General features: G+C 62.4%; 113 protein-coding genes, 1 tRNA gene and 1 pseudogene (2 of these 115 only partly in view). 74 read left to right on the top strand and 41 right to left on the bottom strand.

What is annotated here, in order from left to right; all coding sequences use genetic code 11:
* The 8 genes from AC1DYJ_RS20500 to AC1DYJ_RS20465 all read left to right on the top strand — a co-directional run.
* Positions 1-709, top strand: the 3' portion of a protein-coding gene (locus AC1DYJ_RS20500; protein ID WP_477284358.1) for an ABC transporter ATP-binding protein. It extends 368 nt beyond the left edge of the window; the window shows 709 of its 1,077 coding nt (coding positions 369-1,077); the start codon falls outside the window, past its left edge; it ends in the stop codon at positions 707-709.
* Complete coding sequence (locus AC1DYJ_RS20495) at positions 710-1,576, top strand: carbohydrate ABC transporter permease (RefSeq protein ID WP_477284356.1); 867 nt, start codon at positions 710-712, stop codon at positions 1,574-1,576.
* Between the two features lies 1 nt (position 1,577).
* Positions 1,578-2,492, top strand: coding sequence for a carbohydrate ABC transporter permease (locus AC1DYJ_RS20490; protein ID WP_454574967.1), 915 nt, complete (start codon positions 1,578-1,580; stop codon positions 2,490-2,492).
* A 67-nt stretch (positions 2,493-2,559) separates the two neighbouring features.
* Positions 2,560-2,847, top strand: coding sequence for a DUF2160 domain-containing protein (locus tag AC1DYJ_RS20485; RefSeq protein ID WP_477284354.1), 288 nt, complete (start codon positions 2,560-2,562; stop codon positions 2,845-2,847).
* A gap of 77 nt (positions 2,848-2,924) precedes the next feature.
* The gene (locus tag AC1DYJ_RS20480) at positions 2,925-4,652 is read left to right on the top strand and encodes an ABC transporter substrate-binding protein (RefSeq protein ID WP_477284352.1); all 1,728 of its coding nucleotides are present in this window, start codon (positions 2,925-2,927) and stop codon (positions 4,650-4,652) included.
* Between the two features lie 59 nt (positions 4,653-4,711).
* Complete coding sequence (locus AC1DYJ_RS20475; RefSeq protein WP_477284351.1) at positions 4,712-5,236, top strand: hypothetical protein; 525 nt, start codon at positions 4,712-4,714, stop codon at positions 5,234-5,236.
* Between the two features lie 11 nt (positions 5,237-5,247).
* Positions 5,248-6,741, top strand: coding sequence for a glycerol kinase GlpK (glpK, locus tag AC1DYJ_RS20470; protein ID WP_477426222.1), 1,494 nt, complete (start codon positions 5,248-5,250; stop codon positions 6,739-6,741).
* Positions 6,742-6,785: 44 nt separating this feature from the next.
* Positions 6,786-7,265: a DUF6882 domain-containing protein gene (locus AC1DYJ_RS20465; protein ID WP_477284347.1), complete on the top strand. Its 480-nt coding sequence runs from the start codon at positions 6,786-6,788 to the stop codon at positions 7,263-7,265.
* A gap of 100 nt (positions 7,266-7,365) precedes the next feature.
* On the opposite strand, the gene AC1DYJ_RS20460 is transcribed toward AC1DYJ_RS20465, so the two are convergent.
* Positions 7,366-7,839 (bottom strand): BA14K family protein, encoded by a 474-nt coding sequence (locus AC1DYJ_RS20460; RefSeq protein WP_477284345.1) that lies wholly within the window; start codon positions 7,837-7,839, stop codon positions 7,366-7,368.
* A 339-nt stretch (positions 7,840-8,178) separates the two neighbouring features.
* Between AC1DYJ_RS20460 and AC1DYJ_RS20455 the strand changes: the two genes are divergently transcribed.
* Positions 8,179-8,254: transfer RNA gene (locus AC1DYJ_RS20455), tRNA-Lys, on the top strand.
* 342 nt (positions 8,255-8,596) lie between these two features.
* On the opposite strand, the gene AC1DYJ_RS20450 is transcribed toward AC1DYJ_RS20455, so the two are convergent.
* Complete coding sequence (locus AC1DYJ_RS20450; RefSeq protein WP_477284343.1) at positions 8,597-8,788, bottom strand: hypothetical protein; 192 nt, start codon at positions 8,786-8,788, stop codon at positions 8,597-8,599.
* 683 nt (positions 8,789-9,471) lie between these two features.
* Here AC1DYJ_RS20450 and AC1DYJ_RS20445 point away from each other — a divergent pair.
* Together AC1DYJ_RS20445 and AC1DYJ_RS20440 are read left to right on the top strand one after the other, a co-directional pair.
* A complete protein-coding gene (locus AC1DYJ_RS20445) occupies positions 9,472-10,614 on the top strand; it encodes a hypothetical protein (protein ID WP_477284342.1) in 1,143 nt (380 codons plus the stop codon).
* A gap of 87 nt (positions 10,615-10,701) precedes the next feature.
* Positions 10,702-11,367 carry an FkbM family methyltransferase gene (locus tag AC1DYJ_RS20440; RefSeq protein WP_477284340.1) on the top strand — a complete coding sequence of 222 codons (666 nt, stop codon included), beginning with the start codon at positions 10,702-10,704 and terminating at the stop codon, positions 11,365-11,367.
* Between the two features lie 145 nt (positions 11,368-11,512).
* Here AC1DYJ_RS20440 and AC1DYJ_RS20435 read toward each other — a convergent pair whose 3' ends face one another.
* The gene (locus AC1DYJ_RS20435; protein ID WP_477284840.1) at positions 11,513-12,532 is read right to left on the bottom strand and encodes a class I SAM-dependent methyltransferase; all 1,020 of its coding nucleotides are present in this window, start codon (positions 12,530-12,532) and stop codon (positions 11,513-11,515) included.
* A gap of 382 nt (positions 12,533-12,914) precedes the next feature.
* Here AC1DYJ_RS20435 and AC1DYJ_RS20430 point away from each other — a divergent pair, with 382 nt between their 5' ends.
* The 3 genes from AC1DYJ_RS20430 to AC1DYJ_RS20420 all read left to right on the top strand — a co-directional run bounded on the left by AC1DYJ_RS20430 (position 12,915) and on the right by AC1DYJ_RS20420 (position 14,710).
* Complete coding sequence (locus AC1DYJ_RS20430; protein WP_477284338.1) at positions 12,915-13,145, top strand: hypothetical protein; 231 nt, start codon at positions 12,915-12,917, stop codon at positions 13,143-13,145.
* 108 nt (positions 13,146-13,253) lie between these two features.
* Positions 13,254-14,036: a glycosyltransferase family 2 protein gene (locus tag AC1DYJ_RS20425; protein ID WP_477284336.1), complete on the top strand. Its 783-nt coding sequence runs from the start codon at positions 13,254-13,256 to the stop codon at positions 14,034-14,036.
* Positions 14,037-14,053: 17 nt separating this feature from the next.
* On the top strand, positions 14,054-14,710 hold the full coding sequence (locus tag AC1DYJ_RS20420) for a TVP38/TMEM64 family protein (protein WP_477284334.1): 657 nt from the start codon (positions 14,054-14,056) through the stop codon (positions 14,708-14,710).
* A gap of 10 nt (positions 14,711-14,720) precedes the next feature.
* Here the strand turns inward: AC1DYJ_RS20420 and AC1DYJ_RS20415 are convergent, their stop codons facing one another.
* The 3 genes from AC1DYJ_RS20415 to AC1DYJ_RS20405 all read right to left on the bottom strand — a co-directional run bounded on the left by AC1DYJ_RS20415 (position 14,721) and on the right by AC1DYJ_RS20405 (position 18,252).
* Positions 14,721-16,046, bottom strand: a complete 1,326-nt coding sequence (locus tag AC1DYJ_RS20415; RefSeq protein WP_477426220.1) for a hypothetical protein — start codon at positions 16,044-16,046, stop codon at positions 14,721-14,723.
* Positions 16,047-16,177: 131 nt separating this feature from the next.
* Positions 16,178-16,900, bottom strand: coding sequence for a Stf0 family sulfotransferase (locus AC1DYJ_RS20410; RefSeq protein WP_477426218.1), 723 nt, complete (start codon positions 16,898-16,900; stop codon positions 16,178-16,180).
* Positions 16,897-18,252, bottom strand: coding sequence for a glycosyltransferase family 4 protein (locus tag AC1DYJ_RS20405; protein WP_477284328.1), 1,356 nt, complete (start codon positions 18,250-18,252; stop codon positions 16,897-16,899). Before AC1DYJ_RS20405 ends, AC1DYJ_RS20410 begins: the two co-directional genes overlap by 4 nt.
* 74 nt (positions 18,253-18,326) lie before the next feature.
* On the opposite strand from AC1DYJ_RS20405, the gene AC1DYJ_RS20400 reads away from it, so the two are divergent.
* Positions 18,327-19,262: a hypothetical protein gene (locus tag AC1DYJ_RS20400; protein WP_477426216.1), complete on the top strand. Its 936-nt coding sequence runs from the start codon at positions 18,327-18,329 to the stop codon at positions 19,260-19,262.
* Positions 19,263-19,272: 10 nt separating this feature from the next.
* Here AC1DYJ_RS20400 and dprA read toward each other — a convergent pair whose 3' ends face one another.
* From dprA to AC1DYJ_RS20380, 4 genes are read right to left on the bottom strand one after another with little or no spacing between them, the layout of a single operon-like run.
* Entirely contained in the window at positions 19,273-20,400 is a 1,128-nt protein-coding gene (gene dprA / locus AC1DYJ_RS20395) for a DNA-processing protein DprA (protein ID WP_477284324.1), read from the bottom strand.
* On the bottom strand, positions 20,397-21,002 hold the full coding sequence (gene plsY, locus AC1DYJ_RS20390) for a glycerol-3-phosphate 1-O-acyltransferase PlsY (RefSeq protein WP_477284322.1): 606 nt from the start codon (positions 21,000-21,002) through the stop codon (positions 20,397-20,399). The genes dprA and plsY overlap by 4 nt, the downstream gene beginning before the upstream one ends.
* Before the next feature lie 56 nt (positions 21,003-21,058).
* Positions 21,059-22,345: a dihydroorotase gene (locus tag AC1DYJ_RS20385; RefSeq protein WP_477284320.1), complete on the bottom strand. Its 1,287-nt coding sequence runs from the start codon at positions 22,343-22,345 to the stop codon at positions 21,059-21,061.
* The gene (locus tag AC1DYJ_RS20380) at positions 22,342-23,307 is read right to left on the bottom strand and encodes an aspartate carbamoyltransferase catalytic subunit (protein ID WP_477284319.1); all 966 of its coding nucleotides are present in this window, start codon (positions 23,305-23,307) and stop codon (positions 22,342-22,344) included. Before AC1DYJ_RS20380 ends, AC1DYJ_RS20385 begins: the two co-directional genes overlap by 4 nt.
* Positions 23,308-23,449: 142 nt before the next feature.
* On the opposite strand from AC1DYJ_RS20380, the gene AC1DYJ_RS20375 reads away from it, so the two are divergent.
* The 3 genes from AC1DYJ_RS20375 to AC1DYJ_RS20365 all read left to right on the top strand — a co-directional run bounded on the left by AC1DYJ_RS20375 (position 23,450) and on the right by AC1DYJ_RS20365 (position 26,172).
* Positions 23,450-25,114 carry a DNA alkylation response protein gene (locus tag AC1DYJ_RS20375; RefSeq protein ID WP_477284317.1) on the top strand — a complete coding sequence of 555 codons (1,665 nt, stop codon included), beginning with the start codon at positions 23,450-23,452 and terminating at the stop codon, positions 25,112-25,114.
* 129 nt (positions 25,115-25,243) lie between these two features.
* Positions 25,244-25,831: a hypothetical protein gene (locus tag AC1DYJ_RS20370; protein ID WP_477284838.1), complete on the top strand. Its 588-nt coding sequence runs from the start codon at positions 25,244-25,246 to the stop codon at positions 25,829-25,831.
* The gene (locus AC1DYJ_RS20365; protein WP_477284315.1) at positions 25,831-26,172 is read left to right on the top strand and encodes a DUF6105 family protein; all 342 of its coding nucleotides are present in this window, start codon (positions 25,831-25,833) and stop codon (positions 26,170-26,172) included. Before AC1DYJ_RS20370 ends, AC1DYJ_RS20365 begins: the two co-directional genes overlap by 1 nt.
* Here the strand turns inward: AC1DYJ_RS20365 and ruvX are convergent.
* A complete protein-coding gene (gene ruvX, locus AC1DYJ_RS20360) occupies positions 26,090-26,596 on the bottom strand; it encodes a Holliday junction resolvase RuvX (RefSeq protein WP_477284313.1) in 507 nt (168 codons plus the stop codon). The two genes, AC1DYJ_RS20365 and ruvX, sit on opposite strands and share 83 nt — an antisense overlap.
* 154 nt (positions 26,597-26,750) lie before the next feature.
* On the opposite strand from ruvX, the gene AC1DYJ_RS20355 reads away from it, so the two are divergent.
* From AC1DYJ_RS20355 to AC1DYJ_RS20320, 8 genes are all read left to right on the top strand, one after another.
* Positions 26,751-27,458: a metal-dependent hydrolase gene (locus tag AC1DYJ_RS20355; RefSeq protein ID WP_477284311.1), complete on the top strand. Its 708-nt coding sequence runs from the start codon at positions 26,751-26,753 to the stop codon at positions 27,456-27,458.
* A 44-nt stretch (positions 27,459-27,502) separates the two neighbouring features.
* Complete coding sequence (locus AC1DYJ_RS20350; RefSeq protein ID WP_477284309.1) at positions 27,503-27,919, top strand: hypothetical protein; 417 nt, start codon at positions 27,503-27,505, stop codon at positions 27,917-27,919.
* A gap of 191 nt (positions 27,920-28,110) precedes the next feature.
* Complete coding sequence (locus AC1DYJ_RS20345; RefSeq protein ID WP_477284307.1) at positions 28,111-28,926, top strand: radical SAM protein; 816 nt, start codon at positions 28,111-28,113, stop codon at positions 28,924-28,926.
* Between the two features lie 70 nt (positions 28,927-28,996).
* Positions 28,997-29,284: an Asp-tRNA(Asn)/Glu-tRNA(Gln) amidotransferase subunit GatC gene (gene gatC / locus AC1DYJ_RS20340; protein WP_095793007.1), complete on the top strand. Its 288-nt coding sequence runs from the start codon at positions 28,997-28,999 to the stop codon at positions 29,282-29,284.
* Positions 29,285-29,291: 7 nt separating this feature from the next.
* The gene (locus tag AC1DYJ_RS20335) at positions 29,292-29,747 is read left to right on the top strand and encodes a GNAT family N-acetyltransferase (RefSeq protein ID WP_477284306.1); all 456 of its coding nucleotides are present in this window, start codon (positions 29,292-29,294) and stop codon (positions 29,745-29,747) included.
* Positions 29,747-31,312: an amidase gene (locus tag AC1DYJ_RS20330; RefSeq protein ID WP_477284304.1), complete on the top strand. Its 1,566-nt coding sequence runs from the start codon at positions 29,747-29,749 to the stop codon at positions 31,310-31,312. Before AC1DYJ_RS20335 ends, AC1DYJ_RS20330 begins: the two co-directional genes overlap by 1 nt.
* Position 31,313: 1 nt before the next feature.
* Positions 31,314-31,853, top strand: a complete 540-nt coding sequence (locus AC1DYJ_RS20325; protein WP_477284302.1) for a hypothetical protein — start codon at positions 31,314-31,316, stop codon at positions 31,851-31,853.
* Positions 31,853-32,650 carry a YdcF family protein gene (locus tag AC1DYJ_RS20320; protein ID WP_477284300.1) on the top strand — a complete coding sequence of 266 codons (798 nt, stop codon included), beginning with the start codon at positions 31,853-31,855 and terminating at the stop codon, positions 32,648-32,650. The genes AC1DYJ_RS20325 and AC1DYJ_RS20320 overlap by 1 nt, the downstream gene beginning before the upstream one ends.
* Here AC1DYJ_RS20320 and AC1DYJ_RS20315 read toward each other — a convergent pair.
* Both AC1DYJ_RS20315 and AC1DYJ_RS20310 read right to left on the bottom strand, forming a co-directional pair.
* On the bottom strand, positions 32,599-33,342 hold the full coding sequence (locus AC1DYJ_RS20315; protein ID WP_477284299.1) for a DUF599 domain-containing protein: 744 nt from the start codon (positions 33,340-33,342) through the stop codon (positions 32,599-32,601). The genes AC1DYJ_RS20320 and AC1DYJ_RS20315 overlap by 52 nt on opposite strands.
* 44 nt (positions 33,343-33,386) lie before the next feature.
* Complete coding sequence (locus AC1DYJ_RS20310; RefSeq protein WP_477284297.1) at positions 33,387-34,082, bottom strand: cysteine hydrolase family protein; 696 nt, start codon at positions 34,080-34,082, stop codon at positions 33,387-33,389.
* A 206-nt stretch (positions 34,083-34,288) separates the two neighbouring features.
* On the opposite strand from AC1DYJ_RS20310, the gene AC1DYJ_RS20305 reads away from it, so the two are divergent.
* The 4 genes from AC1DYJ_RS20305 (at position 34,289) to AC1DYJ_RS20290 (ending at position 37,740) form a co-directional block, all read left to right on the top strand.
* Positions 34,289-35,692: an L-serine ammonia-lyase gene (locus AC1DYJ_RS20305; protein WP_477284295.1), complete on the top strand. Its 1,404-nt coding sequence runs from the start codon at positions 34,289-34,291 to the stop codon at positions 35,690-35,692.
* Positions 35,693-35,769: 77 nt separating this feature from the next.
* On the top strand, positions 35,770-36,207 hold the full coding sequence (locus tag AC1DYJ_RS20300) for a DUF1489 family protein (RefSeq protein ID WP_477284293.1): 438 nt from the start codon (positions 35,770-35,772) through the stop codon (positions 36,205-36,207).
* A 103-nt stretch (positions 36,208-36,310) separates the two neighbouring features.
* Complete coding sequence (locus AC1DYJ_RS20295) at positions 36,311-37,042, top strand: vWA domain-containing protein (RefSeq protein WP_477284291.1); 732 nt, start codon at positions 36,311-36,313, stop codon at positions 37,040-37,042.
* Entirely contained in the window at positions 37,042-37,740 is a 699-nt protein-coding gene (locus AC1DYJ_RS20290) for a DnaJ domain-containing protein (protein ID WP_477284289.1), read from the top strand. The genes AC1DYJ_RS20295 and AC1DYJ_RS20290 overlap by 1 nt, the downstream gene beginning before the upstream one ends.
* Positions 37,741-37,787: 47 nt before the next feature.
* Here the strand turns inward: AC1DYJ_RS20290 and AC1DYJ_RS20285 are convergent, their stop codons facing one another.
* The gene (locus AC1DYJ_RS20285) at positions 37,788-39,167 is read right to left on the bottom strand and encodes an SPOR domain-containing protein (RefSeq protein WP_477284287.1); all 1,380 of its coding nucleotides are present in this window, start codon (positions 39,165-39,167) and stop codon (positions 37,788-37,790) included.
* 340 nt (positions 39,168-39,507) lie between these two features.
* Here AC1DYJ_RS20285 and AC1DYJ_RS20280 point away from each other — a divergent pair, with 340 nt between their 5' ends.
* From AC1DYJ_RS20280 to AC1DYJ_RS20265, 4 genes are all read left to right on the top strand, one after another.
* Positions 39,508-39,837 carry a phasin family protein gene (locus AC1DYJ_RS20280; RefSeq protein WP_112561625.1) on the top strand — a complete coding sequence of 110 codons (330 nt, stop codon included), beginning with the start codon at positions 39,508-39,510 and terminating at the stop codon, positions 39,835-39,837.
* 276 nt (positions 39,838-40,113) lie between these two features.
* Positions 40,114-40,440 (top strand): ATP-dependent Clp protease adapter ClpS, encoded by a 327-nt coding sequence (clpS, locus tag AC1DYJ_RS20275; RefSeq protein WP_023671012.1) that lies wholly within the window; start codon positions 40,114-40,116, stop codon positions 40,438-40,440.
* Positions 40,441-40,446: 6 nt separating this feature from the next.
* Entirely contained in the window at positions 40,447-42,930 is a 2,484-nt protein-coding gene (gene clpA, locus AC1DYJ_RS20270; protein ID WP_112561626.1) for an ATP-dependent Clp protease ATP-binding subunit ClpA, read from the top strand.
* Between the two features lie 63 nt (positions 42,931-42,993).
* A complete protein-coding gene (locus AC1DYJ_RS20265; protein ID WP_477284285.1) occupies positions 42,994-43,620 on the top strand; it encodes a chloramphenicol phosphotransferase CPT family protein in 627 nt (208 codons plus the stop codon).
* 35 nt (positions 43,621-43,655) lie between these two features.
* On the opposite strand, the gene AC1DYJ_RS20260 is transcribed toward AC1DYJ_RS20265, so the two are convergent.
* From AC1DYJ_RS20260 to AC1DYJ_RS20240, 5 genes are all read right to left on the bottom strand, one after another.
* Positions 43,656-44,684 (bottom strand): phosphatase PAP2 family protein, encoded by a 1,029-nt coding sequence (locus tag AC1DYJ_RS20260; RefSeq protein WP_477284283.1) that lies wholly within the window; start codon positions 44,682-44,684, stop codon positions 43,656-43,658.
* 185 nt (positions 44,685-44,869) lie between these two features.
* Entirely contained in the window at positions 44,870-45,298 is a 429-nt protein-coding gene (locus AC1DYJ_RS20255; RefSeq protein WP_477284281.1) for an HIT family protein, read from the bottom strand.
* A gap of 129 nt (positions 45,299-45,427) precedes the next feature.
* On the bottom strand, positions 45,428-46,642 hold the full coding sequence (locus AC1DYJ_RS20250; protein WP_477284280.1) for a GNAT family N-acetyltransferase: 1,215 nt from the start codon (positions 46,640-46,642) through the stop codon (positions 45,428-45,430).
* A gap of 55 nt (positions 46,643-46,697) precedes the next feature.
* Complete coding sequence (locus AC1DYJ_RS20245; protein WP_477284278.1) at positions 46,698-47,426, bottom strand: glycerophosphodiester phosphodiesterase; 729 nt, start codon at positions 47,424-47,426, stop codon at positions 46,698-46,700.
* A 14-nt stretch (positions 47,427-47,440) separates the two neighbouring features.
* Positions 47,441-47,905, bottom strand: coding sequence for a RidA family protein (locus AC1DYJ_RS20240; RefSeq protein WP_477284276.1), 465 nt, complete (start codon positions 47,903-47,905; stop codon positions 47,441-47,443).
* A 139-nt stretch (positions 47,906-48,044) separates the two neighbouring features.
* On the opposite strand from AC1DYJ_RS20240, the gene AC1DYJ_RS20235 reads away from it, so the two are divergent.
* From AC1DYJ_RS20235 to tsf, 5 genes are all read left to right on the top strand, one after another.
* A complete protein-coding gene (locus AC1DYJ_RS20235; RefSeq protein WP_477284274.1) occupies positions 48,045-48,875 on the top strand; it encodes a cell envelope integrity EipB family protein in 831 nt (276 codons plus the stop codon).
* Between the two features lie 31 nt (positions 48,876-48,906).
* On the top strand, positions 48,907-49,185 hold the full coding sequence (locus AC1DYJ_RS20230) for a DUF4031 domain-containing protein (RefSeq protein ID WP_454575006.1): 279 nt from the start codon (positions 48,907-48,909) through the stop codon (positions 49,183-49,185).
* Positions 49,182-49,793: a LysE family translocator gene (locus AC1DYJ_RS20225; RefSeq protein WP_477284272.1), complete on the top strand. Its 612-nt coding sequence runs from the start codon at positions 49,182-49,184 to the stop codon at positions 49,791-49,793. The genes AC1DYJ_RS20230 and AC1DYJ_RS20225 overlap by 4 nt, the downstream gene beginning before the upstream one ends.
* Before the next feature lie 176 nt (positions 49,794-49,969).
* The gene (gene rpsB, locus AC1DYJ_RS20220) at positions 49,970-50,752 is read left to right on the top strand and encodes a 30S ribosomal protein S2 (RefSeq protein WP_142865747.1); all 783 of its coding nucleotides are present in this window, start codon (positions 49,970-49,972) and stop codon (positions 50,750-50,752) included.
* Between the two features lie 109 nt (positions 50,753-50,861).
* Complete coding sequence (gene tsf, locus AC1DYJ_RS20215; protein WP_477284270.1) at positions 50,862-51,782, top strand: translation elongation factor Ts; 921 nt, start codon at positions 50,862-50,864, stop codon at positions 51,780-51,782.
* A gap of 37 nt (positions 51,783-51,819) precedes the next feature.
* Here tsf and AC1DYJ_RS20210 read toward each other — a convergent pair whose 3' ends face one another.
* Positions 51,820-52,746 (bottom strand): LysR family transcriptional regulator, encoded by a 927-nt coding sequence (locus AC1DYJ_RS20210; RefSeq protein ID WP_477284268.1) that lies wholly within the window; start codon positions 52,744-52,746, stop codon positions 51,820-51,822.
* Between the two features lie 115 nt (positions 52,747-52,861).
* On the opposite strand from AC1DYJ_RS20210, the gene AC1DYJ_RS20205 reads away from it, so the two are divergent.
* The 13 genes from AC1DYJ_RS20205 to lpxB all read left to right on the top strand — a co-directional run bounded on the left by AC1DYJ_RS20205 (position 52,862) and on the right by lpxB (position 65,977).
* Positions 52,862-53,389 carry a nuclear transport factor 2 family protein gene (locus AC1DYJ_RS20205; RefSeq protein ID WP_477284266.1) on the top strand — a complete coding sequence of 176 codons (528 nt, stop codon included), beginning with the start codon at positions 52,862-52,864 and terminating at the stop codon, positions 53,387-53,389.
* Between the two features lie 36 nt (positions 53,390-53,425).
* Positions 53,426-54,535, top strand: coding sequence for an aldo/keto reductase (locus tag AC1DYJ_RS20200; protein WP_477284264.1), 1,110 nt, complete (start codon positions 53,426-53,428; stop codon positions 54,533-54,535).
* Between the two features lie 153 nt (positions 54,536-54,688).
* Entirely contained in the window at positions 54,689-55,411 is a 723-nt protein-coding gene (gene pyrH, locus AC1DYJ_RS20195) for a UMP kinase (RefSeq protein ID WP_023671026.1), read from the top strand.
* Between the two features lie 98 nt (positions 55,412-55,509).
* Positions 55,510-56,064: a ribosome recycling factor gene (frr, locus tag AC1DYJ_RS20190; RefSeq protein ID WP_023671027.1), complete on the top strand. Its 555-nt coding sequence runs from the start codon at positions 55,510-55,512 to the stop codon at positions 56,062-56,064.
* A gap of 31 nt (positions 56,065-56,095) precedes the next feature.
* Positions 56,096-56,818 carry an isoprenyl transferase gene (locus AC1DYJ_RS20185; protein WP_477284262.1) on the top strand — a complete coding sequence of 241 codons (723 nt, stop codon included), beginning with the start codon at positions 56,096-56,098 and terminating at the stop codon, positions 56,816-56,818.
* 11 nt (positions 56,819-56,829) lie between these two features.
* Positions 56,830-57,645, top strand: coding sequence for a phosphatidate cytidylyltransferase (locus AC1DYJ_RS20180; RefSeq protein WP_477426214.1), 816 nt, complete (start codon positions 56,830-56,832; stop codon positions 57,643-57,645).
* 103 nt (positions 57,646-57,748) lie between these two features.
* Positions 57,749-58,891, top strand: coding sequence for an RIP metalloprotease RseP (gene rseP / locus AC1DYJ_RS20175; protein WP_477284258.1), 1,143 nt, complete (start codon positions 57,749-57,751; stop codon positions 58,889-58,891).
* A 217-nt stretch (positions 58,892-59,108) separates the two neighbouring features.
* Positions 59,109-61,481 (top strand): outer membrane protein assembly factor BamA, encoded by a 2,373-nt coding sequence (bamA, locus tag AC1DYJ_RS20170; protein ID WP_477426212.1) that lies wholly within the window; start codon positions 59,109-59,111, stop codon positions 61,479-61,481.
* Between the two features lie 77 nt (positions 61,482-61,558).
* A complete protein-coding gene (gene lpxD / locus AC1DYJ_RS20165) occupies positions 61,559-62,617 on the top strand; it encodes a UDP-3-O-(3-hydroxymyristoyl)glucosamine N-acyltransferase (protein WP_477284254.1) in 1,059 nt (352 codons plus the stop codon).
* Position 62,618: 1 nt separating this feature from the next.
* Positions 62,619-63,071 (top strand): 3-hydroxyacyl-ACP dehydratase FabZ, encoded by a 453-nt coding sequence (fabZ, locus tag AC1DYJ_RS20160; protein WP_477284252.1) that lies wholly within the window; start codon positions 62,619-62,621, stop codon positions 63,069-63,071.
* A gap of 15 nt (positions 63,072-63,086) precedes the next feature.
* Positions 63,087-63,920 (top strand): acyl-ACP--UDP-N-acetylglucosamine O-acyltransferase, encoded by an 834-nt coding sequence (gene lpxA, locus AC1DYJ_RS20155; RefSeq protein ID WP_477284250.1) that lies wholly within the window; start codon positions 63,087-63,089, stop codon positions 63,918-63,920.
* The gene (locus AC1DYJ_RS20150; RefSeq protein WP_477284249.1) at positions 63,907-64,809 is read left to right on the top strand and encodes an LpxI family protein; all 903 of its coding nucleotides are present in this window, start codon (positions 63,907-63,909) and stop codon (positions 64,807-64,809) included. Before lpxA ends, AC1DYJ_RS20150 begins: the two co-directional genes overlap by 14 nt.
* Positions 64,799-65,977, top strand: coding sequence for a lipid-A-disaccharide synthase (gene lpxB, locus AC1DYJ_RS20145; protein ID WP_477284247.1), 1,179 nt, complete (start codon positions 64,799-64,801; stop codon positions 65,975-65,977). Before AC1DYJ_RS20150 ends, lpxB begins: the two co-directional genes overlap by 11 nt.
* Before the next feature lie 55 nt (positions 65,978-66,032).
* Here lpxB and gltA read toward each other — a convergent pair whose 3' ends face one another.
* Entirely contained in the window at positions 66,033-67,364 is a 1,332-nt protein-coding gene (gltA, locus tag AC1DYJ_RS20140) for a citrate synthase (protein WP_477333835.1), read from the bottom strand.
* Between the two features lie 181 nt (positions 67,365-67,545).
* A complete protein-coding gene (gltX, locus tag AC1DYJ_RS20135; protein WP_477284243.1) occupies positions 67,546-68,985 on the bottom strand; it encodes a glutamate--tRNA ligase in 1,440 nt (479 codons plus the stop codon).
* A 97-nt stretch (positions 68,986-69,082) separates the two neighbouring features.
* Between gltX and AC1DYJ_RS20130 the strand changes: the two genes are divergently transcribed.
* On the top strand, positions 69,083-71,536 hold the full coding sequence (locus AC1DYJ_RS20130; protein WP_477284241.1) for a ComEC/Rec2 family competence protein: 2,454 nt from the start codon (positions 69,083-69,085) through the stop codon (positions 71,534-71,536).
* Here AC1DYJ_RS20130 and lexA read toward each other — a convergent pair.
* Together lexA and AC1DYJ_RS20120 are read right to left on the bottom strand one after the other, a co-directional pair.
* Entirely contained in the window at positions 71,530-72,291 is a 762-nt protein-coding gene (lexA, locus tag AC1DYJ_RS20125; protein WP_477284239.1) for a transcriptional repressor LexA, read from the bottom strand. The genes AC1DYJ_RS20130 and lexA overlap by 7 nt on opposite strands.
* A gap of 206 nt (positions 72,292-72,497) precedes the next feature.
* On the bottom strand, positions 72,498-73,277 hold the full coding sequence (locus tag AC1DYJ_RS20120; RefSeq protein ID WP_477284237.1) for a GntR family transcriptional regulator: 780 nt from the start codon (positions 73,275-73,277) through the stop codon (positions 72,498-72,500).
* A 167-nt stretch (positions 73,278-73,444) separates the two neighbouring features.
* Here AC1DYJ_RS20120 and kynU point away from each other — a divergent pair, with 167 nt between their 5' ends.
* The gene (gene kynU, locus AC1DYJ_RS20115) at positions 73,445-74,692 is read left to right on the top strand and encodes a kynureninase (RefSeq protein ID WP_477284236.1); all 1,248 of its coding nucleotides are present in this window, start codon (positions 73,445-73,447) and stop codon (positions 74,690-74,692) included.
* Positions 74,693-74,758: 66 nt separating this feature from the next.
* On the opposite strand, the gene kynA is transcribed toward kynU, so the two are convergent.
* Complete coding sequence (kynA, locus tag AC1DYJ_RS20110; RefSeq protein ID WP_477284235.1) at positions 74,759-75,595, bottom strand: tryptophan 2,3-dioxygenase; 837 nt, start codon at positions 75,593-75,595, stop codon at positions 74,759-74,761.
* Entirely contained in the window at positions 75,592-77,217 is a 1,626-nt protein-coding gene (locus AC1DYJ_RS20105) for an AMP-binding protein (RefSeq protein WP_477284234.1), read from the bottom strand. Before AC1DYJ_RS20105 ends, kynA begins: the two co-directional genes overlap by 4 nt.
* Positions 77,218-77,383: 166 nt before the next feature.
* On the opposite strand from AC1DYJ_RS20105, the gene AC1DYJ_RS20100 reads away from it, so the two are divergent.
* Entirely contained in the window at positions 77,384-78,214 is an 831-nt protein-coding gene (locus tag AC1DYJ_RS20100) for an alpha/beta hydrolase (RefSeq protein WP_477284232.1), read from the top strand.
* Positions 78,215-78,256: 42 nt separating this feature from the next.
* On the opposite strand, the gene AC1DYJ_RS20095 is transcribed toward AC1DYJ_RS20100, so the two are convergent.
* Genes AC1DYJ_RS20095 through AC1DYJ_RS20075 form a run of 5 tightly spaced genes read right to left on the bottom strand, consistent with a single transcriptional unit; the run spans position 78,257 to position 83,684 of the window.
* On the bottom strand, positions 78,257-79,462 hold the full coding sequence (locus AC1DYJ_RS20095) for a molybdopterin molybdotransferase MoeA (RefSeq protein WP_477284230.1): 1,206 nt from the start codon (positions 79,460-79,462) through the stop codon (positions 78,257-78,259).
* The gene (moaC, locus tag AC1DYJ_RS20090) at positions 79,463-79,945 is read right to left on the bottom strand and encodes a cyclic pyranopterin monophosphate synthase MoaC (protein WP_477284228.1); all 483 of its coding nucleotides are present in this window, start codon (positions 79,943-79,945) and stop codon (positions 79,463-79,465) included.
* A gap of 2 nt (positions 79,946-79,947) precedes the next feature.
* Positions 79,948-80,760, bottom strand: a complete 813-nt coding sequence (gene trpC, locus AC1DYJ_RS20085) for an indole-3-glycerol phosphate synthase TrpC (protein WP_477284226.1) — start codon at positions 80,758-80,760, stop codon at positions 79,948-79,950.
* A gap of 4 nt (positions 80,761-80,764) precedes the next feature.
* Positions 80,765-81,775 carry an anthranilate phosphoribosyltransferase gene (gene trpD, locus AC1DYJ_RS20080; RefSeq protein WP_477284224.1) on the bottom strand — a complete coding sequence of 337 codons (1,011 nt, stop codon included), beginning with the start codon at positions 81,773-81,775 and terminating at the stop codon, positions 80,765-80,767.
* A gap of 13 nt (positions 81,776-81,788) precedes the next feature.
* A complete protein-coding gene (locus AC1DYJ_RS20075; protein ID WP_477284222.1) occupies positions 81,789-83,684 on the bottom strand; it encodes a peptidyl-prolyl cis-trans isomerase in 1,896 nt (631 codons plus the stop codon).
* 146 nt (positions 83,685-83,830) lie between these two features.
* Between AC1DYJ_RS20075 and tpiA the strand changes: the two genes are divergently transcribed.
* From tpiA to AC1DYJ_RS20050, 5 genes are all read left to right on the top strand, one after another.
* Positions 83,831-84,601 (top strand): triose-phosphate isomerase, encoded by a 771-nt coding sequence (gene tpiA / locus AC1DYJ_RS20070; RefSeq protein ID WP_477284220.1) that lies wholly within the window; start codon positions 83,831-83,833, stop codon positions 84,599-84,601.
* A gap of 197 nt (positions 84,602-84,798) precedes the next feature.
* Entirely contained in the window at positions 84,799-85,302 is a 504-nt protein-coding gene (secG, locus tag AC1DYJ_RS20065; RefSeq protein WP_477284218.1) for a preprotein translocase subunit SecG, read from the top strand.
* Positions 85,303-85,504: 202 nt separating this feature from the next.
* On the top strand, positions 85,505-86,614 hold the full coding sequence (locus tag AC1DYJ_RS20060) for a L,D-transpeptidase (protein WP_477284216.1): 1,110 nt from the start codon (positions 85,505-85,507) through the stop codon (positions 86,612-86,614).
* 156 nt (positions 86,615-86,770) lie between these two features.
* Entirely contained in the window at positions 86,771-88,408 is a 1,638-nt protein-coding gene (locus AC1DYJ_RS20055; RefSeq protein WP_477284214.1) for a CTP synthase, read from the top strand.
* Positions 88,409-88,533: 125 nt separating this feature from the next.
* Complete coding sequence (locus tag AC1DYJ_RS20050) at positions 88,534-89,121, top strand: DUF1697 domain-containing protein (RefSeq protein ID WP_477284212.1); 588 nt, start codon at positions 88,534-88,536, stop codon at positions 89,119-89,121.
* A 110-nt stretch (positions 89,122-89,231) separates the two neighbouring features.
* Here AC1DYJ_RS20050 and AC1DYJ_RS20045 read toward each other — a convergent pair whose 3' ends face one another.
* Positions 89,232-90,689, bottom strand: coding sequence for an NCS1 family nucleobase:cation symporter-1 (locus tag AC1DYJ_RS20045; RefSeq protein ID WP_477284210.1), 1,458 nt, complete (start codon positions 90,687-90,689; stop codon positions 89,232-89,234).
* Positions 90,690-91,046: 357 nt separating this feature from the next.
* On the opposite strand from AC1DYJ_RS20045, the gene AC1DYJ_RS20040 reads away from it, so the two are divergent.
* The gene (locus tag AC1DYJ_RS20040; protein WP_477284209.1) at positions 91,047-91,349 is read left to right on the top strand and encodes a DUF982 domain-containing protein; all 303 of its coding nucleotides are present in this window, start codon (positions 91,047-91,049) and stop codon (positions 91,347-91,349) included.
* A gap of 181 nt (positions 91,350-91,530) precedes the next feature.
* Positions 91,531-91,689, top strand: coding sequence for a hypothetical protein (locus AC1DYJ_RS20035; protein WP_477284207.1), 159 nt, complete (start codon positions 91,531-91,533; stop codon positions 91,687-91,689).
* 94 nt (positions 91,690-91,783) lie between these two features.
* Here the strand turns inward: AC1DYJ_RS20035 and AC1DYJ_RS20030 are convergent, their stop codons facing one another.
* A complete protein-coding gene (locus tag AC1DYJ_RS20030; RefSeq protein WP_477284205.1) occupies positions 91,784-92,206 on the bottom strand; it encodes a hypothetical protein in 423 nt (140 codons plus the stop codon).
* Between the two features lie 98 nt (positions 92,207-92,304).
* Here AC1DYJ_RS20030 and AC1DYJ_RS20025 point away from each other — a divergent pair.
* Positions 92,305-92,487: pseudogene (locus tag AC1DYJ_RS20025) on the top strand (efflux RND transporter permease subunit); the annotation flags it as partial.
* Between the two features lie 60 nt (positions 92,488-92,547).
* Here AC1DYJ_RS20025 and AC1DYJ_RS20020 read toward each other — a convergent pair.
* The 4 genes from AC1DYJ_RS20020 to AC1DYJ_RS20005 all read right to left on the bottom strand — a co-directional run bounded on the left by AC1DYJ_RS20020 (position 92,548) and on the right by AC1DYJ_RS20005 (position 97,602).
* On the bottom strand, positions 92,548-93,594 hold the full coding sequence (locus AC1DYJ_RS20020) for a LacI family DNA-binding transcriptional regulator (RefSeq protein ID WP_477284204.1): 1,047 nt from the start codon (positions 93,592-93,594) through the stop codon (positions 92,548-92,550).
* 102 nt (positions 93,595-93,696) lie between these two features.
* Positions 93,697-94,887, bottom strand: coding sequence for a hypothetical protein (locus tag AC1DYJ_RS20015; RefSeq protein WP_477284202.1), 1,191 nt, complete (start codon positions 94,885-94,887; stop codon positions 93,697-93,699).
* A 115-nt stretch (positions 94,888-95,002) separates the two neighbouring features.
* Positions 95,003-96,193 carry an arabinose transporter gene (locus tag AC1DYJ_RS20010; RefSeq protein ID WP_477284200.1) on the bottom strand — a complete coding sequence of 397 codons (1,191 nt, stop codon included), beginning with the start codon at positions 96,191-96,193 and terminating at the stop codon, positions 95,003-95,005.
* Between the two features lie 74 nt (positions 96,194-96,267).
* A complete protein-coding gene (locus AC1DYJ_RS20005; RefSeq protein ID WP_477284198.1) occupies positions 96,268-97,602 on the bottom strand; it encodes an amidohydrolase family protein in 1,335 nt (444 codons plus the stop codon).
* A 136-nt stretch (positions 97,603-97,738) separates the two neighbouring features.
* Here AC1DYJ_RS20005 and AC1DYJ_RS20000 point away from each other — a divergent pair, with 136 nt between their 5' ends.
* The 6 genes from AC1DYJ_RS20000 to dusA all read left to right on the top strand — a co-directional run bounded on the left by AC1DYJ_RS20000 (position 97,739) and on the right by dusA (position 104,343).
* The gene (locus AC1DYJ_RS20000) at positions 97,739-98,644 is read left to right on the top strand and encodes a LysR family transcriptional regulator (RefSeq protein ID WP_477284196.1); all 906 of its coding nucleotides are present in this window, start codon (positions 97,739-97,741) and stop codon (positions 98,642-98,644) included.
* A gap of 135 nt (positions 98,645-98,779) precedes the next feature.
* Positions 98,780-99,439, top strand: a complete 660-nt coding sequence (locus AC1DYJ_RS19995) for a response regulator (protein WP_477284195.1) — start codon at positions 98,780-98,782, stop codon at positions 99,437-99,439.
* Positions 99,411-100,802, top strand: a complete 1,392-nt coding sequence (locus AC1DYJ_RS19990) for a sensor histidine kinase (RefSeq protein ID WP_477284193.1) — start codon at positions 99,411-99,413, stop codon at positions 100,800-100,802. Before AC1DYJ_RS19995 ends, AC1DYJ_RS19990 begins: the two co-directional genes overlap by 29 nt.
* A 368-nt stretch (positions 100,803-101,170) precedes the next feature.
* Positions 101,171-102,469, top strand: coding sequence for an SEL1-like repeat protein (locus AC1DYJ_RS19985; protein ID WP_477284191.1), 1,299 nt, complete (start codon positions 101,171-101,173; stop codon positions 102,467-102,469).
* Between the two features lie 147 nt (positions 102,470-102,616).
* A complete protein-coding gene (locus tag AC1DYJ_RS19980) occupies positions 102,617-102,994 on the top strand; it encodes an Ig-like domain-containing protein (RefSeq protein ID WP_477284189.1) in 378 nt (125 codons plus the stop codon).
* A gap of 347 nt (positions 102,995-103,341) precedes the next feature.
* Positions 103,342-104,343: a tRNA dihydrouridine(20/20a) synthase DusA gene (gene dusA / locus AC1DYJ_RS19975; protein WP_477284187.1), complete on the top strand. Its 1,002-nt coding sequence runs from the start codon at positions 103,342-103,344 to the stop codon at positions 104,341-104,343.
* Positions 104,344-104,348: 5 nt separating this feature from the next.
* Here dusA and AC1DYJ_RS19970 read toward each other — a convergent pair whose 3' ends face one another.
* Together AC1DYJ_RS19970 and AC1DYJ_RS19965 are read right to left on the bottom strand one after the other, a co-directional pair.
* Complete coding sequence (locus tag AC1DYJ_RS19970; RefSeq protein WP_477284185.1) at positions 104,349-105,053, bottom strand: TIGR02281 family clan AA aspartic protease; 705 nt, start codon at positions 105,051-105,053, stop codon at positions 104,349-104,351.
* Positions 105,054-105,066: 13 nt separating this feature from the next.
* Entirely contained in the window at positions 105,067-105,300 is a 234-nt protein-coding gene (locus AC1DYJ_RS19965) for a DUF1289 domain-containing protein (protein WP_477284183.1), read from the bottom strand.
* Between the two features lie 198 nt (positions 105,301-105,498).
* Here AC1DYJ_RS19965 and AC1DYJ_RS19960 point away from each other — a divergent pair, with 198 nt between their 5' ends.
* Positions 105,499-106,497: a nicotinate-nucleotide--dimethylbenzimidazole phosphoribosyltransferase gene (locus AC1DYJ_RS19960; protein WP_477284181.1), complete on the top strand. Its 999-nt coding sequence runs from the start codon at positions 105,499-105,501 to the stop codon at positions 106,495-106,497.
* 9 nt (positions 106,498-106,506) lie between these two features.
* Here the strand turns inward: AC1DYJ_RS19960 and AC1DYJ_RS19955 are convergent, their stop codons facing one another.
* A complete protein-coding gene (locus AC1DYJ_RS19955; RefSeq protein ID WP_477284179.1) occupies positions 106,507-108,027 on the bottom strand; it encodes a sensor histidine kinase in 1,521 nt (506 codons plus the stop codon).
* 75 nt (positions 108,028-108,102) lie between these two features.
* Here AC1DYJ_RS19955 and AC1DYJ_RS19950 point away from each other — a divergent pair, with 75 nt between their 5' ends.
* The 4 genes from AC1DYJ_RS19950 (at position 108,103) to AC1DYJ_RS19935 (ending at position 110,650) form a co-directional block, all read left to right on the top strand.
* Complete coding sequence (locus AC1DYJ_RS19950; RefSeq protein ID WP_477284177.1) at positions 108,103-108,726, top strand: thermonuclease family protein; 624 nt, start codon at positions 108,103-108,105, stop codon at positions 108,724-108,726.
* A 57-nt stretch (positions 108,727-108,783) separates the two neighbouring features.
* A complete protein-coding gene (locus AC1DYJ_RS19945) occupies positions 108,784-109,395 on the top strand; it encodes a glutathione S-transferase (RefSeq protein ID WP_477284175.1) in 612 nt (203 codons plus the stop codon).
* A 1-nt stretch (position 109,396) separates the two neighbouring features.
* Positions 109,397-110,014, top strand: a complete 618-nt coding sequence (locus tag AC1DYJ_RS19940) for a uracil-DNA glycosylase family protein (protein ID WP_477284173.1) — start codon at positions 109,397-109,399, stop codon at positions 110,012-110,014.
* Positions 110,015-110,158: 144 nt separating this feature from the next.
* Positions 110,159-110,650: an Lrp/AsnC family transcriptional regulator gene (locus AC1DYJ_RS19935; protein ID WP_006333679.1), complete on the top strand. Its 492-nt coding sequence runs from the start codon at positions 110,159-110,161 to the stop codon at positions 110,648-110,650.
* A 398-nt stretch (positions 110,651-111,048) separates the two neighbouring features.
* Here AC1DYJ_RS19935 and AC1DYJ_RS19930 read toward each other — a convergent pair whose 3' ends face one another.
* Positions 111,049-111,369, bottom strand: the 3' portion of a protein-coding gene (locus AC1DYJ_RS19930; RefSeq protein ID WP_477284171.1) for a DUF3299 domain-containing protein. The gene runs 249 nt beyond the window's last position; only the last 321 of its 570 coding nucleotides appear in the window; its start codon lies beyond the right edge, outside the window; its stop codon occupies positions 111,049-111,051.

The following is a 111,369-nucleotide window of genomic DNA, read 5'->3' as shown; positions in this document are numbered from 1 at the left end:
GCTGGAGATGATCGACCTGGCGTCATGGGCGAAGAAGAAGGCGAGGGGCCTGACCGCCGACCAGAAGCAGAAGATTTCGCTCGGCCGCGGCCTGGTGCGCTCCGACGTCAACGCCATCCTGTTCGACGAGCCACTGACCGTCATCGATCCGCATATGAAATGGGTGCTGCGCTCGCAATTGAAGCAGCTGCACCGCCGCTTCGGCTACACCATGGTCTATGTCACCCACGACCAGACCGAGGCGCTGACCTTCGCCGACCAGGTCGTCGTGATGTATGATGGCGGCATCGTCCAGATCGGCACGCCGGCCGAACTGTTCGAGCGGCCGCGTCACACTTTCGTTGGTTACTTCATCGGCTCGCCCGGCATGAACGTCATGCCGGTGGCGATCGACGGCAAGACCGCGACCATCGGCAGCCAGCGCATCGAATTGCCCGGTGCGCCCAAGACCGCCGCTGGAAACACCGGCGCCATCGAACTCGGCATCCGCCCCGAATATGTCCGGCTCGGCCGCGACGGCATGGCGGTGAAGATCAGCAAGGTCGAGGATCTTGGCCGCCACAAGGTGGTCCGTGCCAGCCTCGAGGGCCGCGAGATCGCAGCCGTCATCGGCGAGGACGAGAGCGTTCCAGCCGAGCCGAAGGTGCGCTTCGACCCGGCCGGCATCAACATCTATGCCGATTCCTGGCGTGTCGAGATGGGGGCATAGATGGAAAAGACCTGGAACAACAAAGCCTGGTTCCTTGTGCTGCCGGTGCTGGTACTGGTGGCGTTCTCGGCCGTCATCCCGCTGATGACAGTGGTCAACTATTCGGTGCAGGACACATTCGGCAACAACGTCTTCTTTTGGGCCGGCACCGAATGGTTCGAGGAATTGCTGTCGTCCAGCCGCTTCTGGGAAGCGATGGTCCGCAACCTGATCTTCTCCTTCATCATCCTTGCCATCGAAGTGCCGCTCGGCATCTTCATCGCACTCAACATGCCGAAGAAGGGCTGGGGCGTGCCGGTCTGCCTGGTGCTTATGTCGTTGCCATTGCTCATTCCTTGGAACGTCGTTGGCACCATCTGGCAGGTCTTCGGCCGTAACGACATCGGCCTGCTCGGCTACTACGTCAACGCGCTCGGCATCGACTACAATTACGTGCAGGACCCGTACGACGCGTGGGTCACCATCATCATCATGGACGTCTGGCACTGGACCAGCCTTGTCGTGCTGCTTTGCTATGCCGGACTGGTGTCGATCCCCGATGCCTTCTACCAGGCGGCCAAGATCGACGGCGCTTCGCGCTGGGCGGTGTTCCGCTACATCCAGCTGCCGAAGATGCAGCGTGTGCTGCTGATCGCCGTGCTGCTGCGCTTCATGGATAGCTTCATGATCTACACCGAGCCCTTCGTCGTCACCGGCGGCGGCCCCGGCAATTCGACGACCTTCCTGTCGATCGACCTCGTCAAGACCGCGCTCGGCCAGTTCGACCTCGGTCCGGCGGCGGCGATGTCGCTGGTCTACTTCCTGATCATCCTGTTGTTGTCGTGGGTGTTCTACACCGTGATGACCAACTACGACGCGGAGCGCTGAGATGAGCGGCGCCAACGAGAGAGCTGACCGAGTGAGCGAGACGACAGCCGAGGGCAAACTGGCGAGCACGCTCTCGCAGGAGCAGGTCGCCCGGCTGATGCGCAAGCGCGGTGAGGAATCGCGCTGGTGGTGGATCGTGCCGACGGTCTACATCATCGTGCTTTTGCTGCCGATCTACTGGCTCATCAACATGAGCTTCAAGACCAATGCCGAGATCGTGTCGTCGCTGACGCTCTATCCGCATCAGCCTACGATCGCCAACTACGTCACCATCTTCACCGACGCCTCCTGGTATTCGGGCTACATCAACTCGATCACCTATGTGGTGATGAATATGGTGATCTCGGTAGCGGCAGCACTGCCGGCAGCCTACGCCTTCTCGCGCTACCGCTTCCTCGGCGACAAGCACCTGTTCTTCTGGCTGTTGACCAACCGCATGGCGCCGCCGGCGGTGTTCGCGCTGCCGTTCTTCCAGCTCTATTCCGCCTTCGGCCTGATCGACACCCATATTGCTGTCGCTCTGGCGCACTGCCTGTTCAACGTGCCGCTGGCCGTGTGGATCCTCGAAGGCTTCATGTCGGGCGTGCCGAAGGAGATCGACGAGACCGCCTACATCGACGGCTATTCGTTCCCGCGCTTCTTCGTAAAAATCTTCATGCCGCTGATCGCCAGCGGCATCGGCGTCGCCTGCTTCTTCTGCTTCATGTTCTCATGGGTGGAACTGCTGATCGCGCGCACGCTGACCACCACCGATGCCAAGCCGATCGCAGCCACCATGACCCGCACGGTGTCTGCCGCCGGCATGGACTGGGGCCTGCTCGCCGCCGCCGGCGTGCTAACGCTGATCCCCGGCGCGCTCGTCATCTGGTTTGTCCGCAACTACATCGCGAAGGGCTTCGCCCTGGGGAGGGTGTGATGAAACAAACGCATGAGTTTATCCTCACCACCATCGCCAAGGGCTTCGCCCTGGGGAGGGTGTGACCATGAACCTCGACCTCACCTGGATGGCGTGGACGTGGCCGACGGCCGCCTTCTTCGGCACCATTCTTCTGCTGCTGTGCGGCATGGCGTTTTGGGAATTTGTCTCGCCGGGCGGCAATCCGCGCGTCGGCATCCTGCGCTTCGAGACGACGCGCGGCGACCGCCTTTTCCTGTCGCTGCTTGGCAGCGCCTTTATCCATCTCGCTTGGCTGGGTCTTGTCGGATCCAACCTGTGGTGGGCTCTCGCTCTCTCCGTGGTCTACGCCGTCGGCGTGTTCCGCTACGTATAGAGGGGGAAACTGTTGGAGCGACCGCGTGCCGGCGGCCGCTCCAGATCGCACTTGAAACCTAAATGTGGAGGAAACCTATGCGACGGCAATTTTTAACATCTACGACCGCGCTTGTCCTGTTGCTCGGGGCAGGCAACGCCTATGCCGGAATGGACGAGGCAAAAGCGTTCCTGGACAAGGAAATCGGCCCGCTGTCGACGCTTGATCGCGCCGCTCAGGAAGCCGAAATGCAGTGGTTCATCGATGCCGCGAAGCCTTTCGCCGGCATGGACATCAAGGTCGTCTCCGAAACCATCGCCACCCATTCCTATGAATCGCAGGTGCTGGCGCCGGCCTTCTCGGCGATCACCGGGATCAAGGTGACGCATGACACCATCCAGGAAGGCGACGTCGTCGAGAAGATTCAGACCCAGATGCAGACGGGTCAGAACCTCTATGACGGCTGGGTCAACGATTCCGACCTGATCGGCACGCACTGGCGCTACCAGCAGGTCCGCAATTTGACCGACTGGATGGCGGGCGACGGCAAGGACGTCACCAATCCGAACCTCGACCTGAAGGACTTTATCGGCACCTCCTTCACCACGGCGCCGGACAAGAAGCTCTATCAGCTGCCCGACCAGCAGTTCGCCAACCTCTACTGGTTCCGTTACGACTGGTTCAACGACGAGAAAAACAAGGCAGACTTCAAGGCCAAGTACGGCTACGACCTAGGCGTTCCCGTCAACTGGTCGGCCTATGAAGACATCGCCGAGTTCTTCACCGGCCGCGAGATCGACGGCAAGAAGGTCTATGGCCACATGGACTACGGCAAGAAGGACCCGTCGCTCGGCTGGCGGTTCACCGACGCCTGGCTGTCCATGGCCGGTAACGGCGACAAGGGCATCCCGAACGGTCTGCCGGTCGACGAATGGGGCATCAAGGTCGACGAGAATTCGCGTCCTGTCGGCTCCTGCACGGCGCGCGGCGGCGACACCAACGGCCCGGCCGCCGTCTACTCGATCCAGAAGTACCTCGACTGGCTGAAGGCCTACGCTCCGGCCGAGGCCCAGGGCATGACCTTCTCCGAATCCGGCCCGGTTCCGGCGCAGGGAGCGGTTGCCCAGCAGATCTTCTGGTATACCGCGTTCACCGCTTCGATGGTCGACGCCGGTGCCAAGGCTGTGATGAATGACGACGGCACGCCGAAGTGGCGCATGGCCCCGTCGCCGCACGGTGTCTACTGGAAGGACGGTATGAAGCTCGGCTATCAGGACGTGGGTTCCTGGACGCTGATGAAGTCGACGCCGACCGACCGCGCCAAGGCCGCCTGGCTTTACGCGCAGTTCGTGACGTCGAAGACCGTCGACGTGAAGAAGAGCCATGTTGGTCTCACCTTCATCCGTGAGAGCACGATCCACGACAAGAGCTTCACCGAACGCGCTCCGAAGCTCGGCGGTCTGATCGAGTTCTACCGCTCGCCGGCCCGCGTCCAGTGGTCGCCGACCGGCACCAACGTGCCTGACTATCCGAAGCTGGCACAGCTCTGGTGGCAGGCGATCGGCGATGCCTCGTCCGGCGCCAAGTCGGCGCAGGAAGCCATGGACTCGCTCTGCGCCGAGCAGGAAAAGGTCATGACCCGCATCGAGAAGTCGGGCGTCCAGGGCGATATCGGCCCGAAGATGGCCGAAGAGCATGACCTCGCCTACTGGAACGCCGACGCGGTCAAGAAGGGCAATCTCGCGCCTCAGCTGAAGATCGAGAACGAGAAGGAAAAGCCGATCACCATCAACTACGACGAACTGGTGAAGAGCTGGCAGAAGTAAAATTCTGCAACTACAGTTTGCCGGGGCACCGTGCCCCGGCAAACGTTTCGGAGCGGCCGGTGATTTCCTCGCTTTTTCGGCGTGCTGAACGTTGGACTCCAGGCACGACGAGTGAGAACGGCGAGCCGCTTTTCACGGCGGATTTCGCGCTCGAATTGGCCAGGCTTCACCTTTCAAACCTTGGGAATGAAAGTGAAGCCGCGGCAAAACCTGCCTCGGATCGATTGAAGCAAATTCTGGAGAATCCGGAGTTGCGGCTGGCTTATGAACTCGTTCCAGAGATCATCGCGGAATACGCGTTGCGAAAGCTATCCGCTCCCAAGACCTTTGAATACGTGTTGAGCGATCGAAATGGGCAGGCCTATACCTTCAAGGTCGCCAGCCATCCAATTGTTCGACCGGTTCATGACAGCATCGCGCGCGAGCTTCTGCCTGCGTCCGCTGTGGAAATGATTGCAAAAGCCTCCAGCTATGCAGACGCGGTTTCCAATGCGTTGAATGCGGGTGAGGCGCTGGCAGATTTGACCGTTTGCACTGCCCCGATCGGGCTTAGCCTCCATCGAGGCAGACTAGAAATCAAATAGGGTTGCCGAACTTGACCAAACATATCCTTGCAATCGACCAGGGCACGACATCGACCAGGGCGATCCTGTTCGACGGTGAGATGAAGGTTGCCGGCAGCAAGCAGCAGGAATTCACCCAGCACTACCCAGCCTCCGGCTGGGTCGAGCATGACCCGGAGGAGATCTGGGCAAGCGTCGTCGCCACCGTCAAAGGCGCGCTGAAGGCCGCCGGCCGCGRGGCATCCGATGTCGCGGCGATCGGCATCACCAACCAGCGCGAAACCGTCGTCATCTGGGACAAGGCGACCGGCAAGCCGATCCACAATGCCATCGTCTGGCAGGACAGGCGCACCGCGCCGCTCTGCCAAAAACTGAAGAAGCAGGGGCTGGAGAAAAAATTCAGCAAAAAGACCGGCCTGCTGCTCGATCCCTATTTCTCCGGGACCAAGATCGCCTGGATGCTGGACAAGGTGAAAGGCGCGAGAAAACGCGCCGAAAAGGGCGAATTGCTCGCCGGCACCATCGACAGTTTTCTGATCTGGCGGCTGACCGGCGGCAAGGTGCACGCCACCGACGCCACCAACGCCTCGCGCACGCTGGTCTACAACATCGAGAAGAATGTCTGGGACGACGAACTGCTGTCGATCCTGAGAATCCCGGCGGCAATGCTGCCTGAGGTCAAGGATTGCGCCGACGATTACGGCGTGACGGAAAAAAGCCTGTTTGGCGCCGGGATAAAGATCCTTGGCGTGGCCGGCGACCAGCATGCGGCAACCATCGGCCAGGCCTGTTTCGAGCCGGGCATGATGAAATCCACTTACGGCACAGGCTGCTTTGCGCTGCTCAACACCGGCGCCGATCTGGTGCGCTCGAAGAACCGGCTGTTGACCACCATCGCCTACCGGCTGAACGGCAAGACCACCTATGCGCTGGAAGGCTCGATCTTCATCGCGGGCGCGGCCGTGCAATGGCTGCGCGACGGCATCAAGGTGATCGGCAAGGCCGAGCACAGCGGCGTGCTGGCTGCCGAGGCAGATACTACACAGAACGTCTATCTGGTGCCGGCTTTCGTCGGCCTCGGCGCGCCGCATTGGGACGCCGAGGCGCGTGGCGCGATCTTCGGCCTGACCCGCAATTCAGGCCCGGCGGAGTTTGCCCGTGCCGCGCTCGAAGCCGTCGCCTACCAGACGCGCGACCTGCTCGACGCCATGCGCAAGGACTGGAAGGGGGCGTCAGTGAAAACCGTGCTTCGCGTCGATGGCGGCATGGTTGCCTCCGACTGGACCATGCAGCGTCTCGCCGACATTCTCGATGCGCCGGTCGACCGTCCGACCATTCTGGAGACGACGGCGCTGGGCGCCGCATGGCTCGCCGGCTCGAAGGCGGGTGTGTGGCCCAAGGCGAAGGATTTTGGCAGGAGCTGGGCGCTCGAGCGCCGCTTCAAACCGGACATGGATGCCACTGTGCGCTCGGCAAAACTGGCAGGCTGGCGCGATGCGGTGCGCCGGACGTTGAGCGCGCAATAGATCGGCGAACCATGAAATGATTGGGTTTTGCTGAGCGAGGGGGCATGAAAAGTCCAGATTGGTATCCTGCTTGGCGCGACGAGGCTATCGACCAGCTGAACGCGAAGAACAAGCGACTCGAGGGCGATTTCCGCCTGGGTAGCTGGTCCCGCTACGACTACGATCTGACATCCGGAAAGCTTCTCTTTTCAGACCAGAAGGTCGTCAAAGTTGTCGCCGAGATCCAGATTGCAGGTAGCACCAGCGCGAAGGCCAGCAACTGGCTTTGGGCCTGGTCGAACTCAAACCTGCCTGGCGAACTGCTTGTCGACGCAAAGCTGGTTCGATCGTTCGGAGAGAAGAACGGCATTGACGAACTGGCGCAGGCCTATGTGACGGATGCTCAAGACGATCTGGAAGTACTCGGTTGGGAATTGTCCGCGACCATGGTTCGAATTTGCGACGCTATTGGAGCTTACCGGTCTCCACGCGGAGAAGGCGGTGGTCTCTATTTGGTCTTGAAGAGCATTGGTTGGGCGAGTTGAACTGAACCGCCGCCCTGCGACAAGCCATACAGAAAAAACCCGCGCCATTTCGGCGCGGGTTTTTACTTATACTCGTCAGCTACTGGTACTCAGCCTTGGATCAATAGGGCGAATTGCACTGCTGCCGAGGACCGTAGTTCGGCTGGAAGGTGTTGTCCGACGCACGATACGAGCGGTAGCGGTCATAGCACCACTGCACATGCGAATCGCCGCCCCGGTAGACGCGGTTCTGGTTGTTGTTGACGATCGCGCCGGTAATCAGCGCGCCGGCAATGAATGCACCAGCGGGGAACCAGAAATCGCCGTGACGGCGATAGCCGTGACGGTAGTGGCGCGAGCCGCGATGTCCGTTCCAGTAGGCGCCGTCATTGTTGCTGCGCGAGAAATTGCGGTTGCGGTCGCCGTTGAAGTTGCGGTTTTTCATCCACGGCTTGTAGTCGACTGCCTGAACATCGGACGAAGCCGACGGGCCCTGCGGCGCAATCATTTGCGTGGCGCCGGCCGGCACGGCCGCGGATATTGCGAAAGAGGCTGACAATGTGGCCGCCAGCATACCCGATACGATCTTGTTCATGATCTTCTCCTTTGAAGGGGGTGGTTGACGTCCCTTGTACGGAGACAACGGCTCGTTGATGCGATGGTTCCGCCAAAACAATAAGTTGCTGATTTGTAATGTTTCTCCAGTCAACCCGACCATGGAACCGGAGAAGAAAAGACCCGTCTCGCGCGTCTACGGATTGTGAAGCGTGACCTCATTGCGGGAGTGACCCACCGGCCTTCTGCCAAGGCAATTTGCGGGGCGTCAGGCAGTGGCAGAAACCACGGTGAAAGCGCCATCTTTTTCCGGTTGACCGGTCGCGGCACTCTCCCTATGTTCCGCGCAATTTCGAGGGCCGCCGTTTAGAGCCCGCGGGAGCGCGTAGCTCAGCCGGTAGAGCAACTGACTTTTAATCAGTAGGTCATGGGTTCGAATCCCATCGCGCTCACCAACAAAACCAACATCTTTGGGTTATGTGCGTCGAGCGCTGTCGGCGTTTCGGCCAATTGACGGCCGAACTGCCTTCGATCACCAGCACTTTGACATCGGGCGGATGGGAAGCCAGAAGGGCTCGCAACGCTGAGCTGCAGCACCTTCCATTGCCTCGGTGCGATACCGCCTCAGCCATAGGGGCCCTACAGAGAGCAGGGATGGCCGGTGCGGGGGGTTGCTTGGGCAAGCAGGCGCACCGGCCAATTGCGGGTTTGGAATTTCGGGGGTCCCCCGCACTGCCTAAGCTATAGGCATATTAGAATTTACTCAATTACGACTGAAGTCCCTGGGACTTGGCCCGCTAAAAGCGTTTGCGGACCGCGTTTTCCTCAAAAATGGCGGAGAGGTCTATCTCATCATGAAACGGAGCGTGGGGGTCGAAAGCCAACCAAGACGCATGAGATCGAAGCTCTCTGAGGCGAGCATTCTTTGCGAGCAGCGTTTGGTCTTGTTCCTCCTCAAACGGAGAAACAGCGTTGTCACGAGGGTTCATGCGCGCTCCCGATTGGCGCCATACCCTAATGAACGATTGAGTTTTGATTTAGTTTCCTGTGGCCCGCCACGCGCGCTGCCGTTGGCTGCTGCTACCACGGTATGAGGCTCGTGCGTCTCCTGGCACCGCCTGCTGCTGCGCCTCACGAGCCAGCCTGCCAGCCTCGGGCAATGGCGTCCCTTCCAGCTCACGTATTTTAGCGCAAGCTTGTATTTCTCTTGAGGCGGGGGCATGCTTATAGACGCGCGCGGAGGAGGCCACCAGGTTAAGGGTGGAAAGGGTACGTCATGGAAACTGTTTGCTCCGTTCCCGGCGGGATCTGTCTCCTGTCGGTCTTGGTCAGTGTCGCAATGGCGTTTATCGCCATGGCGCCATTCGCAGCCACGCGCCTGCTCGTATTGCGGATGCGCGAGCATTCGGTCGGAAACCTTCTACCCGCCTAAACTTGTCGGCCGCGTCCTTCTCGTCCGCCGCTTGCGAGTCATAGCTTCGCCGCTCGCCGCGTCGAAGTCGTGGTGCTTGCATTCGTTTTAGCGTTGAGGTCCTGATCCCGTCGCGCTCACCAGCAGCACTCGCAAAATGACAAGACGAACGTGGTGCCCGATCGGCTCAGAGCGCAGCTTCCAACCTTGTCGCCACACCCGCCGCTGGCTAAACTCGCCCTCCCAGGGGAGGGTTCTCACATGACACTTCAGCTTTCGGCGGACGCTGTAGCCCCTAAGGCGGCGACACCTCAAAAATATCTCTTCGGCCCGGTCGCCGACTTCTTGATGCTGGGTGGCAGCGCGTTTCTCATCCTGCCGGTGCTGTTTCTGGTGCCGCTCGAATATGAGGGTCCGGTGGCCGCAACTATGGTCTTCGTGGCCTATCTCGTGAACTATCCCCACTTCGCCCACTCCTACCAGCTTTTCTACCGCAATTTCGGACGCAAGGTGTCCGGCGACGGCTACGACCGCAGCCTGCAGCTCCGCTACATCTTCGCGGGCATTGTCGTGCCGCTGGTCATGGCCGGGTTCTTTGCCTATGGCGCCGCGGCGGCGAACACGCGCCTGCTTGGCTATGCAACCAACGCAATGTTCTTTTTTGTCGGCTGGCACTACGTCAAGCAGGGCTACGGCATGCTGATGGTGGACGCCGTGCTGAAGCGCAAATTCTTCGACGATCGCGACAAGAAGGTGCTTCTGGTCAACTCCTACGCCGTGTGGATCCTGGCGTGGCTGCAGACCAACACGGCGGTCACCCAGGGCAAATATTACGGCCTGGACTATTACACATTTGCTGCCCCGTCCTGGATCACCGACATTGCCCTGCTGGCGGCCGTTGCATCGACGACGGCCACGCTTTTGATGCTGGTCAATCGCTGGCGGAAAAACGGCGGCGGTCTGCCCTATAACGGTCTGGTGGCCTATGTCGCGTCGCTCTATCTGTGGATCCTGATTGCCAGGATAAACCCGCTCTGGCTGCTCATCGTGCCCGCGCTTCACTCGCTGCAGTACCTCGCCGTGGTCTGGCGCTATCAGACCAATGTCGAGCGTGACAGCTCCGATGCCGAAGGCGATCCGCAGCCGAAGATCCTGTCCTTTCTCGGCCCTCTCTACAGGTTTCGGCTCCTCGGCTTCATCGTCGGCGGCACCGCCCTTGGCTATCTCGGCTTCTGGTTGATCCCATCCGCGCTGACGGCTTTGATCCCCTATGACAAGCAAGTCTTGGGATCATCGCTGTTCTTCTTCATCGTGCTGATCTTCATCAACGTGCACCATTATTTTCTGGACAACGTGATGTGGCGCCGCGGCAATCCGGAGGTATCGAAGTATCTGTTCCGATAGCTGATACGCAGGCTGTCGAGCGCGGTTTTCATCAGCTGTCGAGTATGCCATTGCGAGCTGATCGTCAGTGCAACGGAGAGTCCTGGAATGGCGGAGTTCTTTTCCGAGAGCCGCCTGGAAAATACCGTGCGCTGGCATCTGTACCGGCGTTGGCGACGCCGGCGTGACCCTCGTCGCATCGCGGAACGGATGCTCTACGATGTCGCGTCGCGGGTACCCAGAGGCGGTACCTTCCTCGATCTTGGCGCCAATGTCGGCCAGATCACCGGCGCCGCCCTCAAGCTTGGCTTCAAAGTGGTGGCGTTCGAGCCGGATCCGCATGCGCTGGCTGCGCTCACTGCTCGGTTCGGAAGTCACCCTGATGTCGAAATCGTTCCGAAAGCCGTCGGCGCCGAGGCAAGGTCAGCAACATTCCACCGTCATCCCCGTGCCGACAAAGGGAACACTCAGGCGTCCTCGATGTTCGCAACGTCATATCATCTCGGCGGAACGCAAATCAGCGTCGAGGTGGTTGATCTCGTGGAATTCCTGAAAAGCCAACCGACCATGCCATCCATAGTGAAAATGGATATCGAAGGCAGTGAAGCCGAATGCCTGGAAGCCATCCTCGACGCCGGGCTGCAGAACTCCATCGGCGCATTCCTGGTCGAGACGCATGACCGGGTGTCGCCAGACATAGCGCATCGGCTGGATCGCATTCGTCAACGCATCGCCGAGGGAAACATCCGCAACATCAATCTGGAATGGATCTGAAAAGCGCGCCGTTGATCGGCTAGAGCAGTTCACCGTTTCACGGAAACGGCAAACCGCTCTATCTCCTTGTTTTCACGCAATTCCCCAGGGAAAGCGCTACGCGCTTTGCCCGGGAAAACCGTTTCACACTTTTCCTGGAATTGCTCTAGGCCAATCCGACCAGGGAAAACGCCTTGCGCCGGACCCGCTTTGCCAGCAGGCGCGCCAGTTCTGCCGTCGACTGGATTGGCGGCTCGACATACACCGGAACCTCGACGGGGACCTCGACCATCACGGTCTGCGGTTCCGGCGTCTTCGGAGCGGGTGGACTGAGCATCTCGTCGGCGATCTCTGCTATCTGCTTCACCGACAGGGCCAGCCGCTTTGCGTCGAATTCGGCGAGCGAAATCTTCGCCTGATCGATCGCTCGCAGTTGCACGATGAATTCCGAGCCGTGGCTCGGTACCATGCTGTTGATCGCGAGCTTTGTGAGGCCCATATAGTTCAACTCGAGGAAAAGCAGCTCGAACGAGGCGGGCGTGAAAAACCATGCATGCGCATCGACATAGGGGCCATTCCAGCGGCCGAGGTCGTGCTGGTACGACTGCCAGGCGTGATCGAAATTTCCGGTAAAGGTGAGCGGAGCCTTGGAGCCCGCCAGCCATGAGCCGACGCCGTTCCTGTTGACCGAAAACGCGCGCGCTTCAAGCAGCGTTTCCGGCGTGTGGCGCACGCGCTTTTCCCGGTGGGCTGCGAGCACCTCGCGCAAGCTGCTTGGCGGCTTCAGCACGTCAAAGCATTTGCGCATGTCCGGCACAGCCAGCGAGACGATGCCACCCGGTCGCAGAAGGCGGTCGACCTGTTGGAAAAAGCCCAGAAGATCGGGGGCGTGCTCGATGACGTGGCTGGCAATGAAATAGTCGTAACCATCCGGTTTTCTGCTCAGCGCCAGTTCATCGAGCGGCTCCCCCCGCCAGACGATGTCGACATCCTCGATCTGCTTGGCGCGCATGCGGATGGCCTCCACGCTGTGGCTGCGAGCATCCGCGCGCAAGGCTTCGCCGTCCTGAAAGTCGATGACCGTTGTTTTCCAGCCATAGGCCTTCGGTGCGACAGGACTGTAGAACGGTCCGATTTCCAAGCCGCTCATAGTTTTCTTGTCGAGATTTCTTAGCAGCTCGTCCATACGATTCACGGCGCTACTCCTCACAGATACTCAAATCTCACCCACGATTGTGCCTAATATTAACTCGGGCCGGATTCGTCCAGCCTCGATCGGCGGACTTACCTCTCCAGTCGACAATTGGGCAATGCGCGTGTCATCATAGCAACGCCGAGAAATCCCGGACGGACCAATATTAGATTCAGCTAATGTATTCCTGGAAAAGAAAAGAATTTACTGGGACAATAGTCATTCAAGCTACAAACGATTGTGCTAGATTCCGGTTGCGACGGAACTGATTCCGGTTTTGCGGCCCCGGCATCAGGGTTAGGCGGGTAAAGGCCTGATCGTCGGCATATGTGATTGCACCAAGTCAGCGCGTCATAGTCCGAACCATGAGGGCACCATGGCGAAGGTAGTTTACTATGTTTCAGCCGACGCGACGGGTTGGCGGATAACCTACAACGGAACCGACTATCCCTGCGGCTCCAAACAAGCAGCACTGGAGGCGGCCGTGGAAGCCGCGCACGGATCCGGCAAGCTCGGCTACGATGCGATGGTTGTCGTTCATGAGCCGGATGGCGGGTGGAAAACCCGGTGGGTGTACGGCCACTGTCCTTATCCGTTGTCTGCCTAGTTTTTGTAGCGCGGAATCCTGCGTGACACGCTGAGGCAGGCGTGGCGCTTTTGCCGCACGTATTTCTGAAAATTTACGCCAGCTTGCGCTCTGGGATGTTTTCCGGCAATGGAAACGCAACATCGGGGCGGTGGCGTAGAAATGATTGATGGGTTGCGTGTGGCGGTGATCATGCCCGCCTACAATGCGTCGGCTACACTGGAGAAGACCTACTTCGCCTTGCCGATGCAACTGATCGATGACGTTATTCTCACGGATGATCTTTCCAAGGACGATACTGTCAGCATTTCGCGACAGCTCGGCATTTACACGATCCAGCATTCCGCCAACAAAGGCTATGGCGGCAATCAGAAGACTTGTTACGATGCGGCGCTGCAGCGCGACGCCGATATCGTGGTAATGCTTCACCCCGACTATCAGTATTCGCCCAGGCTGGTGCCGGCCATTGCCTCGATGGTCGCCTCCGGCGAGTATGATTTCGTCTTTGGGTCACGCATCTTGGGGAAGGGCGCCCTGCGTGGCGGCATGCCAGTCTATAAATATGTCGCCAATCGCTTTCTGACCCTGGTTCAAAACATTCTGATCGGCCAGAAAATGTCGGAGTTTCACACCGGCTTCCGGTGCTGGAGCCGGAGGGCTCTGACCGAGATCCCTTATCACCGATGCTCGGACGACTTTGTTTTTGACAATGAGATGGTCTGCCAGGCCGTATATCTCGGCCTCCGTGGGGGCGAGATTTCCTGTCCGACGAAATATTTCCCGGAGGCATCGTCGATCAACTTTCGGCGCAGCGTCGTTTATGGCCTGGGCGTCTTGAAAACCGCGATGAAGTTTCGCCTCAGCAAACTTGGCATTCGACGAGATCCCTTGTTCGCAGGGAGCAACATCTGATGAGGCGCCGGACAAGAATGGCCCTCGGTGTGGCGGGCCTCGCCATGGTTCTGGTTCCCGCCGCGCTGTCGGGTTATCTCGACGATATCTTGCGGATCGCCAAAGCGAGCGTTCAGCAGACAGGTGTGTTTGGTTTCGTTGCGCTGGTCGTGATGCAGTTTCTGGTGGCCGCCACCGGCATATTGCCGGCGTCCCTGCTCGGGATCGCGGGCGGAGCGGTTTACGGATTTGCCGGCGGATCGGCAATGGCGCTCGTCGGGACCTTGGCCGGCGGCATTGTCGGTTACTACATTGGCCGAAAAGGCCTTCGGAACATTCCTCTCACCAACACGAAGGTCGTCGGCGGTCTCGACAAGGTCAAGCAGTTCCTCGCCGCTGACGGCTGGCGATCGGTCTTCCTGATCCGCCTGTCGCCGGTCGTCCCCTTTGCCGCCACAAGCATCGCGCTGGGAGCGAGTGGAATTCGCCTCGCCGACTACTTGATAGGAACTGCGGCGTCGCTTCCCGCCCTTTTTGGTTACGTCTATGTCGGTTCATTGCTCGGCAACGCGGCCTCCCTCAAATCGCCCGAGTTCCACCAGGTTTTCTTGCTGATGCTGGCGGGAGGTGTGATTGCAGGCGGGACGTTGGTGGGCAGGTTCGCCATGCACCATTACAAGTCCGAAACAACCTGACGCTGCTAGTCTAGCAATGGTATTCGCCACAGTCAGGTAGTAGCACTTTGCCCCCCGTGGGATATTTTAGAAGCGGTTGCGACGGGGAGGTGAGATGGGTCGCTGCCTGCGAGGACCAGCTCGGCTGAGACGGCGTGAAGAACAGGCCATCTACCATGGCGTTGTAGTCTCGATTTGCGATGACCGCGCATAGGCAAATAGCAACCGCCGCAACCCTTGCAGCCAATCTCCACGTGGACGCACAAATCGCCAGAACGATCAGAAGTGTTGCGACTGGCGCGAAATAATACCTGAAGCCGGATCCCGTTATGAGCAGTGACTCGGCGCCTCCGACGGCGAAAATCGCCGTAGCCGAAAATTGCAGTGCAACGAGCGGAACGAGCAGCAGAATGGGCTGGCGGCGGGCGAGGAAGACTGCGGCCCCAATCACGCCAAGGAACACGATGGCAGCTGCAATCAGTTCAAACGTACCCGGCGTCAAGCTGGTGAAAAACCAGGCCGGCCAAAGGATTGCACCCGCCACCTTGAGCAGGAACAGGTCTGGCAAGCTTGCGAAACCGAGAAGCGTAAACGGCCGTACGGCCATGCCTGTATCTGTTGCCGGCAGAAGCGCGCAGCCGATCTGCGTCGCCAATCCGGGAATAGACCAGACCAGAGGTCGAACAAGATGAGGCTGTCGGAGCACAAACCCGGCAGCCGCCCATATGATAAGCGCGAAGGCCCCCGGGGTGCCTGTAAACGGCAGCACCAGAAGAAGACCGATATGAACGCGATTGAGCGGCTGTTTGATTGCCAACGATGCAAAGACAAGCGCGGCATAGACCAGCCCCCAGCCTTTGTTGTGAAGTGCCGTTGCGAACGTCTCCGAAGCGGTGACGCAATAGAGCGCGGTCGCAACCGCCAACAAGATTCCGGTTCGCCACGATATCGATTGCGTCGTGCCGGCGACAACAAATGGAAGCAACAACGCCACCAGAAGACCGGAGCCGGTGTCAACGACCGGCCACCACTGAAGTCCGGCCGACACCGCAACCGCCGACGAGAGGTTTGCCGACAGATCGTAATAATTGCTCGCCGGGTTGAACAGGGCGGCAAACGGGCCGTGAGCATAGGCATAGCCGAAATAGAGCTGCCCGATTTCAGCCCAGACCCTATAGAAAGTCAGCAATGCCGGGGCTCTCACTGCGACCAGGATCGCAAACAGGATCCCGGCAACGACGGTATACTCGGTCTTGACTCTGGCGGATAACGAATCGTCTGCCCGGACATAAAGGAAGCTCAAGCCAGCAAAGGCGAGAAGCTCAACCAAAGTAAATGCATTGAACGGTGTCGACATCTGCCCCCCGGCTGGATGGCGTGGCTACCCACGCAGTCTGGGGCGGTGATACAGAGGGGATGGCGAAGAGTAAATGCGCTGCCCGCGATCGGTGCCATTCTTGGCAAGCCCGAAGATGAATTTCTGCCGGGCTATATAGCGTCCAGAATGTTCGGGTTGCCGCGTTCGGCCCGGAAGCGGTGTGCCCAGTCAAGGTTCAAGGCGTCCCGCTGCAGCTCAACGCTAAGAACCTTGCCAGTCCCCAAATTGGGGAGCGGGTCCAGGCCCATCAGTTCGGCGACCTGATGGACGGCGTGGCGAGGGTCATCGATCACGGTCTCGTATTCAAGCCGCAGCGGTTCGATACCGGTGYGCGCAAAGAACATGTCCCAGCGGGCTCGTTCGCGAGCAAGGGCGTCAAGCTGGCTCTGGATCAGTTCGGCGTCGAACACCGGCATTTGGGCCATAGGTTGGCTCGATCGGTATTGTCCTGTCTGGAGCGCACGTGCCCAGGAGATCGCCTGGCCGAGCAAGTCTCGCCGGGTGAGCAGCACGAAGCGAAGATTGGGAAGCGCATCGACCCAATTCACCTCGCCCGAAAACCAGTCGTGCTGATGGGCAAATAGCTTCAGGCCGTAGATGCCGTTGGGCGTGGCGCCCATCGTCAGGATTTTGCCGACCTGGCCGGCAATATCCTTGGGGTAGTCCGGGTCATCGAAATAGCGGCGCCCGCCCCAATTGAAATATTCCAGCGGGTGTCCGAGCAGGCCTGTTCCGCTCAGATGCTGGCACAGGAAATTGCTGCCGGATCGTGGCGAGGTGCAGACGCTGTAACCGCTCAATTTGTTGCGGTCCAGGCCATCGAGTCCGATCACTGTCGGCCTCCTCTACGGGCTCGAAGGAAGATTTTCCTTATGAACAGAGGGACCATGCCGTTGTACAGTCGCTTTATCTCGTTCACAAAATTCGAAAGGTTCGAAAGCTGCTCTTCGACACGGTTCAAAACAACCTGGTTGCCCTCCAGCGTGGCAGCGCGCGAGGCTGACTCGTCCACAACAAGCTGCTGGGTTCTGGCAATTTCAGGCTTGATCGCGCCGATCTGTTCGCCAAGATTGGCCAAAGCGGCCGCGTTGTTCTCCAAAATTCCAGAGTTCGCCTGCAGCTGCGCGAGGAGCCTTGCTGGCTCGGGCGAATCCGGCCAGCCGTGCAATTCCTTCACGATGTGGAACCATCTTCGGCGCGGGTGCGAGACGCCGATCTCCTCGATCCAGGCTGCGGTCGCCAGGGCGCGCTCATCGGGATCCAGCCCTCTGTCCGATCGCATCGCCTGATCATAGATGCGCAGGTGTTCCTCGACGAAATACGCGTCACCCGCCACCTTGCGAAAATAGGTGGACACGGCCGCGGCGTCGTTCGCATCGAAACCGGATATCGCGTCGAGAAGATTTTCGACCGTGGTCGGCCTGGTCAAAAGCCCAACGCCCAGGTTGAAGCGACGCCAGGCCTCCATGTTCGTGGTGCTGAGCAATCCCGCGAAGCCACGCGCGTCGCACACGACAACGGCGCAGCCGACTGCAGCCGCCTCGATCGCCATTCGGGCGGTTGCGAACACGATGTCGTAGCCGAGCAGGTCCTGTTCCAGCTGCTGCGAAAACCGCCCGGTGGCTGGGCCCAGCTCATCCAGCTGGATGCCGCCTCTGGCACAGGCGTCACGAACCGCTGCCTGGTGCTCGAAATTCTTGGTCAGCAGCAGCGCCCGCACCGGCTTGGCGGGGAGCGGCGGACGCGGCTTGAAGCGATTGAGATCGACCGCGTTGTAGACAAGGCTCATCTGATCGGCCGGTATGCCGCGCGACAGGCATTTGGCCCGGCACGCTTCGTCGACCGCAATCCAATGGCGTATCTGCGGATGCAGCATCGGCGCTTCGACCTCAAAGAACGCGCTGTGGCAGGAAAATACCGCCGGCACGTCGGGAAACCTGGCGAGCGCAGTCAGGCAAGGCGTCAGATGCTGGGCGTGAATGACATCGGGCTTTGCGACGATCTCGGCAATGCGGTCGACGACATGATGCCCGCGACGGCGCATTCTATCGGCCATGTCGCCCAGCGTGGGAGCCAGCAGCATGGTCTGATGGCCGGCGCCGCGAAGTCCGTCCGCCAACAGCTCGACGACCGCTTCCGATCCGCTGTTTCGAGACAGGGAGAGATTGGTGATAAGAATTCGCAACTGGCGATTCCTTGCTTGCGCACTACGTCTGATATGAGAGAGAAAGGCGCACGAGTTTCTGGCAGCGTCTTAATTTGAAGCCGCTGGCCAAACAAGCTTCGTCAGCATTGTCGCGGCCAAGGTTGCGCCTGAATTGTTCCCAGGTCATCCGGCTCGATCGAAGAGAAACTGGACTGGAGCCGTTGTTGCCTGAAAAGCCAGAAGAAAAACTGGAAAACGTGCTGATTCTCGCCCATCCCGGGCACGAACTCAGAATCCACCATTGGCTCGAGATCGCCAAACCAAGGGTCTATCTTCTGACCGACGGATCAGGCGGCAAGGAAACGTCGCGAACCGGCTATTCACGCGATGTGGTCGATTCGACGGGCGCGACATGCGGCGCGGTGTTTGGAGATATTCCCGATGGCGCCTGGTACGAGGCGCTGCTGGCGGGGAACCACGATTTTCTTGTCGGCGTGCTCTCGAGAATGCGCGCCGATCTGGCGACCGCAAGGAATGTCCAGATCGTGTCGGACGCGGTCGACGGCTATAATCCAATACATGACTTGGCCTATGCCTTTGGGCAGGCTCTCAGCCAAGGGCTGGGCAAGACGGCAAAGGTCGGCAGACAACTTTGTTCCGCTGCGGTTCCAAACGTTGCGGGACGTGTCGAATTGGAAATTCAGCTCCCCCAGGCCGCGCGGGCGAGGAAGATGGCGGCTGTTGAAAGCTACAGTCCGCTCGCCGATGAAGCGCGTCGGATCCTCGAGCGGGATCCGCAGTGCTTCGATAGGGAAAATCTGATTTCGCAGAATTTTGACTGGAATGCCTCCTGGACACCGGAGTGGGAGCGCATTGGCAAACAGCGCGTTGCCGATGGCCGCTACCGCAAATGCATTACCTACAGGGATAATGTGCAGCCCGCTGCGCGGCGCCTCGCCGTTTCACGCACACGCCCAACCGCTCTATCTCTTTGTTTTTTCGCAATTCCGGACGGAAAACCGCTCACACTTTTCCTGGAATTGCTCTAAGTCCAAGGCTTCAGGAAACCAGTGAGACATTGCCGCCGGCGTGGCGTTCGATACGGCCCGCGAGGTCGAGTTCCAGCAGCACCATGGACACTTGCGCGGCGTTGAGGCCGGTGTGGCGGATGATCTCGTCCACCGCCACCGGCGTCGGCCCCAGCACTTCGAGCACGCCGCTGCGTTCGTCCTCGCCGGGCGGCGGCGTTGCCGAAAAGTCGGGCGTCTTTTGCGCCGGCGCGGCCCTTGGCGCTCGCGGGCCGGCCAAAGGCGCGATCGCTCCGGAAACATCCGATGCCTCGGTCACCAGGGTGGCGCCGTCCTTGAGCAGGCCGTTGGAGCCGGCGCAACGCGGATCGAGCGGTGACCCCGGCACGGCAAAGACCAGCCGGCCCATCTCGCCGGCCAGGCGCGCGCTGATCAGCGAGCCGGAGCGTTGCGCCGCTTCGATCACCACCAGTCCGAGGGCGGCACCCGCGACAAGCCGGTTGCGGCGCGGAAAATCCTGCGCCCGCGGCTGCCAGCCGAACGGCATTTCCGAAATGACGGCGCCGCCGCGTTCGGCAATGTCGTTACACAGGCCGGCATTTTCGGGCGGGTAGGGGACGTCGAGCCCTCCGGCGAGCACGCCAACCGTACCGGTCGCAAGGCTGCCCTGGTGCGCCGCCGTGTCGATGCCGCGCGCCAGTCCGGAGACGATGGCGTAGCCGTCGCGGCCGAGATCCGCCGCCAGCATGCGCGCCATCTTGATGCCGGCAAGCGACGCGTTGCGGGCGCCGACAATGGCGACCGCCGGCAGACGAAACACCGTAGCTTCACCCTTCATGGCAATCAGCGGCGGCGGATTGTCCATGTTTTTCAGCATCGGCGGGTAGTCGGCCTCGCCGATGCCGACGAAGCGGGCGCCGTTCTCACTGGCCGCTTCCAGTTCCGCTTCAGCCTCCTCGACGGAAGGAATGCGAACGATCCTTTTCGCGCCACCCGAAATCATCAGCTCTGGCAGCATCTCAAGCGCTGCCTCAGCCGAGCCGAAGCGGTTGATCAATTCGCGAAACGAGGCCGGGCCGACATTTTGCGTGCGGATCAGGCGCAGCCAGCTCAGCCGCTGCCGGTCGCTGAGGCGCGGCCCGGCGGCAGGCTTGCTCAACCCTTGGCTCCGATCTTGCCTTCGGTGCCGGCAAGAAGGCGCGAAATGTTGGCGCGGTGTTTGAAGATGACGATCAGGCTCATCACCAGGAACAGCCCGGCAGTCTCAGGTGTGCTCCAGAAATAGAGCGCTATCGGCACGATGACCGCTGCCGTCAGCGCTGCCAGCGAGGAGTAGCGAAACAGAAATGCCATCGCCAGCCAGACGACCATGAAGATCAGCGCCACATGCCAGCCGAGTGCGATCAGCACGCCGAGATAGGTCGCCACGCCCTTGCCGCCCTTGAAACCAAGCCAGACCGGAAACAGATGCCCAAGGAAGGCGCCAAGGCCTGCCCAGAGTCCGAGGCCGGCCCACAATTCGTAGTCGTGTCCAAAATGGCGCGCGATCATCACCGCCGCGGTACCCTTCAGCGCGTCGAGCACCAGCGTCGCGGCAGCGAGGCCCTTGTTGCCGGTGCGCAGCACATTGGTGGCGCCGATATTGCCGGAACCGATCTTGCGCACATCGCCCAGACCAGCGGCGCGGGTGATCAGCAGGCCGAAGGGAATCGAACCCAGGAGATAGCCGAACAGCAATGCCAGGATGACGTTGTAACTCATTGTTTCCCCCCGCATTTCCCCTGACGCAGATCAGCGTTCGATGTGCCGCGATCAGTCTATGCCGAAAACACTGTGCGGCCCGCCACCAGCGTTTGCAAGACCATGCCTTGCAGCCGCGCGCCTTCGAAACAGGTGTTTTTCGAGCGCGAACGGATGCCGCTTTCGCTGACGATCCAAGGCTCTTCGAGGTCGATCACAGCAAGATCGGCTTGAGCGCCGGGCTTCAGCGTGCCGCCCGGCAGGCCGAACAGTTTCGCCGGCGCGCTCGACAGCGTCTCGATCAGCCTGAGCAGCGGCACGTCGCCATTGTGGTAGAGCCGCAGTGCTGCGCCGAGCAGCGTCTCCAGCCCGATGGCGCCGGCGGCCGCATCGGCGAAGGGCAGGCGCTTGGTGTCGACATCCTGCGGGTCGTGCGAGGAGACGATGATGTCGATGGTGCCGTCCTTGACCGCTTCGATCATCGCCAGCCGGTCCTCCTCGGCGCGCAGCGGCGGCGTCAGCCGGAAGAAGGTGCGGTATTCCCCGACATCGTTCTCGTTGAGCGACAAATTGTGGATCGCCACGCCCGCCGTGACATTGGCCTGGTCGGCTTTCGCCCGCGTTACCGCTTGCGCAGCCATCTCTGTCGATATCTTGGCCGCGTGGTAGGCGCCGCGCGTCAGCCGCGCCAGGGCCAGGTCGCGCTCCAGCGGGATGGACTCGGCCTCGCGCGGAATGCCGGCTAGGCCGAGCCAGCTGGCATAGAGGCCTTCATTCATGACGCCGGCCGAGGCGAGGTCGCCATCCTGCGTCTCATGCACGATGACGCCGCCGAAATCGCGCGCATAGGTCAGCGCCCGGCGCATCACCAGCGCGCTGGCTATTGTGTGGCGGCCATCGGTAAAGGCAACCGCGCCGGCCTCGCGCAGCAGGCCGAACTCGGTCATCTCCCGGCCGGCAAGCCCCTTGGTGATCGCCGCAGCCGGAAAGATGTTGACGATTGCGGTGTCCCTGGCGGTGCGCAGCACGAATTCGACCAGCGCGACATTGTCGATCACTGGGTCGGTATCGGGCATCATGACGATGGAGGTGACGCCGCCGGCCGCCGCTGCAACGCTTGCCGAAGCAATGGTCTCGCGGTGTTCGCCGCCGGGCTCGCCGATGAAGACGCGCGCGTCGATCAGGCCGGGAATGATCGCCTTGCCGGCGCAGTCGATGACGGTGGCGCCCGCCGGTGCGCCCTGGTTCAAGGCGGCCTTGCCGGCGGCAACGATCTTCTTGCCCTCGACGATAACCGTGCCGACTTCATCGATGCCGCGTGACGGGTCGACAATGCGGGCGCGTTCAAAGACCGTCGTGCTCATGCGCCACGGCCCTCTGCGTTGCGGCGCGGATCGAGCAGCGCTTCCATCACCGCCATGCGCACGGCAACACCCATCTCGACCTGTTCCTGGATGACGCTTTGCGGGCCATCGGCGATTTCCGACGCGATCTCGACGCCGCGGTTCATCGGTCCGGGATGCATCACCAGCGCGCCGTCCTTCGCCGCCTTCAGCTTTTCGGCATCGAGGCCGAAATAGCGGAAATATTCGCGGATAGACGGCACGAAGGAGCCTTCCATGCGCTCGCGCTGCAGCCGCAGCATCATCACCACATCGGCGCCCTTCAGCCCTTCGGCCATCGAGCGCGAGACGATGACGCCCATTTTCTCGATGCCGGACGGCAACAGTGTCGACGGCGCCACGACCCGCACCTGCGCGCCGAGCGCGTTCAAGAGCATGATGTTGGAGCGCGCCACGCGCGAATGCAGAATGTCGCCGCAGATCGCCACGATCAGCTTCGATAGCGGCCCCTTGGCGCGGCGGATGGTTAGCGCGTCGAGCAGCGCCTGTGTCGGGTGCTCATGCGCACCGTCGCCGGCATTGACCACCGAGCAACCGACCTTTTGCGCCAAAAGCGCGGCAGCACCCGCCGACTGGTGGCGGATAATGAGGATGTCGGGGCGCATGGCGTTGAGCGTCATGGCCGTATCGATCAGCGTTTCGCCCTTCTTCACCGACGAGCTTGCGACCGACATGTTCATGACATCGGCGCCAAGCCGCTTTCCGGCCAGTTCGAACGACGATTGCGTGCGGGTCGAGGCTTCGTAGAAGAGGTTGATCTGGGTGCGGCCGCGCAGCGTCGAGGTCTTTTTCTCGGACTGCCGCGAAATGGCGACGGCGCGGTCGGCGCGATCAAGCAACAGCTCGATATCGGCGGGGGAAAGATCGCGGATGCCCAGAAGATGGCGGTGAGGATAAAGCGGCAGGGACGAAGCGTCGGTCATCTCAAGGCGCTGCTATAGGGGGGAGAATTCCTTGCCGCAAGCGCCAGCTTGGGATTGCGGCCTTTCTCCCCGGTATTTTCGTCGCGCGCTCCGGTAAGCTTGGGCTATATCTAGCCGATGGCCTCGGATTCGAAGCCTCGTAATGACAAAGGCCATTCTACCTTCAGAAGGATCGGGCGTGACCGACGACGTGACCAACCAGCCGCCGCCGCTGACGGGCGGCAACGCCTGGCGTGGCGATCCGTTGCTGATCCAACTCGCCGAGCGTTTTTCCGATCCGGTGCGCAAGGATCTCGACGGACTTGGCCGCTTCGTCCTGACGCAGGAGGCCCAGGAGCTGGCGCGCCTTGCCAATGTCGAGACGCCGAAGCTGCGCACGCATGACCGCCAGGGAAGGCGGATCGACCAGGTCGAGTTCCATCCGGCCTATCATGCGCTGATGCGCCGCTCAGTCGCCGGCGGGCTGCATTCCTCGATCTGGGAGAACGGCGACAGCGAGATCGGCCGCCGCCATCAGGTGCGCGCGGCACGTTTCTATCTGACCGCCGAGCTCGAAACCGGGCATCTCTGCCCCATCACCATGACCAGCGCGTCGCTGGCCGCGCTGATGGCCAGCCCAAAGCTGTTTCGTGAATGGGCGCCGCGCGTGACGACGCGCAAATACGACCAGAGCCAGAAGCCGCCGGTCGAGAAGACCGGGCTGACGCTTGGCATGGGCATGACCGAAAAGCAGGGCGGCACCGATGTGCGCGCCAACACCACAAGGGCCGAGCGCGCCGGMAGCGGCTTTTATCGCCTGACCGGCCACAAATGGTTCATGTCGGCGCCGATGTCGGACGCTTTTCTTGTGCTTGGGCAGGCGCCGGAAGGGCTTTCCTGCTTTCTTGTTCCCCGTATCCTCGGTGACGGCTCCGGCAACGGTTTCCGCTTTCAGCGGCTGAAGGACAAGCTCGGCAATCGCTCTAACGCCTCTTCGGAGGTGGAGTTCGTCAATGCCATCGGCGAAATGGTCGGCGAGCCCGGCGCCGGCGTGAAGACGATCATGGACATGGTCACCTTGACCCGGCTCGACTGCGCCGTCGCTTCGTCGGCGATCATGCGCGCAGGCTTGGCCGAGGCCGTTCATCACACCCGCCACCGCCAGGTGTTCGGTTCGACGCTGATCGAACAGCCGCTGATGCAGCGCGTGCTGGCCGACATGGCGCTCGATGTCGCCGCCGCCACAGCGCTCTCGTTCCGGCTTGCACGCTCCTTCGACGAGGCGGCAAGCGACCGCGGCGAAGCAGCCTTTGCCCGCGCCATGACGCCGGTGGTCAAATACTGGGTCTGCAAGATTGCGCCGCCACTGCTCTATGAGGCAATGGAATGCCTCGGCGGCAATGGCTATGTCGAGGAAGCGCCACTCGCCCGCTACTGTCGCGAAGCTCCGGTCAACGCGATCTGGGAAGGGTCGGGCAATGTCATGGCGCTCGACGTGCTGCGCGTGCTTGGCCGCGCGCCCGGCCTGTTCGAGGAGGTGCTGGCCGGCATCGACCGCGATCTCGGCGCCGGTGGTCGCGGCACCATCGGCGTGCTCAAGGCTGCCATGCAGGTCGCGGGCACCGATGAGGGATCGGCGCGGCTGCTCACCGAGCAATTGGCGCTGTCGGCGGCCGCAGCGGAATTGCGCCGGCTGGGGGCAGGGCGGATTGCCGATGCCTTCGTCGAGACGCGGCTCGCCGGCCAGTGGCGCAACACCTATGGCATGCTCGATTCGCGCCACGATGCGCGCATGATCATCGACACGCTTTATCCGCCGGTGAACTGAGGCCAGCTGCACAGTTTTGCACTCAAGAGTTTACTGCCGCCTGTGGATGGACGTTAACCTTAACAAATGGTTTCCATTGCAGCGGCGGGCCGCAAAGCCCACTGTCTTTGTCACCAAAGCAGGAATGCCATGCGGCCCATTTTGACCTCCTTTCTGGCCTTGCACTGGGCAGCGGTTTTCGCCCTGCTGGCGTTCATCTGCGTCGATGGAAACCGCGGCGTTGCGGGCGCTCTCGGCGTGCTCGGGGTTGCTATGGAAAACACCCATCTGGTCGAACTCGACAACGCTGCCGTCGTGGCGCCGCTCGCTGTTGCCTTGCTGGTCGTCGCGGTGCTGTTTTGCTGGGTCTTCGTCGAGAGTTTGGTTAATGCCGCAGCGAACCCTGACGGGGCCGACAGTGTGGCGCGGACCGCCTTTGTTTCCGCATCCGCCGTGTTGTCCCTGATCCTGGTCGGCGGTGCGGCGCAAGGCGTCAACGGCCTATTTTTGGTTGTCGCCGTGCAGCTGGCGGCACTTCTGGCCTCTTACGTCGCCATGCACGCCGAGCGGAGGTCGGTTTTGGCCGTCGCGATTTCCAGGGAGGCTGAGAGCCGCGCCACTGCGCATGCCATGGCCAAAGGCGCGGCGCACGGGTCCTTGCTGTCGCGCATTTCAGGCCGGCCGGACATAGGTCACAGCGGCCACAGAGACGGCTCCAGTCTCAGGGACGGTCACTGATGCGCACGCTGTTCGTATTGTGGGCCGCGCCACTCGCTCTGTTCTGGGGCTGGTTCTTCCTGTCGCTCAACGACATCAATTTCGGCTACGTCATGCTCAGCCGGCAGCTGCACGATGTTGTGTTCGAGCTCTACGGCCAGATGCTGGGCATCGATCCGGCGATCATTCCCGGCATGGTGGCAAGGGCCTGCGTCTTTGACGGCTTCCTGCTGATGGCGCTGTGGGCGTTCCGGCGCCGACGCATCATCGCCGCCTGGATCAGCCGGAAGGTGGGGAATCCGGTTCCGGCCGATCGGATGAGCCAAGCGACTGGAGTCGATCTAAAGCTCCCTGCAGAATAAAGGCTGCCGCCGCCGAATCGATCTTGCCGGCGCGTTTTCGCCGCGAGAAATCCATTTCGATCAACGTCCGCTCTGCGGCGACCGTCGACAGCCGCTCGTCCCACAGCACGAAGGGCAGGTCGGTCATTCCAGCCATGTTGCGCACGAAGGCGCGCGATTTCTGGGCCCGCGGCCCTTCCGACCCGTCCATGTTGATGGGCAGGCCGAGCACGAATGCGCCGATATTGTCCTTCTGCAACTGGGCAAGCAGCGCCGCCGCATCCAGCGAAAACTTCTTGCGCAAGATCACCGGGCGCGGATGGGCGAAGGACAGGCCGCGGTCGGAGACGGCGACACCGATCGTCTTGTCGCCGAGATCGAGCCCGGCCAGCGTCCTGCCGCCTTCCAGGCGTGCCGGCAATTCCTCGATTGCTATGATGCCCAACGGCTTTCCCCAAAAACCAGTTTTACCCGTGACCCAGTCTTACCCGCGACAAAGCGCGTGACACGTTCTTTTGAACCGCCAGCATACTATGTCACTTTAATTTTGCTGCCGGCGTTCTATCTTCCGGCGCAACCAAAATCGAGGAACACGATCGATGAAATTGACCTGGTACGGACATTCGGCCTTTCGCATCGAGACATCGGGCGCGACCATCCTGATCGACCCCTATCTCATCGGCAATCCGTCCTGGACGGGCGGCTGGGAAGGGCCGGCTGAAGGCGTAACCCACGTACTTTTGACCCACGGGCACAACGACCATGTCAGCGGCGCGGTGGAGGTGCTGAAGAAGAGCGGCGCCCAGCTGGTCGCCAACTACGAGATCTGCATGTACCTGGTCGGCCAGGGCGTCGACGGCAATAAGATCAACCCCGGCAATCTCGGTGGCACCGTCGATTGCGGCGCCTTCACCACCACCTTCGTCCAGGCGCTGCATTCCTCGTCGTTTGGCCTCGATGGCGGCCAGAACGTCTATCTCGGCAATCCCGGCGGGCTGGTCCTGCATTTTCCGGAAGACAAGACGCTTTACCACATGGGCGACACCGACATCTTCTCCGACATGGCGCTGATCAACGAATTGCATGAGCCGAAGATCGGCATCGTGCCGGTCGGCGACCGCTTCACCATGGGCGGTGCGGTGGCGGCCCTTGCCTGCCGGCGCTTCTTCCACTTCGACACGGTCGTGCCCTGTCACTTCGGCACCTTCCCGATCATCGACCCGACAGCGGAAAAGTTCGTCGCAGGGCTGGAAGGGTCCGATATCAAGGTGGCCTTGCCAGCAATCGGCCAAACGATCACACTATAGAGCGATCGTTTGGACGATCCCTTGTCGCAAAAGGGAATGAAACCATGGGCTTGAGAAGGACTCTTTGCGCTTCGATGCTGGTTGCGGCGTCACCCGTATCGGCCGCCGAGGACTTCATCAAGGGCGTCTATCTCCAAACCCAGGAGCTTTGTGCGCAAGCCAAAAAGGACACGCTGCAAACCCTGATCGACGCCGGCAATGTCATCTTGTCGGCGGACGGCCTGCAAAGCGTCGAGTATAATTGCGAGTTCGTCCAGGTCACCAAGGCGACGCGCTCGCCGAGCTGGGCGGTCACCGCCATCTGCCAGGAACCGGGCTTTCTCTTTCCCGACGTCCTGTCGATCACGCAGATGAACGCGACGCAAATCGACATCGTCTCGGTGCGGCCGACCGCTGACGAAGGCGAGCAGGCCGGCAATGGCGGCAGCTACTATCTGTGCGACGGCGTGTCCCTGCCTTAGAGCAATTCCAGGAAAAGTGTGGAGCGGTTTTCCCGGGAAAAGCGCACAGCGCTTTCCCTTGGGAATTGCGTAAAACAAAGAAGGCTGAAATTTGCCGCCGGCGAGATGATGCACCGCACATATCCACATGCTAGCGTGGCCCCATGGGGATGCTGAAAAGGGTTGGATCGCTATTGCGGGGAGAGCGGCCGGTGTTCCGGAAGCTCGAACTGCATGTTGCGCATGGCTGCAACCTGGCCTGCGAAAGCTGCTCGCACTATTCCAACCATGCCCATTCCGGCACGGTATCGCTTGAGGATGCCGACCGCTGGATGAGCCTGTGGAGCGGGCGCGTGTCGGTGACGCGCTTTTCACTGCTTGGTGGCGAACCCACCATCCATCCGCAATTGCCGCAATTTGTCGGTCTGGTGCGGCGGCATTGGCCGCATACCCAGATCGAGATCGTCTCGAACGGCTTCTTCCTGCACCGCCACCCGTCCTTGCCCACCATCCTCGCGGCGGACCCGGATGCCCGCCTCGTCATCTCCGTGCATCACGATTCCGAGGAATATCGCGACCGGCTGAAACCGGTCTTCGCCGTGCTGGAACAATGGCGGCATGAGCATGGTTTTGTCGCCAAAGTGCGTCCCGCGCACAAGAACTGGACCCGGCGCTACGAAGGTTTTGGCGACGCGATGCTGCCCTACGAGGATGGCGATCCGCGCGCCAGCTGGGAGGTCTGTCCGGCCCGCCACTGCAAGCAGCTTCTCGATGGGCGCATCTGGAAATGCGCACCCTTGGCCTATCTGCCCATGCAGAAGGCAAAATACCGCCTTGGCGACAAATGGGATCGCTATCTCGCCTATCAGCCGCTCGACCCGGATTGCTCGCGCACCGAACTCGACGCTTTCGCCGCCCTCGAGGACGAAGCCGCGTGCGGCATGTGTCCAGCCAAGGAGCGCCTGTTCGAATTGCCGCTTCCGCTGCGCCTGCCGAAGGCCCGGGCCGGCACTGCCGCGCAGCCCTGAGCACGATCGATGTTGCGCGGCACGCGCCGCGCCGCTATAGCGCCATCTGGTTTTCCCAAAGGCTAAAGACATGTCGGTTGATCTGCAGACAGTGAAGCGCGTTGCGCGTCTCGCCCGCATTGCGGTGAGCGAGGAGGATGCCGAGCGCATGACCGGCGAATTGAACGCCATTTTAGGCTTCGTCGAGCAGCTGAACGAGGTCGATGTCTCCGGCGTCGAGCCGATGACCTCGGTGACGCCGATGGAGATGAAGAAGCGCCAGGACGTCGTTACCGACGGCAGCAAGGCTGCCGACATCGTCGCCAACGCGCCGGCCACCGAAGAGAATTTCTTCCTCGTGCCGAAGGTCGTGGAGTAGGCGGCCGATGGCAATCGAGATCGCCATCGAAACGCCGCTGCAGGACGATGTCCGCGCTTTGGTCGAGGAGCTCAACGCGACGCTGCTCGAACTGACGCCCCCGGAGCATTGCTACCACCTCACGGTCGAGCAGATGGCTGGCGACGACACCACGGTCTTGATTGCCCGCGACGACGGCCAGGCCATCGGCTGCGGCGCGCTGAAGCGCCATGACGATACTGTTGGCGAGGTCAAGCGCATGTACACGCGGCCCTCGCATCGCGGTCGCAAGATCGGCGCCAAGATCGTCGAGCGGGTCGAGACCCTGGCGCGTCAAGAAGGATTGAAGCGCCTGGTGCTGGAAACCGGCGACCGCCATCCCGCGGCATGGGCCGTCTACGAACGCGCCGGCTTCTCGCGCTGCGGGCCGGTGCTGGATTATCCCGATTCCGAGTGGTCGGTGTTTTACGAAAAGAGCCTTTGATGAGCGAACTGACCCATCTGACGATTTCGCAGGCCCGCGCCAAGCTGCGCGGCAAGGAGATCACCGCCGCCGAGATCACCGAGGCCTATCTCTCGGCCATCGAGCGCGCCAATCCGGTGTTGAATGCCTACATCGTTGTCACCGTCGACAAGGCGCGCGACATGGCCAAGGCCTCCGACGCGAAGCTCGCCAAGGGTGAGGGCGGTGCGCTGGAAGGCATCCCGCTTGGCATTAAGGATCTGTTCGGCACCGAAGGTGTCCACACCCAGGCTTGCAGCCACGTGCTGGACGGCTTCAAGCCGCGCTATGAATCGACCGTCACCGCCAATCTGTGGGCCGATGGCGCCGTCATGCTGGGCAAGCTCAACATGGACGAGTTCGCCATGGGCTCGTCCAACGAGACTTCCTATTACGGCCCGGTCGTCAATCCGTGGCGGCGTTCGCGCCTCGACACGGTGGTGATGCCGACCACGCATCAGGGCGATGGCGGCTTTGTCTCGGCCGGCGGCACCAAGACCGCACGCACGCTGGACAATGCGCAGCTCGTTCCGGGCGGCTCATCGGGCGGCTCGGCCTCCGCCGTCTCGGCTTTCCTGTGCGCCGGCGCCACCGCCACCGACACCGGCGGCTCGATCCGCCAGCCCGCCGCCTTCACCGGCACGGTCGGCATCAAGCCGACCTATGGCCGCTGCTCGCGCTGGGGCATCGTCGCCTTCGCCTCGTCGCTCGACCAGGCCGGCCCGATTGCGCGTGACGTGCGCGACGCCGCGATCATGCTGAAGTCGATGGCCTCGGTCGATGCCAGGGACACCACTTCGGTCGACCGGCCCGTACCGGACTATGAGGCGGCGATCGGCAAGCCGATCAAGGGCATGAAGGTCGGCATTCCCAGGGAATACCGCGTCGACGGCATGCCTGAAGAGATCGAGGCGCTGTGGCAGAAGGGCATTGCCTGGCTGAAGGACGCCGGCGCCGAGATCGTCGACATCTCGCTGCCGCACACCAAATATGCTTTGCCGGCCTATTATATCGTCGCGCCCGCCGAAGCCTCGTCCAATCTCGCCCGCTATGACGGTGTCCGCTACGGCCTGCGCGTGCCAGGCAAGGACATTGTCGACATGTACGAAAAGACCCGCGCCGCCGGTTTCGGCCGTGAGGTCAAGCGCCGCATCATGATCGGCACCTATGTGCTGTCGGCCGGCTACTACGATGCCTACTATCTGCAGGCGCAGAAGGTGCGCAATCTGATCAAGCGCGACTTCGAGACCGTGTTTGCCGCCGGCGTCGACGTCATCCTCACGCCGGCGACGCCGTCCGCCGCCTTCGGCATCGCCGATGAGGACATGGCAGCCGACCCGGTAAAAATGTATCTCAACGACATTTTCACGGTGACGGTGAACATGGCCGGCTTGCCGGGCATCGCGGTGCCAGCCGGCATCGATGCCAAGGGCCTGCCGCTCGGCCTGCAGCTGATCGGCCGTCCCTTCGACGAGGAAACCCTGTTCCAGACCGCTGCCGTTATCGAGCAGGCGGCGGGAACCTTCCAGCCGGAGAAGTGGTGGTAGCATGCCGCCCCCGTCTCGCATTTCCATCGTCGAGACGGGAAACGAACTGCGGATCACAAACCCGCCTCGCTCCTCGGATTTCAGGACAGGCTTTGTCCTGATTGGGGCCGCGATCGTTGCCTATACCGGCTACATGGGACTGAGAGACACGTCGCTGGCGACGGTCAGCAGCGGCACCCTTGGCCTGCTGTCGTTCGTGGCGATCATTGCCCTGTTCACCTACTTCCTCGGCAAGGATTTCATCTGGCTGGTGTTCGGCAACGAAACCTTGCGGCTCACCAACGCCGTGGTCGTGCGCGACATCAGGGGTTCTTTGCAAAATCGTTCGTCATTGCCTTTGAAAGGGCACCTTAACGTCGAAATCCTCGATCATACCTATCCGACGGACGAAGTCGGGCTGTTGGAAGTCATCCGTTTGACCAACACGAACGGCACCCTTGTTTTCGGCAGGGAGTTGAGCGGTGAGGAGGCGGAGGTTGTGGCGAATGCGATCCAGGATTTCATCGGCCGTCAAAAATTCATGCTGGCGATAGGCAGGTAATGTTCTTCTATCTTTCCAAGATCTTCTGGTTCTTCGTCCAGCCGCTCAACCTGGCGATTTTCCTGCTGCTGGCTGGTTTGCTCGCGGCGCTGATCGGCCGGCGGCGACTGGCGGCGACAGGCAGCGTGTTCGCCTTCCTGATTCTCGCGCTGTCGGCCTGGACGTCGCTCGGCGCCATGATGCTCAATCCGCTCGAAGAGCGATTTCCCAGGCCACCGCTGCCGCAGAAGGTAGACGGCATCGTCGTGCTCGGCGGCGGTTTCGAGGGCGCCATCAATCTGGTGCGCGGCGGTTACGAGTTGAATTCCGGCGGCGACCGCATGGTTGAGACGGCGATCCTCGCCCGCCGCTTTCCCGAGGCAAAGGTGGTTGTGTCAGGCGGTACCGGCGAACTGTTGCTGGAGGGTGAGGGCGATGCGGCCACCGCGCCGCGCCTGCTTGGCGCGCTTGGCGTCAGTGCGGACCGGCTGGTGCTCGAGAGCAAATCCCGCAACACCTATGAGAATGCCGTCTTCAGCAAGGAGATGGTGACGCCGAAACCGGGCGAGACCTGGCTGCTGGTGACCTCCGCCTTCCACATGGCGCGCTCCAAGGCGCTGTTCGACAAGGCCGGCTTTCCGACGACGCCTTGGCCTGTCGACTATCGCACCTCGGGAAAGGAAGGCTTTGGTCTGTTTCGAGACAATGCACCCGATTCGCTGCAGACCACGACCACGGCGATCCGCGAATGGATCGGGCTCGCCGCCTATTGGCTGTCGGGCCGGATCGACCAGCTTTTCCCTGGCCCGGGCGGCTGACCGATCACAGCTTGCCTGGCGGCGGAGAAGAATTGGCGCCGCACCAGCACTGCCAGAAGCAGCAGCGTCGACAGAACGAACACGATCGGGTCGACGAACCAGCCGAGATAGCCGATCGAGAAGAACACGGCGCGCAGGCCTGAATTGAAATGCTTGCCGGCCAGCATGTTCATGCGCGCCGCGCGCCACACCGCCGTCTCGCTGACCGGGTTGCGCGAGGCCTCGCCATGCGGGATCGGCACCGCGCCGATCAGGATCGTGCAATAGTTGAAGAGACGATAGGCCCAGCCGAACTTGAAGAAGGCAAAGGCCAGGATCAGCACCAGGCCGAAAACCTTCATCTGGAAGGCCGAGCGCGACGAGGTCGCGTTCAACGGCAGGTCGTTCAGCACGTCAAGTACCCGGTCGGAGGCGCCTAGCAGCGCGAAGCAGCCACCGAGCGCAATCAGCGACGAGGAAGCGAAAAAAGCGGTGCCTTGCTGCAGGCCGCTCATGATGGCGGTGTCGACGATCCGGATCTCGCGCTCGGCCATGGTGCGCATCCAGGCCTCGCGCTGCACATTCATGGCCATCGTCAGCGACACCCGGCTGACCAGCTTGCCGTCGGACGCCAGCGTGTGCAGCCACCATGCGAGGAGGAAGAAAGCCAGCGCGGCAAGATCAGCCGTCGACAGATGAAAGGAATCGCCCATGCAGCCCTTTTACCACAGGCCGGGCGCCGGTTTCGACGGCTGGCTCAGGCCGGCAAAGGCGCCGCGGCTTCCATGCGCAACGCCTCGACGACGCTGTCAGTTCTGGTGATCCATCCGAAGGCGTGTTCGAAATTCCACAACGTCGACTGGCGATTGAAATCGGGGCCTGAATGGTTCATCGCGTCCTCGACCAGGATCGGCCAGAATTCCAGCATGTAGGCGGCGCGTGCGGTCGCATCGACGCAGACGTTGGTGGCGACCCCGGTAAACAGCAGATTTCGGATCTTGTGGGCGCGCAGGTGCGCTTCCAGGCCGGTGTTGCAAAAGCCGCTGTAGCGCGATTTGCGGATGATCTGGTCGCCCGGCTCGGGCTTCAGCGCGTCGAAGATCTGCCAGTCCCAGCTGTTGTCGATCAACAGTCTGCCGGCAAGGTCGGGACGTTCGCGCATCATCACCATCCCCAGTTCCTTGTGATGGTTCGGGGACGAGGCGTCTCCCGCATCGCTGAGATCGGGCTTGTACGACATCTGCAGATAAATGATGCTGACGCCGGCCCCGCGTGCCGCCTTGAGCAGGCGCTTGTTGGCCTCGATTGCAGGTGCGGCGCCGGATATGTCGAAGCCGGCGAGGTCGAACATGCCGCCTTTCGAGGCAAAGGCGTTCTGCATGTCCACAACGACAACAGCGGTCTGGGCAGGCGCGATGCGCACCGGCTGCGGCCTGGCATTCAACGTCAGCACGGCTTCCTCCCTTGCAAATGAGAAGCGAGGCCAAATGCGGCGGGCCTGCGATAGGGAGAATAGCCGCGCCGTCATGGTCGGGCAATCAATGTCGCTGCCGGAGCAAACAAGGTCGGCGGGTGCAGCGCCGCTTTTGTCAAAACAGCACAAACATCATGGAAAGTCCTATATGTAGGTCTTGATCTCATTCCCGGAGACGGCGCAGCGTGTTCCTTTCGGTTTTCGACCTGTTCAAGATCGGCATCGGGCCGTCGAGTTCGCACACGATGGGACCGATGACGGCGGCGCGGCGATTTCTCGACGAGATCGCCGGCGATGATTGGCCACGCCCGGTCGGCGTCAAGGTCGATCGGATCGGCGCCAGCCTGCACGGCTCGCTCGCCTATACCGGTATCGGCCATGGCTCGGACCGCGCCGTTATTCTCGGCCTTGCCGGCCTGACGCCGCAGACGGTCGATCCCGATCAGGCTGAGGGCGTCGCCACGCGAATCGCCGCCGAGAAGCGGATATCGCCGCCCGGCCATCCCTCCTATCGCTTCGATCCGGCGACGGATCTGGTGCTGGACAGGAAGACGCCGCTCACCGGCCACGCCAACGGCATGGCGTTCTACGCCTACGATGCCGGCGACCGGCTGCTGCTCAAGCGCATCTATTATTCGATCGGCGGCGGCTTCGTTGTGTCCGAGGAAGAGCTGCAGCGGATGAAGGTGAAGGGTTCGGTGACCACCGAAGGCAAAAAAGTGCCTTACCCCTTCAAGAACGCCGTCGAGATGCTGAAGATGGCAGGCAAGAGCGGGCTGTCGATCGCCGATATGAAGCGCGTCAACGAAGAGGCCCATATGTCGCGCGAGGAGCTCGACAGCGGCCTCGATGCCATCTGGGGCGCCATGAAGGGCTGTATCGACCGCGGCCTGTCGCAGGACGGCATCATGCCCGGCGGGCTGAAGGTGCGCCGCCGTGCTCGCATGCTGCACGACAAGCTGCAGGAGCAATGGCAGCAGAACAAGCCCAACCCGTTGCTCGCCAATGACTGGCTGTCGATCTACGCCATGGCGGTGAACGAAGAAAACGCCGCCGGCGGCCGCGTCGTCACCGCACCGACCAATGGCGCGGCCGGCACGCTGCCGGCGGTGCTGCGCTACTGGCTGCATTTCCATCCGGAAGCCGACCAGCCGAGCATCCGCGACTTCCTGCTGACGGCAGCCGCTGTCGGCGGCATCATCAAGACCAACGCCTCGATCTCTGGTGCCGAGGTCGGCTGCCAAGGCGAGGTCGGTTCGGCATCGGCGATGGCCGCTGCAGGCCTCTGTGCCGTCATGGGCGGCACGCCCGAGCAGGTCGAAAACGCCGCGGAGATCGCGCTCGAACATCATCTCGGCATGACCTGCGATCCGGTCGGCGGGCTGGTGCAGGTGCCTTGCATCGAGCGCAATGCGCTTGGCGCCGTCAAGGCGGTGACCGCCGCCTCGCTCGCCATCAAGGGCGACGGCGTCCATTTCGTGCCGCTCGACGCCGCGATCGAAACCATGCGCCAGACCGGCCTCGATATGAACGAGAAGTACAAGGAAACCAGCCTTGGCGGGCTGGCTGTCAATGTCGTGGAGTGCTGAAGGCACACGCTACTGGCACTGTGGAGAAGTCGGGCAGGGCCGTTGACGCAATCGCGCGCCGGACTAAACCTTAAGCGATGGCACTCAATCTCCTAAAACTCTGCGTCGGTTGCGACAGCGTCGAGGATCTCGAAGAGTGGATCGCCTTTAGGGTCGACGAGCGCCGCCGCGCCGGCGAGCCGGCCGAACACTGGCACACCACCCGCATGGTGCCGACGCGCGGCGCCGAGGTTACCGATGGCGGTTCGCTCTATTGGGTGATCAAGGGCAGCGTCCAGTGCCGCCAGCTGATCACTGATATCCGGCCCTTCACCGATGACGAAGGCATTGGGCGCTGCCGTCTGATGCTCGACCTCGAAGTGGTGCGCACCGACTGGCAGCCGCGCCGTGCCTTCCAGAGCTGGCGCTACCTGAAACCATCGGATGCCCCGGCCGATATCGGCAAGGGCAAGGCCGGAATGGTCGAGATGCCGCCGAAACTGAAGCGTGAGCTCGCCGATCTCGGTCTGCTCTGACGTCAGGAATACATCACCGCCGCTCCGGGCAGCGATCGCTGGCCCTTCATGTTGTTCAAGGCTGGACTTGCAAGCCGCGCGGCAACGCCACATCTTGCCTCTCATGAGCGACAAGAAGCAGCCAGTGCCCGCAAGGGTCGATCCTGCGCCGGTCAAGCCTCTATCCAATGCCGGCGAGATCGACGCCTTTATCCGCCAGGCGCGGTCGCTTGCCGCGCCCGCGACCGGCTCTGGTCGGCTGATCCTCGCGCTCGACGCGACGATGAGCCGCCAGCCGACCTGGGATCTCGCCACCAAACTGCAAGGCGAAATGTTCGACGCCGTCGGCAAGACCGGAACCCTCAGCGTCCAGCTGGTCTATTTTCGCGGGTTGGGCGAATGCCGGTCATCGGCCTTCGTTGCCGACACCAACGCCCTGAAGCAATTGATGACCCGGATCGACTGCCGCGCCGGCCATACCCAGATCGGCAAGGTGCTGGCGCATGCGCTGAAGGAAACGGCGACGGCCAGGGTCAATGCGCTGGTCTATATCGGCGACGCCATGGAAGAGGATATCGACGACCTGGCGCAGAAAGCCGGCAGCCTCGGCCTGCACGGCGTTCCCGTCTTCGTCTTCCAGGAGGGTCATGATTCCGGCGCAGAAAAGGCGTTCAAGGAGATCGCGCGGCTGTCCAAAGGGGCTTGGTTCCGGTTCGACCGGCGGGCTGCCGCGACCCTGGCCGGACTGCTTTCAGCCGTCGCCGTCTATGCGACCGGTGGATTGAAGGCGCTTGAGGCAAGGGACCGGCCGGGAGACCGGCTGCTGATCGAGCATCTCAGGGGCGGCAGGACTTGATGGGCGCTATCATTGCAATTGTTGCACTGTTTCTGGTGCTGCTTGGCGCGGCGACGATCTTCGTCCGCGCCGACCCGCAAAAACTGGCAAGCGGCATGCGCACGCTCGGCCCGGTACTTCTGGCGCTGTTTGGCCTCGCGGTGCTGGTGGTCGGGCGCGAGGGCATTGCCGGCCTGATCCTGGCCGCGGCCCTTGCCTGGTATGGTTCGGTGCGGATGAAGCGGCCCCCGGTCGGGCTGGCGCCCGGCAAGCGCTCGACGGTGCGCACCGCCGCACTGGAGATGGAACTGGATCATGATACAGGCGGACTTGAAGGCCTGGTTCTGGCCGGCCGCCATGAAGGCAAGATGTTGGGCGCGATGGGCCTGGCCGAACTGCAGCAGCTTTACCGCGAGCTCCCCGGCGATCCGGAGAGCCGTCAACTCCTAGAGACGTATCTTGACGGCCGTTTTCCCGTCTGGCGCAAAGACGCTGAGGCGAACGGTGGCGAAGGGCTGGGTGTTACGCCAGGTGCGGGCGCCATGACTAAGGAGGAGGCCTACAAGGTCCTTGGTCTTGAAGCGGGGGCCGCCGCGGCGGATGTCCGCAAGGCGCACCGCCGCCTGATGCAGCGCCTGCACCCCGACATCGGCGGCACGTCTTTCCTGGCGGCGCGGATCAACGAAGCCAAGGACGTCTTGCTCTCCAATCACAACTAGTCTCCTTCGACGCAGTAAATTTCCGGGAGATGGTCCTCGACGCCGTCCTACTGTTGGACGGCGTAGCAGGTAATTTTCTTCTTCTTCAAAGCGTTACAGGCATTCCAGGCGGCATCCTTGGAACCGAAACCGCCGAACCGGGCGCGGTAGTAGGTCTCGCCATCCTTGTCGAAAGCGACCGTGAAACCGGACGCGGATGCAAGGATCTTCGGCGCCTGCTTGGCGGTCTTGTCGAGGAAAGCCTGCGCTTCGGACTGCTTGGGCGACGACGCCACCTGCACTGCCCAACCTGATGGCACCGAGGCCGTGTTGACCGGGTCGACCGCCGGAGGCGATGCCGGCGTGGGCTCCGCGTAGGCCGCAACCATTTGGGCCGTTTCGACCTTGGGCGCCGTCACGATCACGGTCTTGACCTTCCTGGTCTTGACGACGGGTGCGGGCTCTTCAGCCGCGGCTACTGTCTGTTCATCGGCAGGCTGCGCGCCAGCAGATGTCGGATCGTCATTGGACGCCACGGCATCGTCTTCGACCATCGGCTTGTCGTCCGGCGTCGGCGCGTCATGCTTGGGCAGGAAAACCTTGGCCAGCGCCTTGATCGGATTGTCGCCGCCGGCCTTGGCGACCAGGGCGCCGCCGCCGCGGGTCGATGCACGCGGCATGTAGGCGTTGATCAGCCCGGCCATCTGGTTGTCGCGGCTGCGGCCCGAAGTGCCGCCCATGACCACGGCGACGAGGCGGCGGTTGCCGTCGGAAACCGACGAGACGAGGTTGAAGCCGGAGGCGCGGGTGTAGCCGGTCTTGATGCCGTCGACGCCCTTGATGCGGCCGAGCAGCCGGTTGTGGCCGTTGATGCGCTGGCGTCCATAGAGAAAGGAGCGCTGCGAGAAATAGCCGTAATACTGGGGATAATGTTCCCTGAGCGCGATGCCGAGCATCGCCATGTCGTGGGCGGTGGTGAACTGGCCGGGATCGGGCAGGCCGTTGGCATTGCGAAACACGGTTCCGTCCATGCCGAGCTGCCGCGCCTTGGCCGTCATCATGCGGGCGAAATTGCTCTCGCTGCCGCCGAGCAGTTCGCCGAGCGCGGTCGCCGAATCATTGGCCGACTTGGTAACCATCGACAGGATGGCGGTCTCGACCGAAACCGCTCCGCCGGCCTTGACGCCGAGCTTGGTCGGGGGCTCGGCCGCTGCTTTTGCCGAAAACGGCACAGGCGTGTTCTTGCTGATCCTGCCCTTCGCCAGGGCCTCGAAGGTCAGATAGAGCGTCATCATCTTGGTCAGAGACGCGGGGTAGCGCCGGCCGTTGGCATCGGACGAATAAAGCACCTTGCCGGTCTTGGCATCGACGACGATCGCCGACGACCTGGCGGCCATCGACGATGCAACATCCGCAACGACGAATGTCATCGCTAAAGCGAGGATCATGATCGTTTTGAGGGAAGATGCGGATTTTAAACCGAAGACCGACAACGCCTGACGCACTGATAGTTCCTTTGAAACTCATTGCCCTGGAGGCGGCAAAGGGATCCGACCTCACTTCCAGTCAAACTATCGCAGCCTGCGTTACCAATCCGTTTATGGTAACCGGCGCGTTCACCATTTTCCTCGGGCTTGAAGCTCTCTTTATTTGAATTTTAGCCATTGCCGGCGCAGCCGCGGTCCTACAACCGGTCAAATGTTGACTTTTTGTGCAGCGCACAATATGTTAACGTGCATTGCACAAAAGCGCTCAGGCAAGGGCGCCTCAACTCAAGGGAAGCGTGAAATGACCCAGACTTATGAGGACTTCTCGAAATACGGCAAAGAGTTTGCCGACACCGGATTGAAGAGCTTCGCTTCGCTCTCCAAGGGCGCTCAGGCGATCGCCACCGAAGCTGGCGAATACACCAAGAAGAGCTTCGAAGCCGGCAGCGCCGCGGTCGAAAAGCTGATCTCCGCCAAGTCGCTGGAAAAGGCGATCGAGATCCAGTCCGACTTCGCCAAGCAGAGCTATGAGAGCTTCGTTGCCGAGGCGACCAAGTTCGGCGATCTCTATGCCGAGCTAGCCAAGGAGGCTTACAAGCCCTTCGAATCGATTGTCGCCAAGGCGAAGTAATTTCGCCTGAAAATACCAGGCACGGCCTTTCGGGCTTGCAAAACAGACCCGGTCGCGGATGCGCGGCCGGGTTTTTTCATGCCGTTTTCAATTCCGGGGCTTTAGTGGTTCACGATTTTGAAAATCACCCCGGTTTGCCCACCTAGCCATATTGTCAGCTAACAAGAAGGGCTTAAAATCGTCCATCGAACACCTACATGTCGAACTCGCATGGGGATTCGAAAGAGGCAGGATTACGTGACTTCAGGTTTGACTGCCACGACAAGCGTGGTGCGGATGCAAAGTGACGGCGACGGCAATGAGGCCGGTCGCGGCACGGCCGTCATTACGCGCACGAAAACCAAGACCAAGAAGCCTAGCCTTTATCGGGTCCTTATCCTCAACGACGACTATACGCCCATGGAGTTCGTGGTTCACGTCCTGGAGCGTTTTTTTCAAAAGGACCGCGAAGCCGCCACACGCATCATGCTTCATGTTCACAATCATGGAGTGGGCGAGTGCGGGGTCTATACATTCGAGGTGGCCGAGACCAAAGTGTCCCAGGTCATGGATTTCGCCCGACAGAATCAGCATCCGCTGCAATGCGTGATGGAGAAGAAGTGAGGTAACATGCCGGCTTTCTCCCAAGGCCTGGAAAAGGCGCTTCACCAGGCGCTGACGCTCGCCAATGAGCGGCACCATGAATATGCAACCCTTGAACATCTGCTGCTCGCGCTCATCGACGACACCGAGGCGGCCGCCGTCATGCGCGCCTGCAACGTCGATCTCGACGAACTGAAGCACACCGTTCTCACCTATATCGACACCGAGCTCGACAACCTCGTCACCGGTTACGATGAGGATTCCAAGCCGACCGCCGGCTTCCAGCGCGTCATCCAGCGCGCCGTGATCCATGTGCAGTCATCCGGCCGCGAGGAAGTGTCCGGCGCCAACGTGCTCGTCGCCATCTTTGCCGAGCGCGAGAGCCATGCCGCCTATTTCCTGCAGGAACAGCAGATGACCCGCTACGACGCGGTCAACTACATCTCGCACGGCATCGCCAAGCGCCCGGGCGCATCGGAGACGCGCTCGCCGCGCGGCGCCGATGACGAACAGGGCGGCCAGAACGGCGCCGAGCCGCAGGAGGAAGGCGGCAAGAAGAAGCAGCAGCAGGATGCGCTGACGGCTTATTGCGTCAACCTCAACAACAAGGCCAAGGCCGGCAAGATCGATCCGCTGATCGGTCGCGAGAGCGAGATCAACCGCACCATCCAGGTGCTGTGCCGCCGCTCCAAGAACAACCCGCTCTATGTCGGCGATCCCGGCGTCGGCAAGACGGCGATTGCCGAAGGCTTGGCCAAGCGCATTGTCGAAGGCGACGTGCCGGAAGTGCTGCAGGACGCCACCATCTTCGCGCTCGACATGGGCACGCTTTTGGCCGGCACCCGTTATCGCGGCGATTTCGAAGAGCGGCTGAAGCAGGTCGTCAAGGAACTCGAGGACTATCCGGGCGCCGTGCTGTTCATCGACGAGATCCACACCGTCATCGGTGCCGGCGCCACCTCGGGCGGCGCCATGGATGCGTCGAACCTGTTGAAGCCGGCTTTGTCTTCGGGCGCCATCCGCTGCATCGGCTCGACCACCTACAAGGAGTTCCGCCAGTTCTTCGAGAAGGACCGCGCTCTGGTGCGGCGCTTCCAGAAGATCGACGTCAACGAGCCGACCATCGAGGACGCCATCGAGATCATGAAGGGCCTCAAGCCCTATTATGAGGAATTCCACAAGGTGAAGTTCACCAACGAGGCGATCAAGGCCTCGGTGGAGCTGTCGGCGCGCTACATCAACGACCGCAAGCTGCCGGACAAGGCGATCGACGTGATCGACGAGACCGGCGCCTCGCAGATGCTGGTGCCGGAAGCCAAGCGCAAGAAGACGATCGGCATCAAGGAGATCGAAGCCACGATCGCCACCATGGCCCGCATCCCGCCGAAGACGGTTTCGGCCGACGACGAGAAGGTGCTGCAGGGCCTCGATATCGAACTGAAGCGCGTCGTCTACGGCCAGGACACCGCGATCACGGCGCTAACCTCGGCGATCAAGCTGGCGCGTGCCGGCCTGCGCGAACCCGAAAAGCCGATCGGCTCCTACCTGTTCTCGGGTCCGACCGGCGTCGGCAAGACCGAAGTCGCCAAGCAGTTGGCGGCGTCGCTCGGCGTCGAACTGATCCGCTTCGACATGTCGGAATATATGGAACGCCACACCGTTTCGCGGCTGATCGGCGCGCCTCCCGGCTATGTCGGCTTCGACCAGGGCGGCCTGTTGACCGACGGCGTCGACCAGCATCCGCACTGCGTGCTTTTGCTGGACGAGGTGGAGAAGGCGCATCCGGACCTGTTCAACATCCTGTTGCAGGTCATGGATCACGGCAAGCTGACCGACCATAACGGCAAGCAGATCGACTTCCGCAATGTCATCCTGATCATGACCACCAATGCGGGCGCATCCGATGCGCAGCGCGCGGCGATCGGTTTCGGGTCGACCAAGCGCGAAGGCGACGATGTCGAGGCGATCAACCGGCTGTTCACGCCGGAGTTCCGCAACCGTCTCGATGCGATCATCCCGTTCGGCTCGCTGCCGGTGCCGGTCATCCATCAGGTGGTGCAGAAGTTCGTCATGCAGCTCGAGGCCCAGCTTTCCGAGCGTGGCGTCACCTTCGACCTGTCGCCGGACGCGATCGCCTGGCTGGCCGACAAGGGCTATGACGAGCGCATGGGTGCGCGGCCGCTCGGCCGGGTCATCCAGGAGCACATCAAGAAGCCGTTGGCCGATGAGGTGCTGTTCGGCAAGCTCAAGAAGGGCGGCACGGTGCGCGTCACCGTCGAGAAGAAGGAAACCGGCGAGACCGGCCTGAAGCTCGAATCGCTGGCCGACGAAGCTCCGGTGCAGCCGAAGCAGGAGCCGGAAGAGGCGCCGAAAGCCCGCAAGGCGGTGGCCAAGAAGCCCGTCGCCAAGAAGGCGGTGGCGCAAAAGCCCAAGGGCAAGGACGAGCCTGAGCCCAAGGGCAAGGATGGTGGCAAGCGCAGCCTGGTGCCGCAATTACCACGCAAGGGCTGACAGGCTCGGAAAACAAAGAAAAGCCCCGGCAACGGGGCTTTTCTCGTTGGAGGAGAATGCCGCGTGGAAATCGGGCAAATCATCGTTCTCAACGGTGCACCGCGCTCGGGAAAGTCGAGCATTGTCCAAGTGATCCAGCAGACGTTTGACGGCGTCTGGATGAACCTCGGCGTCGATACATTTATGCAGATCACACCGGCCGGATTGCGTCCGGGCATAGGCTTGCGTCCCGGTGGGGAGCGTCCCGACCTCGAAATCCACGTGCCCCGGTTCTATGCCGGGCTCTATGAATCCATTGCCGCCCACAGTCGGTCAGGACTGAATGTCGTCGCCGATGTCGGCCACCACGACGCCTATTCCAAGCCGCTCGGCATTCTGGCTGATTGCGCAAGGAGGCTTGCCGGCCTGCCGACACTTTTCGTCGGGGTTCGCTGCCCGATTGAGGTGATCCTCGACCGCCGCGCACAGAGCCCGCTTGACCAGGGTTATTTGATCGGTTCGAACGAAGATCCGGTCCCGCGCGCCGTGCGTCTGTGGCAGGACGAGGTGCACCGACCTGGCATCTATGATCTGGAGGTGGATACGTCGCTGCTGACCTCGCAACATTGCGCACAGGCGATCAGGAATCGGCTCGACCGCGGCCCAGTGCCAGCCGCATTTCAAAACCTGGCGCAATCGCAAGTCATGTGACGACGTGCCAGAGGCGGAGTGCAGCTGCCTTCAGGTCAGGCGGCGACGCCTTCGGGTGCGAAGCGGGCCAGGAAATGACCGCACGCCTTCCAGATGGCGATCGAGATCAGCGCGCTCGCATAGCCATCCACGGCGTAGTGCCAGCCAAGGACAACCGAACCGACCATGATGATTGCGGCGAATGCCCACATCAGCAGGCCGGCCGGCCGCGAGCGGCGCGCTGCATAAAGCGCGAAAAGCACCGCCATCGCCACATGCATGGACGGGAAGGCGGATATGCCGATACTGCCTGGGGTCGCGCCGATATAGCCGCTCCAAAGCATGTCCTGCGTGCTCAGCGCCCAGATCGGATAGATGCGATCGGCGTCAGCGAGCGCCTGCATCAGAGGATGGTAGTCGCTGCCCAGCCCCAGTCGTTCGTAAAAGCACGGTCCTGCCGAAGACAGGCCCATCGCAAGGAAGAAACCCGCCAGTATCCATACCAGCATGAAGCTCATCAGGAACTGGTGGCGCAGCTGCGTGTCCTTGCGCGTGATGCAAGCGATGAAGACCGAGGCGATAAGGACGACGAACCAGGAATTGTAAGCCAGGTTGAACGCTCTTACGGCGAGCGGCGACTGGACGATAAACCATAGCCATTCATGGGGAGCTCGACCGAAATGCAGCGCCCGGTCGGCATGAGCCAATGCGTGGTCCCATGCGAATGGCGAAAGGATCGCGATCGCGCCCTTCAACACACCGAAAGCGGATATGAGCGCAATGCTGGCAGCCAGGCCATTCAGGCTGTTGGCATTGCGTTCGGCGTCGCCGAAGAAGCCACCCATCGATCTCAGAAAAGTGCCGAGCGGTTCGCGATCCCGCTTGATGAGCGCAAGGTGAAAAAAACTGCCAAGTGCGAAGGCACAGCCGCCGATCCAGAAAGCGAACAGAAGGTAGAGGGCGTAGTCTTCCAGCACGCTGAAATCCGGCATGTTTCCGGTACGCAGGCCGACCGCGGCCGCCAGGAGCAAGGCAACGACGGCCATCACGTGCAGCAGCCGGTGTCGCCGGTATGCGTCCGCCATGCTGCTCAGAAAGACCCGCCCGGCAACTGCTTTTGCCAACGGTTCTGATGTCGCCACCGAATTTGCCACGATTTTTGAAAACCCAAACGCGCCACGGTACAGCACGTTACCATGGCGTGGTTTGATACTTTCCTAACCGACGTGGTGGAATTTGCCTCAGCGCAACGCCTTGAGGCACTTCAGCTTCAAGCGTTCAGTACTGCCCGGATCTTGGCCGCGTTTTCAGCCAGAACTTCGGGCTTCTCCATTTGTCCCGTATGTGGCTTCAAGGCGACGCCCTCGAAGCGCGGGATGACATGGACATGCAGGTGATAGACAGTCTGGCCGGAGGCCGGTTCGTTGAACTGCAGGATGGTGACGCCATCGGCGCCGAAAGCTTTTTTGACCGCCAGCGCGACCTTCTGGACCGTGGTGAACAGCGGACCGAGCGTTGCCGGATCGGCATCGAGCAGGTTGCGCGACGGCGCCTTCGGCACCACCAGCGTGTGCCCCGGCCCTTGCGGCATCACATCCATGAAGGCAACCACCGCGTCATCCTCATAGACGCCGTGCGAGGGGATTTCGCCGCGCAGGATCTTTGCGAAGATATTGCTGGGGTCGTAAGCCTCGGTCATGGCGCACTCCGGGAATATGCTCCCGGTTTAGCGAAGGCGCCCCAGGCCGGCAAGACGGTCAGGCGAGATCGACCATTCCCCCGTCAACCAGAGCCCGGTGGAAACGCCTTTTGCTCAGCGACTCGCACGCTATTCCTCGAGGTCCTTGCGGAACGGCGTGTGCTCTTCCAGAATTTCGCCCATCCGCTCGACCTCGCGGCGCTCACGCCGGAGATAATCGGCCACCGCGTTGCGCAGGCCGGGATGCGAAATGTAATGCGCCGAATGCATGGTCACCGGACGGTAGCCGCGCGCCAGCTTGTGCTCGCCTTGCGCGCCGGCCTCGACCACCTTCAGCTTGCGCTCGATGGCGAAGTCGATGGCCTGGTGGTAGCAGACCTCGAAATGCAAGAAGGGGTGGTCCTCGATGCAGCCCCAGTTGCGCCCGTAGAGCGCATCGGAGCCGATGAAGTTGATGGCGCCGGCGATGTATCGGCCGTTGCGTTTGGCCATCACCAAAAGGATGTCGTCGGCCATGCGCTCGCCGATCAGCGAGAAGAACTTGCGGTTGAGGTAGGGCCGGCCCCATTTGCGGCTGCCGGTGTCCATGTAGAAGGCAAAGAAATCGTCCCAGGCTTTTTCGGTCAGGTCCTTGCCGGTCAGCCGGTCGATCGAGATATCGTTGGCGAGCGCCTCGCGGCGCTCCTTCTTCATCGCCTTGCGCTTGCGTGATGCCAGCGTGGCGAGGAAATCGTCATAGGTCGAAAAGCCTTCGTTGAAGAAGTGGAACTGCTGGTCGGTGCGGTGCAGGAAGCCGGCTGCTTCGAGCGTTGCAACGTCGCTTTGCTGCGTGAAGGTGACATGCGCTGAGGACACACCGAGCTTCTCCGTCACTGCCTTCAGTCCCTCCGCGAGACCAGCTTTGACAGTGGCGCTGTCCTCGCCCTTGCTGACCAGCAGGCGAGGGCCGGTGACCGGGGAGAACGGCACGGCGCACTGCAATTTTGGATAGTAGTGGCCACCGGCGCGCTCGAACGCATCCGACCAGCCATGGTCGAAGACATACTCGCCCTGGCTGTGCGATTTGAGATAGCAAGGCACCGCGCCCAGCAACCTGCCTTGCGCATTTTCCAGCCGCAGGTGATGGCCCTGCCAGCCGGTGCGCCGCACGGCGCAGCCGGAATCCTCTAGTGCGCTCAGAAAAGCGTATGAAACGAGAGGGTTATATCCATTTTCTATACTGCCGCGCGTGGTGCCGGCGAAGCCGTTCCACTCATCGCAGGTGAAGGCATTGATACCGGCGGCGATGCGGATGGAAAACTCCGCATTCGCCGTTTGTCCATCGCCTTCGTCACCCTGATCCATGAGACTTATTTAAGCTCTGTCCGGGCCGCTACAAGTCACGTTTGAGGCACTTGGCTCAAGCTACTTTGACCAGATCGGGTTCGAACCCTTCGAAGGTCATCTGGTCGGCGTATTTGAAGGTGAGATCGACTGCCGGCTGGTCATGCACCGTCCAGGTGATGACAGGCATTTTCAGCTTTTCGCGCACGAAGCTGACGAACGGGTTCGGCAGATCGCCGGCGGCATAGGAGGTGAAGGCGAGGTCGTGCGCCAGCATGGCGAAATGCGCCTCGATCAGCTGGTTATCCCTTCCATAGGCCGTGAGCCCGCCCGGAATGCCAGGCGCATCCCTGGGGAAGTCGCGGACCAGCCAATGGTCGAACGACATGATCGCGGCCTTGCCCTTGTAGCGCTTGAGCATCTTGCCGACGCTGGCCACCAGGCCTTCGTCATAACCGGGCACGCCCTTCAGTTCGACAACCATCGGCACGCGGCCGTCGACCAGGTCGAGCGCTTCCTGCAGCGTCGGCACATGGTCCTTGGTGCCGCCGACCTTGAGAGCCGCCAGTTCCGCCGCCGTGCGTTGCCAGATGAAGCCGTCCTGGCCGGTCAGCCGCTTGAGGTCGCCGTCATGCATGATGACGGGCACGCGGTCGGAGGACAAATGCACGTCGCATTCGATCGCATAGCCGCGCTCGGCGGCAGCGGCAAAGGCCGACAGCGTGTTCTCCCAGCGCGTCTTGTTCATGTCGTGAAGGCCGCGATGCGCCACGGGGCGGGCGGTCAGCCAGGAAAGGTCGGTCATAGCTCAGTCCCTGCTCATGCGACTTCGAAGATGGCTTCGATTTCCACTGCGGCATTAAGCGGCAGCGAGGCGGTGCCGACGGCAGAGCGGGCATGTTTGCCGCGCTCGCCAAGGACGGCGACCAGGAAATCGGAGGCCCCGTTGGCGACCAGATGCTGCTCGACGAAATCCGGTGCAGAGGCGACGAAAACGGTGATCTTGACCAGGCGCTGGATCTTTTCGAGATCGCCAAGTGCCGCCTTGGCCTGCGCCAAGATGTTGATTGCGCAGTATTTTGCGCCTTCTTTACCGGCTGCCGTGTCGACGTCGCGGCCGAGCAGGCCGCTTGCCTGCAGCTTGCCGTCCTTGAGCGGCAACTGACCGGCGGTGAACAGGAGATTGCCGGACCTGCAATAGGGGACATAGTTCGCAGCGGGTGCTGCGGCGGCCGGTAGCGTCACGCCGAGATCGCTTAGCCGCTTTTCGATTGTTTCACTCATCGTATTTCCCTATTGCTTGGAGACGCCGCGCTGGCCGGGGCCGAAATTGCTATTTTTGCCTCGCTTCCGCCACGACTTTTTTTAAGCTGGACCATCTTTCCCTGCGGCCTGCCATCAGCCGCGACGATCGGAGCCCCCTATGCGCGCAACGCGCTTTGCCTTCCACGCCGTTCTTGTCCCAGCGCTGTTCTCGATGGCTCCCGCCTTTGCGGTGCCTGCGCTGCAGGCCCATCGCGCCGTGTACGATCTTACTCTCAGCAAGGCGTCGGACCGCTCGGGAATCACCGGCATTTCCGGCCGCATGGTCTATGAGTTCAATGGCTCGCCCTGCGAGGGCTATACGGTCAAATTCCGTTTCGTCACCCAGATCGTCACCGGCGACAACACCAGGCTGACCGACCAGCAGACGACCACGTTCGAGGATGCCGAGGGCAAGACCTTCTCGTTCGTGACCAAATCCTTCGTCGACCAGAATCTCGACAAGGAGGTCAAGGGCACCGCCACGAAAGAGACCAAGGGCCTCAAGGTCGACATCGACAAGCCCGAGAAGAACAGCCTCGAACTTGCCGCCACCCAGTTCCCGACCCAGCATCTGGTCGAACTGATCGGCAAGGCCGAGAAGGGCGAGAATTTCTACGAAACCAGCCTGTTCGACGGCTCGGAAGACGCCAACAAGGTGATGACCACCACCGTCATCGTCGGCAAGAAGACCGAGGGCGACAAGGCCGATCCCGAAGCGCCGGCGCTGGCCAAGCTTGCTGGTGACAAATACTGGCCGGTCGACATTGCCTATTTCGACGCGACCGACAAATCGGGCGAAGAGGTGCCGGAATACCGCATCAGCTTCAAGCTGCACGAGAACGGCATCACCCGCGATCTCACCATGGACTATGGCGAGTTCTCGATGACCGGCAAGCTGGTCAACCTGTCGCTGTTCTCGCAGACCAAGCCTTGCCCGGTCTCGAAATAGCAACAGTGCGGAGCTGGCCACGGCAGGCTTGATGGCGGTTTATGTCGATGCGGCGATCTGGAAGTGGGCCGGCCATCGCTGGTGCCATTTGATGGCCGACGATACCGACGAACTGCATCGTTTCGCCGCCGAGCTTGGCGTCAAGCGTTCGTCCTACCAGGGCCCGCCCAAGACATCGGCGCCGCATTATGACATAACCGGCTTCGAGCGCGACCGCGCGGTGCGGCTCGGCGCCATCGAATGCAGCCGCGAGGAGATCGTCGCGATCTTCCGGCGCGTGCGGGTGCCCAATGGAAAGGGTCGGTCATGACGCTGACGGCATTTTTGGCTTATTGCGCTGCGGTCTCGCTTGCCGCCGCGACGCCGGGGCCGGCGATGTTCACGGTGATCACCAACGGCGTGTCGCGTGGCTTCCTGCGAGCCTTCGTCGCCGGAATTGGCGTTGCCGCCGGTGACGCCGTGCTGGTCACCCTGGCGCTGCTCGGGCTCGTGGCGCTGGCCCAGACTTTCGAATGGGTGTTTCTCCTGCTGAAATATGCCGGTGCGGCTTACCTGATCTTTCTCGGCGTCAAGATGTGGCGGGCCGCCGCTGCGCAATCGACCGCGCAGGGTATGCCTCAAGCCAGATTGTCGCGGTCATTCCTGCTTGGCGCGTCCGTAGCGCTCGGCAACCCGAAGGCGATTCTGTTCCATGCCTCGATCATGCCGCTGATCCTCAACCTCGACACCATGACATTTGCCGATGGCCTGCTGGTGGTGGCTGTCGTTGTCAGCGTCAACATCCTCACCATGGGCACCTACGCCGCGCTGGCGGGCAGGGCATCCGGCTGGTTCAGGACGCCCAAACGCATGCGGCTGATGAACCGGTTTGCCGGCAGCGCCATGATCGGCACCGGAGCGCTGATTGCCGCACGCTGAGCGGTAAAGCGGCATATGGGTTGCGTTCTCGGCACTTCCCCTCTATATGCCCGCTCATTCCACACACGGACTTTGGTGTCTGCCCGGGAGAAATCCGGCTGAAACCTCCGGTGGCGTTCGAGGACAAAGTCCAAAAATGCCTGTGTCCGTGGAGGCTAACCGGAAAGGAACTTTGAATGGCACTGCCTGATTTCAGCATGCGCCAGCTTTTGGAAGCTGGCATTCACTTCGGCCACCAGACCCACCGCTGGAACCCGAAGATGGCGCCCTACATCTACGGCGCCCGCAACAACATCCACATCATCGACCTCTCGCAGACGGTGCCTTTGCTGCACCAGGCGCTGAAGCAGGTTTCCGACACCGTCGCCAAGGGCGGCCGCGTGCTGTTCGTCGGCACCAAGCGCCAGGCGTCGGACATCGTCGCTGACGCGGCGCAGCGTTCGGCCCAGTACTACGTCAACTCGCGTTGGCTCGGCGGCATGCTGACCAACTGGAAGACGATCTCGAATTCGATCCAGCGCCTGCGCAAGCTCGACGAGATGCTGGCCGGCGAAGCTCAGGGCCTGACCAAGAAGGAACGCCTGAACCTCGACCGCGAGCGCGAGAAGCTCGACAAGGCGCTCGGCGGCATCAAGGACATGGGCTCGACGCCCGACCTGATGTTCGTCATCGATACCAACAAGGAAGCGATCGCCATCCTCGAGGCCAAGCGCCTCGGCATCCCGGTCGTCGCCATCATCGATTCGAACTGCGATCCGGACAAGATCGACTTCCCGATCCCCGGTAATGACGACGCGGCCCGCGCCATCCAGCTCTATTGCGACCTGATCGCCAAGGCTGCCATCGACGGCATCGCTCGCCAGCAGGGCGCGCTCGGCGTCGACATCGGCGCCTCGGTCGAAGCTCCGGTCGAACCGGCGCTGGATCCGACCCCGGCGGCCGAGACCCCGGAAGCCTGATAGTCGAAGGCCGGTCCCGGCCTTCATCTTTCTAATATTTTGGCACGCTAAACGGACGCATCACCGAGTACCGGTGGTGCGTCGGTGCATTTAAAACAAAGAGGCGACAATGAGCATTTCGGCTGCACAGGTCAAAGAACTCCGCGACTTGACGGGCGCGGGCATGATGGACTGCAAGGCGGCGTTGACCGAGACCAACGGCAACATGGAAGAGGCCGTCGACTGGCTGCGCAAGAAGGGCATCTCCAAGGCCGACAAGAAGGCCGGCCGTACTGCCGCCGAAGGCCTGATCGGCGTTGATTCCGGCGTCCGCGAGGCCGCGATCGTCGAGGTCAATTCGGAGACCGACTTCGTTGCCCGCAACGAGCAGTTCCAGGAGCTGGTCCGCAACATCGCCAAGGTCGCACTTGCCTACGGCACTACGGAGGCTGTTGCCGCCGCAAAGTATCCGGGTTCTGACAAGTCGGTCACCGAGACGATCAAGGACGCTGTCGGCACCATTGGCGAGAACCTGAGCTTCCGCCGGTCGGCCAAGCTCGTCGTTCCGCACGGCGCGGTTGCGACCTATGTCCACAACGCGGTTGCCGATGGTCTCGGCAAGCTCGGCGTGCTGGTTGCGATCGAAACCACGGGCAATGAGCATGCCGCAAACGCTTTTGGCCGCCAGGTCGCCATGCATGTCGCCGCCACCAACCCGCTGGCGCTGACGGCCGAGCAGATCGATCCGGCAGCGGTCGAGCGCGAGAGGGCGATCTTCGCCGACCAGGCACGCCAGTCAGGCAAGCCGGAAGCGATCATCGAGAAGATGGTCGAAGGCCGCCTGCGCAAGTTCTACGAGGAAGTCGTGCTCCTGAAGCAGGCCTTCGTGCTCAATCCCGACATTACTGTCGAGCAGGCGCTGAAGGATGCTGAGAAGGAAATCGGCGCTCCGGCCAAAATCTCCGCCTATCTGCGCTTTGCGCTGGGCGAAGGCATCGAAAAGGAAGAGACCGATTTCGCGGCGGAAGTCGCGGCTGCGGTGAAGAAGTAATCCTTAAGAAATAGCCCCTGAAAAGGGGCTTCTCAGCTCAGGCAACTCGGTCGGGTGTCCCTAGGGGTGCCCGGCCGATTTCTTGTGCGGTGTCGATGAAGGCCCTGAGCTTCGGCGCCATTGAAGCCCGGCGCGGGAAGTAAAGGAAGAGGCCTGGCTCTTCGATCGCCGTCTGTGGCAGAATCTGCACCAGGCGGCCGGCGGCAAGATCCGCGCGCACCAGCGGCTCGAACACATAGGTCAGCCCGACGCCGGCAAGCGCAAGGTCGATCGCGGCCAGCGAATCCGTAACGATGACCGTGCCCTTCGTCTCGACCACGACATCCTTGCCGTCCTCGGTCAGATCCCAGCGATAGAGCGCACCGGAGCGGACAAGCCGGTAGCCGACGCAATTGTGATTGGCGAGATCGGCCACGCTGCGCGGGCGGCCATGTCGGCCGACATAGGCGGGAGAGGCGACGATGACGGCCTTGAACGGTGGCGTCAGCCGGACCGTTACCATGTCCTGCGCGATCATCTCGCCCAGCCGGATGCCGGCGTCGAAACCTTCGCCGACAATGTCGATGAGCCCTTGGTCGGTGAGCAACTCAACTGTCACATCCGGATAGCGCTCCGCCATCGCTGCGACCACGGGGGTGACTGCAAGTGGAACAGCGATGTTGGGAACGTTGAGCCTGAGCAGACCCGAGGGCCGGCCCTTGATGGCGCGGATGCGATCCATCCGCTCGGCAATGTCCTGAAGGGCAGGAGCCGCCGTCTCCACCAGAGCCTTGCCGGCTTCCGTCAATGAGACGCTGCGCGTCGTGCGCGCAAACAACGGCTGCCCAATGCGCTCTTCGACAAGACGCACCGCATGGCTGACCGCGGAGGGGCTCATGCCGAGTTCGGCCGCGGCAAGCGCAAAGCCGCCGCGCCGCGCAACGGCAATGATGACAGGCAGATGGCTAAGCAGATCCCGATCCATTCATGCATAATATCGCATAGTCTTTGCAAATAATGCAATCTTACCGATGCCGGCATGACGGGCCACATTGTCGGCACCACATCGGCAGCGGGCAGATGGACAAAGGAGAAGAGACATGAACGCCTTGAAGCACGTTACCTTCGCAGCAGGCCTTGCCTTGGCGCCGACCGACGCCGGCGGCGCCGAGCCGTCCGGCTGGCGTGCGCTTGCCGACGAACGCGCCGTCATCCGCATCGCCGACGCCATTGACCGCGCTGTCGATGCGCAGGACTGGAAGCTTGCACGTTCCTATTTCGCCGAGCGTGTCACCGTCGATTTCAGCAGCCTGTCGGGACAGCCGGCAGCCACCATTGCCTCCGACGATCTGATCGGCACTTGGGCCGGCAATCTCAGGGGCAGCAAGACCAGCCTGCATCTGCGCACCAACCACCAGGTGGTTCTTGAGACGGATGCGGCCACCGTCTCCTCCAATGGCTATGCCTGGAACCGGATGGAAGGCAATGGCGACCCGCTGTGGGAAGTCTGGGGCACCTACGAGCACCATCTGGTCCGCTCCGGTGAAGGCTGGAAGGTCGACGGCTTCATTTTCCGCGCCACGCATGAGCGCGGCAATCTCTGGGTCAAGACCACGCCGGGCCAGTGAGCCGGCATCATTCAGATCAGCATTGGAAGAAGCACCATGACCATGACCTATTACACGCTCGGCAATAGCGGCCTCAGAGTGAGCCGGCTGGCTCTCGGGACCATGACCTTCGGTACCGAATGGGGCTGGGGCGCGGACAGGCAAACCGCTCGCGCCATGCTCGACGCCTATGTCGAGGCCGGCGGCAATTTCTTCGACACCGCCGACCTCTACACCGGCGGCACCGCCGAAACCTGGCTCGGCGAATTTATCGCCGAACGCGGCTTGCGCGACAGAGCGGTGATCGCCACCAAATTCACCTTCAACGCCGAACCCGGCAATCCCAACGCCGGCGGCAACGGCCGCAAGAACATCCTGCGAGCCGTCGATGCCTCGCTGAAGCGATTGGGGACCGACTATATCGACCTCTACCTCCTGCATGTCTGGGACCGGCTGACGCCGCCAGAGGAGGTTATGCGCACCATGGATGATCTTGTGCGTGCCGGTAAAATTCGCCATGTCGGCCTGTCCGACGTGCCGGCCTGGTATGCGGCCCGCGCGCAAACGATCGCCGAATGGCGCGGCTATGAACCGGTCTCGGCCCTGCAGCTCGAATATTCGCTGGCCGAGCGCTCGATCGAAAATGAGTTCGTGCCTTTCGGCACCCGCCATGGCGCCGGCATCATGGTGTGGAGCCCGCTGGCCAGCGGCCTGCTCAGCGGCAAGTACCGGCCGACGCAGAATGGCAATGCCGGCCGGCTCGACGGCTTTCGCAACACCACTCATCCGGGGTTCCAGAAATTCACCGAGCGCAACTGGGCGATCGTGGCGGAACTCGAAAAGGTCGCCGCCGAACTCGGGCGCAGCATGGCTCAGGTCGCGCTCAACTGGGTGGCAACGCAACCGGGAATCGCCACCGTGATCCTTGGCGCCACCAAGCTGGCGCAGTTGCAGGACAATCTGGCGGCGCTGGATTTCACGATTCCCGCCGAGCTTCGCGCGCGGCTGGACACGGTCAGCAAGACGCCGCCACCGTTCCCGTACTCCTATTTCGGCTCCGAGATACAGGCCCGGGTTACCGGCGGCGCCGTGACCGGCGACAAGCCGCCTTCCTATGCCCCGCCGTTGCTGGTCGAAGGCGACGCCGTCAGCATCACCAGCAACTGACAGGCCGCGACGCAGCACGCGAATTGGGCGAGGGGCGCCGCGTGACATCGCGGCGCCCTTCGTGTATCGGAACTCGGCATCGCGCCAGCGGCGGCGCCCGCGCGAGGGTGGCCGGCTTGAGGCACGCCACACGCAATAAATGACGAGGTCCAGATGACGGCAAAGCCCCTCTATCGACGTGTCTTGCTGAAAGCGTCGGGCGAAGCATTGATGGGCGAACAACATTTCGGCATTGACGTCTCGGTTGTCGACCGCATCGCCGCCGACATCGCCGAAGCCCGCGCGCTCGGCATCGAGGTCGGCGTCGTCATTGGCGGCGGCAATATCTTTCGCGGCGTGGCGGTGGCGTCCAAGGGCGGCGACCGCGTCACCGGCGACCACATGGGCATGCTGGCCACCGTCATCAACTCGCTGGCGCTGCGCACCTCGCTGAACAAGATCGGCGTCGACGCCGTCGTGCTGTCGGCGATCGCCATGCCGGAACTGTGCGAGAGTTTTTCCCAGCGCCAGGCCACCGCCTATATGAACCAGGGCAAGGTCGTCATTTTCGCCGGCGGCACCGGCAATCCGTTCTTCACCACCGATTCGGCCGCGGCCTTGCGCGCCGCCGAGATCGGCGCCGATGCCCTGTTCAAGGGCACCCAGGTCGATGGCGTCTATTCGGCCGATCCCAAGAAGGATCCGAATGCGACCCGCTTTGAGCGCATCAGCCATGCTGAAGTCATCAACAAGGGGCTTTCGATCATGGATACCGCCGCAATTGCACTTGCGCGCGAAAACAACATCCCGATAATCGTCTATTCGATCCACGAAAAAGGTGGTTTCGGCGATATTCTGAGGGGCGGCGGCCGGTGCACGATCGTCGCCGACGAATAATCCGGAGTATACTCTCCGGAAAGGGGATCGGTTTTTCGAAAGCGGGCCATTCGGGCCCTAAGCAGTGAACCCGGGTCAAACGGGTCGAGGAGACTAAGATGAGTGGTGAGTTCGACGACCTCAAGCGGCGCATGGATGGCGCAATCGCAGCCTTCAAGCACGACCTGGCTTCGCTGCGCACCGGCCGTGCCTCCAGCAATCTGCTCGACGCGATCCAGGTCCAGGCCTATGGCACCACCATGCCCATCAACCAGGTGGCGAACGTGTCGGTGCCGGAGCCGCGCATGATTTCGGTTTCGGTCTGGGACAAGTCGATGGTCGGCGCTGTCGACCGTGCCATCCGAGAATCCAATCTCGGCTTCAATCCGATCGTCGACGGCACCAATCTGAGGATTCCGCTGCCTGAGCTCAACGAGCAGCGCCGCAAGGAACTGGTCAAGATTTCGCACGGCTATGCCGAGAACGCCCGCGTTGCGGTGCGCCATGTCCGCCGCGACGGCATGGACTTCTTGAAGAAAGCGGAAAAGGACGGCGATATCAGCGAGGACGATCAGCGCAAGCGCTCCGATCAGGTCCAGAAGCTGACCGACGAGACCATCAGCACCATCGATCACCTGCTTTCCGATAAGGAAGCTGAAATCATGCAGGTTTAGGGTCGGCCCACACCGGCCCGAAAGCGAGACCATGGCAACGCCCGCGCATGTCGCGATCATCATGGATGGAAACGGACGCTGGGCCAAGGCGCGCGGCATGCCGCGGCTTGCCGGCCACCGCGCCGGCGTCGAAGCGCTGCGCAAGACGGTGCGCGCCGCGCCCGGTCTCGGCATTTCCTTCCTGACCGTCTACGCCTTTTCGTCGGAGAACTGGTCGCGTCCGAAATCCGAAGTCAGCGACCTGATGGGGCTGTTGAAGCTGTTCATCCGCCGCGATCTGGCCGAACTGCACCAGAGCGGCGTGCGCGTCAGGATCATCGGCGACAGGGCAGGGCTGCAGCCCGACATCAGGGGCCTGCTGGAAGAGGCCGAATCGCTGACCGCCCGCAATGAGGCGCTGACGCTGATCATCGCCTTCAACTATGGCGGGCGCGACGAGATCGTGCGCACCGCACGCAAGCTCGCAGCCGCCGTGGCGCGCGGTGAGATCGACGCAGAGGCGATCACCGCCGATAGTTTCGCCAACTCGCTTGACACCGCTGGCATTCCCGACCCGGAACTGGTCATCCGCACCAGCGGCGAGCTTCGGCTGTCAAACTTCCTTTTGTGGCAGGCAGCCTATAGCGAACTGGTCTTCCTGCCGTGCTACTGGCCCGATTTCAGCCGCGAGCACCTGGCCGACGCATTGCGCGACTATGCTGGTCGCGAGCGCCGCTTCGGCGGGCTTGCCGCCCAAGATGTCGCCGCCTCGTGACCGGCGGCGGGATGAACAATCTTCAGCTTCGCATCGTTTCGGCGCTGGTGCTGGCGGCGATGACGCTTGGCCTGACCTGGTTGGGCGGACTGTGGTTCCGCCTGCTCTGCGCCGGCATGGCGGCGGTCATCTTCTATGAATGGGCGCGCATGTCGCGCCCCGCGGCCGGTGCGGCCCTGGGATTCGTTCCGGAAGCGTTGCTTGTGGTTTTCGTCGGCGCCCTGATCGCCGGCGTGCCGGCGTCGTGGCTGCTGTCTCTTGTCCTGGCGATGGTGGTCGTCGCGGCGGTGGGCGCACGCATGCGCGGAGCTGCGCAATGGGATGCAGCCGGTCTTGCCTACGCGGCGCTGTCCGGCCTTTCGCTGGCGCTGCTGCGCGACGGCGACCGCTCCGGCCTGGTTGCGATCCTGTTTCTGTTCGCCGTGGTCTGGGCGACCGACATCTTTGCCTATTTCGTCGGCCGCGCCATCGGCGGTCCCAAGCTCGCACCATCGATATCACCCGGCAAGACGCAGAGCGGCGCGCTTGGCGGAGCGATAGGCGGCGTGGTCGCCGGCGTGCTTCTGGCCGCCGCCGCCGGGGCTGGCAACCTTGGCGTGCTTGCTCTGGTCGCGTTGGTGTTGTCGATCGTTGCCCAGGCTGGGGACCTTTTCGAATCCTGGGTCAAGCGCCGCCACGGCCGCAAGGATTCCAGCGCATTGATACCAGGGCACGGTGGCGTCATGGACAGGGTCGACGGGCTTGTCGCGGCGGCTTTCGCCCTATACGTCATCGGCTGGATTTCGGCGGGCGCCGATCATCCGGCGCAGGGGCTGTTTCCGGCTTGAGTGGTATTTAACGGCGAAGAAATGGCGCACGCCACGGATTCGCCTGGATTGATGTCACAGTCGCGGCGTCACCTTTTGCTGCGGGTGCATTTGAGGGCATGACTTGAACGAGATTCTTCACGCGTTTTTCAGCACCGAAGGCTTTGTCCTCGGCACGCTGGTGCCGTTTCTGTTCGTGCTGACCGTGGTCGTCTTCGTTCACGAAATGGGACATTACCTGGTCGGCCGCTGGTGCGGCATTGGCGTGAAGGCCTTTTCGATCGGCTTCGGTCCCGAGCTTCTCGGCTTCAACGACAGCCACGGCACGCGCTGGAAGCTCTGCGCAATACCGCTCGGCGGCTATGTCAAATTCGTCGGCGACATGAGCGCCACGTCGAGCCAGCCCGGCACGGAAGAGCTGGACAAGCTGACCGAAGCGGAACGCAAGGTCGCCTTCCACACCCAGCCGATCTGGAAACGCGCGGCCACGGTGGTCGCCGGACCGTTGTTCAACTTCCTGCTGACCATCGCCGTCTTTGCCGTGCTGTTTTCGGCCTATGGTCGCCCGGTGTTGGAGCCGATGGTGGCTGCAGTCACTGCCGGCAGCCCGGCTGAGAAGGCCGGCATCTTGCCCGGCGACCGATTCGTCGCCGTCGACGGCAGCAAGGTCGAGACCTTTGCCGACGTTCAGCGTCTGGTTTCGGGCCGCGGCGGCGATGCCATCGTCTTCACCATGCTGCGTGATGGCCAGGAAGTTACCGTCACCGCGACGCCGGAGCCGATGGAGCAGCTGGACGCACTTGGCAACAAGGCCAAGGTGGCGGTGATCGGCGTCGTCAACAACACCGAGGTCGGTCAGCCCAGGCTGATCACCTACACCCCTATCGGCGCGGTAGGCGCGGCGGTTGAGGAGACGGGGCACGTCATTCAGCGCACCGGCCAGTTCCTGCAGCGATTCGTCATCGGCCGCGAAGACAAATGCCAGCTGGGCGGCCCCATCAAGATCGCCAAGATGTCGGGGCAGGCGGCAAAACTGGGCTTCCTATGGCTGGTGCAACTCGTTGCAGGACTGTCGGTCGGGATCGGAATTTTGAACCTTTTGCCGATTCCCCCCCTCGACGGCGGCCATCTCCTGTTCTACGCACTCGAAGCCGTCTTCCGGCGTCCGGTGTCGGAACGGATGATGGAAATGGGGTACCGGGCCGGCCTCTTTCTGGTGCTGGGATTTATGGGCTTCGTTTTCTGGAACGATCTGTTTGGGTGCTGAAATCATGAAGAAATTCGGCTTCGGCACCGGCAATGTTGAGACGCCGTTTACCATGCACTGGGGTATGAGTGACGCGAAAGCCACGCACCAAGGTTAAGTAATTACAAATTAACCAGAAGCCTTGCGTGTAGGGAAAATCCGGTTAATACGGTAGGGGAAATTACCGCACGTCCGGTTTTCTCGCCGTGGGGACTTCGAGAAAAGGTACAAAAGCCCGATGAAGGCAGCATCCAAGTTTTTGAGCGCCGCGTCCGCGGTGGCCATGTCCGCCGCTCTGGTTGTACCAGGCGCGCTCGCCGTGCAGTTCGTTGCCACATCTGCGGCACAAGCGGCCGTCGTTTCGAGAGTCGAGGTCAGCGGAAACCAGCGTGTCGACGCCGACACCATCCGCAATTACATCACGATCAAGCCCGGCAAGGCGTTTTCCAGCGCCGATGTCGACGATGCGGTCAAGGCGCTGTTCGGCACCGGTTTGTTCTCGGACGTCCAGATCAACCAGGTCGGCTCGACGCTGGTGGTCAAGGTCGCTGAATATCAGGTGGTGAACCAGGTTCTGTTCCAGGGCAACAAGAAGCTCAAGGACAATGCGCTGGCAATGGCGGTGCAGTTGAAGCCGCGCGGCACCTTCTCGCAGGCAACACTGGATTCCGATGTCGAGGCGGTGAAGGCGGCTTACAGGCGCATCGGCCGTGACGATGCCGCTGTCACGACGCAGATCATGGATCTCGGCGACAACCGCGTGAACGTCGTCTTCAACATCAATGAAGGCGGCCGCACCAAGATCGCCGCGGTCAATTTCGTTGGCAACAGCGCCTATTCGAGCCGTCGCCTGTCCGACGTCATTGCCACCAAGCGCTCGAGCTTCCTGTCCTTTGTGCTGCGCGACGACGTCTATGACGAGGACAAGCTGCGCGCCGACCAGGAGACGCTGCGTCGCTTCTACTACAATCATGGCTATGCCGACTTCCAGGTGGTCTCCGCTGTCGGCGAGCTCGACGACACGACCAACCAGTACACGGTCACCATTACCGTGCAGGAAGGCGACCGCTATACGTTCGGCGACGTCAGCGTCGAGAGCACCATTCCGGAAGTCGACTCGAAGTCGCTGGAATCGGTGGTCCAGACCCACAAGGGCGACGTCTACAACGCCAAGGATGTCGAGGACACGATCATCGCGCTGACCGAGAAGGTCGCGGGTTCGGGCTATGCCTTCGCCCAGGTGACGCCGCGCGGCGACCGCAACTTCGAGAACCACACCATTTCGGTCGTCTATACGATCGACCAGGGCACCAAGGCCTATATCGAACGCATCGAAATCCGCGGCAACGATCGCACGCGCGACTATGTCATTCGCCGCGAGTTCGACGTCAGCGAAGGCGACGCCTTCAACCAGGTCCTCATCCAACGCGCGAAGAAGCGGCTGGAAGCGCTGGATTATTTTGAGAAAGTCGACATCTCGACTGTTCCGGGCTCCGAGCCTGACCAGGTCGTGCTGGTGGTTGACGTGGTCGAGAAGTCGACCGGCGAATTCTCGGTCGGCGCCGGCTACTCGACCGGTGGCGAGACCGCAGGTCCGTCCGTCGAAGGATCGATCGCGGAGCGCAACTTCCTCGGTCGCGGCCAATACATCAAGGTCTCGGCTGGCGGCGGCAAGAATTCTCGCGACTACAGCCTCTCCTTCACCGAGCCCTATTTCCTCGGGCGCCGTATCGCAGCTGGCTTCGACATCTTCCAGCAGACCCGGAATTACAGCAAATACGATAGCGAGACGCTGGGCGCGACCGTTCGGTTCGGCCTGCCGATCACCGACAACATCTCGACCCAGCTGGCGTACAATATCGCCCAGGAGAAGTACAAACTCGACTCCGGTTGCGATGACACGCCTCACGATGGCGTTCCCGACGCCGACTGCAATATATCTCCGGCGATCGTCGAGGGAATTGACGAAAGCCCGTGGATCAAGTCGTCGGTCAGCCTCGGTTTGGTCTACAACACCATCGACGACATGAAGAGCCCGCATGAAGGCATCTACGCCACCTCGACTGTGGAAGTGGCCGGCCTTGGTGGCGATGCCAAATTCGTCAAGGTTACCAGTCGTGGCACTGTCTACCAGACCTTGTCCGAACAGTTGGATCTGGTCGGCCTGATCTCAGGCGGCGCCGGCCATATCGCGGGCTATGGCGATAACGGCCTGCGCATCTTCGATCAGTTCCAGAGCAACGACCGCATGATCCGCGGTTTCGAGTATGGCGGCATCGGCCCTGCGGACATCAATACGGGTGACCATCTGGGCGGCACCACCTATTTCAATGCGTCGGCTGAAGCCCAGTTCCCGGTGCCGGTCATTCCGGAAAGCTTCGGCCTGCGTGGCGCAGTGTTTGCAGATGCCGCCACACTGTATGGCAGCAAGATTAACACCACCGGTGTCACCCAAACCTCAACCGATCTGAAGCTGCGCGCCTCGGTTGGTGTAGGCTTGTTGTGGTCGTCGCCTTTCGGCCCGATCCGCATCGATTACGCGATCCCGGTCAAGAAAGAGTCGACCGACGACGTGCAGGAATTCAACTTCGGCATGTCGAGCCGCTTCTGACGTTCGGATAACGATGCTTCCGGGCCGTTGGGGTCCGGAAGAGAACTGATCCGACCTAGCTGGATATTGCTTCTGGAATGACCGATCCGGTGTTCTTCGCGCCCTCACGCCGGTATACGGCTGGCGAAGTCGCGAATCTGACCGGCGCGTCGCTTGTCGATTCCGATCTTGCTCACATATCGATCGACGCGTTGGCGCCAGCCAATGAAGGCGGCGAAGGCGCGCTCGTCTTTGTCGACGGCAAGCGCAATTTCGCGCTGATGCAGTCGCTGAAGGCGGCGGCCGTGCTTTGTCCCACCGAATTCGCCGCCAAGGCGCCGGCCGGCATTGCGGTTCTGGTCCACCCTCGACCGCAACAGGCTTTCGCCATGGTCGGCCGGCTGCTGTTTCCGACGGCGGCGACTCCGGGACCGATGACCAGCGAAACCGGGGTTTCGCCGCAGGCTCATGTCGATGCAACGGCGCATGTCGAGGCTGGTGCCATCGTCGAGGCAGGAGCGGTCATCGGCCCACGCGCTTCCATCGGCAGCGGTACGGTCATTGCCCCCCATGCCGTTATCGGTCCTTCGTGCCAGATCGGCCGCGACGGCTATATCGGCCCAAGCGTGAGCGTCCAGTATGCGCTGATCGGCAACCGCGTCATCATCCATGGCGGCGCCCGCATCGGCCAGGACGGGTTCGGTTTCGTCGGTGGTGCCAAGGGGCCTGAGCGTGTGCCGCAGATCGGCCGTGTCATCATCCAGGACGATGTGGAAATCGGCTCGAACACGACAGTCGATCGCGGCGCCATGTCGGATACGGTCATCGGCCAGGGCACCAAGATCGACAATCTGGTGCAGATCGCCCATAACGTTCGCATCGGCCGCAATTGCATTATAGCCGGACTTTCGGGTATCTCCGGCTCCGTCGTCGTCGGCGATGGTGTCACGATGGGCGGCGGCGTTGGCCTTGCCGATCATTTGACCATAGGATCGGGGGCCAAGCTTGCGGCGAGAAGCGGGTTCATGAGCAACGTGCCGGCGGGCGAGATCTGGGGAGGCTATCCGGCGCAGCCGATGGCGGAAGCCATGCGCGAGATCGCCATGTTGCGCAAGCTCGCCAGGACGCGCAAGCAGGGCGAAGGGGGAAGTAGCTGAGATGGTGCCGGCGACGCTCGAAGCGGTCGATATATTGGGGTTGATGAAGCTTTTGCCGCATCGCTATCCCTTCCTGATGATCGATCGCATCGTCGAGATCGATGGCAACGACTCGGCCATCGGCATCAAGAACGTCACCATCAATGAGCCGCATTTCCAGGGTCATTTCCCGGACCAGCCGGTGATGCCGGGCGTGCTGATCGTCGAGGCCATGGCACAGACGGCCGGCGCGATCTGCATCCGCAACCTGAACACGGAAAGGCCGTCGCTGGTCTATTTTCTGACCATCGACAACGCGAAATTCCGCAAACCGGTCGTCCCGGGCGACCAGTTGAAGATCCACGTCAAGAAAATCAAGATGCGCGGTAACCTGCTCAAATTCGCCTGCGAGGCCATGGTGGACGGCGCAAAGGCCGCCGAAGCCGAGATCTCGGCAATGATGGTTACCGGCTGACGGTTCGACATGCTCATGAAAATACAGACTGCAATCCATCCCTCGGCCGTTATCGAGGCCGGTGCCCAAATCGGCGAAGGCGCCTCTATCGGACCTTTCTGCTTTGTCGGCGCTGACGCCGTGATCGGTGACCGCGTCGAACTGGTCAGCCATGTCTCGGTGCTGGGTGCGACCACCATCGGCGCCGGGACCAAGGTCTATCCGATGGCGACACTGGGCGGGCCGCCCCAAAACACCAAGCACAAGGGTGGCCGCACCACATTGGTTATCGGCCAGAACTGCACGATCCGCGAAGGCGTGACCATGCATCTCGGCACCGATTCCAGCCGCGGCGAGACGACCGTCGGCGACAATGGCAATTTCCTGGCCTATGCCCATATCGCCCACGACTGCGTCGTCGGCAAAAACGCCACCTTCGCCAATGGCGCGACGCTCGGCGGACACTGCGAGATCGGTGACAACGTCTATATTGGCGGCCTCAGTGCCGTTCATCAGTTCGTGCGTGTTGGCGACAACGCCTTTCTCGGCGGTTGCTCGGCTTTTGTCGGCGATGTCATCCCCTACGCCATTGCCGTTGGCAACCGTGCCAGCCTGCGCGGCCTCAACATCATCGGCCTGAAGCGCTCCGGCCTGCCGCGCGCCGAAATCCAGGTGCTGCGCAAGGCTTACAAGACGATCTTCGACCGCTCCCGCACCGTCGGCGAAAACATCGAATTCGCCAAGGCCGAGTTCGCCTCGTCGCCGACCGCCATGAAAATCATCGATTTCATCGCCAGTCGCGGCAAGCGGCATTTTGCCGTCCCGTCGCTTAAAGGTGGCGCCGGCGATGATGCCGATGACGAAGACTGAGGCCGGCTCAACGGGCCTCGATCTCGCGCCGGACGCCAGGGTCGGCATCATTGCCGGCGGCGGCAGCCTGCCGGTCGAAGTTGCCGCCGGCCTGGCGGAGGCAGGGCATCCGCCCGTCATCATCCTGGTCGAAGGTCAGGCCGACCGTCAGTCCGAACTCACCGTCTATGAGCATGAAAGCCTCGGCCTGGAAGATATCGGCTCGCTGGTTGCGTTGCTGAGGCGGCGGCGGATCACCCATCTTGTGCTTGCTGGCGAGATCAGGCGCAGGCCGCGGCTGGTCGACATGCGCCCAAGCTTGGGCCTGCTGGCGCTGATACCCTCGCTTGCCATGGCGCTTGCGCGTGGCGACGACGGCCTGCTGAAGATATTGACCCGCGGCCTGGAAGCCCGCGGCGTCAAGGTTGTCGGTGCGCACGAGGTCGTGCCCCGGCTTGTCGCGGCCGAAGGGCCGCTGACCAAGGCAGTGCCGCGAAAGTCTGACTGGCGCGATATCGAAGCAGCACATGCGGCGGCAAAAGCCATCGGCGCGCTCGACATCGGTCAGGCGGCTATCGCCATCGGTGGCCGCGCTATTGCCCTGGAAGGCGTCGAGGGCACCCACGGACTGCTCGAGCGGACACAGCAGCTGCGCGGCCATGGCAGGCTCGCCGGCAAGACGCGCGGCGTCCTGGTCAAATGCGCCAAGCCCGGCCAGGAACTGCGCGCCGATCTGCCGTCCATCGGTCCGCAGACGGTCGAGGCAGCACACGCCGCCGGGCTTGCCGGCATTGCGGTCGAGGCCGGCCATTCGCTGATCCTCGAAGGTCCCGTCGTTCTCGCGCGCGCCAATGCGCTTGGGCTGTTCGTGTATGGCCTGCCGGCCGTGGAGCCTGGCCATGCCAGCTGAGAAGCCGTTGAAGATTGCCATCGTCGCCGGCGAAGAGTCCGGCGACTTGTTGGGCGCCGACATCGTGCAGTCGCTGAAGCGCATGACGGGGCGCGATATCAGGCTGGTCGGCATTGGCGGGCGGCATCTGCAGGCGCTCGGGCTGGTGCCGCTGTTTGACGGGACCGAGATCGCGCTGATGGGGCTCAGCGCCATTCTGCGCGACCTGCCGCGCCTGATGCGGCGCATCAGCCAGACCGCTGGTGCGGTCTCCGCTGAGAAACCCGATTGTCTCATCACCATCGACAGTCCGGACTTTTCGCTGCGCGTGGCCAAAAAGGTCCGCGCCGCTGATCCTTCCATCCCGATCGTCCACTATGTCTGCCCGAGTGTCTGGGCATGGCGGCCGGGCAGGGCAGTGGCGATGAAGCCCTATGTCGATCACATACTGTGCATCCTGCCTTTCGAGGTGAAGGAACTGAGCCGCCTCGGCGGTCCGCCCGGCACCTATGTCGGACACCGCCTCACGCATGATCCGGGTGTGCTCGGCGCGGCACGGGCGCAAGGCCAGCCGCGCGATCTCTCAGGGGACCGCGTCAAGACACTGCTTGTCCTGCCCGGATCGCGGCGCGGCGAGGTAAGCCGGCTTATCGATCCCTTCGGCCAGACGATCTCGGCGCTGCGCGCGCGCGGACACCGCTTGCGCCTGCTGTTGCCCACGGTGCCGCATGTCGCCGACCTAGTCAAAACATCGGTCGCGCGCTGGGATGAAACGCCTGAGATCATCCTCGATGCCGAGCGCAAATGGCAGGCCTTCGGCAAGGCCGATGCAGCGCTGATTGCTTCGGGAACGGTATCGCTCGAACTGGCGCTGTCCGCGGTGCCGATGATCTCCTGCTACCGGCTCGATCCGGTGATGCGCATGGTTCAGGGGCTGGTCACGGTATGGAGCGCCGCCTTGCCCAATCTGATCGCCGACCAGGCGATCGTGCCGGAGCACTACAACCAGTATGTGCGGCCACGCTATCTGGCGCGGCAGCTCGAGGCTTTGTTCTCGGACACCGCCTACCGAACCTGGCAAAAGGACGGTTTTGCCGAGGTTGCCAGGCGCATGGCGACCGACAGGCCCTCCGGCGATATCGCGGCGGATGTCGTTCTCCGTCACATCAAGCTTCGTCATTCCAACTAAAAAGCGCCCTTGCGGGCGCTTTTTGCAGTCCTGGTGAAAGCTGGAGAAGCGCCGATCAGCGCTTGGCAATCGGCACGTAATCGCGTTCCGGCGCGCCGGTATAGAGCTGGCGCGGGCGGCCGATCTTCTGGTGCGGATCCTCGATCATCTCTTTCCACTGCGCGATCCAGCCGACGGTGCGGGCGACCGCAAACAGCACGGTGAACATGGTGGTGGGGAAGCCCAGCGCCTTCAGCGTGATGCCGGAATAGAAGTCGACGTTCGGATAGAGCTTCTTCTCGATGAAGTAGGAATCGGTCAGCGCGATCTTTTCCAGCTCCATGGCGATGTCGAGCAGCGGATCGTCCTTGATGCCAAGTTCGCCCAGCACTTCATGCGCCGTCTTCTGCATGATTTTCGCACGCGGGTCGTAGTTCTTGTAGACGCGGTGGCCAAAGCCCATCAGCCGGAACGGATCGTTCTTGTCCTTGGCGCGGGCGATGAATTCCGGGATGTGATCGACATGGCCGATCTCGCCCAGCATGTTGAGCGCGGCCTCGTTGGCGCCGCCATGCGCCGGGCCCCACAGGCAGGCGATGCCTGCGGCGATGCAGGCGAACGGGTTGGCGCCCGACGAGCCGGCGAGGCGCACGGTCGAGGTCGAGGCGTTCTGCTCGTGGTCGGCATGCAGGATGAAGATGCGCTCCATGGCGCGCGCCAGCACCGGGTTGATCTTGTATTCCTCGCACGGCACCGCAAAGCACATATGCAGGAAATTGGCGGCGAAGTTCAGCTCGTTCTTCGGGTAAATGAAGGGTTGGCCGATATGGTATTTGTAGGCCATGGCCGCGATCGTCGGCATCTTGGCGATCAGCCGCATCGAGGCGACCATGCGCTGATACGGGTCCGATATGTCGGTGGAGTCGTGATAGAAGGCCGACAGCGCACCGACCACGCCGCACATCACAGCCATTGGATGCGCGTCGCGGCGGAAGCCGGTGAAGAAACGCGACATCTGCTCGTGCACCATGGTGTGGCGCGTCACCCGGTAGTCGAAATCGTCCTTCTGCGCCTTGGTCGGCAGTTCGCCGTAGAGCAAGAGGTAGCAGACTTCGAGGAAGTCGCCATGTTCGGCCAACTGGTCGATCGGGTAGCCGCGATGCAGCAGGATGCCGGCATCGCCGTCGATGAAGGTGATCGCCGACTCGCAGCTCGCTGTCGAGGTGAAGCCGGGGTCGTAGGTGAAGGCGCCGGTGGTGCTGTAGAGCGCGCCGATGTCGATGACGTCAGGCCCGACCGAGCCGCTTCGCACCTTGAATTCGTGCGTCTTGCCGGCCAGTTCGAGCGTGGCAGTCGACGGGTGCGTCGTCTTGCTGCCGGGTTCCAGTTTTGTCGCAGCTTCGCTCATTCTCAAACTCCTTCATGTTCCTCATGCCGGCAAGGCAATTCCTGCAAACGACACGTCGAAATCACCGGAATGCGCGAACTCGCCACCGCATTTTGGGAGGTGCGTGCCAGATTGGGCCAGGGCCTAATGTTGCACTGCGAAACGCGCCTTTCAATGCCAATCTTCTTGGGCCAGTTCGCTCCTAATCGATTTGATCCGCAATCCGCGCCAGGCTTTCCTCGCGGCCAAGCACGGCAAGCACGTCGAACACGCCGGGCGAGGTGCTGCGGCCGGTAAGGGCTGCCCTCAGCGGCTGGGCCACGGCGCCAAGCTTGTGGCCGCCGGCCGTCGCGAACTCGCGCACCGCGGCTTCCGCCGCTGCGGCCGTCCACTCGCCGGAAACCGTCTGCAACGCCGCATGCGCGCCGCGCAGGATCGTGCGGGCGTCGGCGTTGAGCAGGGCTGCCGCCTTCTCGTCGATCGGCAGCGGCCGCTCGACGAACAGGAAGCCGGCGCCGTCGGCGAGTTCCACCAGTGTCTTGGCGCGCTCCTTCAGGCCAGGCAGCGCCGCCAGCAGCTGCGCCTTCCTGGTGTCGTCGAGGCGGGCGGCGAGCGCCGGGCCGCCTTCGAGATAGGGAAGAGTGGCGACGAAGATGTCGAGCAGCTGGACGTCGTCCATCTTGCGCATATGCACGCCGTTCAGCGCATCGAGCTTGGCGAAGTCGAAGCGCGCCGCGCCCTTGTTGACGTCGCCAATGTCGAACCAGGTGATCATGTCCTTGATCGACATCACCTCGTCGTCGCCATGGCTCCAGCCGAGGCGCGCCAGATAGTTGAGCAGCGCCTCGGGCAGATAGCCCATGGCGCGGTAGGCCTCGACGCCGAGCGCGCCATGCCGCTTCGACAATTTGGCGCCGTCGGCGCCATGGATCAGCGGGATGTGCGACATGGACGGCACCTCCCAGCCCATGGCGTTGTAGATCACCGTCTGGCGCGCGGCATTGGTCAGGTGGTCGTCGCCGCGAATGATGTGGGTGACACCCATATCGTGGTCGTCGACGACGACGGCATGCATGTAGGTCGGCACACCGTCCGAACGCAGGATGATGAAATCGTCGAGATCCTTGTTGGGGAAGCGCACCTCGCCCTGCACGCGGTCATGCACCACGGTCTCGCCCTCGGCCGGCGCCTTGATGCGGATGGCGCCCTTGACGCCGGCAGGCGCCTCGGAGGGCGCGCGGTCGCGCCACGCGCCATTGTAGCGCGGCGGCAGACTTTTCGCGCGCGCAGCTTCGCGCATGGCCTCGAGCTCGGCCGGCGTCTCATAGGCGTAATAGGCCTTGCCCAGGCGTACCAGCTCCTCCGCCACCTCGCGGTGGCGCGGCGCGCGCTCGAACTGCGAGACGGCCCCGCCGTCCCAGGACAGGCCGAGCCAGGTCAACCCATCGAGAATGGCCTGGGTTGCCGCTTCGGTGGAACGCTCGCGATCGGTGTCCTCGATGCGCAACAGCATCGTGCCGTCGGTGTGCTTGGCGTACAGCCAGTTGAACAGCGCGGTGCGCGCGCCACCGATATGCAGGTAGCCGGTGGGCGAGGGGGCAAAACGGGTGACCACCCTGTTGGACGTGGCAAGTTTGGACATGGCAATTCTCGGGGCAATGCATGAGATGGCGGCGCGGACTTTCGCGCTTTGCGCGTTCATGTAGCATAGGGGGTCTGGGGCGCAAGGGGCAGACCCGATGGCTGAACGAGGCCGGGGCGCAAAGGAGGGCGAGGGCGCGGAGGCAAGCGTCAGCGAACGGTCGTTGTTTGCCGACGTTCCCTATGCCGAGCCGATGCCGGTTGCGCTGCCCGAACTGCGCCCGGGCTACCTGCCTGCATCGCCCGATGACGTCGCGCCGGCACCGGTTGCTGTGCCCGGATTTGCCATCCGCCTGCGCAGGCTGCTGCGCCATTCGACATGGCCCGCTATCCGCCGCAGTGTAGCCGTCGCCGCCGGCACGGAACTCGACCGCGGCGTCGCCTTCCTGCTGGTGCCGGTTTTCCTGGCGGCCGGCGTCATTGTCTATTTCTCGCTGGCCAGCGAGCCGGGCTTTGCCCAACCAATCGCCATCGTGCTGCTCATGGCAGGTTGCGCTGCCGTCACCCGGTCGCGGCCGAGGACGCATCTGTGTTTTATGGCTGCCATGCTGTGCGCGCTTGGCGTCGTCGCCGCCAAGGTCGAGACATGGCGCGCCGGCACGCAGATGCTGGGCTCCGAGATTCAAACACGGCTAACCGGGCGCGTCGTCAGTCTCGAGGAAATGGAAAACGGCCGCGTCAGGCTGACACTCGACGTGATTTCCACCGCTTACCCCAAGCTGCGCTACGCGCCGGAACGGGTCAGGCTCTCGGCACGCACCGTTCCCGCCGATATGACGGCAGGCTCCCTGGTCACCGGCTATGCCAGGCTGTTGCCGCCGACCGGTCCGGTACGGCCGGAGAGCTACGACTTCTCCTTCGACAGTTATTTCACCGGCATCGGCGCCAGCGGCTTCTTTCTCGGCAATCCCAAAACCATCGCCGCCCAGGGACCGCCGCCGCTGACCGCGCGGCTCTCTTCGGCCATTGAGAACGCCCGGGAAAACATTGCCGACCATATCAGGGGCCAAATCGGTGGCGCCGAAGGCGAGATTGCAGCAGCGCTGATTGTCGGCGTGCGCGCTGGTATTCCGGACGAAATCAACGAGGCGATGCGGCGCACCGGCATCTACCACATCATCTCCATTTCCGGCCTGCATATGGCGCTGGTCGCCGGCACCATCATGGGATTGCTGCGTGGCGCCTTTGCGCTCTTTCCCGATTTCTCCTCGCGCCGGCCGGTCAAGAAATATGCGGCCGGCGCTGCGCTTGTCTCCATCGCCGCCTATCTCGTCATTTCAGGCATCGTGGTCGCCGCCGAGCGCAGCTTCATCATGCTGGCGGTCATGCTGGTTGCGGTGCTGTTCGATCGTGCGGCGCTTACCATGCGCAATCTGGCGATCTCGGCCATCGCCGTCATCCTGGTGTCGCCGCATGAGGTCGTCGGCCCGAGTTTTCAGATGTCGTTTGCCGCCACCGCCGCCCTCGTCGGCGCCTATGCCGGCTGGGCCGACTACCGCGCCGACAGAGTGAGAACGCCCCCTGCGAGGCGCTCTTTCGTCAGCTTCCTGTCGCGAAAATTCTTGGCTGGCATGGGCGGGCTCGCCATGACCTCGATCATTGCCGGCAGCGCGACCTTGCTGTTTGCCATCTGGCATTTTCAGCGCGTGTCGCCGCTCAGCCTGCTCGCCAATCTGGCCGTGATGCCAATTGTCTCTGTCGTCATGCTCTTGGCGGTGATCAGCGCATTGCTGATGCCTTTTGGCTTTGACTGGCCGTCCCTCTATCTGATGGGCAAGGGCCTGACGGCGATGATCGCCATCTCTGGCTGGATCTCCGAACGCTCCCCGGTCGATGCCGTCGGGCTGATCTCCATTCAGTCGGTCCTGCTGGTGACGGTCGCCCTTGTCATTGCCACCATGGCCACGACCTGGCTCAGGCTGGCGGCCGTGCCTTTCGCGCTGGCCGGCCTGCTGACCGTGCCGCAGGTGCGCACGCCTGACGTGCTCATTTCGGAAGACGCACATCTGGTTGCTGTGCCGATCGGCGGCGGCGAGCTTGCCCTCAACCGGGAGCGCGCAAACGAATTCACCACCGACAATTGGAAACGGGCGCTGCGGGCCGAAACCATCATTCAGCCGGAGACCTTCGAGACTGGAGATACGCGGTTCGACCTCGATCCGCTCGACCTGCCGCCCGGCTCACCCTTCTACTGCACAGGCGATCTCTGCATTGCCCGGCACCCGTCCGGCGCCATTGTCGCGCTTGCGAAGGATCGCAAAACAGCCCGACCGGCCTGCGCTTTCGCGAGCCTGATCGTCATCGACGACGCCACCGCCTACAATCCTTGTCGCGACCCGCTGGTGCTAGTCGTGACCAAGAAGCAGCTTGCCCGTGACGGAAGTGCCGCCGTCTTCTTCGACCAGCAATCGGCCGCGACAGCGCCAGCCATACGTTTCGCCGTCGACAAGCCCTATCGTCCCTGGCACGAGCAACGCCGCTTCTCACGCGAAGCACGCGGCCTGCCGCCCTACAAGGAGCGCGAAAAGTACAAACCCAAGCCGGCTCAGTAGCGCCGGATCAGCCCGACCAGCTTGCCCTGCACCTTGACCCGGTCCGGCCCGAAGATGCGGGTTTCATAGGCCGGGTTGGCGGCTTCCAGCGCGATGGAGGCGCCCTTGCGGCGGAAGCGCTTCAGCGTCGCTTCCTCTTCGTCGACCAGCGCCACCACGATCTCGCCGGGGCTCGCCGTATCGGCATTGCGGATGATGACCGTGTCGCCGTCGAAAATGCCGGCCTCGATCATCGAGTCGCCCTTGACCTCAAGCGCGTAATGTTCGCCGCCCATGATCATGTCCGGCGGCACCGAGATCGAATGCGTCTGGTGCTGGATGGCGTCGATCGGCACACCGGCGGCGATGCGGCCCATCACCGGGATCGACACAGCCGAAACCGCGTCGTCATTGCCGGCCGACATCGAACGCGACGACGAGGCCGGCTTGATCTGGCGGCCGAGACCGCTTTGCCCCACACCGCCTTGTCCGCCTTGACCGAGACTGCCCTGGATGACGCTCGGCGAAAACTTCTTCGCCGCATTGAGGCCGGGAGCGATCGAGTCGGGCAATCGCAGCACTTCCAGCGCACGCGCCCGGTTCGGCAGCCGGCGAATGAAACCCCGCTCCTCCAGCGCCGTGATCAGGCGGTGAATGCCGGACTTGGAGGCAAGGTCGAGCGCCTCCTTCATCTCGTCGAAAGACGGCGGGATTCCGCTCTCCTTCAGGCGTTCATGGATGAACATCAGGAGTTCATGTTGTTTGCGCGTCAGCATCGCGGCCCCCACGGGTTCTGAAACCAGAATCAGAAAAAACAAACCCAGAACAAACACTATCTGTTCCAGTTGTGTTCCGCAACTGTTTAAAGTTTAATGAATGCGTTGACGTTTTGTTCAGCCTAACGTTCCGCGCCGCGATCGGCGCCCGCGCTTCGTTTGCCGGCAACGGGGTGAAATGCCGGCGGCCCGCGCCATCGGGCCATTCATGCCTTGCCGGACCGCTGCCGCTTTTTCGGGCGGGGCTGCACTGCCTCCGTCGCTGCGCCCGGTTCACTCTGGGCATAGACCTGCAGCGTGTAGCCGATGTGAACGCTCATCAGTTTTTTTGCGCGCTCGGCGTCGCGATCAAGGGCTGCTTCCATCAGGGCGGTGTGGTGTTCGATCGCCACGGCGTCGCGCAGCGCCGCCATGGCCTTCTGGTGGCCGTGCTGGCGGCCGGCGGCCGCGCGCAGCGTCGGGGCCAGGCTAAGAAAGCGGTGGTGGCGATGCAGTTGATCGGAGATCGTCGCGTTGAAACGCAGCAGCCAGCTCGATGTCGCGGCACTGAGCAGCGCCGCGTGGAAGGCATCATGTTTTTCGTACCACGCATCGACGGCCTCATCCGAGGGATCATCGAGCACGGACCCACAGCGTGAGAGGCGGTAGTGCGTGGCAACGACCGCGTCTTCCCACTGACGGTCGCCCTTTTCGATCGATTCAACCAGCAAGGGCAGTTCGACCACCAGCCGCGCACGCGACAGATCCTCGAGCTCGGCGCGAGAGACGGGAGCAACCGCAAACCCACGGTTGCTGATGGCGGTCACAAGCCGTTCGGCTTCCAGCCGCGACAGCGCCTCGCGAAGCGGCGTCCAGCCGATGCCGTAGGTTCCGCGCAACGTGCTCAGCTTCAAGGGTGCTGCAGGCGCCAGCCGGGTCGCAAGAATATCGCGCCTCAGCAGCCGATAGGCCGCTTCCGTCTTCGAGGACTGCTCGTCATCCAACATCGTGACCCATCAGTCAGATTGCTCGGATGGTGATTATATATCAAAGCCTTTCATTGGGTAGATTATATATAATGTTTGACAGCTCCAGGAGGACCGCTCAAGATCGCCGGCATGTTTGGGCGGCCAGGCTCCGCCGAATGCGTTTGTCCATGGAGGGGCGCCGGATCATGAGCATGACACCCGATCTCGCTGCAATCGAAGCGATGGATGCCGCCGATCCGCTGCGTTCCATGCGTGAACGCTTTGTCTTGCCGCAAGGCGTGATCTATCTCGACGGCAATTCGCTGGGCGCCGCGTCACCAGCCGTCTTCAGCGAACTGCAGCAGGCCGCCACGCAGGAATGGGCGCAGGATCTCATTCGCGCCTGGAACACCGCCGGCTGGTTCAACATGCCGGTGGAACTCGGCGATCAGCTCGGACGACTGATCGGCGCGGCTAGCGGGCAGACGGTGGTCTGCGACACGACCTCGATCAACATCTACAAGCTGCTGCACGCGGCACTCGGCATGCGGCCGGATCGCTCGGTCATCGTTGCCGAAGGCGACAGTTTCCCGACCGACCTCTATATGGCCGAAGGCGTCGCCTCGACCCGGCCGGGAACGCGGCTGCGGCTGGAGGGCGTCGACGCTGCCGCAATCGAGGATCTGATCGACGACAGCGTTGCCGTCATCCTGGTCAACCACGTCAACTACAAATCCGGCCAGTTGCGCGACATGGCGGCGCTGACGCGCAAGGCACATGAGGCCGGCGCGCTGATCATCTGGGATCTCTGCCACACCGCCGGCGCCTTGCCGGTCGAACTCGACCGCGCCAATGCCGATTTCGCCGTTGGCTGCACCTACAAATACCTCAATGGCGGCCCCGGCTCGCCGGCCTTCATCTACGCGGCCGAACGCCACCATGGCGATGTTCATCAGCCACTCAGCGGCTGGTGGGGCCATGCGCGGCCCTTTGCCTTCGAGCAGGGCTTTGCGGTCGGCAGCGGCATCCGCCGCTTCCTGTGCGGAACGCAGCCGGTGCTGTCGATGCGGGCGCTGAAAGGGGCGCTCGATATCTGGAACGACGTCGACATGGCGGCGGTGCGCAAAAAGAGCATCGCGCTGACCGACCTGTTCATCCAGCTCGTCGAAGCCAGATGCGGCGCTTACGGGCTTGAACTGGAAAGTCCTCGTGACGGCAGCCAGCGCGGTAGCCAGGTGTCATTCCTCCACCCGCACGGCTATCAGGTGATGCGCGCGCTGATCGAGCGCGGTGTGATCGGCGATTTTCGGGCGCCGTCGACCATCCGTTTCGGCTTCACGCCGCTCTATGTCGGCTATGGCGATGTCTGGCAGGGGGTCGACGTGCTGGAGGATATTCTGCGCACCGGCGCCTGGCAGGACGCCCGCTTTGCGGTCAAGACCGCGGTTACCTGAAATCGGCGCAAGTCCAGGAAAAGTGCGTAGCGCTTTTCCCTCGGGAATTGCGCGGAAACAAAGAGCTCAGAGCCGGGTGCGAACCGTCCACAGCTCCGGAAACAGCACGACCTCCAGCATCTTTTTCAGGTAGGAAGCGCCTGAGGTGCCGCCGGTGCCGCGCTTCAAGCCGATGATGCGTTCGACCGTGGTGACGTGGTTGAAGCGCCAGCGGCGGAAGTAATCCTCGAAGTCGACCAGTTTTTCCGCCAGTTCGTAGAGCATCCAGTAGCGCTGCGGGTCGCGGTAGACGGTTTGCCAGGCAACCAGCACCTCTTCGTTCTCGACGCGCGTCTCACGCCAGTCCGTACGCTTGGCGTCAGCACCGATGTCGAAGCCGTTGCGCGCCAAAAGCAGCAGCGCCTCGTCATAGAGCGACGGCGTGGCCAGGATCGCTTCCAGACGGTCCACAAGATCAGGCTGGTGCTTGTGCGGGCCGAGCATGGCGAGGTTGCGGTTGCCGGCCATGAACTCGATGGCGCGGTACTGCCAGGACTGGAAGCCCGAGGATTGGCCGAGCGCGTCGCGAAACTCGGTGTACTCGCTGGGCGTCATCGTGCGCAGCACGTCCCAGGCATTGTTGAGCTGCTCGAAGATGCGCGCGACGCGCGAGAGCATCTTGAAGCTTGGTTCGAGGCGATCTTCGCGGATCGAACGGATCGCGGCGCCGATCTCGTGCAAGGCGAGCTTCATCCACAATTCCGATGTCTGATGCTGGATGATGAACAGCATCTCGTCATGGGCCGAAGACAGCGGCGCCTGCGCGTCGAGCACCTTCTCCAGGTGCAGATAGTCGCTGTAGGACATCCGCTCCTTGAACGACATCTGCGCGCCATCGGAGGCCGGATCGTAGGGCTGGCTCAATTGCTCTTCTCCGCCCGCAACCGGAAGCGCTGGATTTTACCGGTCTGGGTTTTGGGCAATGCGTCGATGAACTTCACCGAACGCGGATATTTGTAGGGCGCGATCGTCGCCTTGACGTGGTCCTGCAGGCGTTTGACGGTCAATGCGTCGGGCGTGACGCCTTGCACCAGAACGATATGCGCCTCGACGATCTGGCCGCGCTCGCTGTCCTCGGCGCCGGTCACCGCGCATTCGGCGACGTCGGGGTGCGAAAGCAACGCTGCTTCGACCTCGGGACCGGCAATGTTGTAGCCGGCGCTGACGATCATGTCGTCGGAGCGCGCGGCGAAGTGGAAGAAACCGTCCTCGTCCTGCGTGAAGGTGTCGCCGGTGAGGTTCCAGCCGTCACGGACGTATTCCTTCTGCCTGGCGTCGGCCATGTAACGGCAGCCGGTCGGGCCGCGCACCGCCAGCCGGCCTGTCGAGCCGCGCGGCAGCTCCCGCATCTCGTCATCGACGATGCGTGCCTCGTAACCGCTGACGGCTTTGCCGGTGGAGGCCGGCTTCATGTCGCCGAAGCGGTTGGAGATGAAGATATGCAGCATCTCGGTGGCGCCTATGCCATCGAGGATCGGCTTGCCGGTCTTCTGCGTCCATTCCTCGAAGACAGGCGCCGGCAGCGTCTCGCCGGCCGAAACCGCGACGCGCAGCGAGGACAGGTCGGCACCTTCATCCATCGCCTTGAGCATGGCCCGGTAGGCGGTGGGAGCAGTGAAGGAAATGGTCGCCCGGTAGGTCTCGATGATGTGGATCATGTTGGGCGGCGTCGCCTGTTCCAGCAGCGTCGCCGCGGCGCCAAAGCGCAGCGGGAAGATGGCGAGCCCGCCAAGGCCGAAGGTAAAGGCAAGCGGCGGCGAGCCGACGAAAATATCGTCCGGCGTCACCTCGAGGATTTCGCGGGCGTAGGCGTCGGCGATGATCAGCAGGTCGCGGTGGAAATGCATCGTCGCCTTCGGCACTCCGGTGGTGCCGGAGGTGAAGCCGAGCAGGGCGACGTCGTCGCGGCCGGTGTTGACGGCGGTGAAGGTGACCGGCTTGTCGAGGGCGGCGCGGTCGAGCTCGGCATCATGGTTGGCAGTGCCGTCGAAGCCGATGACCTGCTTGAGATACGCACTGTCCTTGGCGCAGGCGGTCATCTCGTCCATCAGCCTTGTATCGCAAAGCGCGATTGTGATTTCCGCCTTGTCGACGATCTTGGTCAGTTCGCCGGCACGCAACATCGGCATGGTGTTGACGACCACCGCGCCCACCTTGGTCGCGGCCAGCCAGCAGGCGACCATGGCCGGGTTGTTGGCCGAGCGGACCAGCACCCGGTTGCCCGGCTTGACGCCATAATTCTCGACCAGCGCATGGGCGAGCCTGTTGGTCCAGTCGGACAGTTCCTTGTAGGTGCGGCGGCGGCCATTGCCGATCAGCGCGGTGTGGTCGCCAAAGCCCTTTTCGACCAGCCTGTCGGTCAGTTCGACGCCGGCATTTATGTGGTCGGGATAGTCGAAGCCGTCGAGCAGGAACTCCGGCCACTGGTCCGCCGGCGGCAGGTTATCGCGCGTGAACGTGTCGATATGCGCTGATGGCCCAAGCATTTTTCGGCTGCCCCTGTCTGCCTCACGCCCATGGCTGAACGATCACAGGATCGCACCAGTCGAAATTTGTTTCAAGCCTAAAATGTTTTTAGGGTGGAGCATTGACGCCGCCTTTGCCGGCGGCCATTCCTGTCGACTGAACTGAAGCCATCCGGGAGGGGTGCAGATGCTCGAACATCGTGTTGCCGATTGGGACAACGCCTACGCCAATGGCGACAACATTGCCGGCAGCAATCGCTGGCCGGCCGCATGGGATGCACCGGCACAGACTTTTCGCGACACGCTGTCGGCCGCGGGGCGGGCCAAGCTAGACATCGCCTATGGTGACAGTGCGCGCAACCGGCTCGATCTGTTTCTTCCCGATGTCATGCCCAAGGGGCTCGTCGTCTTCATCCATGGCGGCTACTGGAAGGCGTTCGACAAGAACGCCTGGTCGCATCTGGCCAATGGCGCCGTCGCCAGCGGCTTTGCCGTGGCAATGCCGACCTACACGCTCTGTCCCGACATACGCATTTCCGGCATCGTCAGGGAAATCGCTGCGGCGATCGGCAAGGCGGCGACGATGGTCGGCGGGCCGGTGATGCTGACCGGGCATTCCGCCGGCGGCCATCTCGCCTCGAGGATGGTGACGACGACGAGCCCTCTGGCCGCCGACGTGGCCGGCCGCGTGCGCAATGTCGTTTCGATCTCCGGCGTTCATGACCTGCGTCCGATCATGCGCACCGGCATGAACGCGACACTGGCAATCGATGAAGCCGAAGCCCTGGCCGAAAGCCCGGCGCTGCTGCGCCCGATGGAGGGCGCACGCATCACCTGCTGGGTCGGCGGCGGCGAGCGGGCGGAGTTCCTGCGCCAGAATGCGTTGCTCGCCAACATCTGGACCGGTCTCGGCGCCATGACCAGCACGGTGGTCGAGTCGGACCGGCATCATTTCAGCATCGTCGACGGGCTTGCCGATCCGGCGCATCCGCTGACGCGGACATTGCTTGCCGAATAGGCCAGTTTTATCAGTAAAATGAGCAGCTTGGGCGCTCGGTCTTCAGCGTAACATCAGCACACTGCAGGTGGCGCCCGCTGCAGCCGCCGGCGCGAAGGGCTCGCGCACGATCAAGCCGTTGGCGTCGGCCAGCATTCTCAGCATCGAGGAATCCTGGATGCCGAACGGCGTCGCCACCAGTGCGCCGGCCTGTTCGCTCACCACGGCGCGCACATAGTCTTGCCTGAGATCATTGGCCGGCATCGCGGCGCCAAGTTGCGCCGGACGGATGTCCTGCCGGTGCGTGCTACCGCCGAGCTGCGCCAACAGCGGCTTCAAGAACAGCTGCGAACAGACCAGGCTCGCCACCGGATTGCCGGGCAGGCCGATGCACCTGATATCGCCGAGACGCCCGAACATCAGCGGCTTGCCCGGGCGCATGGCGAGCTTCCAGAAATCGAGCTTCATGCCTTCGCCGGTCAGCACATCGTGCACGAGGTCGTGGTCACCGGCCGAGGCGCCGCCGAGCGTGACGATGACGTCGGCCTTTGCCGCGACTGCCTTGCGCACCAGCGCCGCTATGTCGGCCTTGCGATCTGCCGCGATGCCGAGATCAAGCGCTTTGGCGCCGACAGACTGCGCGGCGGCCGCAACGCCGTAAGCGTTGGAGGAGATGATCTGATCCGGACCGGGGTCGCGCCCCGGCGGCAGCAACTCGTCGCCGGTGGCGATGATGGCGACCAGCGGCCGGCGCACGACGTTGAGCAGCGGATGATTGGCCGACGCCGCAAGCGACAATGCGGCCGGATCGAGCACGCGGCCTTTTTGCAGGAGCAGGTCGCCTTGCGAGAAATCCAGTCCACGACGGCGGATGTTACGGTCTTTTGCGGTCGGCTCGGTGACCTCGATATGGCCATTGCCAAGGTCGCGGACATTCTCTTGGATGACGATGGTGTCGGCGCCTTCGGGCAGCGGCGCGCCGGTGAAGATGCGGACAGCCTCCGCCCTGCCGACCGAGCCGGCAAAGCCGCGGCCGGCCGGCGCCATGCCGATCACCGAAAGCCGCGCCGGGGCGGCCGCTACATCCTGCGCCCGCGCGGCATAGCCGTCCATGGCGGAGGCGTTGAAGGGCGGCTGGGTGCGCAGCGCCACGACCGGTTCCGCCAGCACCCGGCCGGCCGCATCCGCTAGCGCGACGCTTTCACCCGGCAGCGCGGCAGCGCCGTCCAGCAGGCGCTCCAGCGCCTCGGTCACCGGGACCAGCGCCATTTACGAACCCGCCTTGTAGTCGCCGGACTTGCCGCCGGTCTTTTCGACCAGACGGATACCCGAAATCACCATGGCGCGGTCGGCTGCCTTGGCCATGTCGTAGATGGTCAGGCATGCCACCGACGCCGCGGTCAGCGCCTCCATTTCCACCCCGGTCTTGCCGGTGACGCGGGCGAGCGCGGTGACCCTGAGGCCGGGCAGTGCCGCGTCCGGTTCGATGTCGACCGACACCTTGGTCAACAGCAGCGGATGGCAGAGCGGGATCAGTTCATGCGTCTTCTTGGCCGCCATGATGCCGGCGATGCGCGCGGTGCCCAGCACATCGCCCTTCTTGGCGTCGCCGTCGAGGATCATTTTCAGCGTTTCCGGCTGCATCGAGACAAAGCCCTCGGCGATGGCCGTGCGTGTCGTCTCCGCCTTGTCGCCGACATCGACCATATTGGCCTCGCCCTTGGCGCCGAGATGGGTGAGGGCGGCTGCCATCGTCAGGCTACCTCGGCCGTCGCCTTGCCCGTCAGAAGCAGGCGCGTTGCCGCCGCCACATCCTCTTGCCGCATCAGGCTTTCGCCGACAAGGAAGGTTTCGATGCCGGTCTTTTGCATCCTGAGGCAATCGTCATGGCTGAAAATGCCGCTCTCGCTGACCAGCAAACGACCGCCAGGCACCATCGACGCCAGCCGCTCCGAGGTTTCAAGGCTGGTCTCGAACGTTCTCAAATTGCGATTGTTGATGCCGATCAGCTGCGACGACAGTTTTACCGCGCGTTGCGTTTCGGCCTCGTCATGCACCTCGATCAGCGCGTCCATGCCGAGTTCGAATGCCGTCGCTTCCAGTTCGCTGGCCAGGGCATCATCGACGCTGGCCATGATGATCAGGATGGCGTCGGCGCCCCAGGCGCGCGCCTCGTAGACCTGGTAGGGGTCGAACAGGAAATCCTTGCGCAGCGCCGGCAGCGACACAGCCTTGCGCGCGTTGGTGAGAAATTCCGGCGCGCCCTGGAAGGATGGCGCATCGGTCAGCACCGAAAGACAGGCAGCGCCGCCTTTCTCATAGGCCTGCGCCAGCGCCGGCGGGTCGAAGTCGGCGCGGATCAACCCTTTGGAAGGGCTCGCCTTCTTGATTTCGGCGATCAGGGCAAAGTTGCCCGATCTGCGCTTCGCCTCGAGCGCCCTGAGAAAGCCGCGCGGCGCGTCGGCATCCTTGGCCCGCGCTTTAATCTCGGCCAGCGGTATCAGCGCTTTCGCAGCCGCGATCTCGTCGCGCTTGTAGGCCTCGATCTTGCGCAGAATGTCAGCCACGGGCCTATCCGTTCGAAATCGCCACCAGCCGGTCGAGCACGCCTAGCGCCCGGCCGCTGTCGATGGCTTGTGCCGCCGCCGCCATGCCGTCGGCAAGCGTTGTCGCCTTGCCCGCCACCACCATGCCGGCGCCGGCATTCATCAGCACCGTGTCGCGATAGGCGCCGGCAGCGCCGCCCAGCATGTCGCGCATCGCCTTGGCGTTGTAGGCGGCGTCGCCGCCGCGCAACTCGTCCTTGGTGTGGCGCTGCAAACCGACCGCTTCGGGGGTGAGCGTAAAATGGCGGATCTCGCCGCCGGCCAGTTCCGCAACGTGCGTCTCGCCAGTGGTGGTGATCTCGTCATAGCCGTCGCCATGGACGACCCAGGCGTGGTCTGTGCCCAGCGCCTTCAATGTCTCGGCCACCGGCACGATCCATTCCGGCAGGAACACGCCGACCATCTGGCGGCTGACGCCGGCCGGATTGGACAGCGGGCCAAGCAGGTTGAAGATGGTGCGGGTGCCGAGCTCGACGCGGGTCGGGCCGACATGCTTCATCGCCGGATGATGCGCCGGCGCGAACATGAAGCCGACGCCCGCCTCATGGATGCAGCGGCCGATCGTCTCCGGCGGAATGTCGATCTTGACGCCGAGCGCGACCAGCACATCGGCAGCGCCGGTCAGCGACGACAGGCCGCGATTGCCATGCTTGGCCACCGGCACGCCGCAGCCGGCGATGACGAAGGCGGACGCCGTCGAGATGTTGACCGAGTGCGAGTTGTCGCCGCCGGTGCCGACGATGTCGATGGCGCCTTCAGGGGCTTCGACGCGCAGCATCTTGGCGCGCATGGTGGCGACGGCGCCTGAAATCTCGCTCACCGTCTCGCCGCGTACGCGAAGCGCCATCAGGAAGCCGCCGATCTGGCCGGGCGTCGCGTCGCCCGACATGATGATGTCGAAGGCTTCGCGCGCTTCCTCGAAGGTGAGCGCGGTGCCGGTGGCGACCTTGGCGATATGGATCTTAAGGGCGCTCATGGGGCCAAAACGCTCATTGAGCCAGGGCCTGGGCAACGGCGGCCTGATCGATGCTGACGGCGTATTGCGTCTGCAACTGCGCCACCAACTGGTCGAGCAGATCGTCGGACATGCCTTGCGTGAAGGATTTCTGTGCGTCGTCGGGCACCGAACTGGCGTCGGCACCGGCCGGCTCGAACACTTCGGCCACCTTGAACAGGATCTGGCCTTCGCCGGTGGGCGAGGGGATGAGCCCGGTGCCGCCTTCGCCGACGCCGAACATCGCTGCAGCGCCGTCCTTGCCGAAATCGACGTCGTCGGCCTCGCGCTTGACGCCGCGCTTGGTCTGCTTTTCGAGCTTCAGTTCGCCGGCGATGACGTCGAGTGTGGTGCCGGCCTTGAGGCGTTTGTCGAGCTCATCCGCCTTGGCGGTCAGCCGCTTGGTCGTTTCCTCTGCCGTCCAGTCGGCCACCACCCGCTGGCGAACCTCGTCCAGCTTGCGGTCGCGAGCCGGCGTGATCGATGTCAGCTCGTAGAACACGAAGCCGTTGTTGGTCGTGGTCAGGGCTTGGTTCTCGGTGTTGGGCTCGGCCTCGAACACCGCCTTGATCAGGTCCGGCGATGCCGGCAGGTCCTTGATGATGGTCCCGTCCGGCTTGAGGCCGGTGCGGTCGATGGCCTCGACGGTGACGTCCTTGAGCTTCAGCTTGGCGGCGGCTTCGGCGAGCGTGCTGCCGGCGGCGCGGGTATCTTCGTAATTGTCGTGCACGTCGAGCAGGATGCGGCTTGCTTCACTAAGCGCCAGGTCCTTGCGGATCTGGTCGGACACCTCGGCCAGCGACTTAACCACTTCCGGCTTGATCTCGGTGACGCGCAAAAGCACCGGGCCGAACGTGCCCTGGACGACCGGGCTGACTTCGTTGACGGCAAGCGCGAATGCGGCATCGGCGACTGCCTTGTCGCTGATCTTGTCCTTGGAGAGCGTGCCAAGCAGCGTGTCGGCCTGGGTCTTGCCCTGCGCGATAACGATCTTGTCGAAGGTGGCGCCCGTCTTCAGCGAATCGGATGCCGCCTTGGCTGCGTCCGCCGACGGGAACACCAGCTGCTCGATGGTGCGCATTTCCGGCGTGGTGTAGCGCCCCTTGTTCTTGTTGTAGTCGTCGCTGACCTGTTGGTCGGTCACCGCGCTGATATCCATGATGTCTTCGGGCTCAAGCCGGACATAGGAGAATTTGCGGTATTCCGGCGCCGCGTAGGTCTTCTTGTTGGTCTCGAAATAAGCCTGGAGCACGCTGTCGGATGGCGCCCCGATCGGCTCGACCAGTGCCTTGGGCAAGGTCAAATAGTCGATGGTGCGGTCTTCGCCGCGATAGAGCGCGACTGCCTTGAAGAAGGTGTCCGGCGCCTTGAGGCCGTCCGAAACCGCCTCGACGATCTGCTGGCGCACCGCCACCTGAGCCCGGTTCTTCAGGTAATCTTCCGGCCGCATGCCGAGGTCGCGAAGCCGCGACTCGAACAGCCGGCGGTCGAACTGGCCGTTCGGGCCCTGGAAGGCAGGTTCTTGGCGCGTCAGTTCGGCCAGCCTGTCCTTGGAGAAGCCCAGCCCGAGCTTGCGCGCCTGTTCGTCGAGGACCGCGCCTGACACGAGCTGCGCCAGCACCTGGTTGTCGATGCCATAGGCCGTGGCCTGCTCGCGGCTGATGCGTTGGCCGATCTGCTGCTGCAGCATATTGATCTGGCGATCGTAGGCGAGGCGGTATTCGGTAATCGACACGGTGGTGCTGCCGGCGGTGATGACCGGGTGATGGCCGGCCAGGAAGCCGCCCGCCATGCGGGTGGTGACGCCCCAGGCAATGAAACTCAACCCCAGCAGTCCCAAGAGCGCTTTCGCAGCCCAGGTGCCCGCCGCGCTTCTCAACATACCAAGCATAGTTACTTCCGATTTTTCCGCACTTTTGTGTGCGAGCGAGTCTGAAACAAGCGCAATAGCGCCCTTCCAGCTTACTGTCGATTGCTTTGTGGCCTGATTTTGGTAGGGAGGGCGAGACCCCAATGTTGCCCGGAGATCCAGATCCCATGACGCCAGGAATTCGACCGCTCGTTGCCGGCAACTGGAAAATGAACGGCACCAGCGCCTCGCTGAACGAGCTCAGGATGATCGGCAACGGGTTTATGAGCGGGCTCGACGCCGAGACGGAAGCCCTGGTCTGTGTGCCGGCGACCTTGCTGTCGCGCGCCGCCGAAATCCTGTCGCGCACGCCGGTGCGGGCCGGTGGCGAGGATTGCCATATCAAGGAAAGCGGCGCCTTCACCGGCTGTGTCTCGGCCGAGATGCTGAAAGATGCCGGCGCCAGCCACGTCATTGTCGGCCATTCCGAATGCCGCGAACAGCGTGGCGAGGACGATGCGACTGTCCAGGCGAAGGCGTCTGCCGCGTGGCGGGCCGGGCTTGTGGCCATCATCTGCATTGGCGAGACCAAAGCCGAGCGCGAAGCGGGCGCCGCGCTCGAAATCTTGTCGCGCCAGGTCGCCGGCTCGGTGCCGCCTAGCGCGACGCCAGCCAACACCGTCATCGCCTACGAACCGGTATGGGCGATCGGCACCGGCCTGACGCCGACGGCCGACGACGTGGCCGAGGCGCATGCGCATATCCGCGAAAAGCTGTCGGAGGGACTAGGCGCCTCAGCGGCAGGCAAGGTCCGCATCCTCTATGGCGGCTCGGTCAAGCCGTCCAATGCGGTCGAGCTGCTCGGCGTCAAAAACGTCGACGGCGCGCTGGTTGGCGGCGCCAGCCTGAAAGCAGCGGATTTTCTCGCCATCGCCGAAGCCTACCAGAATATCGCGTAGGCCCCGAAATCTCGTTGCCGACCAGTTCCGTCGCCGACTTATGAAACGCCGCAGCGCGGCCGAAATCGTTGCAAAGGGCGCATTGCTTCCCATATTCCGGCCACGGGCTTGGAAATGCCGTTAAAGCATTGTATGGAGCCGCCTCCAAATCACCGGCCCTGATCGCCAGGGAGCGGCAGGGCTTGCCAGGATAAAATATGGAAACCGTACTGATCGTCATCCACCTCATGGTCGTGCTCGCCCTTGTCGGCGTGGTGCTGCTGCAGCGCTCCGAAGGCGGTGGTCTCGGCATTGGCGGCGGTTCCGGTTTCATGACCGCGCGCGGCGCCGCCAATGCGCTGACGCGGGCGACGGCAATCCTGGCCGCGGCTTTCTTCGTGACGTCGCTGACGCTCTCGATCGTTGCCCGCTACGGCGAAAAGCCGATCGACATTCTCGATCGCGTGCCGGCCGACAGCGGTAACGGCGTGCTCAACCAGTTGCCCGGCACGACGCCGCCGGCGCCGCCTGCCGGCACCACCGCACCGGCTGCGCCCTCGGGCAATGGCGCTGCCACGACGCCGCCTGCGACCGCGCCCGCCACAGCCCCGGCGACGGCTCCCGCCACTGCTCCGGCGACATCGCCTGCGACCGATTCGGCTACGCCGCCGGCTGCCAACGGCGTCACCTTGCCGGTCACGCCACAGGTTCCGAACCAGTAGTCTGATAGGGTCAAATGCCGCGATCTGTTGTTGTTTCAACACAGTCGCGGCAAATGGCACACGATCACGAAGATTCGACCCCGCCTTCCGCTTGAGGCCCCTCCGGCACTTCGATTATAGATTGCGCGCGGCACTTTCTGCGCCCTTGGGGGGCGCCGGGCGACGCCGTGGGCAACAAGCATTGAACGATCGGATCTTCGCTATGCAGCTTCGCAGCTTCATTCTCATGGGGTTTTGTGCCGTATTCGGCATGAGCTCCGCGGCCTTCGCCGGCACTCCGGCAATGACCTCACCGCAGGCGGGTGGCAACACCGCTGTCATCAACGTCGCCGCCAAGAGCGATGCGGCGCAGCTGAAGCTTCTCAAGAAGAAGAAAAACCCGAGCTCGGATGATCTGGCTCAGATCAGCAAGCTCGAAGACAAGATTGCCGCCGACAAGGCGGCAGCCGGCGCCAAGGCGCTCGAGGCCCGCAAGCTGGCCTTGCGCGAGGCGGCGAAGGCCAAGGCCGACGCCCAGCGCCAGGCATTCCTGGCCAGCAAGGGCAAGCCGGTCGAGGTCGCCGACGCCAAGCCGTCCAAGAAGACCACCAAGATCATCTCGCCAGTTGACCCGATCGCGCCGATCGAGTCGGCCGAACCGCTCCCGGCCGAAGCGATGAACGTCGCGCTGACCGGCAACAATGGCGAATTGCGCAGCGAGGCCCCTGGCCAGAAGCCGAGGAGCGGCGGGCTCTTCGCCGGCCTGTTCGGCGGCACATCGTCTGCCTCGTCGATTGCCTATCTTCCCGAGACGCGCGCTCTCGATCAGGCGCTCGCCAAGCGCGAAGCCAAGAAGCAGTTCAAGGTGAAGCCGGAATTCGTGCCGCAGGACGTCGAATTCAGCGGTTATGAGCCGGGCACCATCGTCATCGATACCAGCGCACGCCGCCTCTACCTCGTCGAATCGGCTTTCACCGCCCGCCGCTATGCCATTGCGGTCGGCCGCGAAGGCCTGCAGTTCAAGGGCACGGTTGCGGTTGGCGACAAGCAGGAATGGCCGCGCTGGATCCCGACGCTCGACATGCAGAAGCGCGAGCCCAAGCACTACGGCCAGTACAAGGACGGCATGCCCGGCGGCGGTCAGAACCCGCTCGGCGCCCGCGCCATCTATCTCTATGACGGCAAGAAGGACACGCATCTGCGCATCCACGGCACCATCGCGCCGCAGTCGATCGGAACCAGTGCCTCCAATGGCTGCTTCCGCATGATCAACGAGCACGTCATGGACCTCTACAGCCGTGTGCGGGTCGGCACCAAGGTCGTCATCATCTGACGTTCTTCCAATCCTGCCGAAAGGGCCGGCTTCTGCCGGCCCTTTTGTTTTGACTGAAAAACTACAGTCTCGACCCTCGGGACTATCGCGCCTTCTCTGGAAAAAGCCTCAGCGGCGGTTTTTTCTCTGGCGGAATCAATTCGGCCGCGTTAAGCGATGACTCCCATGGCGCGATATGTATTCATCACAGGCGGCGTGGTTTCCTCACTTGGAAAAGGCATCGCTGCAGCGGCCCTTGGGGCTCTCTTGCAGGCGCGAGGCTATCGCGCACGCATCAAAAAGCTCGATCCCTATCTCAATGTCGACCCCGGCACGATGTCGCCTTACCAGCATGGCGAGGTCTTCGTCACCGATGACGGTGCCGAGACCGATCTCGACCTTGGCCATTACGAGCGATTCACCGGCCGCTCGGCCAACCAGCAGGACAACATCACCACCGGCCGCATCTACAAGAACATCATCGAGCGCGAGCGGCGCGGCGACTATCTCGGCGCGACTGTCCAAGTCATTCCGCACGTCACCGACGAGATCAAGCATTTCGTCCTCGACGGCAATGACGACTACGACTTCGTGCTGTGCGAGATCGGTGGCACCGTCGGCGACATCGAGGCGATGCCGTTCCTGGAAGCGATCCGCCAGCTCGGCAACGACCTGCCGCGCAACAACGCCGTCTATGTCCACTTGACCTTGATGCCCTACATCCCGACGGCCGGCGAGCTGAAGACCAAGCCGACCCAGCATTCGGTCAAGGAACTGCGCGGCATCGGCATCGCGCCCGACATCCTTTTGGTGCGCGCCGACCGCGCCATTCCCAAGGAAGAGCGCAGAAAGCTGTCGCTGTTCTGCAATGTGCGCGAGAGCGCGGTCATCCAGGCGCTCGATGTGCCGCACATCTATGACGTGCCGATGGCCTATCACAAGGAAGGGCTTGATTCGGAAGTGCTGGCCGCCTTCGGCATCGATCCGGCGCCGAAACCGCGCATGGAGCCCTGGCAGGCGGTGTCCAATCGCATCCACAATCCGGAAGGCGAGGTCACCATCGCCGTCGTCGGCAAATACACCGGCCTCAAGGACGCCTACAAATCGCTGATCGAGGCGCTGTCGCATGGCGGCATGGCCAATCGCGTCAAGGTCAAGCTCGACTGGATCGAAAGCGAGATCTTCGAGAAGGAAGACCCGACGCCGTGGCTGGAAAAGGTGCATGGCATCCTGGTTCCCGGCGGCTTCGGCGAGCGAGGCTCGGAAGGCAAGATCCTGGCGGCCAAATTCGCGCGTGAGCGAAAAGTGCCGTATTTCGGCATCTGCTTCGGCATGCAGATGGCCTGCATCGAGGCGGCGCGGTCGCTGGCCGGCGTCCAGCATGCTTCGTCGACCGAATTCGGCCCGACCGACGAGCCGGTGGTCGGCTTGATGACCGAATGGCTGAAAGGCAACATGCTTGAGAAGCGCCGCGAAACCGGCGATCTCGGCGGCACCATGCGGCTCGGCGCCTATCAGGCCGAGCTCGCCAAGGGCTCGAAGATCGCCAACATCTATGGCGACACGCAGATTTCAGAGCGCCATCGCCACCGCTACGAGGTCAATATCGACTACAAGGCACAGCTTGAGGAGTGCGGCCTGGTGTTTGCCGGCATGTCGCCTGACGGCGTGCTGCCGGAAACGGTCGAATACCCCGACCATCCCTGGTTCATCGGCGTGCAATATCACCCGGAACTGAAGAGCCGTCCGCTCGAGCCGCATCCGCTGTTCGCCAGCTTCATCTCGGCCGCGGTGGACCAGTCGCGACTGGTATAGCTGCTGCTAGAGCGTTTCACCGTTTCACGGAAACGGCGAACCGCTCTATCTCTTTGTTTTTACGCAATTCCCGACGGAAAACCGCACACACTTTTCCTGGAATTTGCTCTAGGGGTTCGCATCTGATGCAGACCTATGTCGCGCTGCTCTACAGCATCATCCTCGGCGAAGGGCGCCGGCTGGTCATGGCCGACCTCAAGGCGATGGCCGAGGGCCTCGGGCTGAAGAATCCTCGCACCTTGGTGGCGACCGGCAATCTGGTCTTCGAGGCGCGGGCTACGGATGTCGCCAGGCTGGAACAGCGGCTCGAAACGGCCTTCGAAAAGACCTTCGGCCGCCACGTCGTCATCATTGTGCGTACGGCCGAGGACTGGCTGAAGCTTGCCGCCGGCAATCCATTCCCGGCCGAGTCGGCTGAAGCTGGCGATCAGGTGGCGGTGCGGATCATGCGCACGCCTGCGCCCGCCGATTCTGTCGCGGCGCTCCAGGCCTATGCGGCCGAGGATGAGAAGGTGACTTCTACCGGCGGCGACATCTGGGTCGTCTTCTCGCGCGAGCGGCCAAGCTCGCGGCTGCTGGCTGCGATGAACCACAAACGCATGGGCATCGGCACCGCGCGCAACTGGAACACGGTGCGGAAGTTGGCGGAAATGGTGGGTGGGGTCTCTCCTTCTCCCCTTGTGGGAGAAGGTGTCGCCGAAGGCGACGGATGAGGGGTGTTCCAGGGAAGCAAACGCCTCATTCCGCTGGAACACCCCTCATCCGTCTTGCCGCTTCGCGGCAATCCACCTTCTCCCACAAGGGGAGAAGGGGAAGCCGGCGTTTATGCCTTCGCCGTCTTGGCACCCGCACCCAGTGCCGCCGTGCGCAGCACGTAGTAGATCGCGCCGGCAATCGCCACGCCGAAGAACCAGCCATAGACGCCCCACCAGGCCGGCAGCCAGTTGGTGAAGTTGGGCAGGATCGACGAGAAGATGGCGCCAATGCCGGCGGCTATGAAGGCATTGACGTGCCAGCCGCCCTGGAAGCGGAACTCGCCTTCCTCGCGGTAAAGCGCCTCGACATCGACCTCGCCCTTCCGGATCAGATAATAGTCGACCATCATCACGCCGAAGATCGGTCCCATCGTGGCGCCGATGATGCCGACGAAATGCGCCGCACTGCCATCCCACGGCGCGAACGGATAAAGCAGCAGCGCGATCACGGCTGCGATATAGCCACCCTTCTTGAAGTCGATCTGGCGCGGGAAGACGTTGGAGAAGTCGAAGGCCGGCGAGACGAAGTTGGCGACAACGTTGATGCCGAGCGTGGCAACCGCGAAGGTCAGGGCCGCCAGTGCTGCCAGGAACCAGCTGTCGAACTTGGCCGAGATCTGGTCGGGATGCAGCAGCACCTCGTGGTAGACGTCATAGGCAGCGATGGTGGTGACGCCGGCGACCAGCGAGAACAGGATCAGGTTCACCGGCAGGCCCCAGATGTTGCCCTTGCGCAGCGCAGCCTTGTCCGGTGCGTAGCGGGCGAAGTCGCAAAAATTGAGATAGAGCGCCGAGAAATAGGTCACCCAGATCGCTGCCACCCCGAACAGTGCCGTCCACGACCCGGGATCGCCCGGAATGCCGGCATCGGCGGTCTTTTCGCGCAACACGTCCATCGGAATATCACTGGTGAAAGCGAAGCTTCCTGATTTGATGCAGAGATATATCGCCAGGAGCAGCATCATCACCCACACCGCAGGTCCCGCCCAATCCTGGAAGCGGCGCACTGTCTCCATGCCCTTCTGGATGATCAGGAGCTGCAGCGCCCAGATGACGACGAAGCAGATCACCTCCAGGGTGGAATGGCCAAGAAGATGCGAGGTCTGGTTGAACTCGTTGAACCATGGCAGCCGCGTCAGAAGCGCCACGATGGCGCCGGAGGCCGCGGCCGTCTGCGCGCCGTACCAGAAGCAGGCGACGATGGCGCGCACCAGGGCCGGAATGTTGGCGCCCCAGATGCCGAAGGAGGCGCGCGCCAGCACGGGGTAGGGCACGCCGGTCTTCACGCCGGCATAGCCGACCATGTTCATCAGCACATAGATGATCAGCGAGCCGATGCCGATGGCGATGATGAAGTTGACGAAGCCGCCGCAAAACAGAAACAGGCTGGCAGCGAGGTAGTAGCCCCACAGGCTGTGGACGTCCGACGTCCACACGTTGAAGATCGAGAATGGCCCCCAGTTCCGCACCTTCGCCGGAGCGAGGTCCTCATTGTACAGGCCAGGCGATGCGCCTTGTATTGTCACGGTGTAATCCTCCCCTTTTGCCGAACGCACCACCATGCGTTGGCCGCGCAGGTTAGGCCTGACGCAGGGGAACCGGCAAGCAACCCATTTGCCGGCTTTGACCTTAAAGATATTCAATGAGAATCGCGCTTATCGATTGGCTTTCGTCGGAGGTCGGCGGCGCTGAGTCGCTTCGGCGAGCGGTCGCGATCAGGAGCGAATTGGATCAGCCCACCGTTCGAAAGGCGGAGCCGAAATGGCTTCGGATCAGAGCTGCGCAGATTTTTTGCATGGAGATCGATTTTTGCGGGAACCAAATGGCCGCCCGCGAATTTCATAGGGTTGGTTCGCACTGCGGCCGACCAGGGAGAGAACAAAATGGACCGCTTGCATTTCTTTACGCCGGTGCGCATTGCGCGCGGGCAGGGACACCCCGTCGAGGAAGTCGACAGCGTTGCCGAAGCGATGGTCTTTCTACAGAAATGGCCGTTGGGACGGCGTGGACCGGTCTACCAATGCGCTGTGAATTGCTGCTCCGCAGCCTTGTCGGGCCGCATGTCGGCCGAAGAAGCCAGGAAGGCGTTTACGGGCTTTGCCCGCATCACCCGCCTGCTCGACGACGACATGGCGCTACCGATGGGCGGGGAAAGCATGGCCGAAGTCTACGAGTTGAGGCGCTAGGGCCTGGCCCAGCCATTTTTGTGATTGAACGCCTGTGCCGTTGTGGCCCGGGCCGACGTTTTTTGCGCCAGCGTATTCCGGACCGCCCCTTCACCTCACGGGCTACACTGTGCTTTCATGCCGCGCGTGACCGGTGGTTGATCACCAATCCACGGACGGTCCGCACGTGGAGGGGCAGACATTGCCGAGACTGATCCTGGGAACACTCGGCGCTATCGTCATCGCCCTCATCTGGGCGGTCCTTGCCAGTTTGATGGGTGCGCCATCGATCGTGATCACGGTCGGTGCGGTCGCCATAGGGGCCTTCGTCTACACCTACGTCGATAGACGCTCGAATTGAGCCAAACTGCGCTCCATAGCGCCGTTTGCCGGTAGGGGCTTCGTATCCGCTTTGCGGCCGGACCAGCAACGACCGATAGTCCGGCCGAGTTCTTCTATGCAGGGATCAGGACGGCAATGCGGTGCACGCCGACCACTTTGCTTGTGTTGGTCGCCTCGTCGGTCTTGCCCTTGGCGCACGTATACATGTCGCCTTCCTTGAGCTTGAATTCCTTGTCCACTTTCTTGATCGTAAATGCACCAGCGGTGATCGTGCAGACCATGTCGTTGTCCATCATCATTGCCGGAGCGTGTGCGCCGGGTTGAAAGACCACGTCGACAATTGAGATGCTCTTATAGGCGGGAATGTCGGCGTTGCCGGTGCCGACCTCAACCACCCTGACACCCGGCGCAATCTCCTTGCCATCCTTCGGCCCGTATTTCTTGGTCTTGGCAGATGCCGCCAAGGTAAACAGAGGCGTTACTGCTGCGGCCGTCATACCGAGCGCAATTGCAGACCTGCGATTCATGGTTCTCATCGCGTCCTCCCATATCGGCCACGCACAAAGGTGCATGGCAAAGGTATATTAGCACAAACGAATGTACTTGTATGCGAAGCGCAAGAGGACTCGCGGCGGGCTCGGAGGTCATGCAGCGGATCGCCGTACCGATGATTGGCGGCATGATCTCATCGACCTTGCTGACGCTGCTGGTGATCCCGGCGGTCTATGGCCTGGTCAAGGGCTGGCAGCTGCCGCGTGCCGCTGTCAGGCCACCCAACATCGTGAGGGTAGAAGCTCTGCCGCTAGCTGCCGAGTGAAGAGGTCGCTTACCGCCACGCCCTCTGCCAATCGAGGGTGGCGGTGCCCTCCCGATGCCCTCACAAAGGCTTTTTCCGCACCGGGCCAACGGTGGCGCGTTCGACCAGGCGCACGCCGATGTTGATGCGCACAATGTTTGCGCCCGGGTCCGCGATGCGTTTCATCAGCATCTGTATGCCGGCGCGGCCCAGTTCGAGACGGTCGATGCGGATGGTCGTCAAGGGAGGGCGGCTATGAAGGGCAACCGCGATGTCGTCGAGGCCGATGACGGAAAAATCGTCGGGAACCGAGAAACCGCTGCTTTGCAGCGCCTGCATGACGCCCAGCGCCACGATGTCGGTACTGCAGAAAAAGGCGGTTGTATCGGCCAGGCCGCCTTCCTGCAGCACTTGGCGAATAACCTGCTGCGTTTGTGATTCCTGGACGCCGAATTTGGACAGGTCCAGGACATGGCGCTGCGGATCGAACCGGATGCCGGCTTCCTCGAGCGCAACCCTGAAACCCTCGAGCCGGCGGCGCAAGGACAGGCGGTGTGGCAGTGCGACATGAACGATCTCGCGATGCCCGGCGCTCAACAGGCGCTGCGTCGCCAGCCAACCCGCCGACCAGTTGTCGGGCAGGACGCTGTTCAGGCGCATCGTGCGGTCCATGCCGTTGATGAGCACGGCCGGCAGCTTGCTGGCGATGATCCGCTCCAGCGCCTCCGGCTGGTCAAGGCCGATCGCGACGACCGCTCCGGTCTTGCCCGCCTTCAGCAACTCCTCCACCTCGGCCACCACCGAATCGAGAGAAATCAGGCGCACGTCGATCTTGAGCGAATGGGCGGCCGCCTCGTCCAGAGCGCCACGGATGACGTCCTCGTAGAACTGCGAGCGTGAATAGAATTCCGCCGGCATGAGCATTGCGACGCTGTCGACACCTGCTCTGTGCAGCGACCGTGCGGTCTTGCCCTGGTAGCCGTAACGCTCGGCAATATCGAGGATCTTGCGCCGGCTCTCCTCGCCAACGCCGCTCCTGTTGTTGAGAACCTTCGAAACGGAAGCCACCGAAACGCCAGCCGCATCGGCAATGTCGCGAAGGGTAGGGGCGTTGGCTTCGTCGTCCATCAGGAATGTTGCTTCCGATGCTGCGTTTGCTGAATTCCTGACTGTCGTGCCGGCAGGTTACTGCTCATGGCGTTGATTCTCTAACAACAGAGCTGGGATTCTCTACCAAAAGAACTGGGTGTGCCCAAGTGAGCGCATCAAAGCTTCCATAAAATAGTAGTCACCGTAGGGAAGCATGTTGTCCGCAAAGCCGGCAGTGACATGCGCGGCACCATGCGCGAGCAGGCCCTGAGCATCCGGATCTTGGGTGAGATCGCAACTGTCGAGCAGTCCGCCAAGCAGCCGCGCACCGAACGCACGCCAGCGCGCCGCCTCTTCCGGCTCGCACTGGTGGGCAAGCATGTACACGCCTGCGGCCATGATCGCGCCGGCGGAACTGTCGCGCGGTGCGTTGGCGGCGTCGGGCACCGAATAGTCCCAGACCGGCACGCCGTCCGTTCCCATCAGCGCCTCCGCCTTGGCGGCGAGGCGGCGGGCTGCGTCGAGGTAGAGCGGGTTACCGGTGGTGGCGGCGCACTGCGCAAAGCCATGGATCAGCCAGGCATGACCGCGCGACCAGCAGGAACCGTCGGCATAGCCCTGATGGGTCTCGCCGCGCAGCGGCTTGCCGCTGGCCGGATCGAAAACGAAGGTGTGGAAGCTGGTGTCATCGGCGCGCACCACATGTTTCAACGTGGTTGCGGCATGTCCCTCGGCGACATCGTGAAAGTCCATGCGCCCGGTCTCGCCATGCGCCCAGTGGAGCAGCGCCAGGTTTTGCATCGTGTCGGCAATGATGCGGCCATTGGCAAATTCGGCCCGCGTCCCACCATGAATGGAACGCGCATTCCAGGCCTGGATATAACGACCTTCCGGTCGATATCGGCCCAGCAAGGCTGTCGCGGCCTCGATCGCCATCCGATGCGCTTCCCGATCACCGGTCATCAGCCAATCGGAGACACAGCCCAGCGAGAACTGAAAGCCGAGATCGTGATCCTGCGCGTTGTGGTTGGCCAGAATGCCGCGGAACACAGGGCGGCGGGCACGGGCAGCGTTCAGGAACACCGGATCGCCGGTCAGTTGCAAAGCCAGCCACAATTGTCCCGCCTGGAAACTGATCACCCAGTCATAAGGGCCGCAATAGCTCCATGTGTTGTCGGCAAGGCCGATCTTGGGATTGCGCAGGCCGATGACGGGCATGGTGGCGCGCAGCCGCTCGATGCAACGGGCCAGCGCCTGCTGGCGCCGGTCACGCTGGGGGTCCGGATCGGTGACCTCGACGGCCTGGAAATAGCTGCTTCGTTCGATGCCCATTGTGCTGACCTTGTTCAACTGCAGGTCATTTCGCACGGCACAAAAATTTCTGTCAACGGAGAAACTTTCTCAACGAGATAGAAGTTTCTAATCTCGTTTGCCGTCCAGCAGACGATCAGCTTTCCTGGCGGCGTGCCGTGGAGATCAACGCCACGCCAAGCAAGGCGCTGGCAGCGCCAAGCAGATAGACGGCGGCGTAGCCAAACTGTCCAGCCACAAAACCGGCTGCCGGCCCCGCGAGCCCATAGGCGATGTCGAGGAAGGCGACAAAGGCGCCCATGGCACTGCCCCTGTTTGCGGGCAGAACGCGCTTGAGAGCTTCGACGCCAAGGGCAGGAAAGATCAGCGCGCAGCCAAGTCCGGTGACCAGGGCGCCGGCGAGTGCGAGGCTCTCATGCGGGGCACTCCAGATCATCACCTGCCCGATGGCTTCAACGACCATGGACCACAGAGCGACACGATAGCCGCCGATCTTGTCAGGCAGATGCCCGAGCACGATCCGCGTGAAGATGAAGCCGATGCCGAAGGCCGTCATCACCAGGCCGGCATGGCCCCAGCCATGCGCGGCGAAATAGAGCGAGGCAAAGGCGGTGAGGCCGGAAAGGCCGACACCCTGCAGCATCAGGCCGAGACCTTCGCGCCAGATCTGGCCGACGACGCGGTAGAAGGGCAGCCGTTGGCCGCCGGGTGTCATGTACGAGGTCGCGGCAAAGGCGATTGCCGCAGCGACAAGCGGCGCCACGACGCAGGCAACCATGGCGGCGTCGAGCCCATAGGCCTGATAAAGCGCCATGCCGACCGGTGCACCGACGGCAAGGGCGGCGAACATCGCAATGCCGGTCCAGGACATGGACATGCCGGCGCGTTGCGGGCCGACCGAGGCGATAGACCACGAGACGCAACCGGTCACGAATTGACTCTCGCCAAACCCGGCCGCCAGACGGCCGACAATCACGATGGCGAGGCTGAATGGTGGCGACAGTCCCGGCAGCGCGGCGAGGAAATAGAGAACGCCGGCGCCGGCGCAGACGACCGCGCCCTGAAGTGCTGCACGCTTGCCGCCTTGCTGATCGGTGACGCGCCCGGCATAGCCGCGCGTCAGCACCGTTGCCAGGAACTGGATGCCGATGACCAGCCCGACGATCAGGCTGCTGAAGCCGAGTTTGTCATGGACGAACAACGGCAGGGCCGGCAGCGGCAGACCGACGCAGAGGTAACCGCAAAACAGCGCGGCGATGATGCCCGGGGCAGGGCGCGAAAGGTGAACCGCCGCGAGGTTCGCGTTGTTGGTGGCGATTGCTGACATGACAGCCTCCTTGGGATGGGTGGGGATTGGCGCGCCGCGCGACCATTGGCAGCGGCGCGCGCGATCAAGCGGGCTTAACCGGCAGCGCGTGCCGGGAAGAGGCTCGTTCGATATCCGCTTGCATCGAGCAGATAATCGCGAGACGCAGTTGCTTCGGACGCCAGCTTGGCGAGGTCGATGTCGAGCAGCGTGCCGGCGCGTTTGCGGATCTTGCCTGCGACCATCACGGTATCGACATTGGAGCGTTCGACCGCCTGGACGATCGTGCCGACCGCGTTGGTAACAGGAAAAACGGCGACATCGTCGGTGCGCACCATGATGATGTCGGCCTGCTTGCCCGGTGTGAGCGTGCCGACACTGCCTTCCAGGCCGGCGGCACGGGCGCCATTGACGGTGGCGGCCTCGAGCACCGCTTCGACGGAAATTGGCGCCGGCACGTTGGCTTCGCCGCGAAAGCGGCGATACCGCATCGCCGAGCGCTGCTGCCCGAACAGCACATGCATTTCGCCGAACAGGTCGCTGCCGAAGGCGGTGTCGAGGTCGATACCGAGGGCTGGCGTCAGACCATGGTCGATTGCCTGCTGGTAGGCAAAGCCGTCGTCGTCAAAGCCGAACAGCGCGTCGGAACGCGGATTGACCGTGACGTTGACGCCGGACTCGGCAAACAGGTTCCAGGTTTCTTCCGGCAGACGCGTGCAATGGTTGAAGATGTTGTGCGCGCCGAGCAGACCTTTGGCGGCAACCTCCGGCGGCAGTTTCGCAAGATCGCCGATGAACTCGGTCAGGATCCGCATGTCGAGGTAGCGCGCGACCTTCCACCAGTCGAGATTGAATTGGCCGAACAGCCCGACGCGCACCAGGTCATCGGAATTCCAGTTACTTGCCAGACGTTCGAGATCGCCAGGGAGGTGCGCGCTCGACGCCTTCTTGTCCATGGCCGCGCCGACCATATGCAGGGCGCGGATACCGGACCCTTTGAGCGCGTCGAGCGCTGCATCGGTGTGCTCCGGGCTGCGCGAACTGTGGCAGGCGTCGATGATCGTCGTTATGCCGGCATCGAGCGAGGCGGCCGCCGTCAGGCTGGTACTGACATACATGTCGTGCGGGCGGTAGTGAGCCCCCAGCGTTTCGGCGACGACGCCAATATAGGCGAAGAGATCATCGACGTCAGGCATGAGGCGGCGCATCGCGCCGAGCCACATATGATGGTGCGCGTCAATCAGGCCCGGCATCACGATGCTTGCCGAAGCGTCGATCACGTCGGCGCCATCCGCCTGCATGTTTGCACCGATCGAGACGATACGGTCGGCCTCGACCAGGACGTCGCCGGTCGCGAGATTGGGGACAGCGGCATCCATCGTGATGACGGTGCCGCCCTTGAAGAGAGTGCGAGGATTCTGCGTGCTCATGGTCAAATTCCTTTCCAGATGCGCGCTGGACGGGCGCCGCATGGCCGGCCTTATCGCTCCTGGGAGAACTTGAATTAAGTGCGCTTATGTCAGATACTTCCTGACTTAAAATCAGGAATTGCCTCGGGAATTACTCATGGCGTTCGATGGCAGGATCTTGTCTGGCGTAAGCGTGCTGGCGGCGGTGGTCGAAGGCGGCAGCTTTGTCAAAGCTGCGGACCTGATCGGCATCACCGATTCAGGCGTCAGCCGGGCCATCGGCCGCCTCGAGGCGCGTCTGGGCGTACGCCTGCTTGATCGCACGACGCGATCCTTATCGCTCACCGATGAGGGCCGGCGCTTCTATGAAGAGGTGAAGCCGCACCTCAATGCGATCGAGGATGCGGCGGTTGTCGCCTCGGGCACGGTCTCGGCGGTGCGCGGCCGTCTCAAGGTCGACATCGATCCCTTCTTTCTGCCACTGGTTCTGGCGGGCCGACTCGGCGCCTTTTGCGAGCGCTATCCCGACCTTACCATCGAGTTTGTATCGAAAGAGCAGTTTGGCGATCTGGTGTCGGACGGCATCGACCTTGCGATCCGCTTCGGGATGCCACGTTTCTCGGCCTTGGTTGCGCACAAGCTTATCGAAGCCCCGATCCTGACGGTCGCGTCGCCGCGCTATCTGGAGCGCCACGGGCGGCCCGGCCACCCCTCGGATCTGACGCGCCACCGATGTCTGCAATTCATGGACCCGCACAGCGGCACGCCCTTCGACTGGGCCTTCGTGCGCGACGAGGAGACGATCGAGGTTTTGACCAGCGGTCCGCTGACCTTCACCGACCCCAAGTCGATGCTGGAGGAATGCATTGCCGGCACCGGCGTCACCCAGGTCATCAGCTGGGGCGTCAAGGAGATGCTGGCAGACAACGTGCTGGTCGATCTCTTTCCGGACTGGCATGGCGAGCTTTTCCCGCTCTTTGCCTTCCATCCATCGCGCAAGCATCCGCCCGCCAAGGTGCGCGCCTTCGTCGATTTCTGCATTGAAGTGTGTCGGGAGCTGTAACGGCAATTGATCTCCGGTTGGGGCGGCGCGCCTTCTCAAATGCACAAAAGAGTGTTTCGCGAGAGAGCGGAAGTTTTGCCATAACTTCCAGTAGTTTTCTGCAGTCGAGGGCAGGGCTGGATTGTGGCGCGGCTATTGGTACTTGAAGATGAGGGCGTTCTGGCGCGCCATGTGAAAAGCTCGCTTGAACGCGCGGGACATGCCGTGGACGTCGTTGAGAGCATTGCCGAGACTATTTATGCAATTCAGGCAGCTGCTTACGACTTACTCATCCTCGACAGGCGAGTGCCTGATGGCGATGGCGTGCAAATTCTCGATCACGTACGCGAAAATAGATTGACCGTTCCTGTGATGTATCTGACGGCGCGCTCTGCTTTGGACGAGCGGGTAGCGGCACTTAATGGGGGAGCTGACGACTATTTGTGTAAGCCATTCGAGGCAGCTGAACTGGTTGCGCGGGTTGGCGTGCTGCTGCGCCGGCCAAGAACCATGGCCTCCTCGACGATGGTGGCAGGCAACATAACCCTCGACAAGGCCAGACACGCTGCAACGGTCGCCGGTATGCCGTTGGCGATCGCGCGCCGCGAGACCATGCTGTTGGAGCAACTCGTTTCGCGCTCAGGCCAGGTCGTCACGCGTGAGGCTTTGGATTCCAAGCTCTTCACTTTCGCCGACGACATTTCGCCCAATGCCATCGAAGCCAGCGTCTATCGCCTGCGTGTCGCGCTCGCTGGTTTGGGGGCGGACCAGCAAATACATACCGTCCGTGGCATCGGGTATTGCCTTGCGCCTTAGCGGGCGTCTGTTCGGCTCGATCGGCATTCGGTTGAGTCTTCATCTCTCTTTGCTGTTCGTGCTTTTTGCTGCGGCCTGTGCTGCCCTGATCGTCTACCAGCTTTCCAACATCGACGAGACAGCCCGGTCGCTGCGCCTGCAGCAGCAGGCGCGCGAAGTCGGGACCGCCCTGCGCCTTACGAACTCGGGAGCGCTTACTGTGGAACTGCCTGCCGAAAGCATCGGCGGTTACCACGACGAGGCGCCGACTTTCTTCTACGCGCTTCGCGACAATGCCGGCAATCTGGTCATGACGTCGTCGAACGCCCTGCGAGACAGGTTCGGTATCCGATTTCTGCGCGACATGACGGCTGGCGAAGCTGACACCGAGGCGAGGGATGGCCTCGACAACGCTTTCTATTTTCTGGCGGAGCCTGTGGATGCACCCGATCGGGAAAAGTTGCTGCTGATCGTCGGGCAACACGCTTCGCAGATCGATGCACTGCTGCGGGATGTCGAATGGCGGTTGCTGATGGGCACGCTGCTGGCAGCCATCCCAATCTGCCTTATCGTGTTCGTCGCCAGCCTTGCGATCGTCCGCTTCGGCCTGGCGCCGGTGCGCAGGCTATCGCAAGAGGCCGACAGGATCGGGCCCGGCGATCCCGCCGCCCGTATCGCCGAGGCCGATCTGCCGCTAGAGCTGCGCGGCCTGGCCGAAGCCGCCAATGCGGCGGCGGGCCGGCTCCAGCAGGCCATCACCAGCCAGCGCCGCTTCACCGCGGATGCGGCGCATCAGCTGCTGACGCCGCTGGCGCTGCTATCGGCCCGGATCGAGCAGAGCGCGGTACCACATCCCGATCCCGGATTGCGCGGCGATCTCGTGCGCATGCAGAACCTGGTCAGGCAGTTGCTCAACCTGTCGCGGCTTGCCGCCGTGCCACCGTCTCGGGAGAAGCTCGATCTCAGAACCGTCGCCAAGGAAGTCGTCACCGCCATGGCCCCTCTCGCCATCGCGGAAGGCAGGAACCTTTCCTACGAAGGTCCAGACGCCCCCTGCGTGACCACCGGGGACGCTTCGGCGATCGGCGAGGCGCTTGCCAATGTCATTCGCAACGGTCTTCGGCACACAGGGCTCGGCACTTGCGTCGACATAGCGGTAGAAGAGCCGGCCAGCATCACAGTCGCTGACAGGGGGGGCGGCATTGCCGAGGCGCATCGGCAGCGTCTGCTGGAGCCGTTCTTCACCACGCAGGCCGACAAGGGCGGCTCGGGCCTCGGCCTGGCCATCGTCGACGAGATCATGCGCCAGCATGGCGGCGCTGTGGACATAGAAAATCTCTCGGAAGGCGGTGCCCTGTTCCGCCTCAGATTCAAGGCAAACTAAGTCTGATAGCCGCGTAAGACGAAGTCGGCCATCGTCAAATGGACCGCCGGCAACGGCTCGCCGCAATCACCCGCACCACTCAGTCTCGAATGGCTGCCCGTGCCAAGTGGCAAGGAAATTCGCAACTAGCCCACGGGGAAAATCGCTTTCGGGCCGGACTTCGTCAGGTTGTCATCAGGTTGGCAGTGTAACTTACCTGCCAAAGTGGGTGGCCAAAGAGGTTACTCAAGTAGACAAACCGGAGATGGCCTCAAGTGCGACATCCGCCCGTGAGATGCGCAGTCACGTCCAATGCATGGGCATTAAATGCGTAGAAGAAGCACCGTTTCCGCAAATTCGGAACTCTTGATCCCGCGTAGATCGTAACAATGATTAATCTGGCAAATTACAAGATAACAATCCTGACTGTGGTCTGCGCTGTAATGCCGATTCTCACTCCTCCGGCACGCTCTCTTGCGGGTGAGTTAATCATAACAGAGCAATTTACATGTGGAGCGCTCGGCGATCCCGCAACGCGACAGGCTTGGGAAAATGACGCTGCCTCAGGCAAGACGGCGGCGCTGAACAATCTCGGGTTTATGTATGTATTAGGTTGCGGTGTGAAGCCGGACGCCCAGCGCGCAAGGGACTACTTCGAGCAGGCCGCCGACAAGGGCGACGCGCAAGCGGAGCACAATCTGGGATATCTCTACGATAGGGGCAGCGGCGTGGCCCAGAACAGCGCTCTTGCTTTTGCCTGGTATACCAAGGCGGCGGCCCAGGGATTTGCTCAATCGGAATTGAGCTTGGCCACAATGTATCAACTCGGCCGAGGAGTACCAAAGGATCCGGTCAAGGCCGCCGAACTCCTCCGCCGGGCGGCGGACCAAGGGTTTGCGCTTGCCCAATTTCAGCTCGGTGCAGCCTATGAGAGCGGCGAAGGCGTTGGGCGCGATTATGCGCAAGCGATGATGTTGTATCAGAAAGCGGCAGCCCAGAACGATCCCACGGCGACGGCGGCAATTGGCTATTTGTATGAATATGCCCGGGGTGTCCCTCAGGACTTCGCCGCTGCCATGCGCTGGTATCGGGCTGCTGCCGCGCTAGGCAGCCCTATCGGGGAAAACAATCTAGGTGGACTTTATGACGCCGGTAAAGGCGTCGCACCAGATGCCGCACAGGCTGCCCGTTGGTACGCAAAGGCCTCGGCGCAGGGACTGTCCGCGGCCAGTGCCAATCTCGGCGCCCTCTATGCGGCCGGCAAAGGAGTGCCGCAAGATTATCAACGCGCCATCGAATTGTTTTCGATCGCGGCTCAGCGTGGAAATGCCAAAGGTGAGTATAATCTCGGAACGGCCTACTTAACCGGCAAAGGTGTGGGGCAAGATTATGCCCTCGCTCGCCACTGGCTTGAAAAGTCAGCAGATCAGAGCAATCCGAGAGCGCAATATAATCTGGCGGCTATATATATGAATGGCATGGGAGTTGAAAAGGATATTGAAAAATCAATAGCACTATTTAAAGAAAGTGCCAAAAGCGGCGACCAGGACGCTCAAAGCGTGCTTGGAACCATCTTTGAATTTGGTATTGGTGTAACAAAAGATCGATCGACTGCTATCATGTACTACAAGCAAGCCGCAACGGCTGGCAATATGAAGGCAAAAGAGGCCATCAAGCGCCTTTTGTGATGAAGCATCTGTTTTCAGGCGCCGCATAAATGAGCGTGGTTGCCGAAATTCGCACTGGCGAGCGTCGCATCATCGATTATCTGATCTCGCCATTGGTCCGAGACGAAGTCGACATACCTCTCAACACCAGCCAGAAAGAGCTATGCCATGAAGCCTATCAAATTTGCTGTTCTCCTTACGCTCGTCAGCCTTGCGGGGGTTGGCCCTGCATCGTCCGCGCAATCGGACGCATGTCCGTGGCGAGTACGTCTCCATTTCGGGGTAGACACCACCGGCAGCGCAATGGCCCATAGCGGTCAAAAATGCGTTTTTCCCGTCTTCATCCATGGCACCGGTAGCGTCTCAAGTCTGAAAATCATTTCCGCTCCTCAGCATGGCGCCGCGTCGGCTCCAAGCCGCTCAAGTCTCACCTATCAGTCTCAAAAGGACTACAGGGGTACCGACACCTTTGTTTTCGTCATAGCCGCAAAAAACGCAGAGCGCTCTGGTGAGTCGAAAGTTACCATGACCATCAAGGTCGACTGAGCCGGAGGTCGGCTTCGGCGAAGCTTGGCAGTCGCGAAGACTTGCCGGGCTTCGTCTACGCCCGAAATTCCCTACCGAATAAAAGTCAGAATCTTCCGATCCCAAAAAAGGTCGCTCGGGAGAGTTCTATCCCACTCAATTGTCGTCCAGTCGACGAGCCAGTCGGACGCCTGATCCTCCTCCATTCTGTGAAATGAATTCGATCCCTCCGCCCCAGGAATCGTTGGAGCGAACTATCCTTCACACCATAGGCGACAGCTACTCGGGCCAATGCCGGTAGGAAAATGCCGCGAAATCGCCTATGTGAGCGGCAAGTCGGACCGTTTACAGCGGCAGAGTCACTACGAATGCAAGAAAACGATTACAACAGCGTCCGGATTTCGGTCGCCCCCATGATGGACTGGACGGACCGGCATTGCCGGTTCTTCCATCGCCAGTTGACGCGTCGCGCGCTGCTCTACACCGAGATGGTGGTGGCGGACGCCGTTATCCATGGCGCTCGTGAGCGGCTGCTTGGCTTCGACGACGCCGAACACCCGGTAGCGCTCCAACTCGGCGGCTCCGATCCGCAAAAGCTTGCCGAGGCAGCGCGCATCGGCGAGGCCTTCGGCTACGACGAGATCAATCTCAATGTCGGCTGCCCGTCCGATCGCGTCCAGTCCGGTACGTTCGGCGCCTGCCTGATGAAAGTGCCCGACCTCGTCGCCGATTGCGTGGCGGCGATGAAGGGCGCGGTGAAAATCCCGGTGACGGTCAAATGCCGCATCGGCGTCGACGAGCAGGACCCCGAGCCGGCGCTCGATGCGCTGGCCAACGGTGTCTTCGTGGCTGGCGCCGACGCGCTCTGGGTGCATGCCCGCAAGGCCTGGCTTGAGGGGCTGAGCCCGAAGGAAAATCGCGACATCCCGCCGCTCGATTATGACAGGGTCTATCGCCTCAAGGCCGGAAAACCGAACAAATTCATTGGCATCAATGGCAGTGTTCAATCGCTCGAGGAGGCTGCTCGGCACCTCGACCATGTCGATGGCGCCATGCTCGGCCGCGCCGCCTACCACACGCCTGGCATTCTAGCAGGCGTCGACGCAGCATTTTATGGGGCTGAATCCGGCGCTTTCGATTTTGCCGCGCTGATCGACACGATGGCCGACTACGCAGCGCGCCACATCGAGCAGGGTGGGCGGCTCGGCCACGTCACCCGCCACATGGTCGGCCTGTTCCACGGCCTGCCCGGCGCGCGCCGCTTCCGGCAGATTCTGTCCACCGATGCGACGAGGCCCGGCGCTGGGCCGGACGTGTTGCAGGCTGCTTTCGCGGCTGTCGACTTCGGCCGCACTGAACAGGCCGCCTAGGCGCTTCAGTCGCGCAAAATCATCCGGTCGCCGCGCACGTCGAAGCCCGACAGCGAGCCAATGAAATTCATGCCGAGCAGGCTCTGGCTGAGCGCGCCGGGGGCTGCGACCATGACCTGCATGTTCTTGCGCACGATACCGCCGATCGCCAGTTCGTCGGTTCTCACCGAAGCTGCGCGCGCCATGCCGTTGGCGGTCGAAACCGGAACGGTGAAGCTCAGCGCTGCCGGGTTGAAACCTGCCGCTTGCGCGTCTTCCGCCGTCAGCACCGTGCTGGTCGCGCCGGTATCGACGACGGTGCGGATCGACGCGCCATTGACGGTGATGCGGGCTTCGAAATGGCCGCTGTCGGCCTTGTCCAGGGTCACGGTGGCATGGCCGTCCTCGACGCCGAGTGCCAGCGGGCTGCCGGGAACAAGGCCGGCCGTCACCCGGCTGGCGAAATCCTGCAACTCGTAGCGGTACTGGTAGCCGGCCACCAGCGCCAGCACGATCACGGCCCAGGTGCCGAGATTGCGGGCCATGGCGCCGAGCGGCCTGCCGGATCGGATCAGGCCGGCGCCGACCAGCACGCCGATCGCGCCCAGCCAGACAAGCCTGCCGAAACCGTTATTGTCGATGCCGAAGGTGGTGCCGGCGTCGTTGTTGGCCATCAACAGCACCACCGCGATGCCGATTGCCGCCATCACGATCCAGAACAGACGGTTCATGGGACCTGCCGTTTCACGAGAGGACGTCGCGTTCGCGCGCCATGCGAGTGCGGCGGGTTTCCCGGCGCGGCCGGCGCTCGACCGTTTCCAGCCGGGCCGGCAGTTCGGCCATGACATTGCGGCGCACCTCCGGCGTCATGCCCATCCAGGCGCCGATTTCATCGCGCGTGCGGCCGCACCCGAAGCAGAAGCCGGTTTTCATGTCGATCGAACAGACCAGGATGCACGGAGATTCGATGGCCGTCATGATGTTCTCTTGGAGATCCCTTTGCGGAATCCCTTGTCTCGCTTCCACATGGTGCAACGGCAAAGCCAATGCAAGCCCTTCGGATTTCGCCGCCGGCAGCCGCTTTTGCGGCACGGCGCGGTCATTGCGGCTTGATGGTTGTGCCGGCCGGGCAAGGCGGCTATGCCGCTTTCAACCCAAGAGACGAGCACCCACGCCATGACCAGCGCACTGCCTTTCGACGATTTCCGCGATCTGCTGGCGAACCTGCCGCCGGCTGACGAGCCGGCCGAGGCGCGCGTGCGCACGCTGTTTGCCAGGGCCGACAAGCCGGCGGGTTCGCTCGGCCGTATCGAGGACATCGCGGCCTGGCTAGCCGCCTGGAGCGGGCGCGCGCCGCCGGCGGTGAACCGGCCCCTGGTGGCGATTTTCGCCGGCAATCATGGGGTTACCCGTCACGGCATTTCGCCGCGTACGGTGGCTGCGACCGCCAATGCCGTCGAGCTTTGTGCCGCAGGCGGCGCCGCAATCAACCAGGTCTGCATCGCCAACGATCTTGGCCTGAAGGTGTTTGACCTGGCACTGCACATTGCCACCGCCGATATCACCGAGGACGCGGCCCTCGACGAACGCGGCTGCGCCGCGACCATGGCCTTCGGCATGGAAGCGATCGCCGGCGGCGCCGATCTGATCTGCCTCGGCGATCTCGGCGTCGGCAATTCCACCGTAGCGGCCGCCTTGTGCGCCGCCTTGTTCGGCGGCAACGGCGCCGATTGGGTCGGCCCCGGCTCGAGCGCCGACGCGGCGATGCAGGCACGCAAGGCCAAGGTGGTCGATACCGCGCTCGCCTACCACGGTGCGGCTCTGAAGGACCCGTTGGAGGCACTGCGCAGGGTCGGTGGCCGCGAGTTCGCTGCCATCGCCGGCGCCATACTCGCCGCCCGGATGCAAAAAATCCCGGTGCTGCTCGACGGCTTTGCCGCGACCGCCGCGGCGGCCGTGCTGCACGCTGCCAATCCCGCCGCGCTCGACCATTGTCTGCTGGCCAGCCTGTCGCCGGAGCCCGGTCAAAGGCTTGCCGCCGAGCGGCTCGGCCTCATTCCCCTGTTTGATCTCGGCGTCAGCCACGGCGAGGGGGTAGGGGCCGCCCTTGCCGCCGGCCTGGTCAAGGCCGCCGCGCTGACCAGTTCGGGCATGGCCCTCGCGGTCAAAGCCTAGAGCAGGCTGTCAACGCCGCCGCGCCGCTACCGCCTTGGTCGGCAGCGCCGGCAGTTCCTCCATCACCCGGCTGAGCGGGAAGATGGCGATCGCTTCGGTGCCGACGCGCAGTTGGGAATGAAGCTCGAATTCGCCGCCATGCATGGCGAGCAGGCCCTGCACGATCGGCAGCCCGAGCCCGGTGCCCTGTTCGGCGCTCTTGATGGCGATCGAGCCCTGGCCGAAGGCGGACAGCACGATCGGAATTTCGTCGTCGGGTATGCCCGGCCCATTGTCCTTGACCGAAATGTATTGGCCGCCGCCCGCCGTCCAGCCGACGCGCACACGAACTTCGCCGCCGGTGGCGGTGAATTTTATGGCGTTGGACAAAAGGTTGAGCGTGATCTGCCGCACCGCGCGCTCGTCGGCAAACAGGCGCGGAAGCGCGCTTTCGAAATCCTGGACGATGCGGATGTCCTTGTTGCGCGCCTTCAACTCCATCATGTGGCAGCAATCTTCGGCGATGTTGAGCAGCATCACTGGCTCCTCGTTGAGCTGGTAGCGGCCGGCCTCGATGCGCGACAGGTCGAGGATCTCGTTGATCAGGTCGAGCAGGTGCTGGCCGGAATCGTGCACGTCGCGGGCGTAGTCGCGATAGGTGGGATTGCTCATCGGCCCCAGCACCTCATTGGCCATCACCTCGGAAAAACCGAGAATGGCGTTGAGCGGCGTTCTTAGTTCATGGCTCATCGAGGCGAGAAAGCGCGACTTCGCCAGATTGGCCTCTTCGGCCCGCCGACGCGCTTCGTCCGACATCGATTTCGCCGTTTCGACCTCGGCGATCAGCGCATCCTTTTCGGAGCGGAACGACAGCAGCATCAGCGACGACTGGTTGAGATGGCGCGCGACGTAGGCGAAGAACGGCAGCGCCGCGACCAGCAGTGCGACCATCATCGTCTCGACCGACATCCACAGTTTCGATTCGGGATAGGCATAGACCGCCACCGGAACAACAAAAGTGGCGAGCAGCGAGCCGCGCAAGGACGACGCCGTAATGGCGGTCGCCGCCATTGCCAGCAGCAGCACAATCGCCTTAATCACCTGGAAATGGTCGGTCTGGCAGGTGGCGCAGCCGAGCCAGGCGAACCAGGCCCAGCCGAGGCCGCACAGCGAATGGCCGATCAGAAAATCCCGGCGGGTCCGAACAGGGTCGAGTTCGGCCGCTTCGGTGCGCTCGACGCGCCGTGCCATGAAGGCGACGATCGAATAGCAGATCAGCGTGAACAGCGCCCAGATGCTGATCTGCTTGTCCATGCCCGCCAGAAGCCCGGCCGCAGCGATCGCCAGCACCAAAAGCGGAATGACGGTGGCGCCGCCCACCATGGCGCGGGCATGCAGCTTCAACAGCTCGCGGTCGAAGTCGAGATTGCCGACCTGTTGCGAAAGACGGTCACGCGTTCTGCGCACCGCGCGCGCCACATCGCTGTTGCGGTGCGGTTTCCTGCGGTCCACAATGAATTTATCCGCTGTGTTCGAGCGTAGCAGAGGCATGGAAACTTCGATTTATGCGCGCAGCGATCTCAATTCGTTAAGCTACGTTCGAATGATTAAGAGACTGTTTGCCATATGAGCCGTTCGTGGTCGCCAAGGCCGCGCCGGCGATACTATCCGCCGCCACCGCGAAGCCTGTGGCGCAGACTGCTGGATTATGCGCTGACGATCATCCTGCTCGGCCTGCTGATCCTGCTCGCCGCACGCCTCGACCGTTTTGAGACGCGCAAGGCTGAAGGGAGCGCGATCGTCAATGACGGCGATTCGCTGACCCTTGGCGCTGAACGTATCCGCATGCGCGGCATCGATGCTCCGGAATACCAGCAGATCTGCAGCAAGGACGGCGCCGACTATGCCTGCGGGAAACTGGCGCGCCAGGCGCTGGTGCGGCTGATATCGGGCAATCCGGTGACCTGCAGCGGCTGGCAGCGCGACCGTTACGGCCGCCTGCTCGGCGACTGCAAGGCCGGCGGCAAGGATTTGAACCGCACCCAGGTCGAGGCCGGCTGGGCCGTTGCCTATGGCGACTACGAAACCGAGCAGGCCGTTGCCCGCGCCGGCAAGGTCGGCATCTGGGCCGGCACCTTCGACCAGCCGCAAGACTGGCGCGAAAGCCACCATGAAGGCGCAGTCGAACGACGGCACGGCACGCTGGCGTCGCTCGGTGACGCCTTGCGCGAAATCTTTCGCTTCCGGTGAGAGGCAGGCCGTGTCCTATAGTTGCAAGCCCTGCGGGCAAAGATCGGGAGGATTGAGATGAAACTGTTCGACGGTGGCCGAGCCCCCAATCCGCGGCGTGTCCGGGTCTTCCTCGCCGAGAAAGGCATCGAGGTGCCGCTGGTGCCGGTCGACATGGGCGCAATGGGGCACAAACAGGAGCCGGTCAGCTCACGCAACCCGCTGCAGCGCCTGCCGGTGCTCGAGCTCGACGATGGCTCCGTCCTCACCGAATCCGTCGCCATCTGCCGCTACTTCGAGGAATTGCACCCGGAGCCGGCGCTGTTCGGGCAAGGCGCGCTCGGCAAGGCAAAGGTCGAGATGTGGCAACGGCGCATGGAGTTCAACCTGCTCAGCTGCGTCGCCCAGGCCTTTCGCCACATCCATCCGGCGATGAAGGAGTGGGAAATTCCGCAGATCCCAGAATGGGGCGAAGCCAACAAGGCGAAAGCGGTCGAATTCCTGCACCTGCTCGACGCCGAACTGGCGAAGCGGGAATTCGCCGCCGGCGATGCCTATTCGATCGCCGACATCACCGGGATGATCGCCATCGATTTCATGAAACCGGCGCGCATCAAGGTGCCGGACGAGTGCGCCAACGTGCTGCGCTGGTACGGCGCCGTCACCGGCCGGCCGAGCGCTTCCGCTTGAGATGGAGGCAGAGCTCGAACGACTGACGGCAACGGTCCGCGCCTGTCGCATCTGCGTCGACAATCCTGTGGGACGGCCGCTGCCGCATGAACCGCGCCCGGTGCTGCTTCCGTCATCCAGCGCCCGCATCCTGCTTGCCGGCCAGGCGCCAGGCACCAAGGTGCATGTGTCCGGCATGCCGTTCACCGACGCGTCCGGCGACCGCTTGCGAAGCTGGTTGGCGGTCAGCGCGGGGGAATTCTACGACACGGAAAAATTCGCCATCGTGCCGATGGGTTTTTGCTTTCCCGGCCAGGACGCCAAGGGCGGCGACCTGCCGCCGCGCCGCGAATGCGCGCCGGCCTGGCGCGCGCAACTGATGGCGCTGATGCCGCAGATCGATCTCGTGCTGACCATCGGCTCCTACGCGCAATCCTGGCATATGGGTGAAGCAAGGCGGCCGTCGCTGACCGAAACCGTGAGAGACTGGCGCGCCATCTGGGACGCGCCGGCCAGCCAAAAAGTGCTGCCGCTGCCGCATCCGTCATGGCGCAATTCAGGATGGTTGAAACAGAATCCATGGTTTGAAATGGATTTGCTGCCCTTCCTGAGATCGGAAATCCGCTATCGCATCGCTTGAGCTTTAAGCAAGATATCACTCGCTTTTGTGCCGTTCGGCAGAATTTCTTTCTTGTGAAAGGCCGAAATAAGAGGGAGTATAGCCAATCTATTCCCAAAGCGCGTCGCGCCTCAGGGAACGCGGCCTGCACCAGGGAGCACCTCAATGGATCGCCTCGACAGAAAAATTCTCCGCCTCCTGCAGGAGGACGCGACGCTCGCGGTCGCCGATGTCGCCAAGAAAGTCGGCCTGTCGACGACGCCGTGCTGGCGCCGCATCCAGAAGCTCGAGGAAGAGGGCGTCATCAAGCGGCGCGTCGCCATCCTCGACCACGAGAAGGTCAATGTGCGCGTCACCGTCTTCGTGTCGATCCGCACCAATTCGCACAGCCATGAATGGCTGCGGCGCTTCTCCGAAGTCATCCAGGAATTTCCCGAAGTGGTCGAATTCTACCGCATGAGCGGCGACGTCGACTATCTGCTGCGCGTGGTGGTGCCCGACATCGCCGCTTACGACGCCTTCTACAAGCGGCTGATCGCCAAGATCGAGATCCGCGACGTGTCGTCGTCCTTCGCCATGGAGCAGATCAAATACACGACCGAAATGCCGCTGGACTACATGGTGCTGGACAAGGAGTCGGGCGCCAACGCGGCCTGAGTTATTCGTCTGTCGCACGACAGCGGTGGCTGCACGGGAATGGATAAGCGACCTGCCTCAGTGGGGGCGGGTTTCAGCGCTCCTTCGACAAATAGCCAAGAGCGATTTCACCGGCAATAAGGGCAATTGCCATGTATGCGAAATACTTTGGGTAGTTCTTGTAAAGAAAAGTAAATATGGAGAATTGCACATACGCGCTAGCAAACCATATGACTGGGTAAGGGCCGAACGCTCGCCTAATAAACTGCTTCAGGGGGGTATCGCTGGGTATTTGGAAAAAAATCAGACGTTTGATAAGCATCACCAAATATATCCTTGCATATTTGGAATTGCAACTTGGCCTAAAATGAGGGTATCGAAAGAGCCTTCACAGTTGGGATTGCGGAAGGCAGCACCGCCTAGTTCTTCTTTTTGTTGAGAAAACTCCAGGGCGAGTAGACCGGCAGCGTGACCGCATCCGGCACATTGTCGACAGCCACCACCTCGGCTTTGCGCACGGTGTAACCGGACTGGATGATCGAGACGCCGTCGAGAATAAACAGCTGGCTTTTCTCCATGCCGGGCTGCAGGGCGCCGGTCACGGCAACCGCCTCATAGGCTTCCGACATCTTGTAGGGATGGGCCGGTGTGACCAGCACGATCTGGTTCGGCGGCGGCGTCGGCATGTGGCTGCAGGCGCCCGTCCACGGCACCAGCAGGAACTGGTAGACGAGGTCGCC

Source organism: Mesorhizobium sp. P2_B11 (genome assembly GCF_056404855.1).
This window is presented reverse-complemented; position numbering and strand designations above follow the sequence as displayed.

Bases quoted from the DNA above. Each gene is read 5' to 3' on its own strand.
- AC1DYJ_RS19945 (WP_477284175.1), top strand. From the start codon at position 108,784: ATGAAACTGTTCGACGGTGGCCGAGCCCCCAATCCGCGGCGTGTCCGG.
- AC1DYJ_RS20420 (WP_477284334.1), top strand. From the start codon at position 14,054: ATGGCCCTCGGTGTGGCGGGCCTCGCCATGGTTCTGGTTCCCGCCGCG.
- AC1DYJ_RS20020 (WP_477284204.1), bottom strand. From the start codon at position 93,594: ATGGACGACGAAGCCAACGCCCCTACCCTTCGCGACATTGCCGATGCG.
- trpD (WP_477284224.1), bottom strand. From the start codon at position 81,775: ATGAGCGCCCTTAAGATCCATATCGCCAAGGTCGCCACCGGCACCGCG.
- AC1DYJ_RS20040 (WP_477284209.1), top strand. From the start codon at position 91,047: ATGGACCGCTTGCATTTCTTTACGCCGGTGCGCATTGCGCGCGGGCAG.
- AC1DYJ_RS19960 (WP_477284181.1), top strand. From the start codon at position 105,499: ATGACCAGCGCACTGCCTTTCGACGATTTCCGCGATCTGCTGGCGAAC.
- AC1DYJ_RS20235 (WP_477284274.1), top strand. From the start codon at position 48,045: ATGCGCGCAACGCGCTTTGCCTTCCACGCCGTTCTTGTCCCAGCGCTG.
- AC1DYJ_RS19955 (WP_477284179.1), bottom strand. From the start codon at position 108,027: ATGCCTCTGCTACGCTCGAACACAGCGGATAAATTCATTGTGGACCGC.
- AC1DYJ_RS20435 (WP_477284840.1), bottom strand. From the start codon at position 12,532: ATGGACGAGCTGCTAAGAAATCTCGACAAGAAAACTATGAGCGGCTTG.
- AC1DYJ_RS20480 (WP_477284352.1), top strand. From the start codon at position 2,925: ATGCGACGGCAATTTTTAACATCTACGACCGCGCTTGTCCTGTTGCTC.
- AC1DYJ_RS20370 (WP_477284838.1), top strand. From the start codon at position 25,244: ATGCGGCCCATTTTGACCTCCTTTCTGGCCTTGCACTGGGCAGCGGTT.
- AC1DYJ_RS20010 (WP_477284200.1), bottom strand. From the start codon at position 96,193: ATGTCAGCAATCGCCACCAACAACGCGAACCTCGCGGCGGTTCACCTT.
- AC1DYJ_RS19950 (WP_477284177.1), top strand. From the start codon at position 108,103: ATGAGCCGTTCGTGGTCGCCAAGGCCGCGCCGGCGATACTATCCGCCG.
- AC1DYJ_RS20130 (WP_477284241.1), top strand. From the start codon at position 69,083: ATGGCTGAACGAGGCCGGGGCGCAAAGGAGGGCGAGGGCGCGGAGGCA.
- bamA (WP_477426212.1), top strand. From the start codon at position 59,109: ATGAAGGCAGCATCCAAGTTTTTGAGCGCCGCGTCCGCGGTGGCCATG.
- AC1DYJ_RS20325 (WP_477284302.1), top strand. From the start codon at position 31,314: ATGCCGCCCCCGTCTCGCATTTCCATCGTCGAGACGGGAAACGAACTG.
- AC1DYJ_RS20285 (WP_477284287.1), bottom strand. From the start codon at position 39,167: ATGATCCTCGCTTTAGCGATGACATTCGTCGTTGCGGATGTTGCATCG.
- AC1DYJ_RS20100 (WP_477284232.1), top strand. From the start codon at position 77,384: ATGCTCGAACATCGTGTTGCCGATTGGGACAACGCCTACGCCAATGGC.
- AC1DYJ_RS20120 (WP_477284237.1), bottom strand. From the start codon at position 73,277: ATGTTGGATGACGAGCAGTCCTCGAAGACGGAAGCGGCCTATCGGCTG.
- AC1DYJ_RS20200 (WP_477284264.1), top strand. From the start codon at position 53,426: ATGACCATGACCTATTACACGCTCGGCAATAGCGGCCTCAGAGTGAGC.
- lpxD (WP_477284254.1), top strand. From the start codon at position 61,559: ATGACCGATCCGGTGTTCTTCGCGCCCTCACGCCGGTATACGGCTGGC.
- AC1DYJ_RS20290 (WP_477284289.1), top strand. From the start codon at position 37,042: ATGGGCGCTATCATTGCAATTGTTGCACTGTTTCTGGTGCTGCTTGGC.
- AC1DYJ_RS20050 (WP_477284212.1), top strand. From the start codon at position 88,534: ATGCAGACCTATGTCGCGCTGCTCTACAGCATCATCCTCGGCGAAGGG.
- AC1DYJ_RS20240 (WP_477284276.1), bottom strand. From the start codon at position 47,905: ATGAGTGAAACAATCGAAAAGCGGCTAAGCGATCTCGGCGTGACGCTA.
- gltX (WP_477284243.1), bottom strand. From the start codon at position 68,985: ATGTCCAAACTTGCCACGTCCAACAGGGTGGTCACCCGTTTTGCCCCC.
- AC1DYJ_RS20095 (WP_477284230.1), bottom strand. From the start codon at position 79,462: ATGGCGCTGGTCCCGGTGACCGAGGCGCTGGAGCGCCTGCTGGACGGC.
- AC1DYJ_RS20210 (WP_477284268.1), bottom strand. From the start codon at position 52,746: ATGGATCGGGATCTGCTTAGCCATCTGCCTGTCATCATTGCCGTTGCG.
- AC1DYJ_RS20185 (WP_477284262.1), top strand. From the start codon at position 56,096: ATGGCAACGCCCGCGCATGTCGCGATCATCATGGATGGAAACGGACGC.
- AC1DYJ_RS20300 (WP_477284293.1), top strand. From the start codon at position 35,770: ATGGCACTCAATCTCCTAAAACTCTGCGTCGGTTGCGACAGCGTCGAG.
- AC1DYJ_RS20180 (WP_477426214.1), top strand. From the start codon at position 56,830: ATGAACAATCTTCAGCTTCGCATCGTTTCGGCGCTGGTGCTGGCGGCG.
- lexA (WP_477284239.1), bottom strand. From the start codon at position 72,291: ATGCTGACGCGCAAACAACATGAACTCCTGATGTTCATCCATGAACGC.
- lpxA (WP_477284250.1), top strand. From the start codon at position 63,087: ATGAAAATACAGACTGCAATCCATCCCTCGGCCGTTATCGAGGCCGGT.
- lpxB (WP_477284247.1), top strand. From the start codon at position 64,799: ATGCCAGCTGAGAAGCCGTTGAAGATTGCCATCGTCGCCGGCGAAGAG.
- AC1DYJ_RS20315 (WP_477284299.1), bottom strand. From the start codon at position 33,342: ATGGGCGATTCCTTTCATCTGTCGACGGCTGATCTTGCCGCGCTGGCT.
- moaC (WP_477284228.1), bottom strand. From the start codon at position 79,945: ATGGCAGCCGCCCTCACCCATCTCGGCGCCAAGGGCGAGGCCAATATG.
- plsY (WP_477284322.1), bottom strand. From the start codon at position 21,002: ATGAGTTACAACGTCATCCTGGCATTGCTGTTCGGCTATCTCCTGGGT.
- AC1DYJ_RS20445 (WP_477284342.1), top strand. From the start codon at position 9,472: ATGACACTTCAGCTTTCGGCGGACGCTGTAGCCCCTAAGGCGGCGACA.
- AC1DYJ_RS20255 (WP_477284281.1), bottom strand. From the start codon at position 45,298: ATGACCGAGGCTTACGACCCCAGCAATATCTTCGCAAAGATCCTGCGC.
- AC1DYJ_RS20440 (WP_477284340.1), top strand. From the start codon at position 10,702: ATGGCGGAGTTCTTTTCCGAGAGCCGCCTGGAAAATACCGTGCGCTGG.
- AC1DYJ_RS20225 (WP_477284272.1), top strand. From the start codon at position 49,182: ATGACGCTGACGGCATTTTTGGCTTATTGCGCTGCGGTCTCGCTTGCC.
- AC1DYJ_RS19985 (WP_477284191.1), top strand. From the start codon at position 101,171: ATGATTAATCTGGCAAATTACAAGATAACAATCCTGACTGTGGTCTGC.
- rpsB (WP_142865747.1), top strand. From the start codon at position 49,970: ATGGCACTGCCTGATTTCAGCATGCGCCAGCTTTTGGAAGCTGGCATT.
- AC1DYJ_RS20245 (WP_477284278.1), bottom strand. From the start codon at position 47,426: ATGACCGACCTTTCCTGGCTGACCGCCCGCCCCGTGGCGCATCGCGGC.
- AC1DYJ_RS20230 (WP_454575006.1), top strand. From the start codon at position 48,907: ATGGCGGTTTATGTCGATGCGGCGATCTGGAAGTGGGCCGGCCATCGC.
- AC1DYJ_RS20205 (WP_477284266.1), top strand. From the start codon at position 52,862: ATGAACGCCTTGAAGCACGTTACCTTCGCAGCAGGCCTTGCCTTGGCG.
- AC1DYJ_RS20460 (WP_477284345.1), bottom strand. From the start codon at position 7,839: ATGAACAAGATCGTATCGGGTATGCTGGCGGCCACATTGTCAGCCTCT.
- AC1DYJ_RS20385 (WP_477284320.1), bottom strand. From the start codon at position 22,345: ATGAGCACGACGGTCTTTGAACGCGCCCGCATTGTCGACCCGTCACGC.
- fabZ (WP_477284252.1), top strand. From the start codon at position 62,619: ATGGTGCCGGCGACGCTCGAAGCGGTCGATATATTGGGGTTGATGAAG.
- AC1DYJ_RS20380 (WP_477284319.1), bottom strand. From the start codon at position 23,307: ATGACCGACGCTTCGTCCCTGCCGCTTTATCCTCACCGCCATCTTCTG.
- AC1DYJ_RS20365 (WP_477284315.1), top strand. From the start codon at position 25,831: ATGCGCACGCTGTTCGTATTGTGGGCCGCGCCACTCGCTCTGTTCTGG.
- AC1DYJ_RS20355 (WP_477284311.1), top strand. From the start codon at position 26,751: ATGAAATTGACCTGGTACGGACATTCGGCCTTTCGCATCGAGACATCG.
- AC1DYJ_RS20005 (WP_477284198.1), bottom strand. From the start codon at position 97,602: ATGAGCACGCAGAATCCTCGCACTCTCTTCAAGGGCGGCACCGTCATC.
- frr (WP_023671027.1), top strand. From the start codon at position 55,510: ATGAGTGGTGAGTTCGACGACCTCAAGCGGCGCATGGATGGCGCAATC.
- AC1DYJ_RS20000 (WP_477284196.1), top strand. From the start codon at position 97,739: ATGGCGTTCGATGGCAGGATCTTGTCTGGCGTAAGCGTGCTGGCGGCG.
- AC1DYJ_RS20075 (WP_477284222.1), bottom strand. From the start codon at position 83,684: ATGCTTGGTATGTTGAGAAGCGCGGCGGGCACCTGGGCTGCGAAAGCG.
- AC1DYJ_RS20055 (WP_477284214.1), top strand. From the start codon at position 86,771: ATGACTCCCATGGCGCGATATGTATTCATCACAGGCGGCGTGGTTTCC.
- dusA (WP_477284187.1), top strand. From the start codon at position 103,342: ATGCAAGAAAACGATTACAACAGCGTCCGGATTTCGGTCGCCCCCATG.
- AC1DYJ_RS20430 (WP_477284338.1), top strand. From the start codon at position 12,915: ATGGCGAAGGTAGTTTACTATGTTTCAGCCGACGCGACGGGTTGGCGG.
- AC1DYJ_RS20450 (WP_477284343.1), bottom strand. From the start codon at position 8,788: ATGAACCCTCGTGACAACGCTGTTTCTCCGTTTGAGGAGGAACAAGAC.
- pyrH (WP_023671026.1), top strand. From the start codon at position 54,689: ATGACGGCAAAGCCCCTCTATCGACGTGTCTTGCTGAAAGCGTCGGGC.
- AC1DYJ_RS20260 (WP_477284283.1), bottom strand. From the start codon at position 44,684: ATGGCGGACGCATACCGGCGACACCGGCTGCTGCACGTGATGGCCGTC.
- AC1DYJ_RS20060 (WP_477284216.1), top strand. From the start codon at position 85,505: ATGCAGCTTCGCAGCTTCATTCTCATGGGGTTTTGTGCCGTATTCGGC.
- AC1DYJ_RS20150 (WP_477284249.1), top strand. From the start codon at position 63,907: ATGACGAAGACTGAGGCCGGCTCAACGGGCCTCGATCTCGCGCCGGAC.
- AC1DYJ_RS19970 (WP_477284185.1), bottom strand. From the start codon at position 105,053: ATGAACCGTCTGTTCTGGATCGTGATGGCGGCAATCGGCATCGCGGTG.
- AC1DYJ_RS20280 (WP_112561625.1), top strand. From the start codon at position 39,508: ATGACCCAGACTTATGAGGACTTCTCGAAATACGGCAAAGAGTTTGCC.
- gltA (WP_477333835.1), bottom strand. From the start codon at position 67,364: ATGAGCGAAGCTGCGACAAAACTGGAACCCGGCAGCAAGACGACGCAC.
- AC1DYJ_RS20105 (WP_477284234.1), bottom strand. From the start codon at position 77,217: ATGCTTGGGCCATCAGCGCATATCGACACGTTCACGCGCGATAACCTG.
- AC1DYJ_RS20030 (WP_477284205.1), bottom strand. From the start codon at position 92,206: ATGAGAACCATGAATCGCAGGTCTGCAATTGCGCTCGGTATGACGGCC.
- AC1DYJ_RS19980 (WP_477284189.1), top strand. From the start codon at position 102,617: ATGAAGCCTATCAAATTTGCTGTTCTCCTTACGCTCGTCAGCCTTGCG.
- AC1DYJ_RS19965 (WP_477284183.1), bottom strand. From the start codon at position 105,300: ATGACGGCCATCGAATCTCCGTGCATCCTGGTCTGTTCGATCGACATG.
- AC1DYJ_RS20250 (WP_477284280.1), bottom strand. From the start codon at position 46,642: ATGGATCAGGGTGACGAAGGCGATGGACAAACGGCGAATGCGGAGTTT.
- AC1DYJ_RS20015 (WP_477284202.1), bottom strand. From the start codon at position 94,887: ATGGGCATCGAACGAAGCAGCTATTTCCAGGCCGTCGAGGTCACCGAT.
- AC1DYJ_RS20320 (WP_477284300.1), top strand. From the start codon at position 31,853: ATGTTCTTCTATCTTTCCAAGATCTTCTGGTTCTTCGTCCAGCCGCTC.
- AC1DYJ_RS19935 (WP_006333679.1), top strand. From the start codon at position 110,159: ATGGATCGCCTCGACAGAAAAATTCTCCGCCTCCTGCAGGAGGACGCG.
- AC1DYJ_RS20495 (WP_477284356.1), top strand. From the start codon at position 710: ATGGAAAAGACCTGGAACAACAAAGCCTGGTTCCTTGTGCTGCCGGTG.
- AC1DYJ_RS19940 (WP_477284173.1), top strand. From the start codon at position 109,397: ATGGAGGCAGAGCTCGAACGACTGACGGCAACGGTCCGCGCCTGTCGC.
- AC1DYJ_RS20350 (WP_477284309.1), top strand. From the start codon at position 27,503: ATGGGCTTGAGAAGGACTCTTTGCGCTTCGATGCTGGTTGCGGCGTCA.
- AC1DYJ_RS20465 (WP_477284347.1), top strand. From the start codon at position 6,786: ATGAAAAGTCCAGATTGGTATCCTGCTTGGCGCGACGAGGCTATCGAC.
- tsf (WP_477284270.1), top strand. From the start codon at position 50,862: ATGAGCATTTCGGCTGCACAGGTCAAAGAACTCCGCGACTTGACGGGC.
- clpS (WP_023671012.1), top strand. From the start codon at position 40,114: ATGCAAAGTGACGGCGACGGCAATGAGGCCGGTCGCGGCACGGCCGTC.
- kynU (WP_477284236.1), top strand. From the start codon at position 73,445: ATGAGCATGACACCCGATCTCGCTGCAATCGAAGCGATGGATGCCGCC.
- secG (WP_477284218.1), top strand. From the start codon at position 84,799: ATGGAAACCGTACTGATCGTCATCCACCTCATGGTCGTGCTCGCCCTT.
- AC1DYJ_RS20490 (WP_454574967.1), top strand. From the start codon at position 1,578: ATGAGCGGCGCCAACGAGAGAGCTGACCGAGTGAGCGAGACGACAGCC.
- gatC (WP_095793007.1), top strand. From the start codon at position 28,997: ATGTCGGTTGATCTGCAGACAGTGAAGCGCGTTGCGCGTCTCGCCCGC.
- AC1DYJ_RS20295 (WP_477284291.1), top strand. From the start codon at position 36,311: ATGAGCGACAAGAAGCAGCCAGTGCCCGCAAGGGTCGATCCTGCGCCG.
- AC1DYJ_RS20485 (WP_477284354.1), top strand. From the start codon at position 2,560: ATGAACCTCGACCTCACCTGGATGGCGTGGACGTGGCCGACGGCCGCC.
- AC1DYJ_RS20335 (WP_477284306.1), top strand. From the start codon at position 29,292: ATGGCAATCGAGATCGCCATCGAAACGCCGCTGCAGGACGATGTCCGC.
- tpiA (WP_477284220.1), top strand. From the start codon at position 83,831: ATGACGCCAGGAATTCGACCGCTCGTTGCCGGCAACTGGAAAATGAAC.
- clpA (WP_112561626.1), top strand. From the start codon at position 40,447: ATGCCGGCTTTCTCCCAAGGCCTGGAAAAGGCGCTTCACCAGGCGCTG.
- AC1DYJ_RS20330 (WP_477284304.1), top strand. From the start codon at position 29,747: ATGAGCGAACTGACCCATCTGACGATTTCGCAGGCCCGCGCCAAGCTG.
- AC1DYJ_RS20425 (WP_477284336.1), top strand. From the start codon at position 13,254: ATGGAAACGCAACATCGGGGCGGTGGCGTAGAAATGATTGATGGGTTG.
- AC1DYJ_RS20415 (WP_477426220.1), bottom strand. From the start codon at position 16,046: ATGTCGACACCGTTCAATGCATTTACTTTGGTTGAGCTTCTCGCCTTT.